This window comes from Lentilactobacillus kosonis (assembly GCF_003864335.1).
GTDB classification, from domain to species: domain Bacteria; phylum Bacillota; class Bacilli; order Lactobacillales; family Lactobacillaceae; genus Lentilactobacillus; species Lentilactobacillus kosonis.
Window position 1 is genome coordinate 1 of sequence record NZ_BEXA01000005.1, and the last position, 97,072, is coordinate 97,072.

97 protein-coding genes, 21 pseudogenes and 1 other annotated feature are annotated in these 97,072 nt (G+C 38.3%); of the genes and pseudogenes, 47 read left to right on the plus strand and 71 right to left on the minus strand.

Annotated features, from left to right (window positions below; all coding sequences use genetic code 11):
• Positions 1–138: 138 nt before the first annotated feature.
• A pseudogene (tyrS, locus tag NBRC111893_RS08210) lies at positions 139–1,393 on the minus strand (tyrosine--tRNA ligase).
• 42 nt (positions 1,394–1,435) lie between these two features.
• Positions 1,436–1,637 (minus strand) — a binding site (T-box leader).
• A gap of 20 nt (positions 1,638–1,657) precedes the next feature.
• Positions 1,658–2,302, minus strand: a complete 645-nt coding sequence (locus tag NBRC111893_RS08215) for a zinc metalloprotease (RefSeq protein ID WP_225417706.1) — start codon at positions 2,300–2,302, stop codon at positions 1,658–1,660.
• A gap of 198 nt (positions 2,303–2,500) precedes the next feature.
• Here NBRC111893_RS08215 and NBRC111893_RS08220 point away from each other — a divergent pair, with 198 nt between their 5' ends.
• Positions 2,501–2,701: a DUF4649 family protein gene (locus NBRC111893_RS08220; protein WP_125008674.1), complete on the plus strand. Its 201-nt coding sequence runs from the start codon at positions 2,501–2,503 to the stop codon at positions 2,699–2,701.
• Between the two features lie 50 nt (positions 2,702–2,751).
• Here the strand turns inward: NBRC111893_RS08220 and NBRC111893_RS08225 are convergent, their stop codons facing one another.
• Positions 2,752–3,186 (minus strand): MerR family transcriptional regulator, encoded by a 435-nt coding sequence (locus tag NBRC111893_RS08225; protein ID WP_225417708.1) that lies wholly within the window; start codon positions 3,184–3,186, stop codon positions 2,752–2,754.
• A 235-nt stretch (positions 3,187–3,421) separates the two neighbouring features.
• Here NBRC111893_RS08225 and NBRC111893_RS08230 point away from each other — a divergent pair.
• The 3 genes and pseudogenes from NBRC111893_RS08230 (at position 3,422) to NBRC111893_RS08245 (ending at position 5,803) form a co-directional block, all read left to right on the plus strand.
• Positions 3,422–4,842 (plus strand): annotated as a pseudogene (locus NBRC111893_RS08230) (MDR family MFS transporter).
• A gap of 56 nt (positions 4,843–4,898) precedes the next feature.
• A pseudogene (locus NBRC111893_RS08240) lies at positions 4,899–5,574 on the plus strand (DUF4811 domain-containing protein).
• Between the two features lie 34 nt (positions 5,575–5,608).
• A complete protein-coding gene (locus NBRC111893_RS08245; protein ID WP_125008677.1) occupies positions 5,609–5,803 on the plus strand; it encodes a hypothetical protein in 195 nt (64 codons plus the stop codon).
• A gap of 52 nt (positions 5,804–5,855) precedes the next feature.
• Here NBRC111893_RS08245 and NBRC111893_RS08250 read toward each other — a convergent pair.
• From NBRC111893_RS08250 to trhA, 3 genes and pseudogenes are all read right to left on the minus strand, one after another.
• Positions 5,856–6,730 (minus strand): annotated as a pseudogene (locus tag NBRC111893_RS08250) (NAD(P)-dependent oxidoreductase).
• 105 nt (positions 6,731–6,835) lie between these two features.
• Complete coding sequence (locus tag NBRC111893_RS08255; protein ID WP_125008678.1) at positions 6,836–8,005, minus strand: iron-containing alcohol dehydrogenase; 1,170 nt, start codon at positions 8,003–8,005, stop codon at positions 6,836–6,838.
• 443 nt (positions 8,006–8,448) lie between these two features.
• Positions 8,449–9,087 (minus strand): PAQR family membrane homeostasis protein TrhA, encoded by a 639-nt coding sequence (gene trhA, locus NBRC111893_RS08260; protein WP_125008679.1) that lies wholly within the window; start codon positions 9,085–9,087, stop codon positions 8,449–8,451.
• A gap of 140 nt (positions 9,088–9,227) precedes the next feature.
• Between trhA and NBRC111893_RS08265 the strand changes: the two genes are divergently transcribed.
• The 3 genes and pseudogenes from NBRC111893_RS08265 to NBRC111893_RS08275 all read left to right on the plus strand — a co-directional run bounded on the left by NBRC111893_RS08265 (position 9,228) and on the right by NBRC111893_RS08275 (position 11,332).
• Positions 9,228–9,671, plus strand: a complete 444-nt coding sequence (locus NBRC111893_RS08265) for a DUF1836 domain-containing protein (RefSeq protein WP_225417709.1) — start codon at positions 9,228–9,230, stop codon at positions 9,669–9,671.
• A 101-nt stretch (positions 9,672–9,772) separates the two neighbouring features.
• A complete protein-coding gene (locus NBRC111893_RS08270; RefSeq protein ID WP_225417711.1) occupies positions 9,773–10,063 on the plus strand; it encodes a signal peptide protein, YSIRK family in 291 nt (96 codons plus the stop codon).
• 332 nt (positions 10,064–10,395) lie between these two features.
• Positions 10,396–11,332 (plus strand): annotated as a pseudogene (locus tag NBRC111893_RS08275) (D-alanyl-D-alanine carboxypeptidase family protein).
• Between the two features lie 71 nt (positions 11,333–11,403).
• Here the strand turns inward: NBRC111893_RS08275 and NBRC111893_RS08280 are convergent.
• From NBRC111893_RS08280 to NBRC111893_RS08290, 3 genes and pseudogenes are all read right to left on the minus strand, one after another.
• On the minus strand, positions 11,404–13,623 hold the full coding sequence (locus NBRC111893_RS08280; RefSeq protein ID WP_125008681.1) for an alpha-galactosidase: 2,220 nt from the start codon (positions 13,621–13,623) through the stop codon (positions 11,404–11,406).
• Positions 13,624–13,757: 134 nt separating this feature from the next.
• A pseudogene (locus NBRC111893_RS08285) lies at positions 13,758–14,686 on the minus strand (phosphoglycerate dehydrogenase).
• Between the two features lie 24 nt (positions 14,687–14,710).
• Complete coding sequence (locus tag NBRC111893_RS08290) at positions 14,711–15,202, minus strand: GNAT family N-acetyltransferase (RefSeq protein WP_125008682.1); 492 nt, start codon at positions 15,200–15,202, stop codon at positions 14,711–14,713.
• Positions 15,203–15,383: 181 nt separating this feature from the next.
• Here NBRC111893_RS08290 and NBRC111893_RS08295 point away from each other — a divergent pair, with 181 nt between their 5' ends.
• From NBRC111893_RS08295 to NBRC111893_RS08305, 3 genes are read left to right on the plus strand one after another with little or no spacing between them, the layout of a single operon-like run.
• On the plus strand, positions 15,384–16,502 hold the full coding sequence (locus tag NBRC111893_RS08295; protein ID WP_125008683.1) for a metallophosphoesterase: 1,119 nt from the start codon (positions 15,384–15,386) through the stop codon (positions 16,500–16,502).
• A 52-nt stretch (positions 16,503–16,554) separates the two neighbouring features.
• Complete coding sequence (locus tag NBRC111893_RS08300; RefSeq protein ID WP_369689737.1) at positions 16,555–17,136, plus strand: 5'-nucleotidase C-terminal domain-containing protein; 582 nt, start codon at positions 16,555–16,557, stop codon at positions 17,134–17,136.
• A gap of 12 nt (positions 17,137–17,148) precedes the next feature.
• On the plus strand, positions 17,149–18,018 hold the full coding sequence (locus NBRC111893_RS08305; protein ID WP_125008685.1) for a histidine phosphatase family protein: 870 nt from the start codon (positions 17,149–17,151) through the stop codon (positions 18,016–18,018).
• 69 nt (positions 18,019–18,087) lie between these two features.
• On the opposite strand, the gene NBRC111893_RS08310 is transcribed toward NBRC111893_RS08305, so the two are convergent.
• The 22 genes and pseudogenes from NBRC111893_RS08310 to NBRC111893_RS08410 form a co-directional block, all read right to left on the minus strand.
• Positions 18,088–18,915, minus strand: coding sequence for a hypothetical protein (locus NBRC111893_RS08310; RefSeq protein ID WP_125008686.1), 828 nt, complete (start codon positions 18,913–18,915; stop codon positions 18,088–18,090).
• 13 nt (positions 18,916–18,928) lie between these two features.
• The gene (locus NBRC111893_RS10700; protein ID WP_160114469.1) at positions 18,929–19,096 is read right to left on the minus strand and encodes a hypothetical protein; all 168 of its coding nucleotides are present in this window, start codon (positions 19,094–19,096) and stop codon (positions 18,929–18,931) included.
• 37 nt (positions 19,097–19,133) lie between these two features.
• Positions 19,134–19,586, minus strand: a complete 453-nt coding sequence (locus tag NBRC111893_RS08315; RefSeq protein WP_125008687.1) for a hypothetical protein — start codon at positions 19,584–19,586, stop codon at positions 19,134–19,136.
• Between the two features lie 404 nt (positions 19,587–19,990).
• Positions 19,991–20,974 (minus strand): acrylyl-CoA reductase family protein, encoded by a 984-nt coding sequence (locus NBRC111893_RS08320; protein ID WP_125008688.1) that lies wholly within the window; start codon positions 20,972–20,974, stop codon positions 19,991–19,993.
• A gap of 166 nt (positions 20,975–21,140) precedes the next feature.
• Complete coding sequence (locus NBRC111893_RS08325; protein WP_125008689.1) at positions 21,141–21,533, minus strand: VOC family protein; 393 nt, start codon at positions 21,531–21,533, stop codon at positions 21,141–21,143.
• Between the two features lie 11 nt (positions 21,534–21,544).
• Positions 21,545–22,248 (minus strand): annotated as a pseudogene (locus tag NBRC111893_RS08330) (DUF6198 family protein).
• Positions 22,249–22,313: 65 nt separating this feature from the next.
• Positions 22,314–23,320 (minus strand): annotated as a pseudogene (locus tag NBRC111893_RS08335) (zinc-dependent alcohol dehydrogenase family protein).
• Between the two features lie 299 nt (positions 23,321–23,619).
• Positions 23,620–24,807, minus strand: a complete 1,188-nt coding sequence (locus NBRC111893_RS08340) for an iron-containing alcohol dehydrogenase (protein ID WP_125008690.1) — start codon at positions 24,805–24,807, stop codon at positions 23,620–23,622.
• A gap of 67 nt (positions 24,808–24,874) precedes the next feature.
• Positions 24,875–25,730 (minus strand): annotated as a pseudogene (locus NBRC111893_RS08345) (MetQ/NlpA family ABC transporter substrate-binding protein).
• A 26-nt stretch (positions 25,731–25,756) separates the two neighbouring features.
• Positions 25,757–26,527, minus strand: coding sequence for an acetoin reductase (locus tag NBRC111893_RS08350; protein WP_125008691.1), 771 nt, complete (start codon positions 26,525–26,527; stop codon positions 25,757–25,759).
• 364 nt (positions 26,528–26,891) lie between these two features.
• Entirely contained in the window at positions 26,892–27,701 is an 810-nt protein-coding gene (locus NBRC111893_RS08355; RefSeq protein ID WP_125008692.1) for a hypothetical protein, read from the minus strand.
• A 90-nt stretch (positions 27,702–27,791) separates the two neighbouring features.
• A complete protein-coding gene (locus tag NBRC111893_RS08360) occupies positions 27,792–28,661 on the minus strand; it encodes a shikimate dehydrogenase (protein WP_125008693.1) in 870 nt (289 codons plus the stop codon).
• Complete coding sequence (locus NBRC111893_RS08365) at positions 28,662–29,168, minus strand: shikimate kinase (RefSeq protein WP_125008694.1); 507 nt, start codon at positions 29,166–29,168, stop codon at positions 28,662–28,664. It abuts the gene before it with no gap.
• 15 nt (positions 29,169–29,183) lie between these two features.
• Positions 29,184–30,032: a prephenate dehydrogenase gene (locus NBRC111893_RS08370; RefSeq protein ID WP_125008695.1), complete on the minus strand. Its 849-nt coding sequence runs from the start codon at positions 30,030–30,032 to the stop codon at positions 29,184–29,186.
• 17 nt (positions 30,033–30,049) lie between these two features.
• Positions 30,050–31,335: pseudogene (gene aroA, locus NBRC111893_RS08375) on the minus strand (3-phosphoshikimate 1-carboxyvinyltransferase).
• 14 nt (positions 31,336–31,349) lie between these two features.
• A complete protein-coding gene (gene aroC, locus NBRC111893_RS08380; protein WP_125008696.1) occupies positions 31,350–32,516 on the minus strand; it encodes a chorismate synthase in 1,167 nt (388 codons plus the stop codon).
• Positions 32,513–32,800, minus strand: a complete 288-nt coding sequence (locus tag NBRC111893_RS08385) for a chorismate mutase (protein ID WP_125008697.1) — start codon at positions 32,798–32,800, stop codon at positions 32,513–32,515. The genes aroC and NBRC111893_RS08385 overlap by 4 nt, the downstream gene beginning before the upstream one ends.
• A 12-nt stretch (positions 32,801–32,812) precedes the next feature.
• On the minus strand, positions 32,813–34,039 hold the full coding sequence (locus tag NBRC111893_RS08390; RefSeq protein WP_125008698.1) for an MFS transporter: 1,227 nt from the start codon (positions 34,037–34,039) through the stop codon (positions 32,813–32,815).
• 411 nt (positions 34,040–34,450) lie between these two features.
• Positions 34,451–35,212, minus strand: a pseudogene (gene pnuC / locus NBRC111893_RS08395) (nicotinamide riboside transporter PnuC).
• 228 nt (positions 35,213–35,440) lie between these two features.
• On the minus strand, positions 35,441–36,709 hold the full coding sequence (locus NBRC111893_RS08400; protein WP_125008699.1) for a glycosyltransferase family 2 protein: 1,269 nt from the start codon (positions 36,707–36,709) through the stop codon (positions 35,441–35,443).
• Positions 36,710–36,711: 2 nt separating this feature from the next.
• Entirely contained in the window at positions 36,712–37,227 is a 516-nt protein-coding gene (locus NBRC111893_RS08405; RefSeq protein ID WP_125008700.1) for a hypothetical protein, read from the minus strand.
• A gap of 15 nt (positions 37,228–37,242) precedes the next feature.
• Positions 37,243–37,884 (minus strand): annotated as a pseudogene (locus NBRC111893_RS08410) (EAL domain-containing protein); the annotation flags it as partial.
• A gap of 328 nt (positions 37,885–38,212) precedes the next feature.
• On the opposite strand from NBRC111893_RS08410, the gene NBRC111893_RS08415 reads away from it, so the two are divergent.
• A complete protein-coding gene (locus NBRC111893_RS08415; protein WP_125008702.1) occupies positions 38,213–38,611 on the plus strand; it encodes a hypothetical protein in 399 nt (132 codons plus the stop codon).
• Between the two features lie 366 nt (positions 38,612–38,977).
• Positions 38,978–39,712: an MIP/aquaporin family protein gene (locus NBRC111893_RS08420; protein ID WP_125008703.1), complete on the plus strand. Its 735-nt coding sequence runs from the start codon at positions 38,978–38,980 to the stop codon at positions 39,710–39,712.
• A 54-nt stretch (positions 39,713–39,766) separates the two neighbouring features.
• Here NBRC111893_RS08420 and NBRC111893_RS08425 read toward each other — a convergent pair whose 3' ends face one another.
• Positions 39,767–40,951 (minus strand): CPBP family intramembrane glutamic endopeptidase, encoded by a 1,185-nt coding sequence (locus tag NBRC111893_RS08425; RefSeq protein WP_125008704.1) that lies wholly within the window; start codon positions 40,949–40,951, stop codon positions 39,767–39,769.
• 208 nt (positions 40,952–41,159) lie between these two features.
• Here NBRC111893_RS08425 and NBRC111893_RS10710 point away from each other — a divergent pair, with 208 nt between their 5' ends.
• The gene (locus NBRC111893_RS10710) at positions 41,160–41,276 is read left to right on the plus strand and encodes a putative metal homeostasis protein (protein ID WP_160114471.1); all 117 of its coding nucleotides are present in this window, start codon (positions 41,160–41,162) and stop codon (positions 41,274–41,276) included.
• A gap of 195 nt (positions 41,277–41,471) precedes the next feature.
• On the opposite strand, the gene NBRC111893_RS12205 is transcribed toward NBRC111893_RS10710, so the two are convergent.
• The 3 genes from NBRC111893_RS12205 to NBRC111893_RS08435 are packed head-to-tail and all read right to left on the minus strand — an operon-like array spanning position 41,472 to position 42,875.
• The gene (locus NBRC111893_RS12205) at positions 41,472–41,621 is read right to left on the minus strand and encodes a DUF1093 domain-containing protein (protein ID WP_369689733.1); all 150 of its coding nucleotides are present in this window, start codon (positions 41,619–41,621) and stop codon (positions 41,472–41,474) included.
• Positions 41,618–41,830 carry a YxeA family protein gene (locus NBRC111893_RS12210; protein ID WP_369689734.1) on the minus strand — a complete coding sequence of 71 codons (213 nt, stop codon included), beginning with the start codon at positions 41,828–41,830 and terminating at the stop codon, positions 41,618–41,620. The genes NBRC111893_RS12205 and NBRC111893_RS12210 overlap by 4 nt, the downstream gene beginning before the upstream one ends.
• A gap of 37 nt (positions 41,831–41,867) precedes the next feature.
• Positions 41,868–42,875 (minus strand): YdcF family protein, encoded by a 1,008-nt coding sequence (locus NBRC111893_RS08435; RefSeq protein WP_125008705.1) that lies wholly within the window; start codon positions 42,873–42,875, stop codon positions 41,868–41,870.
• 246 nt (positions 42,876–43,121) lie between these two features.
• On the opposite strand from NBRC111893_RS08435, the gene NBRC111893_RS08440 reads away from it, so the two are divergent.
• From NBRC111893_RS08440 to NBRC111893_RS08450, 3 genes are all read left to right on the plus strand, one after another.
• Positions 43,122–44,048 carry a GH25 family lysozyme gene (locus NBRC111893_RS08440; RefSeq protein ID WP_125008706.1) on the plus strand — a complete coding sequence of 309 codons (927 nt, stop codon included), beginning with the start codon at positions 43,122–43,124 and terminating at the stop codon, positions 44,046–44,048.
• A 12-nt stretch (positions 44,049–44,060) separates the two neighbouring features.
• A complete protein-coding gene (locus NBRC111893_RS08445) occupies positions 44,061–44,822 on the plus strand; it encodes a hypothetical protein (RefSeq protein WP_125008707.1) in 762 nt (253 codons plus the stop codon).
• A gap of 526 nt (positions 44,823–45,348) precedes the next feature.
• Positions 45,349–45,612: a hypothetical protein gene (locus tag NBRC111893_RS08450; protein ID WP_125008708.1), complete on the plus strand. Its 264-nt coding sequence runs from the start codon at positions 45,349–45,351 to the stop codon at positions 45,610–45,612.
• A gap of 175 nt (positions 45,613–45,787) precedes the next feature.
• On the opposite strand, the pseudogene manA reads toward NBRC111893_RS08450, so the two are convergent.
• The 4 genes and pseudogenes from manA to scrK all read right to left on the minus strand — a co-directional run bounded on the left by manA (position 45,788) and on the right by scrK (position 49,811).
• A pseudogene (gene manA / locus NBRC111893_RS08455) lies at positions 45,788–46,785 on the minus strand (mannose-6-phosphate isomerase, class I).
• A gap of 17 nt (positions 46,786–46,802) precedes the next feature.
• Positions 46,803–48,148 (minus strand): annotated as a pseudogene (locus NBRC111893_RS08460) (glucose-6-phosphate isomerase).
• A gap of 24 nt (positions 48,149–48,172) precedes the next feature.
• The gene (locus NBRC111893_RS08465) at positions 48,173–48,910 is read right to left on the minus strand and encodes a DUF6198 family protein (RefSeq protein ID WP_125008709.1); all 738 of its coding nucleotides are present in this window, start codon (positions 48,908–48,910) and stop codon (positions 48,173–48,175) included.
• Between the two features lie 26 nt (positions 48,911–48,936).
• Positions 48,937–49,811, minus strand: a pseudogene (gene scrK, locus NBRC111893_RS08470) (fructokinase ScrK).
• Positions 49,812–49,956: 145 nt separating this feature from the next.
• Between scrK and yaaA the strand changes: the two are divergent.
• From yaaA to NBRC111893_RS08485, 3 genes are all read left to right on the plus strand, one after another.
• A complete protein-coding gene (yaaA, locus tag NBRC111893_RS08475) occupies positions 49,957–50,709 on the plus strand; it encodes a peroxide stress protein YaaA (RefSeq protein WP_125008710.1) in 753 nt (250 codons plus the stop codon).
• A 135-nt stretch (positions 50,710–50,844) separates the two neighbouring features.
• Entirely contained in the window at positions 50,845–52,599 is a 1,755-nt protein-coding gene (locus tag NBRC111893_RS08480) for a CocE/NonD family hydrolase (protein WP_125008711.1), read from the plus strand.
• A 76-nt stretch (positions 52,600–52,675) separates the two neighbouring features.
• Positions 52,676–53,575, plus strand: coding sequence for a LysR family transcriptional regulator (locus tag NBRC111893_RS08485; RefSeq protein WP_125008712.1), 900 nt, complete (start codon positions 52,676–52,678; stop codon positions 53,573–53,575).
• Between the two features lie 157 nt (positions 53,576–53,732).
• Here NBRC111893_RS08485 and NBRC111893_RS12310 read toward each other — a convergent pair whose 3' ends face one another.
• Complete coding sequence (locus NBRC111893_RS12310; protein ID WP_439957181.1) at positions 53,733–53,945, minus strand: hypothetical protein; 213 nt, start codon at positions 53,943–53,945, stop codon at positions 53,733–53,735.
• A gap of 8 nt (positions 53,946–53,953) precedes the next feature.
• On the opposite strand from NBRC111893_RS12310, the gene NBRC111893_RS08490 reads away from it, so the two are divergent.
• Positions 53,954–54,895 carry an MFS transporter gene (locus tag NBRC111893_RS08490; protein WP_439957182.1) on the plus strand — a complete coding sequence of 314 codons (942 nt, stop codon included), beginning with the start codon at positions 53,954–53,956 and terminating at the stop codon, positions 54,893–54,895.
• 46 nt (positions 54,896–54,941) lie between these two features.
• On the opposite strand, the pseudogene NBRC111893_RS08495 reads toward NBRC111893_RS08490, so the two are convergent.
• The 4 genes and pseudogenes from NBRC111893_RS08495 to NBRC111893_RS08510 form a co-directional block, all read right to left on the minus strand.
• Positions 54,942–55,860 (minus strand): annotated as a pseudogene (locus tag NBRC111893_RS08495) (NAD-dependent epimerase/dehydratase family protein).
• Positions 55,861–55,914: 54 nt separating this feature from the next.
• A pseudogene (locus NBRC111893_RS08500) lies at positions 55,915–56,591 on the minus strand (type 1 glutamine amidotransferase domain-containing protein).
• Positions 56,588–56,926, minus strand: a complete 339-nt coding sequence (locus NBRC111893_RS08505; RefSeq protein ID WP_125008713.1) for an ArsR/SmtB family transcription factor — start codon at positions 56,924–56,926, stop codon at positions 56,588–56,590. The pseudogene NBRC111893_RS08500 and the gene NBRC111893_RS08505 overlap by 4 nt, the downstream one beginning before the upstream one ends.
• Before the next feature lie 124 nt (positions 56,927–57,050).
• Positions 57,051–57,611, minus strand: coding sequence for an NADPH-dependent FMN reductase (locus NBRC111893_RS08510; RefSeq protein ID WP_125008714.1), 561 nt, complete (start codon positions 57,609–57,611; stop codon positions 57,051–57,053).
• Between the two features lie 80 nt (positions 57,612–57,691).
• On the opposite strand from NBRC111893_RS08510, the gene NBRC111893_RS11445 reads away from it, so the two are divergent.
• Both NBRC111893_RS11445 and NBRC111893_RS11450 read left to right on the plus strand, forming a co-directional pair.
• A complete protein-coding gene (locus NBRC111893_RS11445) occupies positions 57,692–57,928 on the plus strand; it encodes a hypothetical protein (RefSeq protein WP_225417713.1) in 237 nt (78 codons plus the stop codon).
• A gap of 74 nt (positions 57,929–58,002) precedes the next feature.
• Positions 58,003–58,152 (plus strand): hypothetical protein, encoded by a 150-nt coding sequence (locus NBRC111893_RS11450; RefSeq protein WP_225417715.1) that lies wholly within the window; start codon positions 58,003–58,005, stop codon positions 58,150–58,152.
• Between the two features lie 40 nt (positions 58,153–58,192).
• On the opposite strand, the gene NBRC111893_RS08520 is transcribed toward NBRC111893_RS11450, so the two are convergent.
• Positions 58,193–58,621 carry an Rrf2 family transcriptional regulator gene (locus tag NBRC111893_RS08520; protein ID WP_125008715.1) on the minus strand — a complete coding sequence of 143 codons (429 nt, stop codon included), beginning with the start codon at positions 58,619–58,621 and terminating at the stop codon, positions 58,193–58,195.
• 9 nt (positions 58,622–58,630) lie between these two features.
• Positions 58,631–59,493 (minus strand): annotated as a pseudogene (locus NBRC111893_RS08525) (SDR family oxidoreductase).
• A gap of 170 nt (positions 59,494–59,663) precedes the next feature.
• On the opposite strand from NBRC111893_RS08525, the gene NBRC111893_RS08530 reads away from it, so the two are divergent.
• Positions 59,664–60,077, plus strand: coding sequence for a pyridoxamine 5'-phosphate oxidase family protein (locus NBRC111893_RS08530; RefSeq protein WP_125008716.1), 414 nt, complete (start codon positions 59,664–59,666; stop codon positions 60,075–60,077).
• A gap of 44 nt (positions 60,078–60,121) precedes the next feature.
• Here NBRC111893_RS08530 and NBRC111893_RS08535 read toward each other — a convergent pair whose 3' ends face one another.
• The gene (locus NBRC111893_RS08535; RefSeq protein WP_125008717.1) at positions 60,122–60,709 is read right to left on the minus strand and encodes a TetR/AcrR family transcriptional regulator; all 588 of its coding nucleotides are present in this window, start codon (positions 60,707–60,709) and stop codon (positions 60,122–60,124) included.
• 120 nt (positions 60,710–60,829) lie between these two features.
• On the opposite strand from NBRC111893_RS08535, the gene NBRC111893_RS11890 reads away from it, so the two are divergent.
• Both NBRC111893_RS11890 and NBRC111893_RS11895 read left to right on the plus strand, forming a co-directional pair.
• Positions 60,830–61,285: an amidohydrolase family protein gene (locus NBRC111893_RS11890; protein WP_261341441.1), complete on the plus strand. Its 456-nt coding sequence runs from the start codon at positions 60,830–60,832 to the stop codon at positions 61,283–61,285.
• Positions 61,282–61,848 (plus strand): amidohydrolase family protein, encoded by a 567-nt coding sequence (locus tag NBRC111893_RS11895; protein WP_261341442.1) that lies wholly within the window; start codon positions 61,282–61,284, stop codon positions 61,846–61,848. Before NBRC111893_RS11890 ends, NBRC111893_RS11895 begins: the two co-directional genes overlap by 4 nt.
• Positions 61,849–61,897: 49 nt before the next feature.
• Here NBRC111893_RS11895 and NBRC111893_RS08545 read toward each other — a convergent pair whose 3' ends face one another.
• Positions 61,898–62,452, minus strand: a complete 555-nt coding sequence (locus tag NBRC111893_RS08545; RefSeq protein ID WP_125008718.1) for a TetR/AcrR family transcriptional regulator — start codon at positions 62,450–62,452, stop codon at positions 61,898–61,900.
• Positions 62,453–62,565: 113 nt separating this feature from the next.
• On the opposite strand from NBRC111893_RS08545, the gene NBRC111893_RS08550 reads away from it, so the two are divergent.
• From NBRC111893_RS08550 to NBRC111893_RS08560, 4 genes are all read left to right on the plus strand, one after another.
• Complete coding sequence (locus NBRC111893_RS08550; protein WP_125008719.1) at positions 62,566–63,408, plus strand: alpha/beta fold hydrolase; 843 nt, start codon at positions 62,566–62,568, stop codon at positions 63,406–63,408.
• 13 nt (positions 63,409–63,421) lie between these two features.
• The gene (locus tag NBRC111893_RS11900; protein WP_261341443.1) at positions 63,422–63,979 is read left to right on the plus strand and encodes an amidohydrolase family protein; all 558 of its coding nucleotides are present in this window, start codon (positions 63,422–63,424) and stop codon (positions 63,977–63,979) included.
• A 5-nt stretch (positions 63,980–63,984) separates the two neighbouring features.
• Positions 63,985–64,380: an amidohydrolase family protein gene (locus NBRC111893_RS11905; protein WP_261341444.1), complete on the plus strand. Its 396-nt coding sequence runs from the start codon at positions 63,985–63,987 to the stop codon at positions 64,378–64,380.
• Between the two features lie 110 nt (positions 64,381–64,490).
• Positions 64,491–64,823: a hypothetical protein gene (locus NBRC111893_RS08560; protein ID WP_125008720.1), complete on the plus strand. Its 333-nt coding sequence runs from the start codon at positions 64,491–64,493 to the stop codon at positions 64,821–64,823.
• A gap of 55 nt (positions 64,824–64,878) precedes the next feature.
• Here NBRC111893_RS08560 and NBRC111893_RS08565 read toward each other — a convergent pair whose 3' ends face one another.
• On the minus strand, positions 64,879–65,535 hold the full coding sequence (locus NBRC111893_RS08565; protein WP_191984844.1) for a Crp/Fnr family transcriptional regulator: 657 nt from the start codon (positions 65,533–65,535) through the stop codon (positions 64,879–64,881).
• A gap of 148 nt (positions 65,536–65,683) precedes the next feature.
• Between NBRC111893_RS08565 and NBRC111893_RS08570 the strand changes: the two genes are divergently transcribed.
• From NBRC111893_RS08570 to NBRC111893_RS08585, 4 genes are all read left to right on the plus strand, one after another.
• Positions 65,684–65,911, plus strand: coding sequence for a heavy-metal-associated domain-containing protein (locus NBRC111893_RS08570; protein ID WP_125008722.1), 228 nt, complete (start codon positions 65,684–65,686; stop codon positions 65,909–65,911).
• 2 nt (positions 65,912–65,913) lie between these two features.
• Entirely contained in the window at positions 65,914–66,456 is a 543-nt protein-coding gene (locus NBRC111893_RS08575; RefSeq protein ID WP_125008723.1) for a ferritin-like domain-containing protein, read from the plus strand.
• Between the two features lie 3 nt (positions 66,457–66,459).
• A complete protein-coding gene (locus NBRC111893_RS08580) occupies positions 66,460–68,313 on the plus strand; it encodes a heavy metal translocating P-type ATPase (protein ID WP_125008724.1) in 1,854 nt (617 codons plus the stop codon).
• A 165-nt stretch (positions 68,314–68,478) separates the two neighbouring features.
• A complete protein-coding gene (locus NBRC111893_RS08585) occupies positions 68,479–69,396 on the plus strand; it encodes an SDR family oxidoreductase (protein ID WP_125008725.1) in 918 nt (305 codons plus the stop codon).
• 106 nt (positions 69,397–69,502) lie between these two features.
• On the opposite strand, the gene NBRC111893_RS08590 is transcribed toward NBRC111893_RS08585, so the two are convergent.
• From NBRC111893_RS08590 to guaD, 3 genes are all read right to left on the minus strand, one after another.
• Positions 69,503–70,153 (minus strand): nitroreductase, encoded by a 651-nt coding sequence (locus tag NBRC111893_RS08590; protein ID WP_125008726.1) that lies wholly within the window; start codon positions 70,151–70,153, stop codon positions 69,503–69,505.
• 16 nt (positions 70,154–70,169) lie between these two features.
• Positions 70,170–70,748 carry a TetR/AcrR family transcriptional regulator gene (locus tag NBRC111893_RS08595; RefSeq protein ID WP_125008727.1) on the minus strand — a complete coding sequence of 193 codons (579 nt, stop codon included), beginning with the start codon at positions 70,746–70,748 and terminating at the stop codon, positions 70,170–70,172.
• 127 nt (positions 70,749–70,875) lie between these two features.
• A complete protein-coding gene (gene guaD / locus NBRC111893_RS08600) occupies positions 70,876–72,213 on the minus strand; it encodes a guanine deaminase (protein WP_125008728.1) in 1,338 nt (445 codons plus the stop codon).
• 272 nt (positions 72,214–72,485) lie between these two features.
• Between guaD and NBRC111893_RS08605 the strand changes: the two genes are divergently transcribed.
• Positions 72,486–72,761, plus strand: coding sequence for a hypothetical protein (locus tag NBRC111893_RS08605; protein ID WP_125008729.1), 276 nt, complete (start codon positions 72,486–72,488; stop codon positions 72,759–72,761).
• A gap of 217 nt (positions 72,762–72,978) precedes the next feature.
• On the plus strand, positions 72,979–74,163 hold the full coding sequence (locus tag NBRC111893_RS08610) for a multidrug effflux MFS transporter (protein WP_125008730.1): 1,185 nt from the start codon (positions 72,979–72,981) through the stop codon (positions 74,161–74,163).
• Between the two features lie 79 nt (positions 74,164–74,242).
• On the opposite strand, the gene NBRC111893_RS08615 is transcribed toward NBRC111893_RS08610, so the two are convergent.
• A complete protein-coding gene (locus NBRC111893_RS08615) occupies positions 74,243–75,112 on the minus strand; it encodes an aldo/keto reductase (RefSeq protein ID WP_125008731.1) in 870 nt (289 codons plus the stop codon).
• 206 nt (positions 75,113–75,318) lie between these two features.
• Between NBRC111893_RS08615 and NBRC111893_RS08620 the strand changes: the two genes are divergently transcribed.
• Complete coding sequence (locus NBRC111893_RS08620; protein ID WP_369689738.1) at positions 75,319–75,927, plus strand: TMEM175 family protein; 609 nt, start codon at positions 75,319–75,321, stop codon at positions 75,925–75,927.
• Between the two features lie 54 nt (positions 75,928–75,981).
• On the opposite strand, the gene NBRC111893_RS08625 is transcribed toward NBRC111893_RS08620, so the two are convergent.
• The 5 genes from NBRC111893_RS08625 to NBRC111893_RS08645 all read right to left on the minus strand — a co-directional run bounded on the left by NBRC111893_RS08625 (position 75,982) and on the right by NBRC111893_RS08645 (position 78,964).
• Positions 75,982–76,470: a MarR family transcriptional regulator gene (locus tag NBRC111893_RS08625; RefSeq protein WP_125008734.1), complete on the minus strand. Its 489-nt coding sequence runs from the start codon at positions 76,468–76,470 to the stop codon at positions 75,982–75,984.
• 43 nt (positions 76,471–76,513) lie between these two features.
• On the minus strand, positions 76,514–77,149 hold the full coding sequence (locus NBRC111893_RS08630; protein WP_125008735.1) for an FMN-dependent NADH-azoreductase: 636 nt from the start codon (positions 77,147–77,149) through the stop codon (positions 76,514–76,516).
• A gap of 166 nt (positions 77,150–77,315) precedes the next feature.
• On the minus strand, positions 77,316–77,750 hold the full coding sequence (locus NBRC111893_RS08635) for a nuclear transport factor 2 family protein (RefSeq protein WP_125008736.1): 435 nt from the start codon (positions 77,748–77,750) through the stop codon (positions 77,316–77,318).
• A 164-nt stretch (positions 77,751–77,914) separates the two neighbouring features.
• Positions 77,915–78,304, minus strand: a complete 390-nt coding sequence (locus tag NBRC111893_RS08640) for a tautomerase family protein (protein ID WP_125008737.1) — start codon at positions 78,302–78,304, stop codon at positions 77,915–77,917.
• 93 nt (positions 78,305–78,397) lie between these two features.
• On the minus strand, positions 78,398–78,964 hold the full coding sequence (locus tag NBRC111893_RS08645; protein ID WP_125008738.1) for a phenolic acid decarboxylase: 567 nt from the start codon (positions 78,962–78,964) through the stop codon (positions 78,398–78,400).
• A gap of 99 nt (positions 78,965–79,063) precedes the next feature.
• Between NBRC111893_RS08645 and NBRC111893_RS08650 the strand changes: the two genes are divergently transcribed.
• Positions 79,064–79,561: a PadR family transcriptional regulator gene (locus NBRC111893_RS08650; RefSeq protein ID WP_369689739.1), complete on the plus strand. Its 498-nt coding sequence runs from the start codon at positions 79,064–79,066 to the stop codon at positions 79,559–79,561.
• Positions 79,562–79,605: 44 nt separating this feature from the next.
• Here the strand turns inward: NBRC111893_RS08650 and NBRC111893_RS08655 are convergent, their stop codons facing one another.
• On the minus strand, positions 79,606–81,288 hold the full coding sequence (locus NBRC111893_RS08655; RefSeq protein ID WP_125008741.1) for a subtype B tannase: 1,683 nt from the start codon (positions 81,286–81,288) through the stop codon (positions 79,606–79,608).
• A gap of 231 nt (positions 81,289–81,519) precedes the next feature.
• Between NBRC111893_RS08655 and NBRC111893_RS08660 the strand changes: the two genes are divergently transcribed.
• Positions 81,520–81,960: an Rrf2 family transcriptional regulator gene (locus NBRC111893_RS08660; RefSeq protein WP_125008761.1), complete on the plus strand. Its 441-nt coding sequence runs from the start codon at positions 81,520–81,522 to the stop codon at positions 81,958–81,960.
• Between the two features lie 352 nt (positions 81,961–82,312).
• On the opposite strand, the gene NBRC111893_RS08665 is transcribed toward NBRC111893_RS08660, so the two are convergent.
• From NBRC111893_RS08665 to NBRC111893_RS08685, 5 genes and pseudogenes are all read right to left on the minus strand, one after another.
• Positions 82,313–82,945, minus strand: coding sequence for an NAD(P)H-binding protein (locus NBRC111893_RS08665; protein WP_125008742.1), 633 nt, complete (start codon positions 82,943–82,945; stop codon positions 82,313–82,315).
• Between the two features lie 17 nt (positions 82,946–82,962).
• Positions 82,963–83,901, minus strand: coding sequence for an NADP-dependent oxidoreductase (locus NBRC111893_RS08670; RefSeq protein ID WP_125008743.1), 939 nt, complete (start codon positions 83,899–83,901; stop codon positions 82,963–82,965).
• Between the two features lie 16 nt (positions 83,902–83,917).
• Positions 83,918–85,260: pseudogene (locus tag NBRC111893_RS08675) on the minus strand (dihydrolipoyl dehydrogenase family protein).
• Positions 85,261–85,322: 62 nt separating this feature from the next.
• A complete protein-coding gene (locus NBRC111893_RS08680; protein ID WP_369689736.1) occupies positions 85,323–85,781 on the minus strand; it encodes a MarR family winged helix-turn-helix transcriptional regulator in 459 nt (152 codons plus the stop codon).
• A gap of 79 nt (positions 85,782–85,860) precedes the next feature.
• Entirely contained in the window at positions 85,861–86,313 is a 453-nt protein-coding gene (locus tag NBRC111893_RS08685; protein WP_125008746.1) for a MarR family winged helix-turn-helix transcriptional regulator, read from the minus strand.
• 186 nt (positions 86,314–86,499) lie between these two features.
• On the opposite strand from NBRC111893_RS08685, the gene NBRC111893_RS08690 reads away from it, so the two are divergent.
• A complete protein-coding gene (locus tag NBRC111893_RS08690) occupies positions 86,500–87,207 on the plus strand; it encodes an FAD-dependent oxidoreductase (RefSeq protein ID WP_125008748.1) in 708 nt (235 codons plus the stop codon).
• Between the two features lie 107 nt (positions 87,208–87,314).
• On the opposite strand, the pseudogene NBRC111893_RS08695 reads toward NBRC111893_RS08690, so the two are convergent.
• Positions 87,315–89,773: pseudogene (locus NBRC111893_RS08695) on the minus strand (phosphoketolase family protein).
• A 439-nt stretch (positions 89,774–90,212) separates the two neighbouring features.
• On the opposite strand from NBRC111893_RS08695, the pseudogene NBRC111893_RS08700 reads away from it, so the two are divergent.
• Positions 90,213–90,939: pseudogene (locus NBRC111893_RS08700) on the plus strand (GntR family transcriptional regulator).
• A 106-nt stretch (positions 90,940–91,045) separates the two neighbouring features.
• On the opposite strand, the gene NBRC111893_RS11910 reads toward NBRC111893_RS08700, so the two are convergent.
• A complete protein-coding gene (locus NBRC111893_RS11910; protein WP_261341445.1) occupies positions 91,046–91,174 on the minus strand; it encodes a hypothetical protein in 129 nt (42 codons plus the stop codon).
• Between the two features lie 28 nt (positions 91,175–91,202).
• Here NBRC111893_RS11910 and NBRC111893_RS08705 point away from each other — a divergent pair, with 28 nt between their 5' ends.
• The 5 genes from NBRC111893_RS08705 to NBRC111893_RS10715 all read left to right on the plus strand — a co-directional run bounded on the left by NBRC111893_RS08705 (position 91,203) and on the right by NBRC111893_RS10715 (position 93,565).
• The gene (locus NBRC111893_RS08705) at positions 91,203–91,790 is read left to right on the plus strand and encodes a TetR/AcrR family transcriptional regulator (RefSeq protein WP_125008750.1); all 588 of its coding nucleotides are present in this window, start codon (positions 91,203–91,205) and stop codon (positions 91,788–91,790) included.
• A complete protein-coding gene (locus NBRC111893_RS08710; RefSeq protein ID WP_125008751.1) occupies positions 91,787–92,422 on the plus strand; it encodes an NAD(P)H-binding protein in 636 nt (211 codons plus the stop codon). Before NBRC111893_RS08705 ends, NBRC111893_RS08710 begins: the two co-directional genes overlap by 4 nt.
• A 19-nt stretch (positions 92,423–92,441) precedes the next feature.
• Entirely contained in the window at positions 92,442–92,693 is a 252-nt protein-coding gene (locus tag NBRC111893_RS08715) for an SIR2 family protein (protein WP_125008752.1), read from the plus strand.
• 3 nt (positions 92,694–92,696) lie between these two features.
• On the plus strand, positions 92,697–93,140 hold the full coding sequence (locus NBRC111893_RS08720) for an SIR2 family NAD-dependent protein deacylase (protein ID WP_125008753.1): 444 nt from the start codon (positions 92,697–92,699) through the stop codon (positions 93,138–93,140).
• Positions 93,141–93,394: 254 nt separating this feature from the next.
• Positions 93,395–93,565 (plus strand): hypothetical protein, encoded by a 171-nt coding sequence (locus tag NBRC111893_RS10715; RefSeq protein WP_160114472.1) that lies wholly within the window; start codon positions 93,395–93,397, stop codon positions 93,563–93,565.
• 79 nt (positions 93,566–93,644) lie between these two features.
• Here NBRC111893_RS10715 and NBRC111893_RS08725 read toward each other — a convergent pair whose 3' ends face one another.
• Together NBRC111893_RS08725 and NBRC111893_RS10720 are read right to left on the minus strand one after the other, a co-directional pair.
• A complete protein-coding gene (locus NBRC111893_RS08725) occupies positions 93,645–93,953 on the minus strand; it encodes a hypothetical protein (protein ID WP_125008755.1) in 309 nt (102 codons plus the stop codon).
• Positions 93,954–93,976: 23 nt separating this feature from the next.
• Positions 93,977–94,144: a hypothetical protein gene (locus NBRC111893_RS10720; RefSeq protein WP_160114473.1), complete on the minus strand. Its 168-nt coding sequence runs from the start codon at positions 94,142–94,144 to the stop codon at positions 93,977–93,979.
• Positions 94,145–94,290: 146 nt separating this feature from the next.
• On the opposite strand from NBRC111893_RS10720, the gene NBRC111893_RS08730 reads away from it, so the two are divergent.
• On the plus strand, positions 94,291–94,992 hold the full coding sequence (locus NBRC111893_RS08730; RefSeq protein WP_125008756.1) for an NAD-dependent epimerase/dehydratase family protein: 702 nt from the start codon (positions 94,291–94,293) through the stop codon (positions 94,990–94,992).
• Between the two features lie 2 nt (positions 94,993–94,994).
• On the plus strand, positions 94,995–95,195 hold the full coding sequence (locus tag NBRC111893_RS08735; protein ID WP_125008757.1) for a hypothetical protein: 201 nt from the start codon (positions 94,995–94,997) through the stop codon (positions 95,193–95,195).
• A gap of 68 nt (positions 95,196–95,263) precedes the next feature.
• Here NBRC111893_RS08735 and NBRC111893_RS11455 read toward each other — a convergent pair whose 3' ends face one another.
• From NBRC111893_RS11455 to NBRC111893_RS08750, 3 genes are all read right to left on the minus strand, one after another.
• Positions 95,264–95,794 carry a hypothetical protein gene (locus tag NBRC111893_RS11455; protein WP_225417718.1) on the minus strand — a complete coding sequence of 177 codons (531 nt, stop codon included), beginning with the start codon at positions 95,792–95,794 and terminating at the stop codon, positions 95,264–95,266.
• Positions 95,791–95,937, minus strand: coding sequence for a hypothetical protein (locus tag NBRC111893_RS10830; protein WP_191984842.1), 147 nt, complete (start codon positions 95,935–95,937; stop codon positions 95,791–95,793). Before NBRC111893_RS10830 ends, NBRC111893_RS11455 begins: the two co-directional genes overlap by 4 nt.
• A gap of 252 nt (positions 95,938–96,189) precedes the next feature.
• Positions 96,190–96,954: a DUF4811 domain-containing protein gene (locus NBRC111893_RS08750; protein WP_125008759.1), complete on the minus strand. Its 765-nt coding sequence runs from the start codon at positions 96,952–96,954 to the stop codon at positions 96,190–96,192.
• Positions 96,955–97,072 lie beyond the last annotated feature (118 nt).

A 97,072-nucleotide genomic window follows, 5' to 3' on the forward strand; every position in this document is an offset into this window, starting at 1 on the left:
TTAACTTTAAGGTCAACACTTTTTTAAAATATTTTTCGTGGCTCAGAAATGAATATCTCAAAGCCGCAAGTAATAATATACTCACTTTTGTAATAATTGTCAATAAAAAAAGCAAATCAAATTGATTTGCTTTTTACACTATTTTACTTTAGCAAGGAAGTAGCGTTTCTTTCCTCTTCTAACAATGACAAACTTACCATCAAACTTTGCAGCTGGATCGATTTGACTGTCAACATCGGTCACCTTATCACCATTGATTCTAATAGCCCCGTTAGTGATATCCTCACGAGCTTGACGACGAGATGGTTCAATAGATGTAACATCAACCAGCCACTCAACAATGTTTTGTTTTCTGATGACACCTCAACTGTAGGCATGTTTTTAAAACCTTGTTCGATTTCTGATGATGTTAATTTAGCAACATCCCCAGAAAATAGTGCTGCAGAAATATGCTCAGCCTCAACCACTGCTGGTTTACCATGAACAAATTCAGTTACTTCTTCAGCCAATCTTCTTTGAGCTTCACGCTTCTCTGGTTGAGTCTTAACCTTGTCTGCTAATTCCTCGATTTCTTCCTGAGTTAAGAAGGTAAAGTACTTCAAATACTTCACAACATCTCGATCATCTTGATTAATCCAAATTGATAAAATTCGTAAGGAGTGGTCTTCTCGGGATCTAACCAAACAGCTCCCCCCGCAGTTTTGCCAAACTTAGTTCCATCTGCCTTAAGCATTAGTGGAATAGTTAACCCGTAAACTTTAGTATCAGAGCCTTCTACTTTATGAATTAAATCAATTCCTGACGTAATATTTCCCCATTGATCAGCCCCACCCAATTGTAGTTGAACATCATTGTTTTGATATAGATGAAGAAAATCAACTGATTGCAAGATTTGGTAAGTGAACTCAGTAAATGATATTCCTACTTCAAGCCGACTAGCAACGATTTCTTTATTCAACATTGTATTAACATTAAATAGCTTACCGTAGTCTCGTAGAAAGTCTAACAAACTGATTTTTGATAACCAGTCGTAGTTATTAACAATTTCAAATTGCCCGTCATCTCCAAACAAGTTTTGCATTTGGGCTGTCAAAGCTTGTTCATTGTGATGAACCTGATCCATCGTTTGCAAAACTCGTTCAGATTTTTTACCACTTGGATCACCGATTGAACCAGTACCCCCACCAATAACTGCAACCGGCTTATGCCCAGCTAATTGGAATCGTTTAAGAATCATGAAAGGAATTAAGTGTCCAATATGCATACTGTCACCGGTTGGATCTACCCCAACATAAATTCCAATTTTTTTATTACTAACTAAATCATAAAGTCCATCATGGTCAGTTTCCTGGTTAACTGCCCCACGCCATTGTAATTCATCGATAATGTTCATTAATATTTCCTCCTAAAAATAAAAAGTCCCCAGCACCTCAATGCTAGGGACGAATTTTCCGCGTTACCACCCAAGTTATCAATTAATATTGATCTCTCTTGTTCATTGGTAACGTAATGACCCGTCTAATTAATAGATAACTCCACAAGTGTAATTTCATATATATACCCGTTTGGCTCGCATCGCCGCCAAATTTCTGAATGCTCAGGGTAAGATATTACTGTGCTTGCTTCACTGTATTATGCGTTAATAATAAATTACCTACTATCTAAAGTCAACATCACTTAACATTGACATATTTTTGGAAGTAAAGGTTTGGCATGCTTCTATAATTGTTAAGGTTTTGGTACTTACAGATTTTGTTTTACTCAATGACCATTTAGCAAGGTCACTATCAAACTTTTTAATAGTAGTAGAATAATTTCCACCCATAATCGCGCTTTTCTGAAATTTACTTCTTAGATTAGCGTTTGGGTAAAGGTACAAATCCTTAGTTCCCAAAGTATGGCCTAGCTCATGAATGATTACTGCCTGACGTTTATTACTAGAATATCTCGCCATCACTGAACTGTTTAAAGCAACCACACCACTATTGACTTCAGCAACTCCAGCTAAACCTGGAGTAATGCTTCCATTCGTAATAACAAGTCTTGATTTAGTAGTCGAGGTAGTTGGTACGAATACCTTTTTTCCTAACGCTTTATTCCATTTATTGGTAGCTTGCTTAATTTCAGAATTGTATATCTTAGCTTGAGAGGCAACGTGATACTTAATCACTCCATTAGAAGTCAAGTTCTTAGAAGTAATCATATGACTATCAAACTTAACCGTTGTTGCTTCCGCAGTGTTGCCTGCCATAAATAGCCCCATCAACAATGCAACTACAAAAAGTCCCCAGTGTTTCATCATATTTACCCCCTCCATGCATCCCCATGCATATTACATATCCCCTCTTCTTTATCTACTACCAATTTAACATGGGTTTTGACTTTGCAACATCAAATTGCACGCAATTCAAAAAACAGTTTAATCAAATTTCAACAAACCTATTAATTGCAATCTTCCCACTTTATTCCTACAATAATGGTCGAAAGGATAGTGACCACGATGTTAGAAATCACATACAAGAATGGGAGTTCTTTAAGTAAAATTTCCTATAATAGTGTCGAAGATTTTATCGCCAATCAACGATTAGAAACACCTGATTTGGAAGACTATTATGAGATTACGTCTGTAACTATCGATGGTAAAGAATTGCAATTATCTGATAGCACCATTTTAGGTTTATACAAGCAACTAACTGCTTAACCATATAAAAAGCAAGGTAGACTAGTCTAGTCGGCCTTGCTTTTCTTACATTAACTTTCATCTTCAATTTTAAAAGATGTCTTACCGTGATCTATAATTCCCAATACGTGCTGCTTTTTGCTGTCATCTGTAAATCCAAAATCAATGACTGCCCGATCATCCGATTCAAACCTAACTTCATTGAGTTGAGATTTGACAAAATCCCTTATTATAGGCGATTCTCGAGCGACTTTAACTGCTTTTTCGACTGCTACCGCAAGGGTAAAACCCTTTCGTAAGAAGCGTTGGATGTTCGCGATTTTGATTAACGTATGCATACTATACTGTCGCGAAGCACCTTTTTTTTGCTGAATCGCTGAAATGTAATTTTGCTGTTCCCAGTATCTTAACTGTCTGGAAGAAACGCCAGTGATCTTAGACACTTGCCCAATTCCAAATATCAGCTTATCAGTATCAAACATATTACTCATTGGAGTTTCTAACAATATTATTCACCTACTAATAATTAGTCCCTAGAGATATAACATTGCGAATTATAGTTGTTAATTTTCCATCCGTCAATATTAACAAATCGATTATCGTTGTCAGATTTGTTGACAAGTTCTCTTGGCGGTAGTATTCTAACTCTTGTCGTAATTTTAAACATTTAATGAAAGAAGGAAGATTGCTTTGTCCGAAAAAGCTTTAGATATCCACGGCAAACCTTATAGCCGTGCACTAATGGTTGCAACCATCGTTTTTGGATCATTCATTACTATTTTAAGTAGTACAATGCTTGCCACCGCTTATCCTGCCTTAATGAAGGCCTTTGATGCTAGTACCTCAACCATTCAATGGTTAACCACTGGTTTTATGATGGTAAACGGGGTAATGATTCCAATTACCGCTTGGCTTCTTAACCGTTTTAGTTCCAAAACCCTTTATATGACCGCTATGACGCTATTTTTGGTAGGTACGGTGCTTGCATTCGTTGCCACTGATTTTATAGTACGATCTTTATTGGCCGTTTAGTTCAAGGGGTTGCAGTAGGAATTACAATGCCCCTTGCCCAAACAGTTAACCTATCGATTTTCCCACCTGAAAAACGGGGAACCATTATGGGTATTCTGGGATTGGCAATGGGGATGGCACCAGCCATTGGACCTACCCTATCAGGATTTATCATTGATAGCTACTCATGGAGAATGCTATTCGGAATCTTAATTCCTTTTATCGTGCTTGTTATTATTGTCGCATTCTTCACTGTTAAGACCGTTATTCCAACTTCTAAATCTGCTTTAGATTGGTGGTCAGCTGCTCTATCAACAGTTGGATTTGGTTCAATGCTCTATGGATTTTCCGAAGTTGGTGATAAGGGGTGGACTGATCCACTTGTTATCTCAACCATCATTGTCGGAATTATCATCGTGGCCTTCTTCGTCATGCGTCAGTTGAAATCCGAACATCCATTCCTTAACCTTAGTGTTTTTAAAACTAGAACTTTTAGCTTAACAACTGCTTTGTCAGCCATTGTAAATATTGCCATGGTTGGGGTTGAAATGGTGCTACCTATTTATCTTCAAACCATTCGAGGCGACTCTGCTTTACAATCAGGTTTAACCTTACTACCAGGAGCTTTAATGATTGGGGTAATGAGTCCAATTACTGGTCGTATTTTTGATAGAATCGGTGCTAAGCGTTTGGCAATCACTGGTTTGACTTTATTAACGTTGGGCACAATCCCATTCTTATTCTTAACTAAAGAGACACCTCTACTATTCCTAATCGTTACTTATGCGGTTCGGATGGTCGGAGTGGCAATGACATTAATGCCAGTTACAACTTCTGGAATGAATGCTTTACCTCTTAGCTTAGTTAGTCACGCAACGGCAGTTAATAACACCGTTCGTCAAGTTGCTAGTTCAATGGGAACTGCCATTTTAATCAGTGTCTTGTCTAACGTTACTAAAAACTCAATGCCTGGTAAGTCATTATTATCATCCATGCCTCTACTATATAAAGATCACGCAATTAACGCTGTATTAAGCGGTTATGCTGCTGCATTTACCATTGCTGTTTTATTCTCAGCAATTGGATTAGTACTAGCTTTCTTCTTAAATGATAAAAACACCGTAAATCCATTAGCTGGAGGTGAAAAATAATGGGAATTGCACTAATCATAATCTTTGTAATATTGTTTGCTGCATCATTCGTTGGCATGAAACAGGGCTGGCTGAGAACTGCCACCTGGTTAATTTCCATTATTGGTTTAGTTGCTTCTCTCGCTACCATTACCCTAGGTGATTCACAACACTTTGGTATGAAGAAAGAAACAGTTACTTCAATTAAGCAAATTGATCCTGCCTTTGCCATTAAAAATATGAATATTAATGTAGCAATCAAAAGTCCTGTGGGTACAAAAGACGAAAAGTGTTGTGGTTTATAAAAACCAAGGCGCTAAAAAGACTACTCATACCCAAGCGGATGCTAAAACTGTGAATAAGTTTGCTCGTACTCGCGAACAATCCGCTCAATTATTAACTACCACTAAACGTTACACGTACAAGAATAACTTCTTCAAATTATTCTATGCTGGATTGGGAACCAATCATCAATACATTTCTCGCGTTAACAAATTCCAGATCACTAACGACTGGATTGTGTTAACTCCTAAGCAAGTTAAACAGATGCAAAATCAAATGAAATCTCAACAAGCTAACTCTAAAGCCCAGCTGCAAGAGGTTATCAAAAAACAAGTTGTTGCCGCTAGAATGCAAAATCCTAACATGACTGCTGCCCAACAGGCTGCATTAGTCAAGAAGATTCAAACCACAGCAGTTGCCAAGGCAAGTGCCGCTGCAAAGACTAAGTTAAAGGCAATGTCCATCGAATAATTTTGTTATACTGGATGCGAAAGGAATGATTTAATTGGGATTCTCACCTGCGCAAATTTTTGCAGATATTTGCTTAATCGTTTCAATCGGCATCGGCTTAATAATTCAAATGAATCATTTACCTGATAACGTTCAAGTGGGGCTAGTCATTTTGGCCTTAATCTTCTTTCTGGTGTCAATCAGTGTCAGCATTACGTTAGCTGTTAAAAGCCGCAGACGCCGTAAATAGCTTTAATAAATAAAAATAACCAGTCTTAGATAACTTCTAAGACTGGTTATTTTTATTCTTGTGATTCAGATTCATATAATTTAATTAGGCCTTGCGTCCCCAAGTTGGCCCAATCAGGATCTTGAATCATTTTTGCATACAGCTGTTCGGAAATCCTCGTTCCTGGTAAATCCAAATCTAGTTCATCGGCAACCGTCAAAACAATTTTTAGATCTTTTAAAAAGTGCTTAGCCGTAATCCGGGCTGGTAGTCCCCTTTTAAAACTCGTGGTCCATAGTTATCCATGCTCCAATTTTGAGCGGCTCCACCACCGGTCATATTGATTACATCAGCTTCATCGAGGCCCACCTTGCGAGCGTATATCAACGATTCAACCATTCCTGTCATTGTCCCAGCAACCATAATTTGATTAGCCATTTTGGCATGCTGACCCATTCCAGAATGGCCAAAACGAGTAACCTTAGTCCCCATTACATTAAGAATAGGCGTAATCATTTGATATCCGGTTTGATCACCACCAACCATAATAGTAAGTGTGCCATTTTGAGCCCCAATATCTCCACCTGAAACCGGAGCATCCAGAGCTGTTACGCCGATATTTTTAGCACGATTGGCAATTTTTATAGCAAGGGTTGGCGAACTAGTAGTCATATCAATGACAAATTGACCAGCCCGTGCGTTCGCCAAAATTCCAGCATCTCCCAAATACAAGTTTCTAACATCTTCAGGAAAACCAACTATGGTGATAACTACGTCACTGTTCTTAGTAAGTTCGGCCACAGAAGATTGCCAAACTGCCCCCAATTTAAGCACAGACTCAGCGTGACTTTTAGTCCGGTTGAACACTTGCACAGAATAATTAGCAGCTAGCAGGTTCTTAATCATCCCGGTTCCCATAATTCCTGTACCAATAAATCCAATTTTCATGAGTAATCGTCTCCAGTTAATCTTATCTACCACCAACTAACTACTATTATAAAACAAGACGCGAATTAAATTCGCGTCTTGTCAGGTTTACTATTAATTTATTAACTATTCAGCGTCGTATGCTTCTTGGAATAATTGAACTAATTCTTCCTTAGTACCCTTACGTGGGTTTGAGAAAGCATTTCCATCTTTAAGTGCATTTTCAGCCATAAGTTCAAAGTCTTCTGGTTTGGCACCAATTGCTTTAATACTACGTGGGATATTAACATCATCACAAAGTTGTCTCATTGCCTTGATTGATAACTCAGCAGCGTCACGAGTTGATAGACCGGTAGTATCTTCACCCATAATTTTAGCTAATTCAGCAAATCTTTCTGGTGCAGCGATAATATTGTACTTTTCAACGATTGGCAATAGCATTGCACAACAAACTCCATGAGGAGCATCGTATTGACCACCAAGTTGATGAGCCATTGCATGAACATAGCCAAGGTCAGCATTGTTAAATGCCATACCACCAAGCATTTCGGCTTCAACCATCTTAGTTCTAGCTTCAATATCATGACCGTTAGCAACGGCTTGACGCAAGCTGTCTTCAACTAACTTAATTGCTTGGACACATTGGCCATCAGTAATATCGTTACGGTTAGTTGAAACATATGGTTCAATAGCTTGAACAAAAGTATCCATTCCCGTTGCAGCGGTTAAGCCAGCTGGAACATCCAACATTAACATTGGATCATTGAATGAAACAAGTGGCACGTTTCTCCATGAAACAACAACAAACTTCAATTTAGTTTCTTCATTAGTGATAACACAGTGACGAGTTAATTCAGATGCTGTACCAGCAGTTGTGTTAACCGCCATCAATGGAGGTAATGGGTTTTCTAGAGTTTCAATTCCAGCCAACTTAGTGATATCATCGCCATTAGTCAAGATGATTCCAGTTCCCTTACCGGCATCATGAGAAGAACCACCACCGACTGTGATAATACTGTCACAGTTATTGTCTAAGTAAACTTGCTTAGCCGCTTGAATGTTTCTTACTTTAGGGTTTGGTTCAACACCATCATAGATTGCGTAATCTACACCAGCAGCATCAAGTGATGCTAAGGTTTGGGCAACTGGACCATTATCCATTGAGCGTAAAAATTTGTCAGTAACAATCAATGGCTTGCTCATGTTTAACATCTTAGCACGGTCACCAATCTTGGTGATAACTCCTCTACCAAAGAAGTTAACACTTGGCATTAAGAAATCGAAATTTTCTTTCATTATTAATAATCCCCTTTAAAAATATTGATTTAGTATCAATACAAAGCATAGCACTGGATTATTTATATGTAAATGGATTCACAAACATTTAATTCGAAAAACAAGCGAGCAGACTTTCGCTTTATATCAGCACATGTAAGCGTTATGCCATCAACCAATTGGTACCCTTTACAGTAACTAGTTAAATCCTAAATTGTGATTACTTTAATTAATCCGCTAAACCATATCAGCCATAATTGCAGACACAAAAAAACGGCGATATTATTTCGCCGGTCCTTCTTATCGCATCAACTATCTAGTCGAAACCTTCACAGCTGATGCTTTAAGATTATTTCCACTTGTCAAAAAGCATCACCTCCTTTTTTGATTACGCATAGAATACAACCTTCTGAATTTTAAAGCAAGCAATTAGTTCTAACTATCTAAAATCCAATCCTCATAAATTAAATATTCAAATAGATTGATATAAACATTGCCAGTGTGCCACCCATTACAAAGAAATGCCAAATAAGATGTAAACCTGAGATTCGCTTAAAGCTATAAATAATTGCTCCCACTGTAAAAATTACCCCGCCAGTCACTAAAAGCCAAAAACCAACCGGCGCCAGTGCAATGTATAATTGTTTACCAAGCAATAAGCACAACCATCCCATCACCACATACACTGTCGTTTCGATTTTTTGATATCTTCCATGACCTAAAATATGAAAACCAATTCCCGCAAGACTAAGACCCCAGATTATTGTAAGTAACCAATATGCCGCTTGATTATGGAGGAAAACGATACAGTATGGAGTGTATGTACCAGCAATTAATATGAAGATATTGCTATGATCCAGAATTTGAAAAACTCGCTTAGCTTTAGTAAACACAAAACAATGAAACAATGTAGATGCTAAGTATAGCCCGCCAACAGTTACACTATAAATTACCAAACTTACTATTGCAGGGGTTGATAATTCATCAGCAATCGCTTTATTAATTAACATTATGCTTAATATAACTGAAACCACAAATGCCAATCCGTGGGTCACTGCATTCGCTGTTTCATACATAATTTGATTTGAATGTTCCTTGATCATTATAATCCCCCTTAAGTAGTTCGAAATAAGTTTATCTAGTTCATCTGTTAATATAACATAGATTCGATATCTACGTTAAGTAGAATGTCCCATTAATTTATGGCATAATGGATAACAGAAAGATTACAAGGAGGCTGACCGTGACCGAAACTAACATCAACTTACCCCATTATCATGAATTGCCTGTGATTGATTTATATATGGATCAATTACTCGGAATGGTTAACCAGTATACAAATACATTAATCGACCACCCCATCACAAAATCAATGATTAACAGCTATGTAAAAAAACAATTAATTGAAAAACCAATAAATAAAAAATACACTACCGTTCAATTAGCGGAACTGATCTTAATTTCTATTTATAAATCAATTTTACCGTTACCATATATCGCTAAGTTGTTAACGATATCTAGAGATCGGCATACGATTGCTAGCGTGTTTGATAATGTGGTCGATAGCTTTAATCATCAGCTTAAGAGTAACCAAGAAATTACCCTATCTGATAATGACTTAATCACTAAATCTGCGGAACTATTAGCCATTGAACACAAAATTAAGCAACGCATTAATCAGCTTTAGACAATCGTAATAATCTTTACTTAATATTACGAATATATTTCATTGACATCTTTTCGTAACATTGTATAATTTAGACAATTTAAAAAAGGGAGGAAATTATTATGAAAAAAATTCCTTTAATTATTACTAGCATCGCACTTGCTTTACCTTTTGTCGCTTCAGCTCCATTAGCTGCTAACGCTGCTGCTAAGACATATACTTACACGGTTTCAGCTAACCCTACTTTCTACAAAAAGGCTAAGGTTTATCACACTAAAGACGCTACTCCATACGTCTTTACTGGTAAATTTATGGCTGATCAACCAATCGTAACTATGCAAGCAAAAACTAAACTAAAATCTGGTACTACTTATTACGTAACCCAATCAGTTAAAGTACAAAACAAAAGCTAAGAAAAATGGTACTTTCTTATATGTTAAAGGCCAGGGATGGATTGGCGCATCAAAATTAACTGCCGGTAAGTTTTTACACGCTGATTAAATTAAGTAACTTAACAATCAAAAAACGCTTCTCATACAATAACTTGTATGAGAACGTTTTTTCTAATATTTTCACATTTAGTTTACTGTAGCACTCATTGTTTAACTTTCGTAATATTTACTCCACTTTAATTACATAAAATGACACTAGCTACACAGTTCGATTACAGTTTTGAAAATCCATTGCTATTGGGTAGTCATAGATGGTAAATTAATTTCAGTAATTTTTATTAAGGAGTATCAATATGAAGTTCACTAAGTTATTCAAGACAGCCATCATTACGGCTGCTGCCTCAATCTCATTCACCACATTATCTGGTATCGTTATGAACCAACAGGTATCCCATGCAGCTACTACTTCAACTGGAGTAACATATGCTAAATCGGCTGCTGCAATTGACGTAACTACAAATAAGGTCGGTTGGTCTAAAAATGGTAACACCTTAAGACCAATTGCCTCAATCTCTAAATTGATGACCCTTTACTTAGTTCGCCAAAAACTGGACAACTCATCTTATACTTGGAACTCTAAAGTTAACACTAGCTCTGCTGGATTAAAAGCCATGGGCCGCTCTTCTGTATATGGTGGCTTTAAGTTCAATAAGAACTCATACACTGTCAGACAATTATATCTGGCAGCGTTAATTGAATCTTCAAACAATGCCGCGATTGCTTTAGGACAATGGGTTGCCGGTGGTTCAACCTCCGCTGCAAACAAGCGGTTCATCACTATGATGAATACTCAAGCAAAAAATGGAACTTTACTAGAGCAAAATTTGTCTCTGCGAGTGGCATGGAAAACAGTGAATTGGCCCCATACGGTTACAAAGTTTCAGGTGTATACGCTAACCTCCTATCTGCTAACTACGTTGCCCACATGGCTCGCCACTTCATCAACGATTATCCAGATGTGGTTAATGACTCAAGCATTAAGAGCATGACCGTTGATGGCCAAACTCTTTATAACTACAACAACCTTCTTCCCGGTAGAAGATACTACCAAGCATCTCTTAACGTTGATGGCTTGAAAACCGGTTATACTGGTCCTGCCGGATACTGTTTTGTTGGAACTGCTCAAAAGATGGTCATAACCGAATCGTAACCGTTGTTCTACATGACGAAAATGAATTTACTGAAACCCGTTCATTAATGAATTATATGTTCGATAATAACTTAGCTTAATTTAAAAAGTCAGCTAATCAAAAAGCTCTTAGTAATGTGAATTGTTACATTACTAAGAGCTTTTTTCGCAATTATATGGCTTTAATCACAAATAATTGCGAGCTAAAATCAGCCGTTCTTAATCGTTGTTCCTTCATTGTTTTCAAAATGTTTGGAATAAAGTAACCCGCATTCATTAACTCATCTCCATAAAAGATCTCTTCAGAATCATTAATCCGATACTGCTTGTCTGGATGAAGTCCTTTGAATTTAATCCGCAAGTATGGCGAGTTGGGCTCATTCATTAGTTGATATCTACCAGCAATTGCCAAACTCTGATCATCATTGACTACTTGCCAGCTGGTAACATTCCCCGCAAATGGGCTTTCGATTCGATAAAACTTACCAAATTGAAATAGCCGTCGATACCGTTTGTAAAATTCAACCTGCCAAGCAACTTGCTTTAGTTCGTCATCGGATAATTTAGCTAGGTCCAATTCATAACCAAAATCACCAAAGTATGCCACTCGAGCCCTCGTACTTAGCTCTATCGTTCTCCCAGTAATATCATTAGGAACCGCTGACACATGCGAGCCCATCATTGATAATGAGTAGCCATATGATGTCCCATACTGAATTTTCATCCGTTCTGCGGCATCGATATCATCGCTAGTCCATGCTTGTGGAGCATAGTACATCATTCCCAAGTCAAATCGACCACCGCCTGAAGCACACGATTCAAATAATACATCTGGATTAGACTTAATTAATCGATCGTATAAATCATATACTCCTAAAATATATCTATGACCCATTTCTAATTGTTGGTTGGCAGGCAAGTCTATTCCATACATTTCAGTAATATATCGATTCATATCCCACTTAATGTAATCTAATTTAGTATCCGTAATTATTTGATTTAAGACCTTGAATAAATAGTCCACGACTTCTGGCCTAGTCATGTCTAAAACGAACTGATTTCGCCCAGGAGTTTGGTGTCTTCCAGGAGTTTGAATCATCCATTCCGGATGCTGTTCATATAGATGACTTTGTTTGGAAATCATTTCCGGTTCAACCCATAAGCCGAACTTCATCCCTAAACCATGCACCTGGTTAACAAAATGTTCAATCCCATTAGGAAACTTGTTCTTATCCACAAACCAATCTCCCAACGAAGTCGTATCATCGTTTCGCTCACCAAACCAACCATCATCAAGCACAAACATTTCAATGCCCGCTTTATGAGCCGCATTAACAATGGTCATCAACTTATCTTCATTAAAATCAAAGTATGTCCCCTCCCAATTATTGACTAATGTGGGCCGGGGTTGCTGAGAAAATCTAGGGTTAACAATGTGATCCTGATAAAAATCACTTAACTGCTGGCTCAACTGATTCATTCCTTGATTTGAATAGCTTTGAATTGCCTCTGGAGTCTGAAATTGACTACCAGGTCCCAAGTTCCAGGCAAATTCGGTTGGGTTAATTCCAACCAGAATCCGGGTAGTTTGAAATTGATCAACCTCAACCTGATTCAAAAAGTTCCCAGAATAAACTAAATTAAAGCCATATACCTCACCAAAATCCTCACTTGTATCATGTCTGGCAATCATCATGAACGGATTTGCTTGATGACTAGTTGCGTTTCGCAAACTACCTGATCCCTGATACCCTAGACGCAAGGCGGCTCGATTTAATTGACGTTCTCTAGCCCAGGCCCCCGGAAATTCGATTAGGTCATAGTTAGCATCTGGCAAATCAACTTCCGTGCTAAATGCATGATCAATTACCACTTGATCATTACTATGATTAATAAAGGTTGCACTTCGCGCAATTACATCCTGATGAGGAAAAATTGAATAATGTAATTGAAGGTCCATCCCAACTAATTGATCAGTCAAATTGATCGTTAGCGTTTGGACGTCATCATTCGTGTCATCAAACGTCGATGGCATCCCTGGCAATCGCTGCTTACCAGTATTGATTTCGTAATCTACGTACTTAAATTCGGAAACCCGGCTACCATTTGCAAACGTTAATTGAAAAGCAGGAAATCTAAAATCACCACTGCCTAAGACGGAGTATTCGTGTTTTAACACATCCGGTTGGATATCCGGCTGATCGACTTTCCAGGAAACGGTCGCATCCTTAATCTCTCTTGTCGTTAGATTATGATAATTCGACTTTAAATGAATTTTCCTTCCATAATATACCTGACCTAAGTCACCATTTGCTAAAACTTGAAAAATATAACTAGTATTATCTGTCTGCAATTGAAATGTCTGAGATTCTTTACTATATTCAATCATCATACCGCACCTTTCGCCCCTTAATGTATTCGCTTACATATATATTAACTAAAGTTTACAAACTTATAAAGAGCTTCCTCAAATTCTATCCATTAAGAAAAACAGCAATGGCTTAAATAGCCATTGCTGTTTTTTAATTAATTCACCTGATTAATCGGCCATTGTGGTCGACCATTATTTAATACCTGCACTACCTCACTTGCAGCATCAACTGCCATTCTGGTCATACTCTCAACCGTGTTAGCTGCGATATGAGGAGTCAGCAAAACATTGTCTAGCGAATATAATTCCGAGTCCCGTGGTAAAGGTTCAGGTTCTGTCACATCAAGTGCAGCTTGGGCGATTTCGCCAGTCTTTAACGCTTGAATCAAGTCATCTTGATTTACCAGTGCCCCCCGCCCTAAATTAATTAGCGATGCAGTATTTTTCATCAATTTAAATTCGGTCATCCCGATACCGTGTTTAGTCTCAGAGGTAACTGGCATGTGTAACGATAAAATATCTGATTGGCTAAGAAGCATTTCCCGATCCACGAACTTGCCGTACTTGGTTTGCTTTGGAGTGCGACTATAAATCAAAACATTCATCCCTAAACCACTAACCTTTTCGGCGACTAGTTGACCAATTCTACCAAATCCCATTATTCCAAGGGTTTTTCCAGCTAGATCAAACCCTAATGGGCGTCCAGACGCCCCCTGCTTCATTATTCCAGCATATTTAGTAAGATTTTTTGATAGATCAAACATTTCTGCTAATGTTGTCTCCGCAACCGTCGAAGCATTGGCATTGGGAGTGATTGTGACCCAAATGCCCTTAGTCGCAGCATAATCATAATCAACTGCGTCATATCCTACCCCATGCCGGGCAATGACCTTCAAGTTTGGCATCTGATCAATTGTCTCAGCGGTAAATGGTTCTGTAAATAAAATGGCCCCGACAGCATCTTTGGCTTCCTTCAAATCGCCTGCGCATCATTGTCGACAATCACTGGTTCAAATCCATGCTCCCGTAAGTACTCGTTGCCGGCTTCTAGCATGCCCTTGGGTACAACTACTTTATTATTCATCTTGCCAACTCCAATCCTTGTATATTAAAAATGTTTCCCTAGAATCACTAAATCATACTTTTTATCATCCATCTCAGCAATTTTGGGCAGTAATCCCCATGGTTCATAACCGTGTGCTTTGAACAAACCCAGACTAGGCGCGTTGTGACCAAACACAAGTGAAACGATGCTATCAATATCATAATCCTTAACATGCTCATCAATAAAAGTTAGCGTTTGCGACCCAATATGCTGGTGACGAAAATCAGGATGAATATAAATGCTAATTTCAGCTAATTTTCGGTAGGAATCTCGATCATAAAAATCATTTAGACTAACCCACCCCACAGATTGGCCAGCCACCTTAATCACAAATAACGGTCGCTGATCTTCGCTATGACTATGAAACCATGGTTCTCGGTCAGCCACCGACACTGGTTCAACATCTCCGGTGGCCATTCGACTAGGAATAGTTGCGTTATAGACATCAACAATAAATGGCAAATCGGACTCTTTAGCATTTACAAATTCAATCAAACCGCTATCTCTTCTTTCACTTTGTGATACTTATATTTAACCATATCTAACGCTTTCACGCATTAATCTGAAAAGATTACTTATCTTTTCATAACTAGCCCATTGTTATCCAAAATGTAACATGGTAATCTTATTATGTGTAATCGCTTACACATACTTGTTTAGGGGGAGGTAATTTTTTATGTTTCATTGTTCCAATTCCGGCCAACGAAATGGGCCAGCAATTATTGTTTTCACATTTTTCATTGCCCTAATTTCATTAGGGATTCCAATTCGCGCAGCACAGTCAACCAATCAAGTCCCGATTCAAATTTTGGGAGTTAATGATATTCATGGTGGCCTACAAACCACTGGGAAATTGGTAATGGATCAACGATCAGTTACTAACGCTGGTGGCCTTGCCAGATTAGGAGGATATCTTGATCAAACTGAATCCGATTTTAAACTGCTTAATCCTAACGCTATTACAATGCGGGTTCAAGCCGGCGATATGGTTGGAGCCAGTCCTGCTAATTCAGCGCTACTTGATGATGGACCAACGCTAGCAGCTTTGAAGGCAATGAACATTCAGGTTGGCGTGCTCGGCAACCATGAGTTTGACCATGGGATTAACCAATATTTACAAGAAGTGAAGGGTCACACACCATCTACACAAGAAATCAAAAATCAGCAACAGATTACCGCAATTAATCAATATCCGTTCGCAAATACGGGAATTAAGATGTTAGCAGCGAATATCATCGATAAGCAAACCAAGCAGATTCCAAATGGCTATTCTGCTTATACCATCAAAAACATAAAGAACCCAAATAATCACCAGACCGGTAAGATTGGATTCATCGGAATTTTGAACACTAACTTACCTGGAATTGCTAAAAAGTATGATTTATTAAATGAAGCAGCAACAATCGCTAAATACGACAAGATCTTACGAGCCAAAGGTGTTCATGCAATCGTGGTATTAGGTCACACTGGTGCAGTAACCCAAAATGGCGATACAACTGGTGATGCGGTTAACGATATCCATCAATTACAAAAAATTGATCCGAACAATAGTGTCGATGCCTTCTTCGCTGCTCATAGCCACCAATACGCCAATGCCTCAATCGACGGGATTCCAATAATGCAAGCCGGATTCCAAGGCAGAGCATATTCAGATTTGACTGGAAACTTCGATTTTAAGGCCAACGACTTTGTTCCTGATAGCCTTAATCCATCAGTTAAGCCTGTCTATTCTGAAATTGATGATCCAACTTCAACGTTCAATCACGACAAATCTTTGCAACCATCACTAATATAATTAAGGATGCTAATAATCGGTCGCCCCAATTATTAATACAAAAGTTGGCAGTATTGCCGACGGCCAATCCATTAGCAATGATTTATCAGCTAACAACGAATCTCAAGCAGCCTATGTGGTTGTGGATGCTCAACGAGTAATCGCCAATGAGCAAGGCCATCAAACTGACATTGCCGTCACTAGTAACGATTCGATTCGTAGTGGGATGAATGCCACGGTGAATGGCGACGTAACCTTAGGAACTTTATACAATATGCAACCCTATGGTAACAGTCAACCAATCGTTGAACTAACCGACGATCAAATCATCGAACTGCTTAATGAACAATATACGAAGTCGCAACTTTACTTCTTACAATTGTCCGGTTTAACTTACCATTACAAATCCGTGAACGATGGTGATCAAATTGCGACTGTATCGGATGTAGAAGTAAATAATCAACCAATTAATCCCACGAATAAGTATCGCATCCTCACCAACGATTACCTATCAACTGGTGGTGATGGATATACTGCATTTACTAAGGGAACCATCGTTGATAATGCTGGTCAGGATATTGACCTGCTAACAGATTATTTACAAACTAAAAGTCCAATTCCAACACCTCAATTAAATCGAAAAATTAATTCTTAAGGAGAATCAATCATGAAACTATCAACTAAATTACTAACAATTGCTAGCATTACTGGAATGGCCGGTGCAATGGCTTTATCAATGCCAACGGCTTCAACTACTGTGGGTGCCGCCAAAAAGACTACCAAAAAGGTAGTCAAAAAGGCTAAACCAGCAACGAAAACAACTACTATTTACTTAACCAGACATGGCGAAACAACCGGAAATGTCATGGGCCGGGTCCAAGGATGGAGTGACTTTCCCCTAACTGCCAATGGTATCAAAGTTGCAAATCAACTTGGTTACGGACTTAAAGGAATCAAATTTGCCAGTGCTTATGCAGGTAACTTAACTCGCCAAGAAGTAACCGCCAAACAGGCGCTAAAGTACTCAGGAAATTCTAAAGTTAAGGTCAATATCTCTAAATTCTTACGTGAGGGCGGCTATGGTAGTTTTGAAGGCGATAGTATCGCGACTGATAACAATGAAATTGCAGGGGTTTACGGATATAAAGATGGTACTGAATTCCAGCAAGCAACCGGTAAGAATTACTGGAACTTACTTCAGGATGCCTACTACCGCCTAGATCAAAAAAATGCTCACAATACTAAATTAGCGAATACTGATCGTGCAGAAAGTTCAGCCATGGTTCAACAAAGAATGACTAATGAATTAAAGAGTATTGCCAAAAACACCCAAAAACGCGGTGGCGGTAATGTACTAGTAGTTAGCTCTGGAATGTCAATCAATGAATATCTATCAACTATGGCATCAAATTATACTGGTGCGGCCATTCCTAACGCTGCAGTAACTAAGTTAACTTACAAGAATGGTAAATTGGCAGTTAATGGCCCAATTGCTTCACTTAGTTATGTAGACAAAGGTGCTAAATTAATGAAGTAGTTATTATCCTATATATAAAACGTCTCAGCCGAGGTTTCCACGGGAAATCTTGGCTGGGACGTTTTTTTGTTAATGACCAAAGTAGCCAATAGTATAAAATGACTGACCACCGATTGAAAAAATATTAGAGACGGCATAGCTATCATCCCCAAAATAAGGTTTTCCTCTCGGGATAACAGTTACTCTCTTGATACCTGTCTTCTTAACAGACGTTCGATACTTGTATTTTCCAGATAACCTAGTTGCAGGAATTCCATTAATTTTAGAATTATAGTAATAGTACAAGGTACCGTTTTTTTGGATTGTTTGCAGGATTTTTGCATAGCCAAGTGGCTGTTTATTATACCGATCGTAAATGTTATATGGTTGGGTATACTCAAGGTATCCGTCAGTCGTCACGACAATTTGATTTGTTTCATACGCCGATCCATCAATGTACTTACTGCCCTTCCAAAATTGGATAGGTCCAGAGACATGCCTATTCACCTTTCTAGCATTTTGATTATCGTAAAATTTCAAATAGGACGGGGTTGAGACAATTTTAAAAAGACTTTTCTTGGCCCATATCCCCTTAGTCAGCATTTGATTGTGCTTTGAAGTAGCTAATGGTTTTCTTACCGGCCAACCAAGCTGAGATGTATCAATTTCCAGAAAAGGTAGTTGCGACTTGCCATTTCGGTTTACTCCGTAATAACTAAATATGGTTCCTTTTGGAATTGTAATTGGGGTATCTTTAAAGTAACCATTAGTTGTATGAATCGTTTTTTTAGTCATGTAAAAATTGGTCTTTTTGGGAGCCGCATAAATCCAATCAGACGCAGCTTTTGAATTAATTTGGAAACTACTAATAACTCCAATGGTTACACCTAAAAACATCAAAATTTTTTTAATTTTCATAACTCCATCCTTACTATAAAGTGGCTGTTCCAGATTTCATAAACCAATAATTTGTTTTACTATGTCCAAGTCGATATAAGTTGGTTGAAATGACTTGGCTGGCATTATTTTCATTTGGTAACGCTGTATACGTATCTGCCGCTGTCCACCAAATAACCAACTGATGGTCATCATTTGCCAATTTATCAAACGGCAATTTGAGAAACCGTTTTTTACAGTTAGATACTCTCTAGCAACCTCATGTTTTGCATCAATAACTTTTCCGTGTAAGCTGGTTTGCCAGATACTCGATACGCATATGGAAAATTCTCAAAATACTCTAGATAACCATCATTGGTAATTCTAATTCGATCGTTACGAACAGATTTATAATTAGCTGGAAATCTTGTGCCCTCCCATAAGCTTCCACTGTGTTGAATAACCTTGTTGTACAATTTGCGAGACGACTTGATGGCAGAATAATAATTCAAATAAGTAGGCTTTTTAATTTGTTTGAAATTAGATCTAGTTAATCTTTGCCATGCAGAAATTACACTAGTATTTTTGCCTATTAAGGGTTTACGAATATCATAACTTAACTTTTCAATGTTAAAGTACGCGTACTTTGACCCATTCTTAACCTTGAATCCATCAACTTGAATATTTGTGCCTTTGGGAATTTTGATAATCACACTTTGGCTGCTGGTTTTGACCTTTAATGTTTTTTAGTAGTCAAAAACTGCCAAGTCTTACCTTCGCACTTGCAGTAACCTGGGTTGTGCCAACTAAAATTCCAGACACCAACAGCAAACCAAGACTAATTAATTTGTTTTTAATTTTCATATCTCTCCTCCAAAAATACTTTCAAAGACATGATACCCCAAATTACTTTGAAGAAAAATTCTCCATCCGAAACATCACCATTTCTTATTGTCTAATAATCATTAATTAATATTCGCATTCTAAATCATCGGAATATTCCTTGCTTTTTCTTACCTGAACAAGTACATTGTCAGACACCATCTTAATAATAAATGCCCTCGATACCGGATTATATCCAATATCGAAGGCATTTTTTTACTTGTATTAATTAAGATTAAAACTTGATAATGGTTCTACCCGTATGGTGTCCCGACTGGATTTTGGCAACTTCGTCAGGGATTTGGTCAATGCCAATTTCAGTTACTTGCAGCTGATCAGTGATATCCCAATCAGATGCCAACAAGCTCCAAATCCATTGACGCTTATCACTATCGACAGCCACTGAATCGATTCCAACTAAGGAAACCGCCCGTAATATGAATGGTAATACCGTAGTTAGTAATTGGGTACCCCCAGCGTTCCCCGTAATGGCAACTGAACCACCATAGGAAATTGTTGGCAGAATTTGGCTGGTAACTTCGCCACCCACCGCATCAATCGCGTAGTCATACTTAGCTGAAGTTAGCGGCTTTTGGTCCTTATCTAATCGACTAGCGGTAATTACGTGATCCGCTCCAAATTCTCGGGCCGTTTTTTCTCGTTCACCTGAATGAACTAACCCAGTCACTGATTGGAATCCTAATTGTTTCAGTAGGGCAATAGCCACACTTCCTACGCCACCAGTTGCTCCAGCAACCAAGATTCTTGCTTTGGGATTTTTTAGCCCAAGTTGCTGTAATTTTTCAACAGCCAGTGCAGCCGTAAAACCAGCAGTTCCCCAAATCATGGCTTCACGCATACTCATCGTTTCAGGAATATGAACTAGCCACTTACCCGGAACGCGAGCGTATTCAGCAAAACCACCAGTGTGGGTTACCCCAACATCATATCCCGTTAACAAAACTTCATCACCTGGGACAAACTCAGGATCATCTGACTGGACGACTTCACCACTAAAATCAACGCCTGGAATCATGGGATAATTGTTAACCACCCCACCATTAGGTTGAAAAGCCAACATATCTTTATAGTTTAGTGACGAGTAATTAACTCGAACGATGACGTTGCCTTCAGATAACATTGAAAGATCAATCATTTCTCGCTGGAAACTCAATTGATTATTATTTTCGCGAATCACAATTGCATTAAATTTATCCATTTACTTTCACCACCTAACAGCAGGATACCTTATTTTAATACCTTTTAGTAGCATAATGCCCTATTCTTTAAAGTCCTTTCATTTAGCACAAAAAATAACCGTCCCAGCGTCAATTGACTTAGGACGGTTATCGGAAGTTTTAAAATGGAAGTTTTAAAAACAGGAATTAAAGAATTTGACAGAACTCTAGCTTTTCATTGTTGGGCCCTAATACATTGAAGAAGCGAATTCCGTTATCCCAAAATGATGGGATTGATTGAATTTCACTATCGATGACGTTTAGGCCTAATTTATGAGCTTCATCGAAAGCTTTGTCAACATCAGTTGTGTTAATAGAGATATGACTAATTGATCCTTCATCACGAACTTCAGTAATTTCACCATTATATGTTTCGATGGTTAAATTACCTAATCTCATAAAGGCGCAACGATTATCGCCATTTGGAAAGTCACCGGCTTTTTCAAAGCCAAGTTTTTCGTAAAAGGCAATAGTTTCATCTAAATCTTTGGCCGGAATTCCAATATGTTGTACTCCGGTAATATAGTCAGTTAAACTCATTATTAAGTCTCCTATTCAGTTACTTTTTTACCAACATTCTAATTTTTGGTGTTTCAAGCCTCTAAAGATTCGCTTATCAGCCCATCCTGTGACAGCCCCTTGGCATAGAAATGCAAAGATGGTTCCCAAACCAAAGTTAGTAAATTGACGAGTGATGATAATCGCAATAATTGCCATAATTGTAGGTGGGATGTATGAAACCCACATCGCAATTGCCGCACTCCCCTTGAAGTACTTAAATCTCAAAATTTGCATCAAATCATCAGCAGGGTGTAACACGAAGTTAACCCGTTGATAAATTGAAATTGCAGTCCCGATTAATGCGACTCCAAAAAAGTTTAATAATACGTAAAAGCCAATCATTAGTGGTGTCTTAGCATCTGGTAGGCCGCTAAATACTGGATACTTACCCAAAGAAAAAATCTTCAAAGATTTGAATCATTGCTGAAAATGGTACCATGAAAATCAAATTTCCCAAAATTCGTTTCAAATCAAATTTACCGACCAATACAGCGTTTAAAACGGAAATCAACATTCCCAAAATCAAGAATGCCCAGAATAAATTCCAGTGAAGGGCCGTTCCTAAGTTTGCTTCGGCCGCAGTCCAGTACGCTGATCCTAAAAATGATGGATGAATTTTAGCACTAGTAACTAATGTTAAAACGTTCCCAGCTGAATTAATAATCAATGAAACAACAAAGTAAAATGTAGCCATCGAAGGTGATAACGCCTTCGACTTTTCAATGCTTGCAGGAGTTTCAGTCATTTATATCACCTGTCTTAATCTTGATTGCCGACTTTGACAACAGCCTTACTTACGTTAGTAATCTTGCCTTGAACAAAATCTTCAACTTCTTCAAGATCAAGAACATGGCTGATTAAGTCTTCAACATTCAACTTACCGCTTGAGAGCAATGCAAGTGAATCCTTGAATGAGTATGGGTTAATAAATGAACCTTGAATAGTTAATTGCTTTTGGAAAATTTCGTAAGTGTTCATAGTGAATTTTTGAGTTGGTTTACCAACCCCAAACATCAATACTTGTGCACCCTTCTTAGTAGCAGCAATGGCCTGTTCTTGAGTTGATGGTAGTCCAACGGCTTCGATAACCACATCGTAGTCAGCAGGAATTTCATCTTTTTCAGTATTAAATGTGTTAGTAACCCCAAAGTGTTCCTTGTTGTTGGCAAGCTTTGCATCACTCCGACCAGCTAAATCAACTTGGTGAATACCGTATGCTTGAAGCACTTGAGCAAAGATTTGGCCCATGAAGCCATCACCAATGACCAATGCTTTTGGTATGGGGTAACTTTAAGTAATTTAACACCATGAATCGCACATGAAATTGGTTCAACCGTAGCAGCAGCCTTCAATGAAACATTATCAGGAACTGGGTAAACTACTGAAGCTGGGGCAGTGAATTGTTGTTCGAGACCACCATTTCTAGTAACACCGATAGCTGAAAGATTGTTACATAGTTCTGGACGATCAGTTAAACAGAATTCGCATTGGCCACAATAGATGTTAGGGTCAACTGATACTCGATCACCGACTTTAAGGTCAGTAACTTCTGAACCAACTTCAGCAACTACTCCTGAGTTTTCGTGACCTAAAACAATTGGTGGCACAGCATCGGCTGAACCTGGTAGACCAGCATACAATGCATGGTCAGTTCCACAAATACCAGCATAAGCAGTATTGATCAATACTTCATTAGGTTTTAATTCTTGGGGCTTGATATCTTCAATTTCAAGTTTTTCTACGCCTTCTAAGACAAGTGCTTTCATAATTATTAATTCCTCCGAATAGTAAAAAATAATAGTATGAGAAACAGTGAGCAAGAGCTTGCGAACCATTTCACTTAATTCAACGTCAATATCGTAACACCATCTTTTAATTTGTGCAACCGGTTGTCTTATTATAAAAACACCATTGTCAAGGCGTACCACTTCTCGGATTAATTCAATTATCTATATTATATCCTACTTTCCACTTGCTTACCGATTGAAAAAATATTCAGATTGTGATTTTTTTATAAAAAAGAAAAAGCCCATTATCACTAGTGATAATGGGCTTTAAAAATAATTTATAAATTTTCAGTGGTCATTGAGTCACGATAGATTGCTTTAACATCATCTGGTGTTAACTTAATGTAACCATTTCGACTAAGATCACCTGTGGTTACAGCACTTTCAGCCATAGCATCAAAGTTAGTTTCATCTTTAATGCCCACCTCTGGTAATGTCATTTCAAATCCTAGTGAACTAATCCAATCATAGGTTTGCTTAATGGCTTCACTACCGGCTTCGTTTTCGTCCGAAACGGTGATGCCCCAAACATTCTTAGCAAATCTAGCCAAAAGTTCGTGGGTCGAAGAATCTTTTTGCACCGCCTTTAACCAACGAGGTGTCAAAATACCCAAACCAACTCCATGAGTAATATCATAATATGCTGATAGTTCATGTTCCATTGGATGAACGGTCCAGTTATTGACATCGCCTAAACCAACAATTCCATTTAGCGCCATCGTTGCGTTCCACATCAAGTTAGCCCGAGCATCATAGTTATCTGGTTCCTTAATCGCCACTGGAGCCCACTTAATTACTGAGCGCATTAGTCCTTCGATTAAGCCTTTAGAAACATCGTTATTGATTGACCGATCGAAGTATTGTTCAATCAAATGACTCATAATATCCATTGACCCAGCCGCAGTTTGCCGAGTTGGCACTGTGAATGTCAAGCTAGGATCAAGGAAAGAAACTGCTGGAGTATTAGGACCACCAGTACCAAATTTTTGATGGGTCTCAGGGTTAGAAATTACCGAGCCACGATTCATTTCTGAACCAGTAGCTGATAAGGTCAAAATATCAACCAATGGTAATTGTTTTAATGCCATTCGCTTACCAGAGTCAAGAACCAGGTCCCAAGGGTCGCCTTCATAATATCTAGCAGAGCCAATGACTTTACTAGCATCAATTACTGAGCCACCACCAACTGCTAAGATAACGTCAATGTTATTATCCTTAACTAACTGTTGACCCTTTCTAACAGAATCAATCTTTGGATTAGGTTCAATTCCCGGTAATTCAGTAATATTAAGACCATCAAGGGCCTTAAGAACTCGGTCATACAATCCTGACCGTTTAACAGACTGACCACCATATACCAGTAAGACATTACCACCAAAACTGGTAATCACATCACGTAATTCACTATCAATTCGATCTTTACCGAATCTGATATCGGTTGGATTTTTAAAACTAAAGTTTTCCATCAAATAAACCCTCCATTTCAGATATTAATTTTATACCGAAACAGAGGGAAAAACGACCATTTGACCTTTATTTGTTTAGATAACTGAGTGGTTTTTTAACTTCCACCTTGGTACCGTCGTACTTGTCTTTAATATATTTTTGAATGACTGGTTCATGATATAACTCAACCAACTTTTTATACTTAGCATTATCAGCATGCTTCTTAGACGTTGCTAGGATATTAATATTGTCCTTAGTACTGTCATTGACCTGCTCATGAAAATTGAATCTTTCAGTACATTTAGATTGCCTTCGAGAGCCACTGTATTTGAAATTAGCACTACGGGAACGCTCTTTAATACCCGCGGACCAGTTGTATCATCAATTTCATTAAATTTTAAATGATGCGGATTATAAATAATATCACGGGTATCGCTTAACGCGTTAAATCCAGGCTTTAATTTTAGTAGACCAGCGGTTTGCAATAATAATAAGTCTCTCGAAGTATTAGCCGGATTATTAGCAATTGCAACGGTTGTGCCGTTAGGAATATCCTTAACGTTGTGATATTTATTTGAGTAAATTCCTAGTGGCTCAAGGTATGTAGTTCCCAACGCTCTTAGTTGCCCATTTTTATTTTCTTGATTATAAGCTTGCAAGTAAGACCATGATTGAAAGGCGTTCACGTCAACTGTTCCATCGGTAGTCGCCTTGTTTAATTGTACTCCGTCAGTAATTTGTTTAACGCTAATGTTTAAACCTAATTTTTTAGCCTGCGGACTCTTAGCAATATGCTGCCAAATATCATAATCTGATCCTTGTGAGCCAACCACAATTTGATTATGGCTGGCCGAGTTGGCAGTCAATGAATGGACCCCAACCCCAGTCCAACAATCACTACTAATGCTCCCACGATATATTCGATTCGTTTTGGTAACTTCATTTGATAACTTCCTCTCTGTATTAAAATTATCGATACTCCATTCCACCATCCACGAGCAAAGATTGACCAGTTAAGTAGCTACCCTCAGGTGATGCAAAAAAGCTCACCACATTAGCGACATCTTCAGGAGTTGCTTCGCGACCTAAAGAGATTTCAGACAACACATCTTTTTGTTGATCAGGAATTGTTTTAGATTTAATTGCCGCGGTTCTTTTATCAATTGCATCCCGCATCGGTGTCCGCACCACCCCAGGATTATATGCATTAACCGTGATTTGATATTTGGCCAATTCTTTAGAAGCTGATTGAGTTAGTCCACGAACGCCAAATTTTGAAGCCGAATATGCGCTTTGAAGAGCTGATGCTTCAACCCCAGCTAACGAAGCCGCATTAATAATCCGACCACCGTGTCCCTGACTAATAAAATGCTTGGCGGCAATTCGAATTCCCCAGAATGTGCCTAGTAAATTAACATCAATCAATCGCTTAATCTTTTCGGGTTCAGAGTCCACAATCGAATCAATAAAGGCCACCCCCGCGTTATTAACAAATACCGCCAACTCGCCTAAATCGGCCACTGCCTGGTCAACTGCCTTAGAAAAATCCTCTTCATTAGCGATATCTACTTGGTAGGCAGTAGCGGTATTCCCGCTAGCAACTAATTCAGCTGCAGTTTGCTTTGCCGTTTCAGCATTAATATCTAATACTCCGATGGCGTAGCCTTGCTGACTCAACTTCTTTGCCACTGCTTTACCAATTCCTTGTCCAGCACCTGTTACAATTGCTAATTTTGTCAATATTTCCACCCCACTAACTTTGAATGACAATACAAAAAGCCGTTTCTGTATTTAGTACAGAGACTTTTTATCGTGTTACCATTCTGAGTTTAATTATTTAGTCACCTAAACAAATCTCGCCAACCATCTTAAGACTATCCACTAGTAAAAATGGTGTGTCCCTTAACGAGGACCAGCCCGTCTAACACTATTATTCTCATAATCGCGTTAGCCAATCATCGGCCATTTTCACCGTTTACCAAAGATTGACTTTCATCAATATGTCAACTCTCTGCACAATGGTTCCGGGCTACTTTCCGAATCGATTTGTTTAAATCTTATTAGATAATCTATCATTTAATTTTAATTTAGTCAACACTGATTTTTAATAATTTAAATCGTCATTGTTTGTGGCCCTACTTTGAGCACCTTTTTTTCTTAAGTTAGCGGCGAAATGCAAATTAACAAATTTTTTCCAATAATCTTCGCTATATCGGTACCTCACTCTGGTATTGGCTTTGTTTTTCCAAACCTTTGCATCACCCTTGCTAGCTAATTTCAATACGCTTTTAATTTGTCGGTTATCACTACTTATTAATTTCCCGATAAGTCGTTGATTGAAGCCACTATATTGTGCCAATTGTTTTTTAGGTATATAGTACCGCCAATTTTTTAGCTTAATTTGTTTCAATGCTTGCGATAATACCTTTAGACGTTGGTCCATTTTTTGATCATTATACTGAATCACCACCGATTTAGTTATATAAAACGGCGTAACTATTTTATAATTTCTAGTGTAACTATACTGAGATCGCATCTTTTGGCGTTGAGCTGAACTTTTATAAGTTGCCAAACTCACAAATTTTTTATTAGGATGAACCTTATAAATCCATTGTTTGGCATTAATTTTAGTTTGAGCCTTTTGTAAAACCGCATTCGATTGACCAATTAATTTTTTAGCCACTGTAAAATCATTTCTTGATAGGTTAGATTTTGCCGCCTTATCAAGGCTAAACCTAAAATTATGCAAAGATACATATTTACGTGCTAATTTATTGATCCTTAATGACTCAGATGATGGTTCTGGAATACTACTAAGCAGCTGGTTACTAGCTGCATCAGTAACCAATTGATTCGAAAAAACAAATAGAGATGCTAATAAAATTGCCGTTAAAGTCACTTTAAATTTATTCATGCCACTCACTCCTCCATATTATAGTTATCATGCTATAACAAATATGTTCTTATTACTAGTGGCCTTAATACACTTCTGCAACCACTCCCATCATTTTGATCTTTGAAATATTTCTTCTTTCACCGCGGACATTATCAATTCAACTGGCATTGCTGTACCTGTCCATAATTTAAATGCCGCCGCTGCTTGAAAAACTAACATTCCTGTCCCGTTCATGGTAATGCAGCCATGCTGATTCGCGATTTCTAGTAATGGCGTGATTAATGGAAAATAAATCGCATCAAATACAACTTGACCTGTATGTAGTTCCGACAATTCTGTGTTTGTCAACGGCAATTCCCGACTACCAGCCATACCAATACTAGTCCCATTCACAATAATCTCCGCCGTCCGCATTAACTTAATCAATAAATCGTGGTTGGCAAATGAAATCACCTTAACCTGGCTACCCCAACTTTGTAATTCCTGTTTAGTATCTTCAAAGGTGGAATTATTACGTTTAACAACTGTCACATGACGTACTCCAGCGTTAATTAATGCAAGGATTATTGCCCGGGCGGCCCCGCCTGCGCCTAGCACGAGCACTTGTTTTCCCTTTGCAGAGATACCTTGATTAGTTAATGCATTAATAAATCCTTGACCGTCAGTATTATATCCCTTCAATTGGCCCTGTTCGTTAACGATTGTATTCACCGCTCCAAGTTGGCTAGCGGAGTCTGACAATGAGTCTAAATAAGGAACCACCGATCTTTTAAAGGGCATCGATAGATTAACACCACCGATTTTCATCAGTCTCATGGAATCTAGAACTGGTTTAATCGTTTGCTCAGCCACATCAAACGCCATGTATATCGAATTGATTTGCAACTCGTTAAATGCCGTATTATGAATTAACGGCGACATGCTGTGATGAGCTGGGTGTGCAATTAAGCCATACAGTTTCGTATTTGCATCAACCATCTACTTCACCACCTGAAATTGTTCCATAATTTGTTCAGTAACTTCTACTGGCGATAACCGATCAGTGTGAATTTGAAAATCACTCACTTGTGAGTATGCGATCTGGCGTTGTTTAAACAACTTGTTGAGCCCCGAGGGCCCCAATTGTTCTACCAGTGGCCGGCCATCACTATCAGTAATCCTTGCCAAGGTTGTCTCAATTGAAGCTGCCAGTAATACCACTGGTGCACCCATTTTATTTAAAATTTGTTGATTATTTTCAGGAATTGGCGTTCCTCCACCAGTACTTAAAATGCCCGATAAATGCTCGGTATCACGCAAGCACTGTTGCTCGATTTTTCTAAATCCCGCTTCGCCGCTTTGTTCAAAAATTTCTTGAATCGACATGCCAGCTCGCTGAACTACCAGTTCATCGAGATCAAAGTACTCTTTGTCTAATTTTTGAGCTAATAATTTGCCAACCGTTGATTTTCCACTACCCATAAATCCGACTAAGATTAAGTCCATTGACACTACCTCCTATCAATCAATTGATTTTCTAATTGCTTGAGCTTCACTAAATACTTGATGAATGCGTTGTTCATCACGTTGTGCAATTGCCGTTTTCATTTTCATCAATTCATCCGTAAATTGAGTTAATTGTTCTAAAATAACAGTGTGATTACTATCCATAATTGCGGTCCACATATCCGGATCAGCCGCAGCAATTCTGGTCGTATCCCGAAAGCCGCCTGCGACTAATTTGGCATCAATATCTGTGCTATTAATAGTCTGTAAGGCAGATAACGCTAACGTTGAAGCGATTATATGCGGTACGTGGCTAGCGGCCCCGACAAATAGATCGTGGTCATTTTCAGTGACAATTTGCCAATTCGCATCTGCTTTACCAAGTAATCGTTGAATCGTCTTCACTCCTGCATGGTCAGTGGTTGTCGGAATCAAAAAGTAAGCTGCGCCAGCAAATAAGTTGTCTCTACCTGAACGAGCCCCAGTTAAATGAGAACCTGCCATTGGGTGACCACCAACAAATGTAATCCGGCGTGCAACTAATGAATGTGCAACCATCATGATTTCAGATTTAGTGCTGCCAACATCGCTCACAATCACATGGTCTTTAAGATTCAATGTTCCTAATTGCTTAATCTGACGTTTGATAACATCCACCGGTCCGCACAGGAAAATAATATCGGCCGTTTCGGCTCCAGCTATAAATGTGGTTAATTCATCTACATACTTTTCCCTAATCAAAAATTCACCATTTGCTAGATCTGGGTCATATCCCAAAATTTTAACGTGTTGACCGCTTCGCTTAATATTACGCGCTAATGAACTACCAATCATTCCCAGTCCACTTATAAACACAGATTCCATACAAACCACCCCTTAACTTAAATTAATGAATCTAGATCCGTGAAAAAATTTGGATATGAAATCGAAACTGACTCTTCACCCGTTAAAGTTAGTGGCTGATCAACTAATAGGCCAGCTATCGCTAATGTCATACCAATTCGATGATCACCATGGCTATTTACCTGAACGTCTACTGGTCGCCAATCTTTGCTTCCCGTTATAACAAAACCATCTGCTTGTTCGGTAATTTGAATCCCTAATTTTTTAAATTCTTGAGTAACCGCTGCGATGCGGTCAGTTTCTTTAATCCGTAATTCCTCAGCTCCCGAAATTTGGCTGGTACCGTTTGCTCGCGCACATAACAATGCAATGATTGGTAATTCGTCAATTAATGCTGGAATTTCATCGGCTTGAATGTTTGTTGCTGATAATTCTGAAGTGCTAATGATCATGTCTGCAAATGGTTCACCATCGTCATGCTGATGTTCAAGATCAATTTTCCCACCCATACGTTGAATCACTTTCAAAATGCCTGACCTAGTCACATTAATACCGACTTTATGCAACCTTACCCGTGAGTTGGGTACCATCAATGCTGCAGCAATAAAAAACGCTGCTGAGGAGATATCCCCTGGAACGGTTAACTCGATTCCAGTCAATTTTGGTTGCGGCTTTACCTGAATTGTCAGCTGGTCATCGCTGGTAGTAACTTCGCCGCCAAATGCATTCAGCATTGTTTCGGTATGATTTCTCGTTGGTAAGACTTCTTTAATTGTTGATGGTTCTTCAGCTTGTAATGCAGCTAAAATCAGTGCGCTTTTACTTGTGCTGAGGCTACCTGCATTTGGTAATTTATCCCATGTAATTGTTGTCCCATAATTGAAACTGGTAAGTGCCCCGAAGTAGTTTGGATATTTGCCCCCATGGTCATTAATGGTTCACTAACTCGTTTCATTGGTCGCTTTGATAATGATTCATCACCAATTAATTGAGTGGTAAAGCATTGACCACTTAATAAGCCCATGATCAATCTGGTAGTAGTTCCAGAATTTCCCATTTCTAATTCTTCAACGGCAGGTTGTAAGCCACGGAAGCCTACGCCGCGTACGATCACTTGATCACCATTAAAATCAATCTTGACCCCTAGATTTTTAAAGGCATTCACGGTTGATAAACAATCATCTGAAAATAAGAAATGATTGATAACAGTTATTCCCTGACTAATTGAGCCTAGCATCACTGCCCGATGGGAAATACTCTTATCACCAGGAACCATAACGGATCCATGTAAACCGGTTTGTGGTGCTAACGTTAGTGTTTTCATTCTGAAGCTCCTAATTAAAAGTTTTTAAATTCTTTGCGATACTCACTAATTTGTGTTTGTAGTCGCTGTAAGTTACTACCATCAAATGTATCAGTGATTGCTTTAACTAATTCAATTGCCACCACACTCTCAACCACGATTGAGGCTGGGACGATTGCTGTCGTATCCGAGCGTTCAACGTTGGCTTTCATCGTTTCCTTAGTGGCAATATCCACACTTTGCAATGCCTTGTATAAAGTGGGAATTGGCTTCATGGCCGCCTTAATGACCATTGGCATCCCATTAGTCATTCCCCCCTCAAATCCACCTAAGTGATCAGTTAGCCGACCAAATCCGTCATCTGCTTGCCAGTCAATTTCATCCATTACATCACTTCCAAGACTGGCTGCTGCGTCAAACCCGTCACCAATTTCAACTCCTTTAATCGCGTTAACCCCCATCACAGCTGCGGCCATTTTGGCATCTAGTTTAGTATCCCAACTAATGTAGCTACCTAACCCCGCAGGAACATTCGTTGCAACGACCCTAACAACGCCCCCTAATGTGTTACCATCTCGCTTAGTTTGATCAATTAAATCATGAATTGGCTGTACCTGATCTTGATCAATAATTCTTAAATCATTTTGAGTAATTGCTTTTTCAATCTTTTCAACATCTAAGTTTCGATGCGAATTAGCTGCCACCGATCCAACTTGATCAACATGACCAACAATTTGAATATCTAGCTGGTCAAGCAGTTGTTTACAAATCGCACCGATGGCCACTCTAATCGCAGTTTCTCGAGCTGATGAGCGTTCCAATACATTTCGCAAATCGTGATGTCCATATTTCATCCCGCCAACTAAATCCGCATGACCAGGACGAGGTCGATTTACCTGTCTCAATGTATTTTCGGGAGTTTCTGGACTGGTTGGATTCATGATGTCACTCCAGTGAGCGTGATCCCGATTCTTAACCACCAGTGCAATCGGTGACCCTAACGTTTTACCATGGCGAACCCCGCCAACGATTTCGACTACATCATGTTCAATTTTTTGACGGTTTCCTCGACCATAACCGCCTTGTCTAGCAGCTAGCATTTGATTAATACCATCAACATTGATTTGTATTCCGGCTGGAATGCCTTCGATAATTCCGGTCAATTGTGGTCCATGAGATTCTCCTGCTGTTAAGTAGTTCATTTGCTTACCTCCGCTTGGTGTAATAAGTTTCGTTGCTGTTGCTTTGATTTATCCATAATGACCTGGAAGATATCAGCAATCGCATTTACCATTACTGGATTATCGATTGCATTAGTCGCCTTATTAATCACCTTTAATTCTCGGTTTGTATCCAATACTGGTTCCCCAGTTTCTTCTTTTACCGCCGCAACCAATTCAGTAAGTAAAAAACGTTGGTTTAATAAATCTGATAATTGATGATCAACCAGATCAATTTGAGTTCTTAGTTGTTCTAATTCTGTCATTTAAAGTTCCTCCTACTTATTTTTGTCTGAATTAACATTTATCACTGCGGTTGGTACCGCTCCTTGATTGGACTTACCTTGAGCGCTGAGAATCGTGATTAACGCTAGGATTGCGCCTACAATTCCGATTAGCACATCAAAATTAATTACAGATTGAATATTACTGTTAGCTAACTTGCCAGTAATAATTGGAATCGTGAATGTCGCAATACTTCCAAAGGTCATGTACAATCCAGTAATAATTCCTTTATGCACAGGAAACATTTTTAGCAGTAGATTCAAAGCGACTTGTAGCACCCCGCCGACTGCCGTGAAGCCAAAGATTCCTGCTGCAACTGCCATTAAGAACTGATTGGTTAATGTGCCAATTGAGAATAGTGCTAGCAATGAAATCAACGTTGAACAAAGTAAGACTTTTTCTTCAGCCACCCCGATTTTTAAAATAACGAACGTGGCAATTACCCCTGCAATAGACCCAATGCTGTAAAGCGAAAGCAATCCATGAGCCATGATTAGCGAAAGTCCTAATTTACGTTGGGCAAACACGGTGATCCACTGGGTAAATAAAATCATAATTGCCATCGAGGTATAACCATACATTGACAAAGCCACGGCTGAAATTAACTTTCTAATACCGTGAAGCTGATTGTCAGTTTGCTCAGCCGATATCGTCTCAACACTAACATCGGGAAACTTAACCGACCACATAAGCCACAAGTTGATAATCAATAACCCACAGGGAAGAATAAATGACCAACCAAACCATAACTTATTGGTTTCAAGTGTCGCAACGATTAATGGTAAGATGAACTCGCCCAATGACATAAATGCTTTAATAAAAACATTAGATGCTCCAGCGTTACCACCCATTTCAATAAATGTTGGATAAGTTCCGGCATCAAAGGCTGAGTTAGCGACTCCTGCTAAAATAGCTAACCCGTATGCCATAACCAAGTTAGTTGTGAATGGCATCCCAATGAAGAATACTAAGTAACTCATCATTCCCAGCATCACCATCCGCTTACGACCAAATCGATCGGACAGGTATCCAAATAAGAAATATGCAATTAACTTACCAATTCCAATCCCAGAAATTACGTATGAGACCGTTGCAATTGGTACATGCCAGAATTTTCCTAATGACTGCATGTTTTGCGTTAAGATGATTAACCCAATTCCATGAATTATGTAGTTGATATATAAAATTAGTGATAATTTTTTTCTTAATGTTGGTTCCATTTAATTCACTCCTTAAAATAATAAAAAAAGGACCAGCTAGAAAATCTAGCTGGTCCTTGTCTTTTTTGAAAACTCTAAAGACTAAAACACTAATTCCAGCTAGACTCATCGCCTAGCTGGTCAACCATCATCGGTTAAACTCTGCTTAGACGTGAACGCATGTGCGTCCACGCAAAAGCAGACGCTATCTCAGTAAATAGATAGCTATAATAAAACGCATTTACTTGATGATTAGTTAGTGTCATAGTTTTCGGCTTCCTTTCGTTTTTTATGTTGAATCTATTAAAACAATTAACTTATCGGTTGTCAACACTCATTTCAATTTAATTCAATTTTAATCAAAAGCGAATCAACATATTTACTAAAAAAATAAGGTACCAGCCAAATAATAGCAGTACCTTAACCAATTCATTATTTAATTTCTTCGAGTCCTTGGCGTTTCCGGCCTTTATTGAACCATGGACTGACAGTAAATGCCAAGACATCATTAACCACATATACTGCTGAGTTAACTGCCATAGCCAACGTTGCGTCACCTTGGCTAAACGTAATCCCCCAAAGAATTAGTTGGAAGATTCCTGAGAACAACCACCAGAAATATTGATTACTGTAACGCATGAAGCACATGATTCCTGCAGTTAAGCTAACCGAGAAGCTCAATGCATCAACATATGGTCGCGGATCGTTAGTTAAGTGACCAATTAGCCAGCCAGAAATGGCATACACGGCTAGTGTTCCAACAATGGCAATCATCCATTGCTTAGCCCCAATTTTCGAATGTTATGAACAGTATCATCATTCCATGACTTAACCGATAAGAGGATCGGTAAATCAAGGGTTGCAATATACGCCAATTGTTCAAACATTGATAGGTAATTTTTGGCGGTCCAACCCGCATATATAAAGCAGATTGATGATAAAATTCCTAGCCATCCGTTAACAGCTTTGGCAGCACTAATTGATAAAATACACAATACGCCTAATGTTGTTCCAATAAAGGTTATAAATGCCAATGGTGTAATGGGATTAGAGACTAACGTCATAATTTGAAGCCCCATTGAAAACCAAAAAAACGTAATAATTTTGTTGGGGCCAACCCTTAACCTGGTTAACTAACCACTTAAAGTACGTAATTAAATTATGTCGTTCGTTTGTTGATACTGAATTATCCAAAATTTTCCACTCCCAATAATTAGTTGGGCTGCAGCCTTAATACTATATATAGCGTCATATTTAAAAAACAACACTATATATAGTATATCCGGATTGACTTAAAGTCAATCACTGGTTGTGAACAATTTAGTTATATAGTTTTAAAACAACTTATTAATACTACCAGTAAACCTAGTAAATAAGCCAGCTAAATTTTAGCTGGCTTGTCATTTATTAACTTTTTAATTACTATTCACGTTTGGGACTTGTCCATGTGCCACTACCCCGACCTAGAATTGTCTTAACAGCCCCTTTAAATGTCCAAACTAGACTTAACGGATTGATAATCCAATACACCATCGTATAGAGTGGCGCAAATAACCAATATTTTATTTTAGCGCCATTAAAATCAAGAATCAATGCGGTTAATAATTGCATACCTCCTGCTAAGGATTCACTAGTAATCATTACAAATGAATAGATGATGTAACGTAAAATGCCCTCATAGTTGCCAGTCATTAACAATGAGATAATTATGCCTACCAGAATTAATGTAGAGATAACAAAGAAAAACGACCAAACAATTGAAAGGGTTGAATCTATAAACATTGTAAATTGATACTTATTTTTAATCGGATGATTGATGAACGCCATAATATTTGTTAACCACACTTCAGTACCACCCTTTGCCCATCGACTACGTTGACGGAATAACTCACCAAATTTTTCTGGCACTGTCATATTAAACATAATTTCTGGAGCAAACTTTGGCACAGTTCCTTTTAAATGTTGGTCCCAGGCAATACTAATATCCTCGGTGGCTCGATCTTGGCGAAAACCTCCCACCTCAAAAAGGGCCGCTTTCTTGTACATTGTATTAGCTCCACTATAAGCGTACATCGAATTATTAATTGCACTTTGACTTCGCTTAATAATGCCAACAATACTCGAGAATTCAACTGTTTGCGATTTGCCCAAAATTGTTGTGCGATTTTGAACATCCATATTAGCTGTAACTGCAGCTGTATTAATGTCTGAATCATGGGTAAAGTAGTCCATATACTTTTTTAGGGCATCTGGTTCGGGTAACGTGTCAGCGTCATTACTTAAAATATACTCACCTTGGGCAAAGAACATACCCACATTAAAAGCGTGAGCCTTTCCCTTATTCGCATCAATTCGAATTACCCGTAAATTAGCATACTTAGTTTGTAACTGAGCCAAAATTGTGGGAGTTGCATCCGTCGAGCCGTCATCCATAACTAATATTTCATAGTTTTCGTAGTTCAATTTATTAAATAAATAGTCAAGTGTGCTGGCAATCATGACCTCTTCATTATGTGCTGGAATCATTATCGTAATTAGCGGCTCAGCAATTTCTTCATCAGGTATCGCCTCAAGGTTTTCTCGATTGAAAATCCGATACATTATGGCACCCCAGAACCAAAAAAAGGCTCCTAATACTGGATAGAGTGACAACAATAATACCATCCACTGTAAAAACCCCATATATCCCATATCTAATCTTCCTTATCTTCATTATCGATTTCCTTAACTAAATCGAGTAATTTACCATTTTCAATATTTAACTCTTCCGGGATAACTAGGGTCCTAACCTTGTATCGATATTCTTGTTCACCATACTTCTCAGTCGCAAATGCTTCCATTCTATTAATAATGACCTCTCGCTTAATGGGATCAAAGTTTGGCCAATTATTCAGATAATGTTTACTACGCTCTTGCTGAATGATTGCCATTGAAATTGAAAATCCACCAATGATCACAAATGAAAATACCAAGATAATCATCAAAAATATCCCGAACGAAACCACATCATCTAATCGAAGATCAATTCCAACAATTTTAAGGTGTTGCTTTGTAAACACGATGGATACGAAGGTGACTGGAATAACAACACCAATCCAACCCAGTAGGGCAATTAAGATCTGCTTGGATTTTAATCCCCAATGCCCCCGTTCAAAAAATTCATCAGTGTAGTTGCTTTGATCACCACGTTGCCCATTTTTTTTAGTCATTTGCATGTCACCACCTTATTCTTGAATCTCCATTGGCTTACCAGTGTAATACCCTTGGACATAATTAATGCCCAGTTGTTTAGCTAAGCCATAATCAGCGTCAGTTTCCACTTTAGCAAGCACTACCACAATCCCGTGCTCTTTAGCAAAGGTAACCCATGAACCTAGGTTCACATCTAACCACTCATGAGGTTCTGTTTTTCGATATTCATCCATAGAACACTTAATATAATCTATTGACTCAACCAACTCATTTAACTTATTAAAATCCTTAGTAGTTGTGCCAACTGAATCAACACTAAATCTGGCCCCAAGTGATCTAGCCAATCTGATTCGTTCTAATACCGCTTTTTCTCGCCAGCCTTCTATACTAGCTAATTCAGTTTCGATTACTAACTGATGGTCTTGATTAATACTAATGACTGATTTAATAAATGGCTCGAAGCTGGGATTTAACAACTGTTCTGTGGATAGATTAATTGCCACATCCTGTCCATTAGGAATTGACTTTATGGCTTCTTTCATTAACGCTAAAAATTGCTTTAACGTTAATAAATTAGGTCGCCATGGGACCTGCCATTGGCCTTCATCATTCATCTCTCGCAACAACAATTCATATCCCAACAGATTGGATTCATTATCAAACTGGGGTTGGCCAAAAACTTTAAATTTCCATGCGGTCCCGTCCTTCTTTGACGGTCATAGTTTCTTGAATAACCAATATATGCTATCGTTACGGCACCAAAAAACGCCAAAATAATAATGGTTGCGGTAACTAATTTATTAATAAACATTGTAAACAATTTAATAACCTACTTAATATGGATTCTAAAAGCTAATAATTATACTAATTAAGATAACTATAAGTCAACTCAACCAAATTTGAATTAATTGTGGTTATACTCCCCACTGAAGAGCAAATAATACCCCCAAAATATTAAAATTAGTTATAATTTGGATAGATTTATAAAGGGGGATTTTAAATATGACACAACAATTAGGCGAACACGATCTCGGAACATACGATTACGTTTCGGATGCATATAACAGCAACATGCGAATTTCAGAATACAAATTACCCAATTCTTTACCTGATGGTGATCAAACTGTATTCGATACTGACGTTATTAAGATGACCATGAATATTCAAAATCAACGGGTGGTTAAGGTAACCATCATCACTCCTGAACCAACCTCTTCAACCTACATGCAAGTATTTGAAGGATTCGAATTCGGGTTAGATGCATTAGGTACGTGGATCAATACCTATCATCGATCTACCTCGACTCATGGCAAGGCTTCTGACGTTGTTAATGGTATTCTCGCTAGCTATAACACCACTGAAGCAAATGTATTAACTGTTAGTTTAACTAGAGCTGATTAGTATAACCAATAAGTTATATAATCAAGTTCTAATACATTGTGCACAATGTATTACTTTAACCGAATGCCTGAATTTTGCAAGATATATTTTGTAACTTAATAATTTGTAAATTAGTTGTCATTTATATTAGCCGTAGTTGCTGGTATAATTTTATGTTGTCATGATAACTTCAGATTGAATAGCAAAGATTATTTTTAAATCATTTGATAGATGTCAGTGGCCCGGGCTTTGCCTGCGCGCTGACTTTTTTATTTCTAATATATTTTACTTACTGTATTTGCAATTTAAATTTACTCAATTCTATTACCCGATTTAAATAATTTGCTGGTCATTCTGAAAAAAACAAATTAGAAAAGAGTGAAGACGATGACGTACAGCCTACTCATTCGAGTAATTGCTGAATTTATTGGTACTGCCTTATTGGTGATTTTAGGTAATGGTTCCGTGGCCAATGTGGATTTAAAAGGCACTAAAGGAAACAACGGCGGTTGGATATTAATTGGACTTGGATATGGTGCTGGGGTTATGATTCCCGCCATGATGTTTGCCACAGTTTCTGGAGCCCAAATCAATCCAGCACTAACTTTGGCAATGGCCCTCAATGGGTTATTCCCATGGGGAGAGGTAGTTCCCTACATCCTAGCGCAACTTTTAGGCGCTATGCTCGGTCAATTGATCGTTGTCTGGAGCTACAAGCCCTACTATGATAAGACCGAAAATCCTCGAGCAATTCTAGGGACATTTTCAACCATTGATAATGCTGATTCTAATCGGGATGGTTTCATCAACGAGTTTGTTGGTACCTTTATCCTGATTTTCGGTGCCTTAGCTATTACTCACGATATCGCATTTAAAGCCAATATTGGACTAGCTAACTTTACCCTTGGATTCTTAGTAATGACTTTAGTTGTTTCTCTTGGTGGAGCTACCGGTCCAGCATTAAATCCAGCTAGAGATCTAGGTCCTCGAATCATCCATGCTCTCTATCCTTTGAAGAACAAAGGTGATTCAATGTGGCACTATGCCTGGGTTCCAGTTGTTGCCCCACTCATCGCCGGAGTGGCTGCTGTCTTTGTATTTAAATTTATCTTCATGAATTAACAATAAAAAACTGATGCTTTAATCGCATCACGGTTTTTTATATTTAGATTTTAATTAATTTTTATAATTAATTGGCATTGTCACATCAAATTGACTGCCACGAATCACAAACGATTCTGAGTTACTCAATTCTGCAAAATACAGATGCACAAATCTTGGTCGATAAGTATCTGACTTACGGTTCAATAAAATGTGTAAATAGTAACTTCGCTTTGCATTTGGAGCTAGCTCTTCGCCCTGACCACTATCTATTACTGTCTTATCACTACTATTAATTTGCTTTTGGTCTGGTAACACGATTTGCTTTAACCCACCAACAATAATTGAATGACTAGAATTATTAGTTACCGTATATTGAGCTTTTAAATAAGTATAGGGGCCCGTAATTTCATTAGTATCAAAATCATTACCTGAGTTGAATCGTTGATCAGCATTCATTGGTTTATTAGTAGCAATCTTAACTAGATCGACCGTTGTACTAACCTGACCAACACTTTGAGAGTGCTTAGTGGTGGTTGATAATCCTAATAAGGAAATTTTTCCATAATGATCACTGTAAAAATATTGACCAACTTTTCTGAGTGGTGCATGGCCGACGTTATTAGGATCGCTAACATCTGCCACCGGCATCTCATCATCACTACCACTACTTACGGCTGATTCAGCCGTTCTGGTCATTAATGCCCCATGTAATGAGTGATTAATCATCGTGAAGCCAATCAACATTGCGACAATTAAAAAGCACAGATTGGCAATTAATATTAACCACCATGATTTATTCGTAGTTATCCAATCATTATTTTTGTATTTCGTGCGTCGACTCATATCATCAGAATTTTTAGTCGTTTCGATTTCTTGGATGTATCTATCCTCATCGTCAGGAAGCGGTTGAGTATAAAGATCCCCAATTAAAATTCCCAAACTGAAAATAACAGCCATGATTCCCCATAGCTTTAGGTCAGGGAAATTTTTATTAGCATCAACCATTGATGAAACTAGTGCTAATCCTGTAAACAATGCTGGCACCCATTTAATTAGTCGTTGCTGTATATTTCTAAAAATAATTTCACTCAAACCAGCTAATGCGATTAACAAGGAAAAGTAAAAGCCGAATAAATTACCCTCACTGCCAGTAGAATTAGCAAATGATAACGTCGCATTAACTAACGACGACTGATATGAAATTACCAATGCCAATATTACAAAGATAATTCCAACAACTAGTTTAACTTTTTTCAAATTTTTACCCCCTAGTGACAGAAATAATGATATCACAAGCGGGAATGATGTTTTGACATCCGAATAGAAATTTAACCTTTTCTGAAAATATTCCATCATCATAATTATTTCAATCAAATTTATCTTGTCAGTAAATTATAGTTGACATTCTTATGAATAGTCTTTATATTTAAATAGTAATTATTACTATTTAAACGGAGGCGTCAATATGGAAAAATTAGATTTAGCTTCTTCATATCGCAAATTAAAGAGCCCCAATATCAAAACTCGTAAGCGAGCTTTAAAGGCGCTTCATGATGTTAAACGGCAAAAGGGAACTAAATAGACGCAAAACCGCTTAAGACTTCGGTAAACTATCGACACTTTAAGCGGTTTTTATTATTTTCAGCTAATTAGTTTAGCCGCAATCCATGCTATAAGTCCAGTTGGATTACGACTAATCATACATAATTTATAAACCCTCTCAATAAATAAAAAACACTGCTCACTAGTCCTTTAGTGGCAGCGTTTCGATAATTAATTATTGCAATTTAGCCAATGCCTTTGTTGGCACATCATTTTTATTAACCTTTTCCCATGAAATAACTTGGCTTCGCTTTTCATTGTAACTAACTTTAAGATAAGCTCCCATTTTGAGCGGCCTAGTAATCGGGCCACTTGTGAATTTCAATCTAAGCTTACCTCCATTTGATCATAACCAGCTTGATCATATTTATACTGCTTGTATGAATCGCCAATCCTTTCGCCTTTAGTAGTAATTTGGGTATAGTACGGGATACCACCATAGTTGCGCAAGTACCAGCCATAGCCGGCAGCAAACAACCCCACAAAAATAATTACTACAATAATTAGGCTAATAATTACATTACGTCGTTTCATGTTCTCCTCCATTATTAACGAATTAAGAATAACGAGGCTACGAGTGCCCAAATATCACAATGCCAATTGTCATCTTTCGATAAATTGATAGAATGGCAATGTATTCTCGTAGCATTGCACTTGGTAAGAAGTAAAACGAGGTTGGCGCACCAACTCCTTGAGCATTCAATCCGGCTCGTTTAGCATAGATTGCTCCTCGCAGAACGTGGTAGTTATTGGTAGAAAAGACAATTTTAGGTTCACCAGTCTCGCCACGTGATTTCCAATCCGCTTCAATTTTCTGCTTTGAAAATAACATATTTTCATATGTTGAAGTAGATTTATCCTCCAATATAATACTTTCTTCAGGAATGGACTGGCCTTTTAGATACTTAGCCATAACATAAGCTTCGGAGTATGGTTCATCGGGGCCCTGACCGCCACTAGGAATCATAAATGCGTGTTTAGCCGCAAAACTCCTAAAATACTGAATTGCCCGATCTAATCTACTTTTTAGCAGAGGTGAAACTTCATCAGACCTAACTCCGGCCCCTAGCGTAATTACGTAATCAGCTGGGTACTTAACCGGAAACATCTGATACATAAATGAATAGAAGAGATACCCCACAAAAACAAATGTTAGTGAAATATCCACCATTAGTACCCAAAATATAATAGCAATAATGGCAGCTGGCCAATCGCTCGCATACCTCAATGCTAAGTAACCAAGTAGCACAATTAAGATCAAGTTCACACCAAAAATTAATGATAGTTTAGCGGTTAAACTCTTACCTTCCTTAACCTCCATCACCCGACTGTTAGCAATCAACGCAGCCCCAGCCAGAATTGGAAAGCCGATCAATCCAAATAAAATAAATAACACAACTGCTTCGGTGCTTTCCGGTACCATCCCCACAATCGCATTTGATAAACTAATTACTCCTGATAATAATAAAATTATCAATCCGGCAAAGAAAGTTAACCCAGCAAAAAAGTTTCTGCGATCCTTTCGCAATCTCAATCCTGCTAATATTGCCAGAATCGCTCCAAAGATTATCAGTGTCATAACATACCACCTTAATATATTGTTTAACTTAATTTTACATTGTGGTTCATAAAAAAGGAAATTTAGCCAATTTAAATCAACAAATTTAAATGCGTAATTATTTTTGAATCCTTTAAATTAGTTTTTAATTTTCAAAATATCCTTACAAATTTATCTATAACCATTGATAGTATTGCCATTCTGGTTTACCGTAATTACTGATGCAATTAATCATAATTGTTACAAATATTTTGTTGGAGGATCAATATGCATACGAAAAGAATGCTTCACGTGTGTCTTACGTTTCTAGGCACGCTAATTTTCGCACTTTCAGTCACCGCCCAGGTTCACCCCAAGGCCGCTTCGACTATCATTCCTGATATTTCTGAATGGCAGGGAAAATTGACAAGCACAAAGGTCGCCAATCTAAAGAATCAAGTCTCATTTATAATTAACCGACGTCAGTATGGGGCTAACTACCAGGATAAGTATGCAACTAGCAATACTAATCTGTACGTAAAATACGGGGTTCCCTTTGGCGAATACGACTACGCCACTTTTAACAGTACTAGTAGTGCTAAAAATGAGGCCAGAACGTTCTACGCCAATTCAAATAAGAATGCCAAATTCTATGTCCTTGATTTTGAAGAAAATGACGTTAGTTCAGGAACCCCCAATGCTGCAGTTAAAGCTTGGTACAATCAAATGCGCGCCCTAACGAATAAAAAGCTGATTTTTTATTCTTATCAGTCATTTGCAACCAACTATGCTAATTCAGCTCGACAAACCTTTGACGCTCAATGGATCGCTAACTATTCGTCTCGCCCAACCATTGCCACCGATTTATGGCAATACTCTAACAAAACATATGTCCCTGCCCTAAAAGAATCAATCGATGTCAGCACTATTCTTAATTCAAGCAAACCTATCTCTTGGTGGGTTGGAAGTACTGAACTCCACACTACCCCAGTGACTGCTGGATATTATCAAACGTCCTTGCCAAAAGTAACCACCACCAAAGCAGTTTACTTATACAACTCTCCAACCTTCACCACCGCAAATCGCGGAACTAAAGTCGCCATTGGCACGGATATTACAATCAGCAGTATTCGACAACGCTCAACAGGATCATACTACTTTGTGACATCTAACGGCCAATACATTACCGCCAACAAAGCATACGTTGCGGGTTAACGGAGGATTATAATGAAATTATCAAAAATTACAGTTGTTGCTACTCTTGCTTTAATTTTAACCGGTTGTTCAACTAACCAAAGTAAACCATCAAAAAGTTATCAAAATGAATCCAAAGCTGAACTAAATTCCAAGGCACCTAGCAAAACCTTAAAAACTACCAATCATTTCACATCACTTACTAAGCAGATCGATAGTAAGTTCAACCATATGTTGTTACCTCAACTTAGTGGCATGCCCACAAATCAAATTGTTAATGCTAAGGCTACGGGGACCGCAAAGCACGTTAAAATTGCCTATTCATTAGATAAAAATAACCTACCATTAAACTCACCTAAACTATCTAATAAGATTTACGCAACTTTGACTAAAACAACATATGGTACCTCAACTGCTGCCAAACAGGCAATCAGTTTTCAACCTGCCAGTTCAATCAGTGGACTACCAAAAATAAATCTTGGTCATTCAATTACTGGTCGGACTCAATCAGGTGCCGGTCAAGAATACATTTCTTGGAATGAAGGACGTTGGTCAGTCTCCGTTCACGGTAGTCGGGTTAATAATAATAACCCTAAAGGAACCGCTGTGGCTGCGGTTAACATGTTTGAAAAGTATTCTTTACCCGTTCCAGAAACAGTTGGTACGGTAGCCTTATTCGCTGGAGACTCGACTAATTTAAGTCAGACCATTACCTTCCAAAAGGGGAATCAAGTGTATACACTTAAAGCCAATACGGTTGGAACTGCTATTAAGATGGCAGCTAGTATGAAATAGTTCCTTTAATTAACCTGCATCCAATATAACTGGATACAGGTTTTTTAGAATTGAATTAATTTTCTAAAATATCCTTGAACTGGTAGCGATTTCCATGGAATAATAACTTCCTCGAGGTGTAAAAGATGATATATGTTAGCGTTATAATTTTAATAATCTTGCTATATATTGTGCTAATTGGATTAGCTACCTATATCCAACTTAAGCGCCATAAAATTCGCAATGATAATAGCAAGAAGCAGCCTTTTGTGTTTTCAGATAACCACCGGATTGATTTAGAGTCAGCCACTACCTTTAAAGCTGTATTTTGGGAGAACTTCAAATCCCACTTAAAGTCACCGCTATCATTATTCAGATAGCTCAATAGATGTTCTCGCAATCCTAATTCACGACTGGTTGCAAGAACATCTTTTTATTCCCAATGAATTTCTTAATCGCATTGTTCTGACTCTGTAATCTTATAGTAATTAACTTCCGTTACAATTGGCACTTGTAATTATTTAAAGTAGAGGATATTTAATCAAACATGAATTTTAAAAAAGGCATCATTTTGTTAACCATCATCTTCAGTATCAACATTGGTACCGTGATGGCCCCCATATTCACTAACTCAGTCACCACTGCCCAAGCGAAAAAGAAAAGCCCCCGTGGCAAAGCTTATGTTACGAAACACCAATTCAGATTTCGAGGCGTGGTTAAGTACCATGGTAAAAAGTGGACTTACTATTCTGGTAGTCGATTCGCTGATGGAACGCGAAATCATGGTGGCTATGACAAAACGGTTATGTAATTGTTTCTGCTCCTCGTTCATACAAATTCGGGACTAAAATCAAAACTCCACTTGGTTGGGGCGTAGTCCATGACCGTGGTACTGCTATGACTAGGTATCATTTTGATGTCGTTATTTAATATCTAAATCCAATATAAAAAGAGCGTCACTGAGTAAATTATCAGTGACGCTTCTTTTAATTTAACCGATTTGTTTTAATTTTTTCACCAGGTTCAGTGGTAACTAATTCTAAATTGAAGCCTTCAATTTCATAATCACCAAAATTAGACGGAATAATAAAATGATCACCCTTATTCAGCCTCGAATTATGACCATCCTTAATAAATTCACCTGAACCATCCACCACTGATACTAATGTGAATGAATCTTTTGGCTGTGTTCTTGAAATAGTTTTTCCTGATTTCAATCTTAGCCGAGTAATAATAAAGTCTGGCGAATCAATTAACTGCGTCTGCTGGAAATTATCTTCTTCAGCTGTTTCTGACTTAATAACCGGTTCTGTAAAAGGAACTGTTGTGACATCCATGGCCTTATCCAAATCCAAAGACCGTTTCTGACCCGTAGTTTGCTCGATTCGATTAAAGTCATATAGTCGATAAGTTGTGTCAGAACTCCGTTGAGGTTCCAATACGACCACTCCAGCTCCTAGTGCATGAATTGTGCCTGATGGTACATAAATAAAGTCCCCTGGTTTGACAGCCTTGCGTTTAAGTAGCTTTTGCCAATTTCCAGTCTGAACCATCTTGCGTAATTCGGACTTAGTTTGCGCCGTGTGGCCATAATAAACGCTTGCTTCGGGCGTGGCTGATAATACATACCAACACTCAGTCTTGCCAAGTTCCGTTGGTCCTTCATGTTCCTTAGCATAGGCATCGTTTGGATGAACCTGAATTGATAGATCAGCATGTGCGTCCAAATTTTCACCATTAACGGAAATGGTTTCGCAGTATCCATATCTGCAAATAGCTCTGGATGATTTCGCCACACATCAATGAGCTTAACTCCAGCAAATTCCCCGTTGCCTATCGTCGTTAATCCATTTTTGTGTGCACTGATTCCCCAAGCTTCACCTGTTTTGGGTGACGGGATATCATATCCAAATTGCTTTTGTAGCTGATCACCGCCCCAAATTTTTTCATGCAATACTGGTACCATAAACAGTGGTTCATTCATCATTCAACATCCCCTAATTAAAGTCTTTGGTTTAACTCCTTGCCAAGTTCCTCAAACCCAGGCTTTCCAAGCAAAGCAAACATATTGGTCTTGTATGCTTCAACTCCTGGTTGATTAAACGGATTAATTCCATTCAAGTAACCAGAAATCGATACTGAAATTTCAAAGAAATAGATTAGGTATCCCAGCGTATATGCTGACTGATCAGGAATATGAACGCTCATATTTGGTACGTTACCGTCAGTGTGAGCTAAAGTTACCCCTTCAAAGGCCTTGGTATTGGCAAAGTCCATTGTCTTACCTTCCAAATACTGCAAGCCGTCAAGATTTTCAGTCTCTTGAGGAATATCCATATCATGATTTGGTTGATCAACCTTAACGACGGTCTCCATCAAATTCCGTAATCCTTCTTGGATATATTGACCTAGTGAGTGTAAATCAGTTGAAAAGTTAGCCGATGATGGATAAATGCCCTTTGATCCTTGCCTTCTGATTCACCCATTAATTGTTTCCACCATTCAGATAGATACATCATGTTAGGTTCATAATTTTCAAGCAGCTCAGTTGTATAGCCCTTGCGATACAAAATATTCCGATATGCTGCGTACTGATAAGCTTCATTTTTAGTTAAATCAGAATTGGTATATTCAGTTGCCGCATCAGCTGCTCCCTTCATTAAGTCATCAATATTGGCTCCAGAGACCGCGATTGGTAATAAACCAACTGGGGTCAAGACTGAGTAACGGCCACCAACTCCATCCGGAATTACAAATGATTCATATCCATGAGCATCTGCTTCTTGTCTTAAAGCTCCCCGTTGCTTATCAGTCGTGGCGTAGATTCGTTCACTAGCTCCATCTTCGCCATACTTGGCAATCAACTTTTCTTTAAAGATTCTAAAAGCAATCGATGGCTCAGTGGTCGTTCCTGACTTAGAAATCACATTAACTGAAAAATCTCGATTACCGATCAAGTTAATTAGATCATACACATAAGACGAACTAAGTGAGTTACCAACAAAGAAAACTTGTGGAAATACACGCTGATCGTCCGGCACATAATTAAAGAAAGCATCATGCAAAAAATCAATTGCCATTTTAGCCCCCAAATACGAACCGCCAATTCCGATGACTACTAATACCTTAGAGTCTGACTGGATTTTCTTAGCTGCTGCCTTAATACGGTTAAACTCATCCTTATCAAAATCCTTAGGTAAGGTTAACCAATCCCGAAAATCGCTACCAGCACCAGTACCTTGGCGCAATTCTGTATCTGCTGCTGTTACCATTGCTTGCATTTCGCCTAATTCATTGTCATGAACGAATTTAGATAATTTTGAACTGTCAAATTTAATATGAGCCACTGTTTATCTCTCCCCGTTTATTTTTTATTTACCGACATTGAGCGCTTGATGTTTTAACTTTGGAAATACATGCCTATCAGCGATTCCCGTAATGCCTCCTTGGAACAAAAAAGCAAAGATGGTTCCTAAACCGAAATTAGTAAATTGCTTAGTGATAGCAAATGCCATAATTGCCATGATTGTTGGTGGAATATATGAAGCCCACATGGCTAAGTTAGCATTACCCTTAAAATACTTAAATCGCAGAATCTGCATCAAATCATCTGCGGGATGCAAGACAACGTTTGCCCGTTGATAAACCGAAATGGCAATTCCAATCAACGCCACCCCAAAAAAGTTAAGTAGAATGTAAAAGATTATCATCCCAGTTGAGTTCGCATCCGGAAGACCGCCAAAAATTGGGTATTTACCAATGAAAAAGTTTTGAAATATTTGAATCAATGCTGAGAATGGCACCATAAAGATTAAGTTTCCTAAAGCTCTTCCCCACTCTAGTTTACCCACTAAAACAGCATTTAATAAAGTCGTTAGCACCCCTAAAATCAAGAACGTCCAAAATAAATTCCAGCCAAATGCCACACTTAAATTGGCTTCAGCAGCTGTCCAATATGCGGATCCTAAATACGATGGATGGATTTTCGCACTTGTTGCTAACGTTAAGACATTTCCCGCTGCATTTAGTAATAACGAAATCGCAAAAAAGGCAATTGATTGAGCTGCTGAGATTGTTCGACCACTACTAATAGTTCTTGTTGCTAACATTACTTCACCCCCGTTAATTTAACTAATTACTTGTTCAATTCCTTTAATGCCATCGCAAAGTCCCCGACAGTTGCTGAACCATTATTCTTAACCAATGGCATGACGATGTATTCATCAAGGTCGCCTACGTCAACGTAATTATTCATTAATTTAGCGAATTCCGACCGGACCTTAATTAGGAATTCTGGACTAACTACCCCGCCGCCAAAAACGATTTTGCCTGGTCTTAAGGTCAAAGTAACTTGCAAGGCTGCTTGGGCTACATAATAGGCCATGATATCCCAAACATGATCAGTTAATGGCACATCCTTACCTGGTTTTCCCAAGCGGGCATCAAAGGTTGGCCCCGCTACTAGCCCCTCAAGACAATCACCATGAAATGGGCAAATCCCATCAAAGTCAAGGTCGTCTGGATGACGCTTTAAGCGAACATGACCGACTTCAGGATGACCAAGTTCCCCAACAAAGTTGCCACCAATAACTGTTCCTGCACCAACTCCAGTACCAATGGTATAATATGTAAGTGAATCAACATGTTGGTTAAACAACGTTGCCATGACATATTCACCATAGGCTGAGCCGTTCACATCCGTAGTAAAGTAAATTGGCACATCAATATCTTGTTTGATACGACCGACAAATCAGTATGAGCCCAGCCAGGTTTAGGCGTATTAGTAATGTATCCATAATCTGGAGCATTCTTTCTTAATTCGATGGGACCAAATGACGAAATTGCAATGGCAGCGATATCGTCAAATTGCTTAAAGTAGTCCACCGTTCTCTGAAGAGTCTCCTCTGGAGTTGTGGTTGGAAATTGAGCTTGATCAATAATCCGATAATCTTCATTACCAACTGCCACGACGAATTTGGTTCCTCCTGCTTCGACACTTCCAAGTAACATAATAATTCCTCCTTAGATAGGTTGTGCAAACGTTTGCATTACTGTTACTATCTACTATAAACAGTTTTTTTTAAAATGCAACCTTTTTTATGGAAAACGGTTACATTTTTTTCTTTTACAAAATTATTTATCAAAGGAACTCACTATGAAATTCATTATTGCTCCTGCTAAGAAGATGGTCACTAATCTTGATGATTTTGAAGTTACTGATCTTCCACAGTACTTACAAGAAACCCAGCAAATCTTGGACTCATTACAAACATTATCTATATCTGATGCCAAATCATTATGGAAAACCAGTGACAAGCTGACCAAAGAGAATTTTAATAACCTTAACCGAATCAATTTACATAATCGATTAACACCAGCAGTGATTGCCTATTCAGGTCTTCAATACCAGTATATGGCCCCAGGATTATTGACCAATCCCGCATTAAACTATCTGCAAGCCAACCTGCGAATTCTATCAGGCTTTTATGGCATCTTATCGCCATTTGATGGGATTGTTCCCTATCGCTTAGAGATGCAGGCTAAGTTAACAGTTGGCACGCATGCAAATCTCTATTCATTCTGGGGTGATAAGCTATACCGGGCTTTAGTCTCTGATGGGCATGAACCAATCATAAATCTCGCATCTCAAGAATACTCAAAATCAATCACCCCCTTTCTGACAGACGCTGATACTTTCATTGATATTGTGTTTGGTCACCTCGTAGACGGTAAATTAAAAACTCGTGCAACTTTTGCCAAAATGGCCCGAGGGGAAATGGTACGGTATGCGGCTGAAAGTCAACTCACTAATGTGAACGATTTAAAGAAATTCAATCACCTAAATTATGCATTTGATTCAACGCGCTCAACGGATAAAAAGTATGTCTTCATTAAAGACGAAAAGTAGTGTTATTCATTGAATGAATAACACTACTTTTTTTAAATTTTCTTATCCAGAATTGCAATTGTACATTGCAGACTTTCCCCCATATACTTTAGCTATTCACAAGAAGGAAACACATTAATTGGAGGTAATACAGATATGACTGTAAAGATTACTGAAGACATGAAATTTAGCCCATCATTCGAATACATCGATAATGGAATCGAACATGGTGTGCTAAGTCCATTTGAAACCAAAGAAGTTATTTTAAAGAAGGGTGAAACCATTGCTGATGGTTTCAAACCTCTCAGTGTTGATATTAAAATGTTAAAAGACGTTCCCGTTAAGCTTCGGGATGGCGTTACAATTTATACCGATATTTACATGCCAGTTGACGCTGACAAAGTTCCTACTTTGATTGCTTGGAGCCCTTACGGTAAGAGTGCCGGAACTGCCCCTCGTTACAAGAACTTATTCACTATGCTTGGCATGGGAATTAAGTGGGAATCAGGACTACCTAAGTTTGAAGGTCCAGATCCAGATTACTGGGTTGCTCATGGATATGCTATTGCCAACCCTGACATGCGAGGAATCGCTCATAGTGAAGGAAACACTACTATGATTGGTACTCAAGAAGGTGAAGATGGTTACGATCTAATTGAATGGATTGCTCAACAAGATTGGTCTAACGGTAAGACTGCTCTTACCGGAACATCATACCTAGCATTCTCTCAATGGTTCATTGCTGCTCAACAGCCACCTCACTTAACAGCTATGAGCCCAACTGAAGGTTTATCAGATGCATACCGCGATATCGCATTCATTGGTGGGATTCCTGACAAGAATTTTCTTGACCGTCTAGATGTTAACCACGTAAGTGCTATCAAAGGTACTAAACGTGAAGATTTAACTCTTGAAATGGATTCTGATCCATTGATTGATGCTCCAGTTTGGCAAGATAAAATTGCTCAACCAGAAAAAATCAACGTGCCAGCATTTGTAATTGCTAGTTATGCTAACACATTGCATACAATGGGTACTTTCCGAGCATGGCGTGGCTTAGGATCAGATGAAAAATGGCTTAGAATTCATGATAGCCAAGAATGGCCTTACTACTATGATAAGGACAACACTGAAGAACTTCGTCGTTTCTTCGATCACTATCTACTAGACAGGGACAATGGTTGGGAAGACACTCCCCAAGTTCGTTACACTGAAATTGACTTCGAAGGTAATAACCAACTTGATATTCCAGCTGAATCATTCCCACCTGCAGGTAGCGAGCTCACTAAGTACTACATGAACGGAATTACTAGAACCCTTCAACCAGCTCCTGAAGCTGCTGAAATCCCAGTTAAGTACTCAGTTGACCTCCCAGGCCGAGCATCATTCCAAATGACTTTCGATAAAGACACAACCTTCGTTGGCTATCCAAAGGTTAAACTCTTCATGGAAGCTGAAGGATATGATGATATGGATGTCTTCGTTCAAGTTCAAAAACTTGATGATCGTGGCAACATTCTTAGCGAATTTATCGTTCCTAACCATGGGGCTGCCCTTCAAGACTTCACTCAAGATGGGGCTTCTGCTCTTCGTTACAAGGGGGCTTGGGGTCGACTTCGCGCATCGATGCGTCATTTAGACAATGATACAACTGACGAAATTCCAACTTACAGCTTCGACCGCGTTGAAAAATTGTCTGACAGTGAAGTAGTTGAAATGGACATCGTCTTAAGCCCAATCGGTTTATCTTATAAGGCTGGCCAAACTCTTAGAGTTGTCGTTGGTGCTAAAAACGAATTAGGATCTGTCATGCCTGGTACACCAGGTGCTGAATCTGATAACAAAGGATTCCACATCATTCACACTGGTGGCGAACATGCTTCATACATTCAACTACCTTTGATGAAATAATATTTTAGGTTAATATGTTTATAGCGACTGAATTTCTCAGTTGTTATAAACATATTTTTTATGGAGAAATAAATCTATGAAACTAACAACCTTACAATATTTCGTGGCAGTCGCAAATGAGAAAAGTTTCACCAAAGCAGCAGATGAACTATATATCTCCCAGCCAACTCTTAGTCGCAGAATTCAGGAACTTGAAACTGAATTAGGGGTTAAATTACTACTTCGTCAAAGTCATACCCTCGAATTGACTAAAGAAGGTGAACAATTTTTAATCAGAGCCGCTGAAGCACTAGAAAAGATTGACGACTTATCACATATGTTCGATAATCACGATCAGGACGCGGCCAGCGTAGTAAAAATCGGATATTTGGCTAACTTTAACTTAAGTATTATGTATCAACTTCTCAATGAATTTAAATCCAGCTATCCAAAAATTCAATTCATTCTAAATGCTGATACACCCTTGAACCTTGTCAATGGTTTGGACGATGGTGAATATGACCTAGTATTTAATTTGGATAATTACTTTCACGATTTAACCAAGATTACTAAAAGTGAATTTCTTAAAAACCGACTGCAAATTGCCATCCCCTTGACCAATTCATTAAGTAACCAAGAAGTACTCCACTTCGCTGATTTAAAAAACGAAACGTTCATCCTCCTCGAACGTCAGCAATCACCAGTTATCGTTGACTACGTCATTAATTTAGGATTACAGAATGGCTTTAATATTAAGGCCAACTACTACGTTAATAATCTCGATGAAGGGTTATCGATGGTTTCAATGGGGAAAGGATTAGCTTTTCTATACTCTGGCATGAATGACGGTCAACTAGAATCCAAATACCATATTAAGATTGCCGACTTAGCTGGCTCATCCCCAAATCAAGATATTGTCATGGCAATCAATAAAATTACTGCCACAGATACAACTAAATCTTTATTGGAATTTATTCAAAATAAATTAACTAATTAACTACTTGCCGAACTAATCGACAAGTTTTTTATATTTTAAATTTTCCAGTGCTACAATTAATGCATACTAATTAGACACTAAAGTGGGGATTGATCATTATGGAACAACCGTCGGACAACCATCATTGGAAAGTTAATTTAAGTTACCTAATCGTAGCTCAAAACTTTTTTCTTTTCGGCTCTTCAGCCGTGTTTTTCGCAATTCTGTGGTATATCGCACTGAAATCTTCTTCTGGGACCTGGATGATGTTAACAACTTTAGCCACTTCCTTACCACAAATCTTAATTTCACTATGGGCCGGTACTTGGTCGGATCGGTTCAAACGCCGAGATTTATTAGTACTCGCCAGCATTTTTACCTCAGTCTTCACAATTGTGATTGCTATTTTTTATTATTTTTGTTGATCGCAACCTGTGGTTATTATTAGCGATTGCGGCAATTCGCTCGTTAGGGAATGGAATCTCAACGCCAGTCGCTAACTCCCTCTTACCAGAATTAACGCCTAAGTCACATCTAACTCAAGCGAATGGGATCAATCAGACCGCTAATTCTATCCTGCTACTAATCTCACCACTAGTAAGTGGTTATATCTTAGGAAACCTCGGGATTATCTACGTTTTTGTCATTGATTTGATTACTTCCATTGGTGGGATTGGCGTTCTATTACTAATCAAGGAACCAAACGTTAAAAAGATGCAGCAAGGTGAGGTCAAGGGGTCATTAACCCAAATCACTAAAGGGCTGAAATATACCTTTGATAATCGGAGCTTAAGCTTGTTAATGCTATTCACCGTAGTTGGTTTTATCTTGATTGCCCCATCATCACAATTATCCACGTTATTCGTTAAGCGAACCTTTGGGACTAACGTCTGGTTATTAACATTTAATGAACTATTTTGGACAATCGGCGCTGCTTTAGGTGGGATTTTCATTTCACTTCACTCAAAAATCGATAACAAAATTAAGTGGATTACTTTAGGGTTTATTGGATCAGGATTCTGTTTTGCCGCGATGGGCGTTGTAAAACCATTTTGGGTTTACTTAGTCTTTATGTTCGGCTCTGGAATTTGTATGCCAATCATTCAAGGTACTACCAACATCCTCATCCAAGAAACCGTTCCTACTGAATGGATGGGCCGAGTCTTTTCAATTCTACAAATCGTATCGACTGGAATTTACCCAATCGCCATGTTATTCTTTGGCCCACTTGCAGACGTTGTGGCCATCAAATGGATTCTAGTGGTAACCGGAATACTTCTAGTTGTTGCAGCTATTGGCTTCTATGGCCGTTTCAAATCAAAACAATTCTACATTAATTAAAATAAAACGTGAGTAACTAACGAATTATCGCTAGCAACTCACGTTTTTATTTAGTCAAAATTTGAGTAATTCCTGATTTAAATGAAGTAACCTTAAAATCTGGAAATTTAGTTTTGAACTTATCCGACAAAAAGATGTTATCAACTTGGTACCGAGGCATCAACTCCATTGATTCTTTCAATGCTGGATTGAATCGACTTCCAAGCTTGAACATCCATAATTTGATCACAGAGTACTTAATCTTCTTACCTAGTACTTGTTCAGAAAGGTCAATCATTTCCCGATAGGTGATTCCGTCTGGAGTTGGCAAATGCCAAGTCTGGCCATAAGCAGAATCGGTATTGCCAATCAATGCCATGGCTCGACTAGCATCTGGAGTCCAAATCAATGTTCGCACTGCACTATCACTAACTGGAATAAAGACTCGCTTGCCTGCTTTAATTCGATTAAAGACCATTGAATTAGTAATGCTCTTGGTGTTATCGGGGCCGTAAAATTCTGGTGCTCGACAAATAACGATTGGTAATTCACCCTGCTTCATTTCATCTACTAAACGTTCTGCCATTTTTGCTCGAACCGTTGACTTACGACCCTCACGAAGAAGTGGGCTATCCTCAGTCTGGGGGCGTTGCATTCTTAGGATACATATAGGTATTATCAAAAAACACTAGTTTACTATGAGCCTGCTTACTAGCTTTGATGACATTATCTAGCATCCCTAAGAATTGCTGCTCCCACATATCTGAATTCATCGGTAATCCTGCTGTGAAATACACGATATCACTACCGTCAATCGCCGCTACCGTTTCATCATAATCAAGTAAGTTAGCAGCGACCGTTTGATCAGTTGGGTGAATCTGTTTTGGATGACGATTAACTAGGCGGAGCTCCTTAGTATAATTTTGATACAACTCCTCAGCCAATTCATGACCGATTTGGCCGTTACTTCCTAGAATAGTTTGCATTTGTTTCTCCTTTTCGTTTAACCGTTTAATCTTTTGAACCATAAATTCAAAAAATTATTTAACTTCTTTAATCAATAACTTAGCAACTGAGCGAGCTGAAAATGGATTTTGACCAGTAATCAAATGACCATCTTGAACCGCAAAGTCTTTATATGCCCGTTTTTGTTTGAAATTAGCGCCCCGTTTTTCAGCTTCTTCTTTGTTGAAGAATGGCACAACCGATTTTTTACCAGCTAACATTTCTTCACTCTTCGTGAATCCGGTGATAGTTTGCCAGCAATTAAATAGTGGTCACTTTCATCTTTGATATTTAATAGACCGGCAATGCCATGGCACACTGAAGTAACGTAGCCATTTTGTTGATAAATTGCCATTGCAATTGACTGTAACTCCTTGTCATCTGGGAAATCCCACATCACCCCATGACCGCCAGCGTAGTAAATCGCGAAATAATCATCAGGATTAACCTCGCTAGGACTTAGTGTCTTACTAAGCGCGCGAGTTTTAAAATCGGGCGTTTCGTAAAATTCCATAATCGATTCATCAACATACTTCATGCTTCGAGGATCTAGAGGAACGAAACCACCTTTGGGACTAACGTAGTCCACTTCGACACCAACCTTTTGAAGTTCTTCGGCAAATTCAGTTGACTCACCAAGCCAAAGCCCGGTTGCATCATGGGTTCCAGCGTATCGAGTAACATTGGTTTCTACAATTAGTACTTTTTTCATTCTCGGCCACTCTCCTTAACGATTGTCTTAACATTACTGATCAAGTCTTGTAACTGATTGATTTGAGTTAAATCATGAGACAAGTAATAGTAATTCTTAGTTCCCTCACTCCGACACTGAATTAAATTTGCCTGCATCAAGATTTTAATATGATGCGAGATTGCTGGACGGGACAGATTAGTCGCATCGGTTAAATCAATGACTCGTAATCCTTGGATGCCATTTTCCGCAGCCATCAGTTCAATCAGAATTGCCTGCCGCTTTTCATCCCCTAACGCGACCAAAAAATCGCTAAGACCAGTTAATTGCTTTTGAATTCCGCTTAAATCTTGCATAGTCAGTTTCCTTTGGTTTAATATTTTAAACCATTAAACCATTAATTATTTTACTTGTCAAACAATTTGGTATTCTACAAAAAACCACCACTATGGATTGCTCCTTAGCAGTGGTCAGTGTTCGTTATTTGAATGTTGAAAATAAGTTAATGAATTCGTCAGATACCATTTTAACTTCCGGTTTAATTGGAGCAAATGATTTATCAATATCGATAAATTCATGATTTTCATCAAACATTTCTTTTGAAATAGCCAAGCCAGGGTTAACTGCCATGTTGTACATTTTCAAGCCTTGAGTAACTAATTTCATTGCAATCAATCCCTGAAAACCGCCATGACCGCCATACACCATGATGCTAACTGGCTTATGTTGCCATTCTTCATACAAATAATCCAAAGCATTTTTAATGACGGCCGGATATCCCCAATTATATTGCGGAAATAGCAACACGATTCCGTCATATTGCCTAATCAATTTACTCCATTTTTTGGTGTGTTCTTGTTGGTAATTACCCATAGCCGGAATTTCGGGCTCATCTAAAAATGGAAGATTGATTTTCGCCAGATCAATAATGTCTAATTCCAGGCCATCGTGCTTCATTGATGCTTTCACCCATTCAGCGATGTCGCCACCTATTCGTGTGGGACGATTACTTCCTAGGATAATTCCGACTTTTCTTGTCATTATTAAATTCTCCGTCTAGTTTAATTTATGTGCATATTGCACACAATTCATTCTAAGGTATCTATGCTATAATTGCAAGCATGGAAAACGAAATATTTAAATCACTATTATATATAGTTAACTTTTTCAATAACCCCCAAAACGATAATTTCTTGCTAAAAGAAGCTGGCATCAAAAATGATCCCAATCTACTACCCATTATTGTTAGAATTGGTGCTGCATCTTCAATCAGTGTTGGCGAACTAGCCAGTCAACTCGGCAAAATCATTCTTCAACCAGCCGCCAAGTTGATAAGTTCGAGCGTCAAGGATTACTAGTCACTACTCCTAACTCAAACGATAAGCGAATTAGAAATATCACGTTATCTCCGAAAGGAAATGATATTTTTCAATTGATTACGAAAACTAGGAAAGAAGTTATCGCTCAATCTTTAAGCTCGTTAACTAGCGACGACATCAACACCGTTAACGCAGGGTTAGCCAAGTTAGCTAAGGTTCTAAAAAACATAGATATGAATTCATACAAACAAAAAAGAGACTAGCCTTAAGGCCAGTCTCTTTTTCGTATTTAAAATAATCAGGTTACTTTTGACTCTCACGTTGCAAAACACCATCGATAATCTCTTGAATGGTAGTTTCAGCCATACTGCGAAATGCAGCTTGTTCAACATTCTGGTACACTTCATTCAGTGTATCCTGAATATTACTGCCCACAATACAATTAGGATTAGTTTTGGGATCAACGTGAATTAAATCATGATCCATATTTATTGCTTGATACACATCAAACATCGTAATCTGATCGGCCGGTCTACTCAAGGTCGGCTCAGAGCTACCTTGCTGCGTATTGATTATTCCAGCCCGTTTTAAGTCGACCATTAATCCACGGACTGCACTTGAATTGGTTTCAATACTATTAGCAATTGCTCTGCTAGAAAGATCGCCTTCTTGGTAAACAATCAAATATGTCAGAATGTGGATTGCATCACTTAGTTTGTATGAGTACTTCACAACTTCACCCTAGTTTCGGTTTAAAATCTCTGAGATTGAGTCAGTAAGACTGAGTAACTCATGACCAAGAACCGTTTCAAGATCATCGGTATCAGTCGCTAGTGAGCCATCTTCAATCGGTGCTTGGAATGACGCAACATTGCAGCTAAATCATGATTACCGTCCATCGTCTTTGCCAAATCTTCAGTGTATTTTTCTTGTGATACTTGTTGAACCTCAAAGTTATTTGACGTTGCTTGCTTCAATGCTTCACCCAAATCAGCGTAGCTGCTTGATGGCCCATTAAATTCATAAACGGCTTGATGGTTTTCGTTAACTAATACATCAGCGGCTGCTTCTGCGTACTCGCGTTCTAGAGCCCAACCGGCTTTACCATTTGCCCAATACTCAGCAATTGGTGCATTGGCACCACTTTGGATGAAGGCCATCTCGTTTTCCAAATACCAATTGTTACGTAAGAATGAATAGTCAATATCTAAAGCTTTAATGGCATCTTCAGTTAGCTTATGATCGGCTGCCAATGGATTGGCTGCCGTATCAGCTTTAGGGAAACTAGTGTAAGTCACAAACTTAACACCCGCTTGACCTAATGCATTGACCACATTCAAATGTTGTTGACCACGGGCCACTTTACCACCTGGTTGTGATGAAATAAATAATACTCGATCAATCCCTTGAAAAGCATCCGTCATTGATTGTGCATCATCGTAATCGCCTTGACGAATTTCTACACTAGCTGGAAGAAGTCCCTTAGCTTTTTCAACATTCCGGGCAATTGCGAATACTTGATCATTAGTATCGATTAAATTTAATACTTGCTTGATAGCTGCTTGACCAAAGTTACCTGTTGCTGCTGTAATTGCAAATTTCATATTTATTATCCTCTGTTTTTCTTGTATTTTTATTATTTAACAAGTTCCACTTTAACACTTGTACTTTTATTGTCAACAGGATATTAAAAATAAATTTGCTGAACCAATCATTAACAGTTTTTTTTTATCGCGCCTTATAATGATTTTATAAACGTATGGGAGGTTTTATTATGGCAGTTTTAACTGATGATATGAAAAAATTAATCGCTGATTCATTTGCGTTCATTGCAACGGTTGACGAGAATGGTAACCCCCAGGTTGGTCCTAAGGGCACCATGCGTATTTTTGATGATGAACACTTAATTTACAATGAGCAAACTGGTCACCAAGCATGGCACAACTTGCAAGATAATCACAAGATTGCAGTAGCTTTTCATCCCCATCCAGGAATGAAAGGCATTCGGGTTGAAGGCCGAGCAGTAATTCACCAAGGTGATCAAATTCATACAGATGCTCAAACTTATGCAACTGAAAATAAATTACCAGACGTCATTGCCGCAATTGTTATATCTGTTGATAGAATTGTGAGTCTTGATGCTGGTCCAAATGCCGGAATTGAAATCATTAATGATCCAGTTAAATAAATAAAAAAACAGAGCTGCCACTAATTGGTCGCTCTGTTTTTTTATTAATTCTCAAACGAATCAATAATAACTTTGATGTTACTCTCAAAATTTTCAGGTAATGGATCATTTTGGTCAAAAAAGTTCAGATCCTGCATCACCACATATCCCATCAAGTTAGTTACTAGTAATGTAATGTGATTCATGATTGTATCATGGTCAGCATCTATATAGTGCATAGCCTTTTCCAGAATTTTTCGCATCCGTTTAAATTGATCATCAATGCTCGAACTATCAGGATGATTAGCTGCCGCCGAAAATACTTTTGAAAATTCAAGATGATTCTTCGTGAACGAATAAAACACCTTGGCGTATTCTTCCAATGCCTCCCTACCAGAAACACCAATCAAATTATCTTGAAGTTCATCAATTAGACTATTCAAGTAATGAACAATTACCATTACTTCCAGTTGACTTAAATTATCCACATACGGATACAGCGATTGAGGGGAAACTTCTAATGACCTTGCCAATCCCCGATAGCTCAAGTTATCAAATCCCTGTTCTTTCACTAATTTGATTGCCGCATCTTCAATTAATTCCTTGGAAAGTTTTGCATGCTTAACCACAGTTTTCTTACCTTTCTGCTCCATAATTTATTTCAAGTATACACTTATGTTTGCTTTTTTCACAGTGTGAGTTTATACTATGTTTTGAAATTAATTCACACCGTGAGTTAAATAAATCACCATGTGAAAAAGGAGCGATTACTTATGAAAATTATTACTGTTGAAGAACACTTTACCACCCCTGAAGCCGCAAAAATTATTGCTGATTACAAGGCAACCTTACCAAACCAAGACAAAATCAAAGCCGATGACGCCGCCATGACTGCTGGAATGGTGGCTGCTGCCCCTAACGTAGAAGAAATGATTGACGTCGATCAACTTCGAATCGATTATATGGATAAGAACCATATCGATATGCAAGTCGTTTCTGCAGCTGGAATTACCCCTCAGCTATTACCAGACAATTTATCAATTGACGCTTGTCGCGACCTAAACGACGCGTTGGCAAAGCACATTGCTAATCACCCTGACCGCTTTGTTGGATTTGCAACTTTGCCAGCCAACAATCCAGCAGCTGCAGCAACTGAACTTAACCGAGCAGTGACTGAGCTTGGCCTGAAAGGTGCCCTCTTTAGTGGGACCATTAACGGGGAGTTTTGAGTGAAGCGCGCTTCTTCCCAATTTTTGAAATGGCCGCTAAGCTCGATGTTCCGCTATATATCCACCCAGGCTACCCAACCGAAGAAGAAACGAACGTTCTATACAAGAGTGACTCTTACAATGATGCGGTTAAGTCAATTCTATCAACTCCAGGTTTTGGTTGGCATATGGAAGCCGGCATTCAAATTATTCGGTTAATTTTCTCTGGCATCTTTGACAAATTGCCAAACCTCAAGCTAATTTCTGGTCACTGGGGCGAATTCGTTCCCACATTTCTTAACCGATTAGATGAAATGACCGCTCCGGTAGCAACTGGCTTAAAGAAATCATTTTCTGAGTACTACCGGAACAACATTTACATCACTCCTAGTGGGATTTTTGAGTACGACCAAATGCTCTTCAGTCTTAACCGCGTTGGTGCCGACCACATTCTCTGGTCAGAAGACTACCCATTTGTTAAATCTAATCATGCTGGCCAATTCTTAGAAGAAGCCCCAATCAGCCCAGAAAGTAAAGAAAAGATTGCTCACGAAAACGTTGAGAAATTGTTACACCTTGACTAAAAAAAGCACTATCGCAATTAGAATTCTAAAGCGATAGTGCTTTTTTACATTATTCGAACAAATCAATAATCCGATCAATGTTAGCTAAAAACAATCGTTTATTTTTATCAACATCATCAACTTGCATCGTTAAAAAGCTTAAGTTACCAATAATAAAATCTAAGTATAACTGAGAATTTTTTTCAATCATTTCAGCATCACTAGTAAGCAAACCAATATTTGAAATTGGTCCCTGACGAAGTTTATCGAGAGCTTTTTCGACCAGCTCCTCTTTTCGGTAATTAATTAATCCACTAATCATTTCAGTAAACGGAATTCCATCTTTAGTGTATGAAATAAAATACTCAGCAAAATTATGCAATGCTTTTTTACCTGAATCGTCACCAAGTTTTTCATTAATATTATCATTTAGTCGAGTAATATACTCAGCAATGACCCCACTTTTAACATCATTAATGTTGGCGACATATCGATACATTGATTGAGGTTGGATGCCAATCGTTCTTGCCAAGCCATTATAGGTCAAGTGATCAAATCCACTTTCACTTACATTTTTCAGAGCCTGATCAATCACGATTTCTCTAGTTATGGTTCCACGTTTCATTTTTTACTCCCTTTTTCTTGACTAACTCATACCATGAGTTTATACTTCAATCATTCATTAATAACTTACCATTTTTACTGAACAATAACTATTAAAACTAAAGGAGCATGTCTATGAGTTACTTAAAAAGAGCTGGCGCAAACATTTATTACCAAACAGTCGGTGAAGGTCCAGTATTGATTTTCGTTCCAGGTGCCAACGGAACCGGTGATATTTTTACTCAAGCAGCTGAATTTCTGAAAGATAAATTTACCGTAGTCATGTTTGATCGTCGTGGTTATGGCCAAAGTGAATTAACTAGCCCAACCCCTGATGAAATTGCCAACATTGATAGTACTTACCGAATTGAAACTGATGCCGCTGATATCAATGCTTTAGCGCAAGAACTTAGCCCCAACCAAAAGATCTACCTAGTTGGTAGTTCATCTGGTTCAATCGTTTCAATGGAAGTTCTTCAAGATTTCCCAGATATCATCGAACGAATCGCTTTCCATGAGCCTCCAATCAACAGTTTCTTGCCAACCGCTGAAAAAGATCAGGCAGCCAACAACCAAATCGTTGAAACAGCTTTGACTGATAATATGCAAGAAGCTATGAAACTCTTTGGTCAAACGATGAGAATCGGTGGTTTGGATGCCCAAATGATGGGTAAACCAGCTACTGGTGTCGATGAGGCCGCAGCAGACGCCCGGGTTAAAGGGATGCAATACTGGTTCAAGTACGAAATTCGTCAATATACTAGTCGGAAGATCGATATCGACCAATTAAAGCAGTATCGTGATAAAATCTCATTGCTGAACGGAACTGATTCAGTTGGTTCGTATCCACAAGATGTTAACAAATTCTTGGCCAAGTACTGGGATGTAACGATTTTCGATATTCCTGGCGGTCACTTAGGTTATGCTCAAAAGCCTGAAGGATTTGGAACCACATTAGCAGCAGTATTTCTTAGATAGGAGACTAATTAAAATGTCATACAGTAAAATTGATGTTCACGCCCACTATTTATCACCTGGTTACAAACAATTTCTAAAGGAACAATTCAATGATATGGGCGATGGAGTCAAGACTCCTGAATACAGCATTGATACGACTTTAGGAATTATGGATCAAGCTAATATTGAGTATTCATACCTCTCAATTTCTTCACCTCACATTAACACCGGTGAAGCTAGTAGCACTCTTGAATTAGCTGATGAAGTTAATGAATATGCATCTACCCAAGCTCAAAAATATTCTGATAAAATTGGTTTCTTCGCTTCACTACCACTTCCATATGTTGATGAAAGTTTAAAGGTGATTGACCAAATTACAAAAGAAAACGTTGCTGCTGGATACACCATGCCAACTAACTCCCGAGGAACTTACATTGGTGATCCTAGTTTGGACCCAATCATGAAAGCATTGGATGATAACCATGCGATCGTTGCCCTTCATCCAAACGCCCCAGGAGTTTCAGTCCCAAATGTCAATGAGGACATCCCTGATCCAATTCTTGAATTCTTTTTGATACCACTAGAACTGTAGTAAACATGTTAGACAAACGCATTTTTAGTCGCTTCCCTAACATTAAGTTCATCATCCCCCACGCTGGTGCTGTATTACCTATCGTTGCTAACAGGATTCCACTAGCCAAGGGATTAAATCCTGAGTTATCAGCTGACCAGCTCGAAATTCAAAAGGCAATGAGTACCCAATACTTCGACGTTGCCGGAATGGTGATGTCTCAACAATTACCTGCATTACTTCAAATGATTAATCCTGATCATTTACTATATGCATCAGACACACCATATACTCCAACCCCAGTTGTACTCGACCTAGCAAACAAGTTAGAGACGACTGACATGTTATCTGAACCACTCAAAGAAAAGATGTTCAGACAAAATGCTGTTCGGTTATTCGATCTTAAATTATCTGAACTTTAAAATAAAAAACCAGCGACTGAAATTCAGCTGCTGGTTTTAATTTGCTCTTATATGCTACTAATTAATGCTAATATAAAATAGTAAATTCAATAATAAGGAGTTCAAACCTAATGCTTTCCTACTATCTTTGCGCCATCGTCACCTTAATTAGTGCTACCGTGAGCCTTGGCTTTTCCATTGATGCAGTTCGCAAATCTCGAAATGACGGGGCAATGATTAATGCTCGTTATGCATTTTCTCGGAGCCTATCGTTATTCGTGGTTGCCCTTGGATTATTATTTATTCACTCCAATCCCTACTTAATTACCATCACGCTAATTATGATTGGAGTCCAATTTATCGATGGGATTGTCGGCATTCCAGTTAGCCGATTTAAAACCTGGGGACCATTGCTAACCGCCATTGGTAACGCAATATTCTTAGGATTATTTCTATTTATTTAAAATCGAAAGGCTAGTCAAATCAAAATTGACTAGTCTTTTTATTTGGACTTAATTATCAAATCACTGAATCCAAATCAATAATCTTTAACTTACGCCGGGATTCTCGCTCAATGAAAGATTGTTTTTCCCATTTTGCAAAGATGCGGCTAATTGTCTCCGGAGTGGTCCCTAGCATGGAGGCTAAGTCGGCCTGAGTAATTGGCAACGTGAATGGATTTTCACCAATACTTGCAGCGGTATCCTCCAGATATGATGCTAACCGGACATCAACGTGTTCCGTATTGGTTGAAGTTGTATGTTCTTCTAAATTACTTAGCCGATTACCCAACACATCCAACACATTCACACTTAGTTGCGGAGTCGTCAGTAATAGTTTTTGGAATTCATTCCGATTGATTGAACAAACAGTCGTTGGTACCAAAACTTTGGCAGCAGATGTGTGCGTTAACTTACTAATTAAAGCTGCCTCACCATTGATGTCGCCCGCCTGTAACAGGTACAACAATTGTTCCTTACCATCGGCCGTAGTTTGAATGACTTTCGCTTGGCCACTAGCAATAATTGACAGCTCATTGATTGGTTCCCCCTGCTGATACAGAAATTCACCAGCTTCATAATGATGGTGATTAACAATTGCTTCAATTGATTGTGCTTGGGTTTCATCTAAGTTTTGAAAAATTGGCACTAACGAAACGCAGTGATGCTTAGAAATCTCATCCATTACGTACCTCATCCTAACTAAAATTAATTTTCTGGCGTTATTTTACCCCAAACTTGATCTGGGTCAATTTCATTTATTCTATGATAACAGATAATAAGGTCATCAAAGAAAATAACTAATTTCAAAGGAGATCCTCATCATGTCAAAAAAAGTAATTATGCAACTCGATACCCTGACCTGCCCAAGCTGTATGACTAAAATCGATCAGTCACTTCGAAAACAATCCGGCGTGGAAGATGTCAAAGTATTATTCAATGCTAGCAAAATCAAAGCGACCATTAATGATGAAACTAATGGCGATAATCTGGTCAAGACCGTTACTAGTCTTGGCTATACTGTTAAAACAATGAAAGAAAAAGGTGAATAACCATGACAACAATTACTGAAAAATGGGAAGCCGAACAAGTACAATCAGAAATAGACCACCATACTCCCACCGCTGGAGCAATGACTGGCCATATTCTAGCTAACCTCCGCAAATTATCAAATAAACTAATTCAATTCAATTGGTACATCAAGGGACCTAACTATCAAAGTGATCAACATTTAATTAGTGAATTTCGGACTGCTGTCGACAATGAATTTATCTCAATTGGCAATCGCTTAGTTGAATGGAATGAGAAACCGGCCTCAACCACCGCTGAATTTGAAGAGTATTCGATGATCACCGAAGCTGGGGAAAATAAATATCTTAGTGCAGACGAAATGCTATCAATGATTGTTGCTGATATCCAAACTAGTCAGATGTTTATTGGCCGTGCGATTAAGTTAGCGAATAATGAAGAAAAATTCGGCCTTACCAGCGATATCACTAACCTCCAATCACTAATGAATTCTTATAACCGAAAATTCCAAGCTCGCTTAGGTAATGAACCGCTTGATGGATACTTAGATGAAGATGAGGAGGATTAGCTGATGGCTAAACTACTTAATCAATTTAATAAGCATTGGACTCAATTAACATTATGGTCCGCCATTCTGTTATTGATTGGATTTGGTTTTCGAGCTGCGGGACTAACCTTGATTGCGAATATTTTATTCGCTATCGTCACCATTATGGCTGGATTACCCACAATTATCCGCGCCATATCAGCCCTTAATGCCAAAGTCATCAGTATTGAGCTCTTAGTTTCAATTGCCGTAATTGGGGCCGTCGTTATTCAAGAATTTGAAGAGTCTGCAGTCGTAACCTTCTTATTCATATTGGGGACTTTCCTCGAACAACGGACTTTAAACCGTACTCACAAATCAATTAAGGAATTAACTGAAAGTGCCCCCAAGACCGCCCTCTTATTAAATGACAATGGTGAAACAGACTCGGTCGACGTTGACGAGATTGAAGTTGACGATAAGCTCCTGGTGCGAGTTGGCGATCAAGTCCCTGTCGACGGTAAGATTTTAACCGGATCAACTTTGTTGGATGAAGCCATCGTCACTGGCGAATCGATTAGTGCGCGAAAACAGCCTGGCGATGAGGTCTACATGGGAACTACTAATCAGGAGGCCACAATTACTGTTGAGGCTACTAAAGTCGGCGAAGACACCACCTTCGGTAAAATCATTGAGCTAGTGGAAGATGCTCAAGATAATCAAGCTCCCGCCGCTAAGTTCATTGATAAGTTTGCGAAGTACTACACTCCAGCCGTCTTGATTATCGCCGCGCTAATCTTTTTAATCTTTAAAGATTTTCGACTAGCCATTACGTTCTTAGTTCTTGGCTGTCCGGGGGCCTTAGTAATTGGCGCACCAGTTTCTAACGTTGCTGGGATTGGTCGCGGCGCTCAAGGTAAGATATTGGTTAAGGGGGGTAGCGTGATGGACGAACTGAATAATGTCGACACGCTGTTGTTTGATAAGACCGGTACGATTACGACTGGCCATCCCAGCGTTAGTCACCTCTATCAATATGATGATCATGAAAACTGGTTGCTAATTGCCAGCCAAATGGAACAAGCTTCTACGCACCCCTTAGGAACAGCGATTGTTAAATACGCTGAAAAATCAACTGATAATATCAACCAATCAATAGATACTAAAACCATCAATGGTGTTGGAATTACTACTGAATACGATCAGCAAACCATCTGGTTAGGCAGCCCAACCGTCTTGGAAACCAGCCACGTGAACCTAACTGCCAAGCAAACTAAGCAACTAATAGGTCTGCAAGAGTCCGGTAATTCGATTGTCCTAATGGTGGCTGACCAAACATTAGTCTTGATGTTTGGAATTATCGATCAGCTCCGCCCTGGAGTTAAGGATGTTTTGAATGCTTTACGCAGATATGGAGTCAAAAACTTTGCAATGCTAACTGGTGACAACCAAAAAACTGCTAATCAGATCGGTAAATTGATTAATGTCGACGATGTTCGGGCAGAACTAATGCCCACTGATAAAGCATCCATCTTAGCGGCAGAGCAAGCCAAAGGCCACAAAGTTCTGTTTATCGGTGACGGCATTAACGATGCCCCTTCCCTAGCTAAAGCCGATGTCGGGATTGCTATGGGTAGTGGAACTGATACCGCAATTGAAACCTCTGATGTGGTTTTAATTGATTCAGACTTTAATAATATTTTTAAAGCCAAAAAATTAGCTCGCATCACCATTAACAATATGCGTCAAAACATTGTGATTGCAATTGCCACTGTGCTGGTCTTGCTCCTCGGGTTACTAACCAATTACGTTGATATGGCGACTGGAATGTTTGTCCATGAGGCCAGTATCCTAGTAGTTATCTTAAATGCAATGCGCATTTTAAGAATCAAATTATAATTGAAGCAACTCTTTCATTAATAAGCCTGAGTGGCTTTTTAGTACATCCAGATTTAATTTAAACAAAATCATTGACAAAAGATAGCATTATCTTTTATAATAAATCCACATTAAAGATAGTCTTATCTTTAAATCAAACAACAAATTAAAGAGGAATTTAAAAATATGAAAATTTTCGTTACCGGAGCAACCGGATTTATTGGATCAACTGTAGTTGATGAACTACTTAGACGAAATCACTCAGTAATCGGTCTCGCTCGTTCAGATCGCTCAGCACAAAAATTAACCGATAAGGGCGTTGAGGTTCTTCGTGGAACCCTTGAAGATACCGAAGTTCTAGCTGAAGGGTCTAAAAACAGTGATGGCGTTATTCATCTTGGCTTTACTAATAACTTTGACGACATGGCCGGGGCAGTTGAACAAGACGTTAATGCCGTTAACGCCCTGGGTGAAGCCCTAGCAGGGACCAACAAACCGTTTGTTAATACTTCAGGTACTTTGATGGTCGCTTACCAAGGCCGCCCCGCAACTGAAGATGACGCCGGTAATGATAAAGAACTAAGAACCCGCTCAGAAAAGGCAGCTTTAGGATTTGTTGCTAAAGGTGTTCGAGTAACAGCCGTTCGCCTAGCCCCAACCGTTCACGACGCATCTCGTCAGGGACTTGCAACCGTGGCTGCGCAAATTGCTATTAAGAATGGTGCTGCTGCATACTTTAATGGTGGCACTAACGAATGGCCTGCAGTTCATCAATTGGATGCAGCTAACTTATTTGTTGATGCACTTGAAGCAGGTACGGCTGGATCAGTTTATAATGCAGTCGCTGAATCAGGAATCCAATTCAAAGATATCGCCACTACCATCAGCACCACTTTAGACTTACCCTTAAAATCATTAACTGCAGATGATGCTGTTGAGTACGCTGGCCCATTTCTTAGCAACACACTGCAACTCAACAATCCAACTAGTAGTGACAAAACTCAACGAGAGCTTAACTGGCACCCAACTCATCCCGGACTACTGGTTGATTTAAAGTCTTTCCTATCAAACCCAGACAACGTTGAGTACTTAAAAAATAACTAAGCAAATTCAAAAATCCCTAGCTCTCAAGGAGAGCTAGGGATTTTTGTAACTACATTTATACAAAAAGAAACTCAATTCATTTCTGAACTAAGTTTTAAATAATATCTTAATCAACAATCTTTAAAATTTGATCAGTCGATACCCGATCACTACGATATGCATTTAATTTCTTGTCTGACTTTTCATACCCTAAAGCAATTCCCATAGCAATCACCTTGTTTTTAGGCATTCCCAACTCATCACGAATCACATCAGGATACTTAACTAATTCGTAAGATGCCAATGATTGAACTTCACGACCAGTTGCTGATAACATCAAAGTCTCTGAGAACGCTCCTAGGTCATAAATCGACCAACTATTAGGATCAGCATCCAATACCAGATAAGCAATGGCTGGTGCCCGGTACAAGTTACCCCGACTATCCCAGTAAGAATCTGGATCTGATTCAATCACAGGCCTAAAGGTGCCCACCCAGTGTCCCATATTTTGGCTAGCAAAGGATGAAAAATCGCCGCGGTGAACTTTATATAAATCAGCATTCTCCGCAACGCCATCTTCCGCATTACTAGCAAATCGCTGTTTGATATTGTCTAAACTTTTACCCGTTGCTATATATACTTTCCAAGGTTGCGAGTTACCCCATGAAGGTGTGTGTTGGGCATCAGCCACAATCTTGGTTAGTGTTTCTTTATCTACTGGGCGATCTTCAAACGCTCTCGTTGAATGCCGGGTTTGAATTGCTTCTAAAACATCCATTTTAAATTCCTCCATGCTAATGAATTCGCATTGCGTCCCAAATAAATTGATAAATATCTTCAAACTTATATTCTGATTCAGGATATTGCTGGTCACCAATGTTATTAGTATGTTGATGGATCGTTGAAAATACCATCCCCATATGCAAATTAATTGGTAACTTCTTAATTACTTGATTATCAATAGCCTCCTGTAATAACTCATGAACGATGTTGTTCGGTGAATCGTTAATTACCAGGCCATCATCTTCACCCATCAAAAACTTGATTTGTTGAATCAAATTCATGCTATCAGGATTAGCTAGTGAATAGTCATAAACCTGTTCAATATAATACCGAATCCGAGTTTCAATATCGATATCATGATTTCTTAATTCAGCAATATCGGTAGTATTGATAATCCGATTCCTTTCTCGTTGGTAGACACTGTCCAATAATGCCTGCTTATCTTTAAAATATAGATAAACATTAGATTGCGCAATGTGGGCTAACTTAGCGACTTTCGTGGTGGAAACACTCACAGCCCCTTCCGCTAAAATAATTTCAGCAACTGCATCTTGAATAATGGTTTGTTTGTTCATATCTTTTTTCTTCATGCTGATATTATAAAAGATAACTCTATCTTTTACAAGGATAAATTATTGCCGACTAAAAAATCGGCAATGATTTATTTATTAATGAGCATTGCCAGCGACCTATGCCAGCGTAATACATATTCACTAACTATCGTTGATAAACCTGCTTGCCTCCAACTATTACTTGGCAAATATCAGCCCGCTCTGTTTGATACATTAGTTGTTCAAATTCATCATCCCTATCATTAGTTAGATAATCTGAATGTAATTTAACCACTTGAAAGTCAGCTTGATATCCAACCTCAATCGCCCCAGTTGGGATGTGTAAAGCTTCTGCTCCGCCTCGAGTTGCTAAATAAAAAGCCGTCTTCATAGAAATCCTGGAATTGCCAGCTCCCCGCACATTTTCGGCCTGTCGGCGATCAACTCCGTCTGTTAACATTTGGGATGCCATTACCGACTGCTGCATATTTTTATAAATGCTAGGTGAGTAGCCCCCAGAAATATCACTCCCCATCCCAACCTTATTGCCATTGGCCAAAGCGACGTTTGTCGGAAATACCGCGTTGCCAAAGTATGCATTAGAAATGGGACAATGGGCGACGGCGGTTTGCCGATTTTTAAATAAATCTAAATCTGAATTACTCAATTGTGTTCCGTGAGCCATCACTGATTTATCAGTTAATAATCCAAAATAATCTAAGACTTCTGCATCTCGCTTATGAAAACGGTCAAGGACATATTGATCTTCCCAATCGCTTTCACTGCAGTGTGATTGAACTGGTAAATCATATCGGCGAGCCAAGTTACCCAAGCCAGCCAACAATTCATCGGTACAACTTGGAACGAATCGTGGGGTAATGACCGGAAAAATTGTTGTCTCCGAATTAGCTTGCATTGCTAATATCTTTTCAATAAATATTTCAGTATCCTCAAGGGCTTGCTCAGCGGAAAAGTCTCGATAATATTCAGGTGTCTCATCAGGATTATCCATTGCAACTTTACCAATAAATGCTCGTAATCCAGAACTAACAGCCTGTTTGGCTAACTCCAAATTCGAATCATTATAAACGGTCCCAAAGATCATCGCAGTTGTAGTTCCATTAGCTAAGAGATTTTGCATTAAGTCAGCATAAACAGGGGTCGCAAATTCAACATCCTTGTACTTAGCTTCTAGCGGAAATGTATATGTATTTAACCAGTCATTCAACGGTTTATCTAAAGCCAATCCTGCTTGGGGCCACTGAGGAGCGTGAACATGCAGGTCAATAAATCCCGGTAATAGGCGTTCATCATTTGAAAGCTGGTGCAGCTTACTTTGAATCAAGGCCGCTTGACGCACTTCTGAAAAGTCACTCGCTTCCTTTTTAACTATACGAGCGATTTTGCCACCCTGATCAATACAAATCAATGCGTCCTCACCAGCATAGATACTTTCACGGTCTGCTGAAGTAAAGTAGTTGCCCTCAATAACTTGTAAATACATATTATCCTCCAATTGGGTTAACAGAATACCAAAACTATAACATAAACATTAGTGATTTAAAAATTATTATATTTCGTGTTTAAGTCGATACGCGGCAAATCAATCACCAAAAAACGCGTTTATTGAACTAAAAACCGATTTATTTATTAATCAGCGGTAATCATCAAATGCTAATTTATTAAAGCAAAATATTTTGATTAATGTCTCTTGCTTTTTATTAGAAAGCTAGTAGAATCGTGTATCAAATAAATAAATTATCGGAGGAATCCTAATTGACACTTAACCTATTTAATCGCAATCCATTAAAGTATTTCTTCCCAGCCATCTTGTTGCTAGTTGGAATAGCTTTAACATGGCGATTACTTTTGTTTGTCCCTCTAATCATCGCTGTTATTGGCTTATTTATCTTTGCCAGACACCAATTTAAAACCTTCACTGCTAACCATGCTAAAAATAAAACTAAAACAAGCTCTCCTGACGTTGAAATCATCAATGATGATTCGCCCCATCCAGAACGAAGAATTTTAACCGACGTTAAGGAATACTAAAAGATGCAGTCACATTAATAGTGTGACTGCATTTTTTATTCACATTAAGTTACAAATATTGCATATTGCCATCCGGGTAATTATAAGGTAATCTAAATAATATTATCTTCGAAAAGGAGCTGAAATTCAGTGGTTGACTACACAACTTTTATTTCCATTGCCACTGTAAGTGGCTTAGGACGTTCTTCCGTAAATTAAATTTTTAAGGAGAATTAACGTGAATAACGTCCATAAACAAACACCAGCTATTATCCTAATTATTGCATTAGTTGGTTTCCCTCAAATCAGTGAATCCATTTTCACGCCTGCATTACCAAATATCAGTAACATTATGCTGGTCAGTGCTAAAACCAGCCAACTAACGATGAGCAGTTACTTCATAGGCTTCGCCTTAGGAGTTTTATTCTGGGGTAGATTGTCAGACTACTTTGGTCGACGACCAGCCATGATGTTAGGCATTATAACCTATCTAATTGGAAATATCGGCTTACTATTATCTAATAATTTCACCTTATTCATGACTGCTAGAATTGTTCAAGCATTCGGAGCCGCAGCTGGATCGGTAATTACCCAAACTATTATGCGTGAATCATTTAGTGGTATATATGGTGAAAGGGTATTTGCTAAGGTTAGTGCTGCGATGGCCATTTCGCCTGCATTAGGGCCATTGCTAGGCGGCAGTCTACTTTCATACTTTAATAATTACCATAGTATTTTTAAGTTATTAATAACTATGTCGATTCTGCTAATCTTATCGGTAGCCATTAAGTTACCAGAAACCAGAGTTATCAATGTTATTGGTACAGCCATTCCGTGGCAAACAATTGCCCTTCGGATGGTTAAAAGCCCTCAAGTATGGGTGTATTGTTTAATAATAAGTGGAATTAACGGCATTTTATTTAGTTATTATGCCGAAGCGCCGTTTATTTTTGAAAATCATTTTGGCTTAACCTCTTTCCAATTTGGTTGGTTAGGATTGGTAGTCGGTGTGGCTAGCATTCTCGGAGCAATAACGACTAATCGACTGGCGGGAAAAATATCCTCAAATAACATTGTTGATCTGGGTCTAATCATTTCATTAATTGGTGCACTCAGTATTTTTCTAACCACTAATGTGCTAATTTTATTACTAATCTCAGTTTTTATAACTTTTGTTGGAATAAATATTGCCTTACCAATTGCATTAAGTCGAGCCTTAATTGGTTTTGAAGACGTTATTGGTACGGCCAGTGGCTTATTAAGCTTTATTTATTATCTAGTTATCAGTTCATTTACATTCTTAATGAGCTTTATGCACGATGGAACTGTCTTTGCCTTGCCGAGATATTTAGTTATTATCATTAGCCTGATGCTTATAGGTAAAATATTCTTCAATATTAAAAATCGACACAAATGTAAATAAATAAAAACAAGTTGCAACTTAATCTAAGTTAGCAACTTGTTTTTTATGAATATTAAGGAATAATTCATCCCAAAATTAACTACATGTTATTCATCGCCAACTTAACCTTGCTCAGCATTTCAACTGTTTGCGGGGTGCGAACATCTCCAAATATTGACCGATCAGTGTCTAACATAGCAATATCAGCCATATCTGCTGACGTTAGTTCAAAATTAGAAATTTCCAAGTTATCGGTCATATGAACTGGGTTAATGGTCTTAATAAGACTTACTACATTTCTTTGATCCAGCCATTTTAAAATCACCTGGCCGACAGTCTTGTGATACTTATTGGCAATCTTCATCAACGTTTCGTTGTGAAAAATATCATTTTTCCCTTCTGCAAAGGAGGCAAACGATTCTGTCTGAATATGATATTTCTCATTCCATTTAATGCCATCCCTATTTTGATTCCAAGGATTGACTTCAATTTGATTAACTTGCGGAATCACTGCTGTATTTGTCACTAGATTAACTACTTGGTCGGCAGCAAAGTTGGATAATCCAATCGCCCGAATCTTACCAGCCTGTTGTAGTTCCGCTAGGGCCCGCCAAGAACCAAAAATATCACCATATGGTTGATGTAATAGCATTAAATCAATATATTCTAATCCCAATGTCACTAATGATCGGTCTACTGATGTCATGGTTTTATCATACCCTGTAGCATCAATCCATAGCTTAGAAGTTACAAACAATGATTCGCGCTTAACATCACTGGTCTTAAGCGCCTGACCGACTTGCACCTCATTTTGGTACAATTGGGCTGTATCAATTAAACGATACCCGGATGCCAATGCCTTTATAACCAGTTGCTCTGTCTGTTCTGGTGCAATTTGAAAGACACCAAAACCAATTTTGGGCATCATAACTCCATTATTTAATTCAACCATTTCTGTTTCAATTTTCATTATCTTTTCCTCTTATTTATATAATAGAGACAGTGTAAGACCTCAAGTCGGGTTTAGGTCAATGAAAATAATTTTCCTGCCACATCCGACTTTATTCAAATTAGGAACAATTTTGTCCAATGTGCGGGGCGAACTAAGATCACAACGACCGGAGTAGTTGTATAATACAGTTGGATTCTGATTTTATGGGGGAATTAATTTTGAGTATGGATCGTTTTCAAGCCTTCAGTGACGGAATATTTGCAATTCTAATCACTATTTTAGTGTTGGAATTCAGCATTCCTGACTATCAATCTGGGCATCTATTAACCGCGCTTATCAATCAATGGCCATTATTATTGTCATATAGTTTTTCTTATTTTTATGTGGGGACCTTGTGGCTATTTCACCACGACTATTTCAGCATGCTTGATCATATTGATCGAAACGTAAATTTATTGAACTTATTAATGTTGTTCAGTATCACCTTGCTGGATTATCCTATGTCATTAGTGGCCCACACTTTAAGTACTTATAACCAACCAGACCTGCAGACCGCCCTAATTGTTTACGATATTGTGGCCTTGTTTATTTCGGCCACCTTTTGGATTATGTATGAATACATTCATCACCATCAAGAACTTAAAAATCATCGCTTAAGCAGCACATTTTATCAAAAAATAAAAGCTGATCCCATGCGGAGTATTATTATTTACCTGATTGCAATCGGCGTAACTTTCTTCTCTAGTATTGGTGGCGCTATTTTATTAGGAAGCGGAATCATCTTTCACTTCTTCGCTTACCTAAGAATGAGCAGTTTAATGAAGGCGGAATAAACTAAAACCACCTGCCAACTAAAAGACGTTGGTAGGTGTTTTTTACGCTTTAAATTAATAAAATCCTCGTTCAAATTCGGCTAAGTCATCAATTAGCCTAACTGCATTTCTCAGTTCATCATCACTATATTTTGAGATGACTCGATCAATCATTTGCTGGTTCAAAGTACGATGCATTTCATCGTGAACCTTTGCCAGTGTGACGCCATCTTCAGTTAGAGAATAATAGATTTTCTTTCTATCATCTGGCTTTTGATTAACTTCAATCAATCCAGTCTGAGTTAACTTTTTGGCGGCTCTAGTGATTCCACCTCTAGTTACATTCAACTGTTCAGCTAATTCAATCCCTGTTAATTCACCAGTTTCTAGACTAGACAGAATATGAAGCGAAACGATGGACAGTTGCGTAACTACCGTCTGCAACTCAGGATTATCTAAATGATTCTGTAACCATTTTTGCTCCTGAGCTCCACGGCCATTAACACTCTCCGAGCGAATCATGCTAATTGCCTGTTGTAATAACGCAATTATATTCTCTTCCATTAACCATTACACTTCCCTATTCCCAAATTAATCTAATTATACATTAAAATGTTTTGGCCATCACATTGGCTTGAATAAGGGCCGTACTTAAAATATTTTCGCGTTGGTCTGGTTTAGCATCTGCCCCTTCAATAAAGAGCTTCTCAATTTGATCGATACCATAAAAGTTGGCCATATGAGTTAAGTAAGCATCCCCCAAATCCATCATGGCCATCTGATCATTGCCATGTTCATCATGATAGAAGTTACCGGCAGCTTGGATGTGTATTAGTTTCTTATCAGTCAGCAAGCCTACTGGACCATTGACAGTGTATTTAAATGTTTTATGGGCCACAGCAGTAATATCGAGATATTGTTTTAATTCTGCTGGCAAAAAGTGATTATACATTGGATTGATAAACACGTACTTGTCAGCACTAATGAATTCATCAAGCCAGATTGAATGTTGATCTAACAATGCCTTCTCATCGTCAGTCAAGGGCTCATTAAATTTTTGTTTACGCCACGCTTCCATGGTTTGGTCATTTAGTGGTGGGACAGATCCATCAAACAAATCGCGAACAATTACTTCATCTTGGGGATGGCTTTGTTTATATGATTTAATAAATTGCTTTCCCACTGTCAGAGACAAACTGTTGTCAATGTGGGGATGAGCTTGAATAACTAATAATTTTGTCATAATAGAACCTTCTTAAATTCTTTTTATTTTGTTGCTTGTCAACAAAAAGAATAGTACATCGCATTTTGTTGCTTGTCAACAAAATATCTGAATTATTTTATTTCAAAATCAAAAAAATAAAGTCTAAACCCATATTGAATACGGGTTTAGACTTTATTTTGATTTTTTAATTTAATGGCCGATTTTCAATGAAATCAGCATGAAGTTCCCGGTTAGTAAATAACCAACTGCCATCACTTTGCTTTGCGAACTGATCATTATAACGAAGATACGCCACCATCAATGACTTAGTGCCATCTTCATTAGCGGTAACATGATGAGCAATTGTATATACGTACGCCTTAGCTTGATCTCCTTCAACCGTAACTGAGGATTGACCAATCATATGAAATGTATGTTCATATTGCTTTAATGCCTCAAAAGTTGCCATTAATTTTTCAGGAGTATCCACTAAATCTGGTTTATCTGGATCATTCCATGGATAATATACCGTCATTGAGCCATCATTTGTGAATAATTCAAATTGCTTTTGGGTTTGCCGAGTATCAGCATAAGTTGCATAATCATTAATCACTTGTTGCACTTTTTCTTTGTCTGTCATGTTGTTTAACTAACCTCACTAGTATTAAGTTCTTATTTTGGGAAAAATATTGCACCCATCTAATACGAATCATAACAACTCGACTTTTAATTATTAATTTTGCCTGCCGATAATAAACCTAAAAACCAGCGTTCATAATTAATTGATGAACGCTGTTTTTAGGTTTATAACTTACCATTTAAGAACTGAGCTTCCCCATTTCCGAAACTCCAATCATCATCATTATTAGGAACTAAACTAAAGACGATGTCTTCTGGTCGCAATCCTAATTCATTGTGTAAGCGATCGGTTAACTGACGGTAGAAAGCTTCCTTGGCCTTAGTAGCTCGTGGTCGGGTAACCAAGTTAAAGAACACCACATCGTTAGTTCTTTCAATTCCTAAACCAGTATCCAAAATCTGCATTTCAAATGGCTCATGTTGAGTCAAAATTTGATAGCGATCACCTTCCGGTGTATGGAATGTTGCAAGTTGGACCTCATAAGCAATTTTCAACAGTTTCTTTAAGTACTCTTCGTCGTGACCCTTGATAACATCGATTCTCATTAATGGCATAAAGTCGGTCTCCTTAAATTAATGAATTTTCGTGGCACTAACCACCAAAACTGGTGTTATCAATATCATACTGCTGAAGATTACTTAAGGGAATTATTTTGAAATTCGTCGATAGTTCTCATCAAAATACCTTCCACCCCGGATATCATCAGGCAAACCTTCATATGGTCCCTCACTGATTACGTCTTCATTATTTTGACCAGCATTCCCCATATAAGTAATCTTAGCGAATTCTGGCACAACTAATTTAGGATAGGTTTCGTACTTTTCTCTTGATTCTTTCATCAAATCAATATGTTCATTTTGATAAGTAACTGTAATTTCCGGATGTTCTTCAACCCACTTAGGGAAGAAAATTGTACCATTTAATTTAAGCTCATTAGGTACAAAATCCAATGCAACATCAGTTCCAGTCGGTTCAGTCCAGGCAACCTTATAAATTCCTGGAACCAGCATTACAATATTCGTTTCTTGATCAGTTACCCAGCGGCCGGCAACCATTCCACCATGAATTCGATAGTCAACTGTGTGATCATTCTTAGCATACCATTCATATTCCCAACCATTATCGTAAGTATAAATAAAATGGGTACCTAAGAAATCATCTAAGGTTTTAAATTCTTTTTTAACATAGTCATTACTCCTTTTTAAATCATGTATTTAATTACATGTTTTATAGAACATGATTATGATATTCTATAACTAGAAATTCGTCAAGGAGGAATTAAACATGGCTCAAAAAATCGACTTCAGTATATTATTTTAGGGTTATTAAATGAACGTCCCCAATCAGGTTATGACTTAACTAAGTCCTTTGATGCTGATATTGGCGAGTTTTGGAATGCTAATCATAGTCAGATATATCCATTATTAAAACGAATGGAAGACCAAGAACTGATTACGCATAAAACCAGTATTGTAGGGCAGAAGTTAGAGAAAAAAATTTATTTAATTACCCAACTAGGGACCAATATATTTAAAGATTGGCTCCATTCCCCTTCCATTCTTGATCAAGCTCATGATGAATTTATTTTAAAGCTATACTTCATCTCTAATCGAGATAATCCTCAGATTAAAATCATGGTGGCTGAGCAATTACAATTACATCAAGCAAAATTAAATACCTTAAAGCAGCAAAAGATTACTAAATTTCCAGATCAAGAACATATCAATCAGGATTATGGTCACTTTCTTGTTCTCAATCATGCAATTAATCGTGAAGAGTCTTACCTTAGCTGGCTCAACGCCATTGAATAAATAAAGCCCCAATCTCGAATGAGATTGGGGCTTTATTTGATGAATTACTTCATATTTTTATTTAACCATTTAAATAATGCGTTCAAGTCATAATCACCAGCATGACCCGTGTTCCACTGAACCTTATAATTAACATCAACTCCAGCGCCCTTAAGTTTCTGAGACAGCAAGGTTGGTATTAATAATGATGTATTAGAATCTTTTTCACCATAACGGATCCAGAAATGCTTGGCGACTGTTGCTTGGGATGTACCAATATATTCCATTGGGTTCATCATCTTAACAATCGTTGAGTCGGCTTGAGAAGTAGTCTTCTTCGTACTGTTGGATTGACTGTATGAGGTAAAGTGCTTAGAGGCAACGGTTGAGGTTCCAAATTCGTTATTCTCACCAGCCGATAAATCAAATGAATCAAAGGCTGGGGCAGTCTTCGAACGCCCAATTGCCTTAAAGTATTTCTTCAAATTAACGTCTGTAACCTTACCCGACTTAATCGTTAGCCAAGGGTACTTGGAAGCCTTGATGGTTGTACCATTATCAAGAGCAGTTTGAGCTGACTCCATCACTTTCTTTTTAAGCAATGTGGCAAGTGTCCCAGTACCATCAGAATTGATAGTTAGCTTATTACCATTGTCATCTTTAAGATTTAGACCATTCAAATAAGTAACAAACTGTTTCTTCAATTCTTTTGAGGCTGCTTGCTGCTTAGTTGTTAAGCTACTTGCAGTCGTTGGCCCACCAGGCATTCCACTGCTGCTTAATTTAGTGATTCCACCAAATTCCCATTCATAAGCACTATCAGCATGATCAAGGTTAGTAATTGGAGCAAAGGTAACTGCAGTATAGATGTCATCTGACGTATCTGCTGCTCCAATTGCCTTAAGATATGGTGCATAGTCCTTAGCATTTCCAGTGGTCCCTAGTAATGTTGAAAGAGCGCCACCAGCACTGGTTCCATCGGCAACAATTCGATTAGTATTACCTGGAAGTCGACTAGCATTGTACTTTAAGTAACGGACAGCTGCCTTCAAATCAACAATACTTGCTGGTGCCTTACCAACATTCTTACTGTTCTTCTTGTCATCCCGGCCCCGAGCACCGGCAGCTGCAACAATATATCCTTCACTTAAAGCCTTTTGAGTTGATTCCGTTGAAGAGGCTCCGCCATTAGCGTTTAAGCCATTGCCCTTACCGCTCTTTTTACCCGTTGGTTTAGCAGGTAACTTCATAGTTTTACTACCAGATGGTTTCTTCATTCCGCCACCATTACCACTGCTAGTCAGACCACCAGCTGCGCCAGACATATAACCACCGACTGTGTTAGTCATAAAGTAAGGAGCGGTATTTTTAGTATACCCGTTCACTTTTTTATTATGGAAATAGCTCTCTGGAATATAAATATTCATTGTTTGATACTTACTATCAACTGGTTTGCTAACATAAGAAACATTGGTATAACAACGGACCTTAATTTTCTTTTTGTTAACTGTAATGGTCTTAGTTGTATATTTCTTAGTGTTTAATTTCAAACTCTTAACCGTTCCGGTATAAGCAGTTCCTCCACGATAATATGAAACCGCGTGGGTATACTTCACATTCTTCAAACTACCACTAGTTGTACTATTACTTGCTGAATTACTTGATTTGTTCGAGGTTGTCCCGCACGCTGCTAGTCCAAGTAACGCAACCATTCCGAGTGAAAGAAACAACCATTTTTTGAATCGCATTATTTTATCATCTCCGTGTTATTTATAATGTTACAGGTTTAATTGCAATAACTATGTGCTTTTCAATATTAAATGTCAACCATTTTTGAAAACAAAATAATCTAAACTTAGTTTTGAAATTATAATTGACAATCAAATTATCGATTCAATCACTTATTCATAGCAAAATGTTGCGAAATTTCACAATGGGTGTAAGATTAAATAATTAAAAATGAAATGAGTGTCCGAATCATGAAATATTCGCATAAATTAAGTGACGCTGTCCACATCCTTTCCTATATTGAGATTTATAAAGATGGCGATCTGTCAAGCAAGGCCATCGCCGATAGCGTTGAATCAAATCCTAGTTTGATTCGTAAACTAATGTCGCAGCTGTCACATGCTGGATTACTGATTTCCTCACCTGGAAAAGTTGAACCTAAGTTGGGCCGTCCGGCTGATAAAATCACCTTGCTAGATATTTATCATGCGTTAGATGATGATTCCCAATTACTTCATGTTGATCCTAAAACCAATCCTGCATGTATCGTTGGTAGCAACATTCAAGACACTTTGAATGTCGCGTATGACAAAATACAACAGGCGGCTGAAGATAGCATGCGCGAGGTTACCTTACAATCATTAATTGACGATATCTTAGTTCGAGAAAATGATAAGCATCTTCCAAATTAAATCAATGTTCACTAACTAACCCAGGTTAGGACAATAAAAAGCCAGCCGCTTCCATGATAGAAGGTGCTGGTTTTTATTTTTAACCAATCCCGTTCCTACTTACCTAATGAACTTACGATATAATTTAATTCCAATATACACAGCCAAACTTAAAATAAGTATAAGTGCAGCAAAACTAAATTAAAACAAAAATAGAATCCCCCCAGTAAAACTGAGTCAATAAATTCACGATTAACATCGTATCCCCCCTTAATTAAGCTGATCCCTTTACCTAAATTATAGTCATCGGCTGCAATAACTACAAAAAAAGCTTCCTAATCGTGATGACTAGGAGGCTTTTTGTTAATCAATCTTATACTTCACTGATTGCAATTGAATCATTCTCATATTGCTCATCATTTAAAATCAGTTTACTGATAAAATCAGCAACTGTTATTCTAGAAATTGGCAATGCGCTAGGGCGAATTCGATCGTTTCGGCCATCAACTACAACGTTACCAACTGATTGGTCGTTGGTTAAGGCGTTTGGGCGAATGATAGTCGTGATAATTTCTGGTGCTTGATCAAGGATGTCTGCGCCAACTCGTTCGTCACCAAAATAAGTACTAGGGTCTTGATAATCACCATATACTTCCGTAGCTTTTGCCAAACCTTCATCAGTTGATTCCTCACCATAGATTCCAGCAGTCGCAACCCAAATCAGGCGTTTGACCCCTGCATTAATCATGGCTTGGCGAACAACTTTAGCCATCTCGGCCATCCGGTTAGGTCCAAGATTTGAATAGACAATGTCTTGGCCTTTCATAGCTTCAGTAAGTTGGTCTACGTCCAAGGCATCTCCTTGAACAATCTTTGCTGGTTGCTTATCGCCAACCAATTTTTTAGGACTCCGAACAAATAAAGTTAAGTTTGCTTGTTCCTTAATATTATCTGTAACCATTTGGGCAATATTACCACTGGCCCCTAATATCAATACATTATTCATAATAATCGTCTCTCCTATTAAAAGTTAATTATAATTTTACCATTCACATGGCCGGTTTCACTTAATTGATGGGCTTCAATCAAGGATGTTTTTGAGAAGGGCAATTCCTTAGCAATGACTGATTTCAATTTACCTGCCGTCATCATTTCACCAATCTCTGCCAGCTGACTACCATTAGTTCGTAGCCAAATTGCCTGATAATCTTTATGTGTTTCTTTAGCAATCTTAGCAGCTTGAGGATCCTTAGGTGATATTGAAATTTGCTTACCGCGCGGCTTAAGATAGCTGAATGCCGCTAGCTGAGTTTGACCGCCAATTGTATCAATTATCAAATCCATATCAGTAATCTGACTCATTGCCTCATTATCATGATAATCCACAACCACATCAGCACCCAAATTTTGTAACGCTTTTTTATTAGTTTGGCTCGCGGTTGTCCAAACCTCGGCCCCAGCATTTTTAGCCATTTGGATTGCAAAGGTCCCAACACCACCGGCCCCTGCTTGAATCAATACTTTCTGACCTGCTTGTAATTTACCATAATCAAATAATGCCTGCCAAGCAGTAAGCCCGGCTAGTGGTACCGCAGCTGCTTCCGCAAAAGATACATTTTGAGGCTTAGGAGCTAATAAATGATCATCAACTGCCACAAATTCAGCGTAAGTGCCGTTAGGAGTGGTGTCTGGTCTAGCAAAAACCTTATCGCCAACCCGCCAACCAGTAACCGCAGAACCAACTTCGGTAATTACCCCAGCAATATCCCAGCCAACAATAATTGGGAACTGCCAATCATACATTTGTTTCAAATAACCTTGTCTTAATTTCCAATCAATTGGATTAATTGATGTGGCTTTCGATTTAACCAAAACCTGGTGGTCACCAATAGATGGTTCTGCAACCTCGATTAATTCTAAATTATCGGCTGAACCATACTCATTAAATGCTACTGCTTTCACTAATTATCACCTTTTCTTATAACGTCAACATCTTATTTATTAATAGTGTAATCACGCCAACTGAAGTACTTGGGAATGCAAAAATTACCTTATTTAATTCAGCTGGACCCATATGCTGCTCAATAACTAATGTTAGTAAATTAATAATCTCGGCCGCTTCATTACCGTAAACCTCAGCTCCAACTAGCGTTCGTGTTTTTCGGTTAATCACCACGGTTATTTCGGCATCAATTTCATTCTTTGATTGGAAGAGCATCTGCTTACCATAATCGATTTTTTCAACTGCAAGTTGATTGTTACCGACTGCGGCCGCAGAACTCACCCCAACTTGAGCAATTCGAGGAAGTGTGAAAACCACGCCTGGGACAACTGAGTAGTTAATTGGTGAATCATCACCTAAAATCTGAGTAGCAATATAGTTAGATTCAAACGTTGCCGTTGGGGTTAATTTACCAACCATTTTATCCAAAACGTCCCCACTAGCAAAAACATTATCAACACTAGTCTTAAGATGATCATCAACGACAATTCCTTTAGATGAGAATTCAATACCCACTTCAGATAAACCAAGGCCGTCAACGTTTGGCATTCTCCCAGTAGCATCCAGAACATAATTCGCAACTAGGCTGTCATTCTGATTAGTTTTAACCGTTAAATTCCTATCATTACTTTCAACTGCAGTAACTGAAGTTGAAAATTTAAAATTAACACCAGCCTTTTCAAGCTTCGTAACAACTTTTGCGACGTATTCCTGATTAAAGTTCGCTAGCGCCTTATCGGCATATTCAACAATGGTGACTTCACTGCCGAGCTCAACTGCCATTGATGCGAATTCCAATGAAATAATGCCGGCGCCAATAAAGATAATGTGTTTAGGCATTTCTGTAAGCGATAAGAAATCACGACTATCGTTCAGATGTTCATTACCAGGAATATTTAATCTACGAGAATGTTCACCAGTGGCAATAACGATATTCTCGGCAGTATATTTATTTGAATCAACCGCCACAGTATTTTATCAGTCAACTGTCCATGGCCCTTAATAATTGTAATACCTACCGCTTTAAAGACTTGTTCTAGCTGAACTGGTAATGGATTAATAATTTTATTTTTGTAATCCATCAGTGCTGACCAGTTAATATCAACATCGCCATTAATAATTCCAGGATATTGCCGTAACTGATTTTTTAATTCGAATGGTCCATCTAGTAAAATTTTCGGATCACAACCATAACTGGTACAAGTCCCAGCAATAGTATCCTCTTCAATGATTGCCACTCGCTTTCCAGCCTGACTAAGCATAACTGCAGCATGCCAACTAGCATGTCCACTACCAATAAAAATTACATCAAAATCCATAAATACCCCTCCATTTTAAGTCGCGCACGACTAATTACTGATAAAAATAACGGTCGATCATTCTACTTTATCGAATCCGTTAACTCATTTATTAAATCATTATTAATTCGCAGCGCTTCATGATATTTTTCCACATCAAGTTCGCCATTATCAATCCATTTTGTAACTGCCGCAAAAACATTGTCCTGCTTGGCAGCTCCTTCTTGGGTCAAACTAACAATGAGTTGCCGCTTATCTGCCACATCTCGATGTCGAATAACCCAACCGGCTGTTTCCAATCGCTTCAACAGTGGCGTTAACGTGTTACTCTCTAAATCTAATTGTTTACCCAGTTGATTTAGCGTCTGATTATCTTGTTCCCAAAGTGCCAGTAAGACAATGTATTGAGGATAAGTTAAATCAAACTCTTTAAGGGCTAACTGGTAAAATTTATTAAACAGCCGATTAGCGATATATACTGAAAAACAAAGCTGATTTGCCAAATTCATTTCTTTAGGAATCAAATAATCTTCTCCAATCAATCGTGTACGATTTAATTGCTAGTATACACTGAATATCAATCAATACAACTTAAATTAAGAAATATTTTTAAGTAGTCCACTAATTATGATCGTTTAAGTTTTTCAAAGTTCGTTTTAAGAAATACTTATAGCGGTCAATCTCATCACTGGTCATCCCCCAAACCAACCTTTGTTCCATCACATCCAGCTGCGCTTTAAAGTAATCATCATGATTTGTCATCTGACTTCTAAACTCCGGATTAAAAATAATCCGATTAGAGCGTTTATCGTTAGGCATTGGAACCATATCAATGAATTTATGTTGGCGCAGTCGCTGAACGATGCCACTCACAGTGGATTTACTTAGATTAAATGCGTCTTGCAACTTTTTCTGAGTAATTATCTCGTCGTCATGCTTATCCATATACTGTAACACTGACATTTGTGTACTAGTAACTTGTGGCAGCACATTATTGGCTAGCACCTGTTTAGTGAATTGTTTATCATACATAATACTAATGGATTTAATCATTTCTGCAATTGTGGCATCCATCTACAAATTCTTCTTTCTAATAAAAGTTTAGTTATTAATAATAGTGTACTTTATCTGGGAATTTTCAGATACCCAAATGTCATTTTGTTTGCTCTTTTTAAAATAAAGAACTATACTAGCAAAGTAGTTCGCTAGCGAACAAAACGTTTTTTATAAATAAAATAGCTATTCTAAGGAGGAATCATCATGGTTCTTAATGCGCTTAAATCATTTTTCAGTCCTATTCCACTAACGGTTAAGGAGATCCAACATCCTGTGGGAGATTATTATGTTATTAAGTTGACTTTCGCCTCAGATAAAAAATTCACTTGGCGGCCTGGAACGGCCGGAATGTTCACCCTTCCACACCAAAAACATACTGGTAGCGGCTTTCGATTCTTTTCAATTGCCGCAGTTCCCAGCGAACATACGATTATTATCGGCACCAGAACGGGTAAAGAACCCAGTGCCTATAAATCAGTTTTAATTAATCTCAAACCTGGTGATCGAGTTAACCTCCGCGGACCAATTGGCACATTTGGTATTAAAAATCCAGATGTTCCAGCTGTCATGATTGCTAGTGGTGTTGGCATTACTCCTTTTAGGGCAATGGCTTTATCATTACCAGGTCATGCCACACGCGCTAGTGAATTAATCCACTCATCTCATGGCTTCCATTTATTCACTGCCGATTTCGCTAATGTTGCTAATCAAGATGAGAATTTTAGTTACTTACCTGTCGAATCAGGTAAAGAGGCTCAAGCAAAAATATTAACTAGCATTGATAAATTTGGTAACGACGCGTATTACTACCTGTCAGGATCATCTAAGATTGTTAAAGCAAATAAACAATTCTTAAAACAGAATGGTATTTCAAGTAACCGAATTATTACTGATATTCAAATTGGTTATTAATAACAAATAACATTTTCGGTTCTATAAAAAGAGATGAAGGTCTTTCGACCTTCATCTCTTTTCAATTCATCAATCTAATTTGATTAATACCAAATCATCATTATAAATTATTTTTTAAGTGCAGTCCATTTCCAATCAGTGAACTCTTCGATATCATGACCTTCGTCACGAGTGATCTTAAAGTGCTTAGCTAAGATGTCATCCATCTTCTTTTCAAAGTCATTGCCGGCAGCATTGTCAACAACGCCCTTGTCCATAAGAACTTGAACAGCGTCTTTAGCTTGGTTGAAACGGTCTAACTTAGAATATACACGCATGTCGTATGCAGTGGTGATATCACCATCTTCACGGTAACCATGAACATGTAGGCCTAAGTGTTGACGTTCGTAGAACATTGATTCGATTAAGTCTTCGTAACCATGGAAACCAAATACAACTGGTGTACCTGATTCGCCGAAGAACTTAGTGAATTCTGCGTCAGATAATGCACGTTCGTCGTTAAGAGGTCCGTTCTTCTTTTGAAGACGTCCTAATTCAACAACGTTAATGTAACGCATCTTAACTTCTGGGAAGGCATCGTTGATCAAGTCAACAGCAGCCAAAGTTTCGATAGTTGGTTCTACACCAGCTGATGCAAAGACGATATCAGCATCTTCACCTTCAGCAACAGTAGAAGCCCAATCGATTGTCTTCAAACCAGTAGTTGCTAATTCTTCAGCTTCATCAACTGAGAACCATTGTTGACGTGGTTGTTTAGAAGCAACAATGTGGTTAACCTTTTGACGGTCGTTGAAGGCACGGTTAAATACGGCTAACAATGAGTTACCATCAGCAGGTAGGTATTGACGAATGAAGTCAGACTTCTTTTCAGCCAAGTGAGTAAGCATACCTGGATCTTGGTGAGTGTAACCATTGTGGTCTTGTTGGAATACAGTTGAAGTTGAGATCAAGTTCAATGATGGGTAATCATTACGCCATGGTTGATCTGCAGCTTGACGAATCCACTTGAAGTGTTGAGTAGTCATTGAGTCAACTACACGTAAGAATGATTCGTATGATGCGAATACACCAGTACGACCAGTCAATGTGTAACCTTCTAACCAACCTTCAGCTTGGTGTTCTGATAATTGAGCATCCAAGATACGGCCTTCTGGAGCTTCGTATTGGTCATATGGTTCGTTAACTTTACTCATCCATTGACGGTTAGTAATGTTAAACATGTCCCATAGACGGTTTGACATAGTTTCGTCAGGTCCGAAGATCCGGAATGAGTTAGGGTTCTTCTTAGCAACGCCAGCAAAGAAAGTAGAAAGAACGTTCATATCCATGTTACGGTTACCTTCAGGTAATTCAGTACCACGGTTACTATCGTTAATGTCGTTAGCTAATGATTTCCAGTCTGGTAGGTCAAGCATTTCTGCCTTAGCGCCTTTAGCACGACCACCATTAGCAACTGGGTTAGCTGCCATACGTTTGTCACCCTTAGGTGCAAAGTCAGCAACTTCGTCCTTCAATGATCCATCAGCATTGAATAATTCGGTTGGCTTGTATGAGTTCATCCAATCTTCGAATTCTTGCAATTGGCTTAAGTCGCCTTGCTTCAAGTCAAGAGGAACTTGGTGAGCACGGAATGAGCCTTCGATTGGTTCACCCTTCTTGTTGTGGCTTGGACCACCCCAACCTTTAGGTAAACGAGCGATGATTACTGGCCATGCAGCATTTCGCCATCTTCGTACTTGCCGTTTTCACGAGCATCTTTTTGAATTTGTTTGATATCTGCAATAGCTTGGTCAAAGACTTTAGCAGCCTTTTCGTGGTAAGCCATGTAGTCATGAATGTCATCGTTTTCGATGAAACGTGGTGACCAGCCAAGTCCTTCAAAGAACTTAGTCAATTGTTCGTCACTCATTCGTGAAGTAATAGTAGGGTTTGAAATCTTGAATCCGTTAACGTCAAGAATTGGCAATACAGCACCATCATTCTTAGGGTTCAAGAACTTAATTGAGTTCCATGCAGTCATTGCAGGACCAGTTTCGTTTTCACCATCACCAACAACAGTAAATGCAATTTCATCTGGGTTGTCTAAGACAGCACCAGTAGCATGTGATAGTGAGTATCCAAGTTCTCCACCTTCGTGAAGTGAACCTGGAGTTTGAGCGGTCATATGTGATCCGATTCCACCAGGGAATGAGAAACGCTTGTATAGACGTGACATACCTTCGATATCTTGAGTAATTTCAGGATAATCTTCAGTGTAAGTACCATCTAAGTAAGAGTTAGTAACCATAACTTGGCCACCGTGACCAGGACCACCAATGTAGAACATGTTTAAGTTGTACTTGTTGATCAAACGGTTTGCGTGGGCATACAAGAACGTTTGTCCTGAAATTGTACCCCAGTGACCAATTGGCTTAACTTTAACATCGTCAGCTTTAATTGGTGTATTTGTAACAGAGAATAGTGGGTTGCTCTTTAAGAAGATCATACCACCAGAAAGGTATGTGGTTGCGCGCCACCATGCGTCAACTTTTTCCAAATATGCTTTGGAATCGTAATCTACTGCCATGAATTTAACACTCCTTCAATGAATTGATAACTAAGTTATTTATCTCAACTGTATCTCGTAAATAAGACGTTAAAAAATAACAATGGTTATATCTATTTACAAACCATATCATACCGGATTTTTATAAAAAGTCAACATCTTTGAAATTGATACGTCCCAATTTATTAAATAAAATTCCGGCAATGCACATCACCCGCTTCAAATCCGTTAAAATCAAGGAAAAGTAAAGATTAATATCTATCTTTAAATTCCGATTTTAACTATGTATCATAATATATTATTTGCTAATTTAACGCTTGCGATAGCTCTTTTAAATGTGGATTCTTTACCTTTTAATTTTGGGACGTTCTAATTTAAAAGTGTATACGTACCAAAAAAACTGTTATAATTTACGCAAATAAGCATATTAGTTGGCTAATTCACAGGAGACCGAAATAAAATGGCAGATTTAATATATCGTAAGGTAATTAACGATATTAAAAACCGAATATTTGACAATGAGTTCCAAAATAACAAGTTACCAGACGAACGTAGCCTCAGCGAATCTTACCAAGTAAGCCGCAGTACCATCAAACGAGCACTAAACATTTGGCACAACAAGGAGTCGTATTTAAAAGCGAGGATCTGGGACTTTCGTCAATCCCCTATATTTAAAGAATCAGTCCCTATTCCAATATGAAGGAAATAATCTTGGGGTCACTGACAATATCACGACTACTGGTCAAAAATCTACTATTGAATTATTAGATTATCAAGTCACACCTGCCAGTGCTGAAATTCAGCAAAACCTATTTCTTAATGAAAATGAATTCGTGTATCAAATTAAACGACTGCGATTAATTGATGACAAACCAATCATCATTGAAACTGGTTATATTCCGATTAAGTTGGCGCCGGAATTATCTGCAGATACCGTTAGAGAATCAATTTTCAACTATATTGATGAAAAAGAACATAAACGAGTTAGCAAATCTTTTATGTCCATCATGACTGAGCCTTCCACTAAGGAAGATCAGCAACTTTTAAACTTGAAACCTAACGAACCTGTCGGAATAATGTCTGGTACATTCTTCTTAGACGATGGTACCCCATTTGAATTTTCGACTATGCGGGTTCACTATCAATATTTAAACTATAATACGTTTATCAATTTAAATGCTGAATAACTATCAAATAAATTTCCCTCTTAAAGTCATTCTTATCACTGACTTAAGGGGGATTTTTTTAATTCATTGATTCAAATATGTTGCATTAAATTTAGTTGCGGGTATACTAATCACCATAATTAATTGATTGTTCAATTAAGAAAGATGCTGATGTTATCTCAAAATTAAAATCACAAGAAGCTAAGACTGTTTCAACCGCCACAATTGCCACCCGAACCATGGCTTGGAATTTCATTAATAACCATAGATAGGATGATAATTATATGCGAGCACAAGATGACGAAAAACGAAAACGAATTCTAGATAGTACCAGTAATATCATTATGACTCAGGGCATCGCAGCTGTTTCTTTGAGTAAAATTGCTAAGAATGCCGGGATTGCCTCTGGAACCCTATACACCTATTTCAAAGACAAGAACGACATGTTGCGTGCCTTGTATTTGAACCGAAAAGAACGGATTGCTGAAGCCATTACCCAATTAGATATTAACGGTGACCCAAGACAAGGGTTTAATCACTTTATGGATTTGATTTATGATTACGGTCAAGAGCATTTAGACGAATTTGTATTGATCAGAGAATTTGGTCAAAGCCCAATCCTAAAAAGTTTAAATATTTCTCAAGCAGAAGCCTATGCTGGTTTCGAAAGCTTAGAAGAATTTGTGCAAAATGGAGTTAGTAAACAAGTATTTTTTGACATTGATTTCCAAGTAATTCTCGACTATGCATATACACCGGTCATTGAATACCTGATCTCAATTCAAAATGGCAATTTAGATCCCAATAAGATTCCGTTTGAACAAATTAAAATGTTATCTACCCGGGCAATTATTATGGAGGAATCAAAATGAAAAATGTTGTTTTAATTGGTGCTAACGGCGCCACAATGCAAGTTCTTGAAGATCAATTAAAGGATAATCCAGAGGTTCATTTAACATTATTTTTAAGAAATGCCAGTCGAGCAAACACAGCTGACTTTAGTGTTCCAGTTTCTGTGTTTGAAGGTGACGCAACCAATCAAGAAGATTTAAATAACGCAATCGCAGGCCAAGATATTGTGATTGTCGGTCTTGGTGGTGCCTTAGCACCTTTTGTTGAACCAATTAAACAAGCCATGGATAAGAATAACGTGTCGCGCTTGATTTTCATTCTTGGCCTAGGAATCTACGACGAAGTTCCTGGTAAATTCGGTGAATGGAATGGATCCTTTGATGGCATGCCCGACTTTAAACATGCAGCCCAATTAATCGAAAACTCTGGTCTAAACTACACGATTCTCCGACCAGCCTGGATGTCTAACCGCCCAGAAGTTAACTACGAAACCACCGTTAAGGGTGAAACTTTCCGTGGCACAGTAATTACTCGAGCAAGCATTGCAGACTACATCATTAAATTAATCAATGATCCAAAATTAGCAAATCAAGGATCGATTGGTTTATCAGAGCCTGGGACTGACGGTGATTCACCATACCCATTCATTTAACTAAGAAGGCATTATTCTAATGGATAATTTAAATAATCAAATCGAGGAACTTGATAAGTTGATTGCTTCGCACCACCATATCGTTGCATTGACTGGCGCCGGCATTTCAACCTCAGCAGGAATTAATGATTTAATGCACACCTCGAATCGGACCAGCAGCTTATTAGCATCAGAAAGCCAGCTTGAGGATGAACCAGAAAAATTTTATGCAGCTATGCGCCAAAGTTTCCTAAACCCAATCTTTAAAAATGGTCCAACCATTGCTCACTAGGCATTGGCTAATCTTGAAAAATCCGGGCACTTAGATGCGGTCGTAACGACGAACGTTGACTATTTGCATGAAATAGCTGGCAACACCAAGGTCGCTGACATTTGGTACAGTTTTAACCAAAACTACTGCACCAAGTGTGGCCATGAATTTTCAATTGATATTCTTAACCAAGCTGGCGTGCCCTATTGTCCAATCTGTGGTGGCTTGATTTCTCCCGGCCCCACTTATCATCACATCGGTACCTCTAAACCAGCTATTCAAAACGCAATTGATTGGATGGACCAAGCTGACATGGTTATCGTCATTGGATCAAATGGTTACTATGACCGAATAAACGATAACGTTCCCCTCGTACAAATCAATCCTGCGTCAACTGAGTTTGACCGAAAAGCAATGTTAAATATTCGGGCGAATGCGGATGATGTGTTGAATAACTATGTTAATTAAATATGAATAAAAAAGAGTGCTCAGTTTACGGGCACTTCTTTTTTTATATAACTATTTTTTATAGGAAATACTGACAGTCGATTTAGTGCCCCCCAACCAGCCAATCAAATCATCCCCTTATACATGGGGAATACTTAAAGTGTGTCCAGACCATACCCAGTACATAGGGATCATCCATATACATGGGGAATACGATTTAAACCATCTGGAAATAATATTTTCCCAAGGATCATCCCCATATACATGGGGAATACTTGGGTAGACTAACTTACGTAATTGGCGCAAACTCTAATCAGATTGGCAAGTCATTATCATCAATGCTAAGTGACAACAAAAGAAATACAGTTACAAGCAACGGTGTCAAATTTAAAGTTGGATACACTCTGACTGAAGGATATATCTATATTACTAAATCAAATCAATAAAATAACGTCCTAGTCTCTAACATAGAGATCAGGACGTTATTTTTAATAAATTACATTATTTAAATCTTAATAAGTGTCCTTACTTTCCACTCTCAAATATTCGATCCAACTCATCGTAATCCTTGAAGATATCGTAATTCTGCTTCGTCCTTTGAATCCACATCGTGACGGCCCGAACTCGACCAATAAAAAAATATTTCGTTAGCTCATCGACTTGATCATCCCGTTGCAGGATTTTATCAATAAAGAAGTTAAAGAATTCAGTTACAAACTCCTTATCCTTAGCCTGAAAAAATATGACATCATGCAAGCTGGATGACTTCACTTCAGCAATCATCTTGAAGGGATGATCGTACAAATTAGCCGAGCTAATATCATCCACCTTCATCAATGAATCCTCAAAAATTTGATCTAGTAACAAATACTTATCTTCAAATGAGTGTAGAAAGTTGAGCGATTAATCAATGCGGCTTCAGATATTAAGTTGACCGTAATTTTGCTGAATTTTTCCTTAGTAAGTAACTCTTTAAACACGGTGGTAATCATTTTATTAGTCCGCTTAGTTCTTAGATCTGGCATAGCTTATCTCCTATCAGGCAATTTTAAACGACATTTCTAGATAGTGTCTATTAACACAACTCTTTCTCGATATTAATCATTTGTTGTTTTAGTTAGTGATGTTATTATAATCACATTCAAAAATAGATTAAAGAGGTAATTTAAATATGACAAAAATATTTGTAACTGGCGGAACTGGATTTATTGGTAGTGCAATGACTAAGGAATTGGTTGAAAAAGGCTATATTGTAAATGCCCTAACACACTCAGAAAAAGGTGCTAAAAAGCTGACTAGTTGGGGTGCTAATCCGATTCTTGGCAGTTTAGAAGATGATGACTTATTAACCAAGCAAGCTAAAGAAAATGATGCCATTTTACATTTAGGAATGGGTATGCCAAGCTATGGATCTACTTTTGCAGATGTCATGACTCTCGACGAACACGTAATTATTTTGATGGGTGAAGCAATCAAAGGCACCAATAAACCGTTAATCGTCACCCACGGAACTGCATCAATGACCCCCGGACAATTCTTTACTGAAAACGACGAAGCCGATGCCGCTTTTCCTCAACGTTCACCTCGAACTTCCGAAGTAGCTGCACGCAAACTACTCGCTGAAGATGTGAATGCATACGTAGTTCGGATGGCTCCTTCGGTTCATGGAGATGGCGATGATAACCACGGCTTCATCCCTCAAAGAATCGAAGATGCAAAGAAACGCGGATATGCCGCTAACTATAATGGTGGTGAAAATCGTTGGACTGCAGTTCACGTCCTCGATGCAAGTCACCTATATGTTTTGGCCCTTGAATATGCACTTAATCAAGGAAACTCCACTTCTTCCACGCTAACGATGAAGAACAATTAAAGATGAAGGATATTGAAGCTGTAATTGCTAAAGAATTAAACATTCCCCTAAAAAATGACTACGCTGATCCCAAAGATTTAGATTTCGCCAATCAATTATTCGCAATGGATATTCCGGCTTCCAGCAAGTTGACTCGTGAAGAGCTCAACTGGACACCGACTCATCCAGGATTATTAGAAGATATGCAACGTTACTTCAAATAATCAAAAATAAGCAAAATGCCTAATCTCACCCTCGAGATTAGGCATTTTGCTTATTTCACATTTAGTAATTATTGATTGTTGCTGTATTTAACATGAATATCTTCACGATAAGGCATGCCACCCAATAATGCGATAACTTCGTCATGGTTCTTATCAATTTCTGCATCTGAATAATGACGGTCAAACGCTCCTTGGTCCTTGTAGAACTCAAATCCAAGTAACATGTCTGGATCGTCATCTTTTTCAAGGAGTAACCAGTCAGTTGGACCATCGGGATCGGCTGACTTATGAAGCTCAGTGGTGAATTCGAATAAGTCTTTGCCCTTACCAGCTTTGGCAGGCATTCTAAGATAACATCCTGGTTGGCCAGCATAGAAATTGTTTTTTGGCAATAATTCATTAATCACCGTCATGTTCGATGAGTAAACATGAACTTCATCTCGAGTTGCTTTAGCCATATCACCCATCACTTCAAGAATTTCATTAGTTTCATCCTCTGTTGATGATGTGTTGTAATGATTGGCTTTAGCTTCTTCACTAGCGAACAGTTCAAATGCGATGACCTTGTCAGGATCAACGGTTGACTTAGCTAAAATCAATCAGTTGGATCATCGCCAGTTATGTTATCTAGATGTTTTGCTTTTAAGCAAAGTTCAAATAACTTGTCCCCCATTCCTCCCTTAGCAGTTAAGGTTACTAATACGCCAGCTTGTCCTTTATATAAACAATCTATAGTAGTCATTTTAATTATCTCCATATTATTAATTACGTTATTTTTAGTCATCTAATTGGAGCGATTTAAGATTATCATCTCTGAAAAATCAAAACTTCAATTTAAATAACGGAGATTATATTAAACCCCGTTAATAACATTGTCAACCAAATTTGCTTATCTTTGTTAAATTTCATCATTAGGTCCGAAAAACGTTGTTAGCACAGTATTTATCGGAATAAAAAATTCCAAATCTCTTAAAAGAAATTTGGAATTTAACATTTATTTAATGACCACCGGTTGCTTTTTGGCCTGTTTGATAAGTTGCTTCATGGACTTTGGTTCTTGTTTATGCACTTCAACTTTCACTTGTTTAGTAGCCTGGTGCTCTATGTCTATGTTAGCAGCTTGTTTAGCGCTTATTGTGGGATCTTTCATCCGCGCTTGCCGAACCGCATTTGTAATAGCGCGTTTGCCTGCAACGGTTGCTTTGTGTTCTTTAATTTTTGCTTGTTTAGCCAACCAATTAGCTTGATTCCGACTAAGAATCTGCCAATCAGTTGGTAACAAAAACCTATTGTTTTTCGTAATTATTTTCTTTTCACCAGCAACTCCTGCAAACAAAAAGTGCCAGATACCGTTATGCTTTAATTGCCATTCTTTAGTGTTAGTGGTTAAAGTAGCCTGATTAACTGACCGGTAAATAACTCGATTAGTCACTGTTAATTTGGGTTGCGTATGTACTAGCCGATTACCACTAGGTTGCCGATAGATATAGACTCGTTCAGTTTTAGCTTTTCGAATCGGTTCATACACTAAAAGTGACAATTGCTTTTGACTTGAAACACTGGCAATCTTGGCAGTTGTTTGGGTGGTATGCTGTGTCATCCCCCAATTTGAGATATCATTTCCGATCATCAAAGTAATTGATCCAACTAGGATAAGCAAGCCAATTCCACCAATCAGCCATCGTTGCCAACTTGTATTCAGAAGAATGAATCCAGCCACAAAAAGGATCACGCCAATAAATAAAAATAATAAAATCATATTATTACCCCTCCTGCTTGTAATCTTTAACCCTGCAAGCAAAAATGAAATCAATCACTCCGAATGCCGTTGCAACTAAAAAGGCTGCGTGAAATCCATGCATAGCTGCTGAATACGA

What these genes read in the sequence shown, in the direction of transcription:
- NBRC111893_RS08750 (WP_125008759.1), bottom strand. Translation starts at nt 96,954, where the DNA reads ATGATTTTATTATTTTTATTTATTGGCGTGATCCTTTTTGTGGCTGGA.
- NBRC111893_RS08450 (WP_125008708.1), top strand. Translation starts at nt 45,349, where the DNA reads ATGAATTTTAAAAAAGGCATCATTTTGTTAACCATCATCTTCAGTATC.
- NBRC111893_RS08485 (WP_125008712.1), top strand. Translation starts at nt 52,676, where the DNA reads ATGAAACTAACAACCTTACAATATTTCGTGGCAGTCGCAAATGAGAAA.
- NBRC111893_RS10720 (WP_160114473.1), bottom strand. Translation starts at nt 94,144, where the DNA reads ATGCCAGATCTAAGAACTAAGCGGACTAATAAAATGATTACCACCGTG.
- NBRC111893_RS08570 (WP_125008722.1), top strand. Translation starts at nt 65,684, where the DNA reads ATGTCAAAAAAAGTAATTATGCAACTCGATACCCTGACCTGCCCAAGC.
- NBRC111893_RS08550 (WP_125008719.1), top strand. Translation starts at nt 62,566, where the DNA reads ATGAGTTACTTAAAAAGAGCTGGCGCAAACATTTATTACCAAACAGTC.
- NBRC111893_RS08530 (WP_125008716.1), top strand. Translation starts at nt 59,664, where the DNA reads ATGGCAGTTTTAACTGATGATATGAAAAAATTAATCGCTGATTCATTT.
- NBRC111893_RS11910 (WP_261341445.1), bottom strand. Translation starts at nt 91,174, where the DNA reads ATGAAATTCCAAGCCATGGTTCGGGTGGCAATTGTGGCGGTTGAAACA.
- NBRC111893_RS08365 (WP_125008694.1), bottom strand. Translation starts at nt 29,168, where the DNA reads ATGGACTTAATCTTAGTCGGATTTATGGGTAGTGGAAAATCAACGGTT.
- NBRC111893_RS08685 (WP_125008746.1), bottom strand. Translation starts at nt 86,313, where the DNA reads ATGGATGCCACAATTGCAGAAATGATTAAATCCATTAGTATTATGTAT.
- yaaA (WP_125008710.1), top strand. Translation starts at nt 49,957, where the DNA reads ATGAAATTCATTATTGCTCCTGCTAAGAAGATGGTCACTAATCTTGAT.
- NBRC111893_RS08585 (WP_125008725.1), top strand. Translation starts at nt 68,479, where the DNA reads ATGAAAATTTTCGTTACCGGAGCAACCGGATTTATTGGATCAACTGTA.
- NBRC111893_RS08420 (WP_125008703.1), top strand. Translation starts at nt 38,978, where the DNA reads ATGACGTACAGCCTACTCATTCGAGTAATTGCTGAATTTATTGGTACT.
- NBRC111893_RS08630 (WP_125008735.1), bottom strand. Translation starts at nt 77,149, where the DNA reads ATGACAAAATTATTAGTTATTCAAGCTCATCCCCACATTGACAACAGT.
- NBRC111893_RS08305 (WP_125008685.1), top strand. Translation starts at nt 17,149, where the DNA reads ATGAAACTATCAACTAAATTACTAACAATTGCTAGCATTACTGGAATG.
- NBRC111893_RS08590 (WP_125008726.1), bottom strand. Translation starts at nt 70,153, where the DNA reads ATGGATGTTTTAGAAGCAATTCAAACCCGGCATTCAACGAGAGCGTTT.
- NBRC111893_RS10710 (WP_160114471.1), top strand. Translation starts at nt 41,160, where the DNA reads ATGGAAAAATTAGATTTAGCTTCTTCATATCGCAAATTAAAGAGCCCC.
- NBRC111893_RS08560 (WP_125008720.1), top strand. Translation starts at nt 64,491, where the DNA reads ATGCTTTCCTACTATCTTTGCGCCATCGTCACCTTAATTAGTGCTACC.
- NBRC111893_RS08270 (WP_225417711.1), top strand. Translation starts at nt 9,773, where the DNA reads ATGAAAAAAATTCCTTTAATTATTACTAGCATCGCACTTGCTTTACCT.
- NBRC111893_RS08355 (WP_125008692.1), bottom strand. Translation starts at nt 27,701, where the DNA reads ATGAATAAATTTAAAGTGACTTTAACGGCAATTTTATTAGCATCTCTA.
- NBRC111893_RS08615 (WP_125008731.1), bottom strand. Translation starts at nt 75,112, where the DNA reads ATGAAAATTGAAACAGAAATGGTTGAATTAAATAATGGAGTTATGATG.
- NBRC111893_RS08480 (WP_125008711.1), top strand. Translation starts at nt 50,845, where the DNA reads ATGACTGTAAAGATTACTGAAGACATGAAATTTAGCCCATCATTCGAA.
- NBRC111893_RS08280 (WP_125008681.1), bottom strand. Translation starts at nt 13,623, where the DNA reads ATGATGATTGAATATAGTAAAGAATCTCAGACATTTCAATTGCAGACA.
- NBRC111893_RS08595 (WP_125008727.1), bottom strand. Translation starts at nt 70,748, where the DNA reads ATGAAGAAAAAAGATATGAACAAACAAACCATTATTCAAGATGCAGTT.
- NBRC111893_RS08725 (WP_125008755.1), bottom strand. Translation starts at nt 93,953, where the DNA reads ATGAAGGTGGATGATATTAGCTCGGCTAATTTGTACGATCATCCCTTC.
- NBRC111893_RS08255 (WP_125008678.1), bottom strand. Translation starts at nt 8,005, where the DNA reads ATGAAAGAAAATTTCGATTTCTTAATGCCAAGTGTTAACTTCTTTGGT.
- NBRC111893_RS08545 (WP_125008718.1), bottom strand. Translation starts at nt 62,452, where the DNA reads ATGAAACGTGGAACCATAACTAGAGAAATCGTGATTGATCAGGCTCTG.
- NBRC111893_RS11900 (WP_261341443.1), top strand. Translation starts at nt 63,422, where the DNA reads ATGTCATACAGTAAAATTGATGTTCACGCCCACTATTTATCACCTGGT.
- NBRC111893_RS10830 (WP_191984842.1), bottom strand. Translation starts at nt 95,937, where the DNA reads ATGACTACTATAGATTGTTTATATAAAGGACAAGCTGGCGTATTAGTA.
- NBRC111893_RS08730 (WP_125008756.1), top strand. Translation starts at nt 94,291, where the DNA reads ATGACAAAAATATTTGTAACTGGCGGAACTGGATTTATTGGTAGTGCA.
- NBRC111893_RS08625 (WP_125008734.1), bottom strand. Translation starts at nt 76,470, where the DNA reads ATGGAAGAGAATATAATTGCGTTATTACAACAGGCAATTAGCATGATT.
- NBRC111893_RS08510 (WP_125008714.1), bottom strand. Translation starts at nt 57,611, where the DNA reads ATGACAAGAAAAGTCGGAATTATCCTAGGAAGTAATCGTCCCACACGA.
- NBRC111893_RS08660 (WP_125008761.1), top strand. Translation starts at nt 81,520, where the DNA reads ATGAAATATTCGCATAAATTAAGTGACGCTGTCCACATCCTTTCCTAT.
- NBRC111893_RS12210 (WP_369689734.1), bottom strand. Translation starts at nt 41,830, where the DNA reads ATGAAACGACGTAATGTAATTATTAGCCTAATTATTGTAGTAATTATT.
- NBRC111893_RS08665 (WP_125008742.1), bottom strand. Translation starts at nt 82,945, where the DNA reads ATGAATAATGTATTGATATTAGGGGCCAGTGGTAATATTGCCCAAATG.
- NBRC111893_RS08405 (WP_125008700.1), bottom strand. Translation starts at nt 37,227, where the DNA reads ATGACTAAAAAAAATGGGCAACGTGGTGATCAAAGCAACTACACTGAT.
- NBRC111893_RS08640 (WP_125008737.1), bottom strand. Translation starts at nt 78,304, where the DNA reads ATGCCATTAATGAGAATCGATGTTATCAAGGGTCACGACGAAGAGTAC.
- NBRC111893_RS08465 (WP_125008709.1), bottom strand. Translation starts at nt 48,910, where the DNA reads ATGTTAGCAACAAGAACTATTAGTAGTGGTCGAACAATCTCAGCAGCT.
- NBRC111893_RS08710 (WP_125008751.1), top strand. Translation starts at nt 91,787, where the DNA reads ATGAAAAATGTTGTTTTAATTGGTGCTAACGGCGCCACAATGCAAGTT.
- NBRC111893_RS08370 (WP_125008695.1), bottom strand. Translation starts at nt 30,032, where the DNA reads ATGGAATCTGTGTTTATAAGTGGACTGGGAATGATTGGTAGTTCATTA.
- NBRC111893_RS08340 (WP_125008690.1), bottom strand. Translation starts at nt 24,807, where the DNA reads ATGGAAAACTTTAGTTTTAAAAATCCAACCGATATCAGATTCGGTAAA.
- NBRC111893_RS08655 (WP_125008741.1), bottom strand. Translation starts at nt 81,288, where the DNA reads ATGCGATTCAAAAAATGGTTGTTTCTTTCACTCGGAATGGTTGCGTTA.
- NBRC111893_RS08620 (WP_369689738.1), top strand. Translation starts at nt 75,319, where the DNA reads ATGGATCGTTTTCAAGCCTTCAGTGACGGAATATTTGCAATTCTAATC.
- NBRC111893_RS08440 (WP_125008706.1), top strand. Translation starts at nt 43,122, where the DNA reads ATGCATACGAAAAGAATGCTTCACGTGTGTCTTACGTTTCTAGGCACG.
- aroC (WP_125008696.1), bottom strand. Translation starts at nt 32,516, where the DNA reads ATGAACTACTTAACAGCAGGAGAATCTCATGGACCACAATTGACCGGA.
- NBRC111893_RS08635 (WP_125008736.1), bottom strand. Translation starts at nt 77,750, where the DNA reads ATGACAGACAAAGAAAAAGTGCAACAAGTGATTAATGATTATGCAACT.
- NBRC111893_RS08715 (WP_125008752.1), top strand. Translation starts at nt 92,442, where the DNA reads ATGGATAATTTAAATAATCAAATCGAGGAACTTGATAAGTTGATTGCT.
- NBRC111893_RS08295 (WP_125008683.1), top strand. Translation starts at nt 15,384, where the DNA reads ATGTTTCATTGTTCCAATTCCGGCCAACGAAATGGGCCAGCAATTATT.
- NBRC111893_RS08310 (WP_125008686.1), bottom strand. Translation starts at nt 18,915, where the DNA reads ATGAAAATTAAAAAAATTTTGATGTTTTTAGGTGTAACCATTGGAGTT.
- NBRC111893_RS08535 (WP_125008717.1), bottom strand. Translation starts at nt 60,709, where the DNA reads ATGGAGCAGAAAGGTAAGAAAACTGTGGTTAAGCATGCAAAACTTTCC.
- NBRC111893_RS08435 (WP_125008705.1), bottom strand. Translation starts at nt 42,875, where the DNA reads ATGACACTGATAATCTTTGGAGCGATTCTGGCAATATTAGCAGGATTG.
- NBRC111893_RS11445 (WP_225417713.1), top strand. Translation starts at nt 57,692, where the DNA reads ATGGAAAACGAAATATTTAAATCACTATTATATATAGTTAACTTTTTC.
- trhA (WP_125008679.1), bottom strand. Translation starts at nt 9,087, where the DNA reads ATGATCAAGGAACATTCAAATCAAATTATGTATGAAACAGCGAATGCA.
- NBRC111893_RS08400 (WP_125008699.1), bottom strand. Translation starts at nt 36,709, where the DNA reads ATGGGATATATGGGGTTTTTACAGTGGATGGTATTATTGTTGTCACTC.
- NBRC111893_RS08505 (WP_125008713.1), bottom strand. Translation starts at nt 56,926, where the DNA reads ATGCAAGATTTAAGCGGAATTCAAAAGCAATTAACTGGTCTTAGCGAT.
- NBRC111893_RS08690 (WP_125008748.1), top strand. Translation starts at nt 86,500, where the DNA reads ATGGTTCTTAATGCGCTTAAATCATTTTTCAGTCCTATTCCACTAACG.
- NBRC111893_RS08415 (WP_125008702.1), top strand. Translation starts at nt 38,213, where the DNA reads ATGACACAACAATTAGGCGAACACGATCTCGGAACATACGATTACGTT.
- NBRC111893_RS08360 (WP_125008693.1), bottom strand. Translation starts at nt 28,661, where the DNA reads ATGGTTGATGCAAATACGAAACTGTATGGCTTAATTGCACACCCAGCT.
- guaD (WP_125008728.1), bottom strand. Translation starts at nt 72,213, where the DNA reads ATGTATTTACAAGTTATTGAGGGCAACTACTTTACTTCAGCAGACCGT.
- NBRC111893_RS08390 (WP_125008698.1), bottom strand. Translation starts at nt 34,039, where the DNA reads ATGGAACCAACATTAAGAAAAAAATTATCACTAATTTTATATATCAAC.
- NBRC111893_RS11905 (WP_261341444.1), top strand. Translation starts at nt 63,985, where the DNA reads ATGTTAGACAAACGCATTTTTAGTCGCTTCCCTAACATTAAGTTCATC.
- NBRC111893_RS08325 (WP_125008689.1), bottom strand. Translation starts at nt 21,533, where the DNA reads ATGAGTTTAACTGACTATATTACCGGAGTACAACATATTGGAATTCCG.
- NBRC111893_RS11890 (WP_261341441.1), top strand. Translation starts at nt 60,830, where the DNA reads ATGAAAATTATTACTGTTGAAGAACACTTTACCACCCCTGAAGCCGCA.
- NBRC111893_RS08385 (WP_125008697.1), bottom strand. Translation starts at nt 32,800, where the DNA reads ATGACAGAATTAGAACAACTAAGAACTCAAATTGATCTGGTTGATCAT.
- NBRC111893_RS08215 (WP_225417706.1), bottom strand. Translation starts at nt 2,302, where the DNA reads ATGATGAAACACTGGGGACTTTTTGTAGTTGCATTGTTGATGGGGCTA.
- NBRC111893_RS08735 (WP_125008757.1), top strand. Translation starts at nt 94,995, where the DNA reads ATGAAGGATATTGAAGCTGTAATTGCTAAAGAATTAAACATTCCCCTA.
- NBRC111893_RS08220 (WP_125008674.1), top strand. Translation starts at nt 2,501, where the DNA reads ATGTTAGAAATCACATACAAGAATGGGAGTTCTTTAAGTAAAATTTCC.
- NBRC111893_RS08580 (WP_125008724.1), top strand. Translation starts at nt 66,460, where the DNA reads ATGGCTAAACTACTTAATCAATTTAATAAGCATTGGACTCAATTAACA.
- NBRC111893_RS08320 (WP_125008688.1), bottom strand. Translation starts at nt 20,974, where the DNA reads ATGGATAAATTTAATGCAATTGTGATTCGCGAAAATAATAATCAATTG.
- NBRC111893_RS08705 (WP_125008750.1), top strand. Translation starts at nt 91,203, where the DNA reads ATGCGAGCACAAGATGACGAAAAACGAAAACGAATTCTAGATAGTACC.
- NBRC111893_RS08575 (WP_125008723.1), top strand. Translation starts at nt 65,914, where the DNA reads ATGACAACAATTACTGAAAAATGGGAAGCCGAACAAGTACAATCAGAA.
- NBRC111893_RS08445 (WP_125008707.1), top strand. Translation starts at nt 44,061, where the DNA reads ATGAAATTATCAAAAATTACAGTTGTTGCTACTCTTGCTTTAATTTTA.